The sequence below is a fragment of the Chryseosolibacter indicum genome (assembly GCF_018598585.1).
Lineage (GTDB): Bacteria > Bacteroidota > Bacteroidia > Cytophagales > Cyclobacteriaceae > Chryseosolibacter > Chryseosolibacter indicus.
The window spans coordinates 1,703-97,246 of record NZ_JAHESD010000015.1; the positions used below are offsets into that span (position 1 = coordinate 1,703).

Here is a 95,544-nt window from a genome sequence, read left to right on the forward strand (position 1 = left end):
GCAGTAGCTGGAGCTTATACATTTAAATATGTAGTAACGGGCACAGCACCATGCGCAAAAGATTCTGCTACTGTTACTGTAAATGTTAATGTAAATGAAATTGCAAATGCGGGCCCTGATCAAAGCGTATGTGGTACTGCAACGTTAAATGCGAATTCGCCGAATACCGGTACAGGGTTATGGAGCTTTGCACCAGGTGGTGATGCTGATGGACTTGGTATTATTGATAATCCAAGTAGTCCAACAAGTAAATTTGATGGTACGATAGGTCAAACATATACACTCAGATGGACGATTACCAACGGAGCTTGTAGTAGTTTTGAGGATGTTCAGATCAAGTTTAATCTAGCACCTTCTGTTGCAGATGCGGGAGCTGACCAGCTGATTTGTTCTCAAAATTATACAACATTAAATGCTACGGCGCCAACAGCTGGAACCGGTATATGGTCTGTTATAGAAGGTATGGGGGGAATTCCAATACCTGCAAATGACATTAATGCACAATTTATAGGGGTTACAGGAACATTGTATAAATTAAGATGGATAGTAACTAATGGAACCTGTCCTCCGAGCATAGATGAAGTTGTCATCAATTTCGCAGCAGCTCCTACAGTAGTATCTCCCGTAACTGTATGTCTTAACACAACAGCTCCTGTACTAACAGCTACTGCAGTGGGTGCAACAGCGTACCAATGGTACTCTGTATCAGGAGGGGCGAGTACACTGATAGCTACAACAACTACAGGTAGTTATACACCTACAGCCGCACAATTAAATGTAGGAACAGTAGGAACGACTAACTTTGAAGTGAGGGCTGTTTATCCTTGTGGTACGAGTGTCGCTTCTGCTATAGTTGTTAATGTCTCCAACACAGGTTCTTGCGGTGGAGGTGGTAATGGTCCTGGCGGACCTATCAATTGCGGAGTCTTTACAATTCCGACTCCGAAGTTGACGTTGCCAACATGCTTAACAGCTAATAACGGTATGAATGATGGGGCAATCGAGCTGACAATAACAGGAGGCAATCTTCCTGCCGGACAGTCTTATTATGTTGTCTTATATGATAGTATCTTAGGAGGCACTCAAACAAGTTACTTTACACGAAGTATTCCAGTTCCTCCAGGAGTTCCAACATCATTCGATAATTTACCTCCTTCACTTGACTACCAGATATTCATAACAGATGGTACGAGTACCTGTATACTATCACAAAGCTTACAAGTGCAATCTACAGTTACTGCAACGTTAGATCCTGCTTCCGTAAAAGATGCGGTTTGCTTTGATCAGCCAACAGGGCAAGCACAGATAACTGTAACAGGTGGAAATGCTCCTTATGAGTATTCAACAGATAATGGCACAGTGTGGAGTACGTTCACTTCTAACTTAACCAACTTGCCGGTGGGAACTTACTCAATACTGGTAAGAGATGATGGTACAGATAAATGTCCTGCAGAAGTTCAAATAACTATCAATAATGCTCCTAGCAAGGTATCATCTATTTATGAAGCGAAAGAAGCAAGTTGTAATAACAATGATGGTGAGCTCAAGGTGAGTGATCCTACAGGAGGAAATGCGCCTTATACCATTTCGTTCCAGGGAGGCCTGTTTGAAAACTTAACAGATTCTATAGTTTATAAAGGTCTACAACGAGGTAATAAAAACTACAGGATCAGGGATGTTAATGGATGTGAGCAGTCAATGATTGTGAACATTCCATCACCTAATCAGATAATAATTAATGATCCGCAGGCAACAGTAACACCTCCTTCTTGTGAAAGTGGTGGAACAGATGGATCAGTTGTTATTGCAGTAGATATGGATGAGACTCAAACACCAGGTCCTTATAAGTATGGCATCGCAAGAGCGACAGAAGATGAGAGCACTATTACGCTGGAGAAGTTCCCAAATAGCGGAAATAGTGATATGAAATCAGGTCTTACTGCCGGAAATTACTATGTCTTAGTGAGTTCGGATTTTGGTTGTCCTACGAGACAAGATTTTACAATATCAGGTGGTGCAATTGCGGTTGATTTCATGACAGAAAAATTCTGCGAAGAGAACAAGCAGGTAGTACAGTTGTCAGATATTAAAGGTGATAATAATGCCGCGTTTGATGTACTTGTTTTCGATAAGTTCTCTGGAAAAAGAGTAGATTCTATAAGGGTTTCACCGTTTCCGATAACCAATACATATCTTATTGAAGACCGTAATTTCTTAAGTAAGAAAGGTGAATACAACTTGATAGTGAGACAAAATCAAGCGTTGTGTCCTATCGTTAAATCTGATAAAAAGACAGTTGTCATTAGTAATCCAATAAGTGCAAGTATCGAAGGCATGACGGCTTCTTATCCTGATATGCCTACTGGTTCATTAAAAGTTGTAGGTATTACCGGAGGAGATCCAGGTTACATGATCACTATCAGTTTGGATTCAGCTTCAAGTTCTTTATCAAGTTTTGAAAAGACTGAGCCAATTGAGGAGAATGAGAACTTTGAACTGGAGAAGTATTATAAAAAGCAATTGCCTGCTGGACGTTATGGAATTGTAATAGAAGATGAATCTGGTTGTACTTTAGATTTAGTTGGAAGGGTACCTTTAGACAACTCCGTATATGCACCGAATATCTTTACACCAAATGATGATGGTATCAATGATATATTCTTTGTACGCAACCTTGGGGACTCAGGTAATAAATTGGTGATCACCAATCGCTGGGGTAAGGAGATTTATAAATCAGATAACTACCAAAACAACTGGAGAGGTGAGGGAGCTGTTGATGGTATTTACTTCTACAGACTTCAAATAGGAAAAAATGAACCGATTACAGGTTGGGTTGAGATTATGAGAGGCATCAAGCCTTAAGACAAGTTAGTCTGATAAAAAGAGAGAAACAACGGTTACTTTAATCGCTTTGTTTCTCTCTTTCAATTTCTACTGAAGGGATTGTAGGAAAGCAATTGTATCTATCTGGTCAGCATAATCATTTAATTGCGGCAACTGTGCCTGACCTATTTTAACGGTAGCGGGTTTTGCATTTCCAACGATACATTGAATTTTGTCAGATTGTGATTTTAGTTTGGCAGTAGCTGCCTCCCAACTATCATAGAATTCATAAAAAACCACGGAGATAGGAGAGAGTAAGCGCTCATTCTCCTGTAGAAGCACAAATTCTGAGTCAAGAAAAGGAATACGGTTCACCAGTAAAATAGACTTTTGGTAATCATAGTTATTATGATACTTATGGTGATGCATTATATTCTTATAAGGCGTCCATGCGTTTAGAAGCTTAGTGAAGTCAAACTCATTCGGAACCAAAAGTTTTGATACATTACGACATCCCAGTCCGAAATACGTGAAAACATCTTTACCCAAATCATAAAGTTCCTGCTCATTTTCGAAACCCGTGAGAAGCGCGCAAGAGGATCTATTCTTCCTGATAATGTGCGGGTACTTACTAAAGTAGTACTCAAAATACCTTGATGAATTGTCACTGCCTGTGGCAATAACAGCATCAAAGTTCTTTAGTTGTTCTGTAAAAGATATCGATTCTCGAAATCGGGGCTCTATCTCAAGCAACTTATTTATTACAAATTTTAGGAGAACTGAATCTTTTGAACTTGGCTTAATAAGAATACGGTTGCCCGTTATCAGTATGGAAAGTAGGTCATGAAATCCAACTAGCGGAATATTACCGGCCATAACAACAGCAATAGTTTTGGTAGTATTTTCTTGTAGCTTGTACGGAGAAAGCCATTCTTCCAAATTTCTTCTTGTCAATACTGTTGATAAAGCTTCAATGGCTGTACTGACGCTTTCATTTGCAAACCAGGAGTTCTCATTTACTGCTTTTGAAGAAATCCACTCTAATTCTGCTTTATCGATTGCAAGGAGATAATTTCCTAGTTTTTCAAATGCTGTTATTCTATCTTTAGAATTCATAAACTTTTACTATACTAATCCCGTTTTGTAGGATAGTTATTTGACGTATTTTTGTAAGGAAAAATTCAAAAGTAGAGAAAGCATGGCAATAATAATTACGGACGAGTGCATCAATTGCGGTGCATGTGAACCGGAATGCCCAAATACAGCGATTTATGAAGGTGGTAGGGAATGGAATTGGGCAGGAGGCACTAAACTTGAAAGTGTAGAACTTGAAGACGGCGTGGTTATTGACGGAAAAGCACCTCAAACACCTGTCTCTGATGAGTTTTATTATATAGTATCAGGTAAATGCACAGAATGTACTGGTTTTCATGAAGAGCCACAATGTGCGGCTGTATGTCCGGTTGATTGTTGCGTACCAGACCCTGATTACGTTGAAACAAAAGAAGAGCTACTCGCCAAGAAGGCTTGGCTCCATCAGGAGGTAGAACAAAGCAATTAATAATAGAAACCTAACAGGAATGTTAGGTTTTTTTATGCGACAGCTTTTAACGCATGTTAGTTCTTTTAATCAGGTAAGTCTGAAGAATATGATTAAAAGCTCCTCTTACATCAGCCTCAACAAAATCAATTTTATACTGGTTGCATCGCATGGTCAGGCTCTTATGAAAACGTTCTGCTTCTATACGATATCGCTCTTTAATATCTGCAGGATTTAACTTTAATTTATCTCCCGTTTCCAGATCAACAAACTCCATGGGGCGATCTTCAAAATCGAAAAGCAATTCCGTTTCGTTATCCATTACGTGGAAAACAATCACCTCGTGTTTATTGTGTTTAAGATGTTGCAGGGCTTTAAAGAGATCATCGATATTTTCCTCACTATCAAACATGTCACTAAAAATAATAACGAGTGACCTTTTATGAATCTTTTCTGCAATTTCATGAAGTACGTTTGACACTCTTGTCTTTTTCTCCTTTCTTTCTTGAGAGGTCACTTGTTCTAGCAATCCAAAAATTTTGTCAACATGCGTTGGTGTTGATTTAACTGCAGTGAGCGTTTCAATTTGGTCAGAAAAGAGGCATAGTCCGACGGCATCCCTTTGCTTTTGAAGCATATAGCTTAAAGCAGAGGCTGCGTAGACACTAAACCGGATCTTAGATAATGACTTTACAGGATAATACATGGATTGAGAAGTGTCAATCGCTATAAGACACCTTAAATTGGTCTCTTCCTCATAACGTTTTGTAAAGAGCCGATCTGTTCTCGCATAAACCTTCCAATCAATATGTCGTGTGCTTTCACCCTCGTTGTAAAGTCGATGTTCTGCAAATTCAACTGAAAAACCGTGGTAAGGAGACTTATGTAATCCAGTTATAAAACCCTCTACTAACTGTCTAGCAAGTAGTTCTAAGCTCGTATTTTGTTTAATCTCACTAAGTTTAATGCTCACAATAATTGGAAAATGTGTATATTGATGCTTACTTTGATGTTTTAAAAGGTAAGTATTTTATTACTTCAAACTAAATTATTTACGAGTTAGTTTGCAATCTTTGTGTAAAGTACTATCTTCGATAGAACCAAACGTATACCTAACTTTAAAATTGAAGGATTGTGGAAGACAACAAGACAAACGGCAGGGATGAAATTTTCTCGACGAAAGTGAAAGCCGGTAAAAGAACCTACTTTTTCGATGTAAAATCAACCCGTTCTAATGATTACTATCTTACTATTACTGAGAGTAAGAAGCGTTTCAAAGACGAAGGTTTTACCTATGAAAAGCACAAGATTTTTCTTTACAAGGAAGACTTCAACAAATTCTTAGAAGCATTAACAAATACTGTTAACCATGTTAAGCACGAATTGATGCCTAACGTTGATTTCAGTCAATTTGATAATCAACCGGAACGGGAAGAAGCGGAAACAGCTTCTAATGGCAGAGGATCGGATTCTGAACTAAAATGGGACTAACCTAAATCAAAACCTATATTGGAAGAAAGCCCTTGAATATTCAAGGGCTTTTCTTTTTGCTAAAAATAGCGTAGGATGTCTGTTGGTGATTTATAAAAAAAACGAATGTAGCTACCTTTAAATCAGGAAATCCTATCATATTTGCGGCCTAAATAACTACTATGGGACTTCGTTGCGGAATTGTGGGTTTACCAAACGTCGGAAAATCAACACTATTTTCAGCTCTAACAAATATTCAAAATGTAGCAGCTAACTACGAGTTTGCTACCATTGATCCCAATATCGGTATTATAGACGTTCCTGACGATCGGCTAGATATACTTTCTGAGATAGTTAATCCTCAACGTGTTGTTCCTGCAACTATAGAATTCGTAGACATTGCAGGATTGGTAAAAGGTGCCAGTAAGAATGAGGGACGTGGAAATGGTTTCTTAACTAATATTCGGGAGGTGGATGCCATCGTCCATGTGATACGGTGTTTTGACGACGTAAATATTGTTCGTTCAGTGGGACCTGTTAACCCTGTGTCTGACAAGGAGATCATTGAAATGGAACTTCAATTAAAGGATCTCGAATCTGTTGATAAGAAGATTGGTAGAATAGAAAGATCAGCTAAGTCCGGCGATCCGAGGGCAAAGGCAGAGCTTGAGGTTCTTAAACAGTATAAGGCTACTCTTGAGCAGGGAAAAAATGCAAGGACATTAGAAGTATCTGAGGATGAGAAAAAGGCCGTAACTGATCTCTTCCTTCTTACGATGAAACCAATGATGTATGTTGCCAATGTAGATGAAAAATATCTTCATGAAGACAATAGTCATGTGAAAGCGTTAAAAGAGGCTGTTTCTAAAGAAGGTGCCAATATTGTAAAGATTTGTGCGGCATTGGAGGCACAAATCGCTGAAATTACAGAAAAGGAAGAGAAGAAGATGTTCCTGGAAGAATATGGCTTAAAGGAATCAGGCCTGAACAGGATGATCAGGGCAGGTTACGAGCTTCTTGATTTGATAACTTACTTTACAGCAGGAGAGAAAGAGGTAAGGGCATGGACAATAAAAAAGGGATGGAAAGCACCTCAAGCGGCTGGCGTTATCCATACTGATTTTGAGAGAGGCTTTATAAAAGCGGAGGTAGTTAAATTGACTGATTTTCAAAAGTTTAAATCAGAGGCTGCGTGCAGGGAAGCAGGAAAATTAGCAATAGAAGGGAAGGAATATGTAGTTGAAGATGGTGACATAATGCATTTCAGGTTTAATGTTTAAAGATTCCTTACGGAAGGTTCCAACCATTAGAATTTTTTTTTAGTTTTATAATCTGCTCATCATCAGAATAGAGCGAGTTCGGGTTACAATTTTTTAACCCGTTGTTATAAATTTTTTAAGGTTTGAGAACCAGGATTATTTTTTCTTTGAAAAATCGTGGGGCTTATGTGCCCTTTCATCATCAATACCTGTTAGCGCAGGTTATTAAAGGACTTTTAGTTTTTGGACCTCAAAAAGCATATTTAGACTTTCAACAATTCAATTTTTCTGGTTTAAAAGGACAGACAAAAGTAAGTCGCAAAGGGCTACATTACTATTCTTCTAGAGTAACACTTGTATTCTCTTGTTCTGATAAATCTTTTATGGATTATTTCTTATCAAGATTATTTGAGCAAAAGGAAATTATTGTAGGAAACCTTCATTTGGTTCCGGAGAGTACCGAAGCGGAAGATCCTATTAAAATTGGAGATGAAGCAAGGTTTCTTTGTATTTCTCCAGTAGTACTAATTCCGGCGTCCTTTAACGATGACAGAAGCAAAAAATTTGTGTCTCCTGATCAGGATGAATTTTCAGATCTTCTTTATGAATCTACGTTGGCAAGGATGGAGGCGACTGGTAACTTCACAGCAGAGCAACTAGCTTCATTTTACAAGTTTCAAATTGTTCCGGATAATGAATATTTACAGCGTATTCAAAATTCCCATAAGAAATTTGCACGAATCTATCCCTTATATGATAATGATGTAAGGTTTGAAGTAAGGGGTTATACATTGCCGTTCACTCTGTATGCGGCCCGTGAGGTGCAGGAATTCGTCTATGAGAACGGACTAGGCTATTTTACATATAAAGGGTTTGGGATGTTAGACGTTGCTAATAATAATTCTATAAGCACGGCTACTCAACAGGAAATGTCATATGCTTAACGCTTGTTTTTATAAAGATTAAGATATCCTATTAACATATCTGCCTTGGGTTGAAAAGGTTGATAATAAACAAAGATCTCATACATATTTTCCGTTTCATAGTGTGAACCTTCTAGAGCATAGGGAGGAAGGGAGTTTGATTTTACAACGTATTGGTAATCGTACCATCCTTGTTTTAAAAGAAATTGAGCAGTGTATTCACGGTTTGTTGTGTCGTAGTACATTTTATTTTCTTTGTTAAGGTTCCATTGTTGGAATGCTCCGGTAACATAAACATCTCCTGGAATTTTATCCTTTGATACTAATGTAAAATTGACAAACGCATAATTGGCAAAAGAGGCGTCTCTATAATCAAGGTTGTCAAGAATAAATCCACCATTTAAATCATCATACTGACTATAAGCTTCGTTTGCTCTTGACTTGTCCTTTTCCAGATACAGTTCAAATGGTTTAACACTTTTATTTACCCGGGCCACATTTCTGCCGGGGTAATTTAGAGACCTCATGTCAAAGAAACGGAACTCACTTCCGCCTTTAAACATTTTATTTTCATCAAAAAAACGATATTCAATTTCTTTCTCTATTTCCCTGACAAAGCTCGGTCGGACATCAGTAGCAATATTGTCCCACCGCTGGTTTTGCCGAATCACAACTTTGACATTATCTAAAGGATTAATTATATCTAAATCTTTATAGTTAATTGTGAAATTGATTTGCTGATTAAGAGAAGCAATATCACCTGCTCCTATTAAGTTTCGCTCATTTAAAAACGCAACCCTGTTATCGTAGACCATGAATCGCTTGCTGAGGATTAAATCATTTTTATCGCTTCCTCTGTATACAACCAGCACATAATTTCCGGGCAATTTTACTTGTGGAATAACAAATCTATAGTGAACATAGGGAACGTGAGAATCTACAGAGAATTCAAAATTGTTTATTGGAAATTCATTGTATTCAATCATGTAGTCCAGGTCCATCAAAATTGACTTCGTCCAATCGTAATTGCAATGAAAAATTCTTGCATAATAAGTGTCGCGTTGAGTTGTAAGGTCATCAAATTCAAGGATGAGATTCTCACCCCCTAATTTAGTAACAGCAGGTAGCAAAGAGCTAGTTTGATTTGAAGAAGCAGGATGGATTACAACGGTTTTAATTTCAGGCTCATATGTTTGATCAGCAAAACGCAGTACTTTTACAGAGCCTTCGGAACTAATTGCATTCGGGGCGAGGGGAGTACACCCCGCGAGCAGGAGTAAAGTATATATAACGAGGTAACGCATACTAACGACGAAATTATAAAGTTATTCCAACCTTTTAATATCAGAAGTTGTCTAAATGCTAGAAAACGGCCGTACAAAGGACTACATGCTCAAGGAACCTGAACTTATTGAAGGCTGCAGGAAAGGCACCAGAAGCTTCCAAAAGGCTTTGTATGAGCGATATTGTCGTAAAATGCTTGCTGTTTGTTTACGCTATTCTAAAACCACAGCGGAAGCAGAGGATATTTTGCAGGAGGGTTTTGTAAAGGTTTTTCACGCAATTAAAGATTTTAGGCAGGAAAGTAAGCTGGAGACGTGGATAACACGGATTATGGTTAATACTGCCCTTAATTATCAGCGCAAAAAGCTTTATCTCTTTCCGATGGTAGACGTGCAGGAAATTGATTTACCTGAAAATGAGATTAGCATTTCAGGTATTCACTTTTCGCAACTATTAGAAATGATACAGTCGTTGCCGCAGGGATGTCAGATTGTGTTTAACTTATTCGCCATTGAGGGATATAATCATAAAGAGATTGCTGAAATGTTAGGAATATCAGAGGGGACGTCGAAATCGCAGTATTCGAGGGCGCGTACCTTACTTCAGGAGAAGTTGTTAAAAGAGTCATCGTATTATAAAAAATATGGACAGGGGAAAATTTGAAGATCAATGGGCAGATGCTTTCAAGCAAGCTGAGGTAGGTCCATCTTCAGATGCATGGATTAATATTGAGCTTGAATTGGAAAGAGCCGAAGGCAAGAAGATGCGTCGTAGATTGTTTTTTTACAAAACATTAGCTGCGGCTTCTGTCGTTTTTGCTTTAATGGCAGGAGGAGTAAGTGTTTACTTGACACAACAAAATAATTTTAATAAGTCCTTAAATAGTGCTCTCACTTATAATCACAATTTGAATGGAACAACTTTACAGAATGAACTAACTGGCGAGGACATAGAAGAATCTTTTAAAGTAGATTCAAACGTAGAGATTTCGGGTAAGGCGAATTTAAATGAATTAGATGCTTCAAACGGCGTAGTAAAGGATAGAAAGGAAAATGCGAACAACGCTACTTACGAATTCGGCAGTAAAGGAGAAGAAAAAATAGATATGGCAAGTGAAACTCTCAAGTCCCTCTACGCCAATGATAATAGCGGAGTTGAAAAGAAAGGAAGGAATGAGGCTATCAAGACATCATTTTCTTTTTTGGCTAACGAGGGTAATTCGACTATTAAAAGTTTTAGTTCTGAAAACTCTGATCACCTCTATCTTGCTCTTAACAAAGACCGATTACCAGCTCTTTATGAAAGGCCAGATATAACGCTTACGCTGCCAAAAAAAGAAGAACAAGATGCTGTAGCGGTGATGATGGCAAAACTTGCTGCCAGGGAACAAGAAATCAGGGAGGAGAAAAAGGAGAAAGCCTCATCTGAAGATGAGAAGCTTTGGACATCTGTCGGCGTATCAGCTGGGTCATTTAATACCATTGCGTCTAATGTTGCTTCATCGTCTTCTAGTGCTTTTGCCGCCAGCAACGCTGTAATGGCAGATAACGAGGTTAAGGCCTCCGGTGTTGCTTATGCTGTTGGCGTTAATATGGGTACACGATTGACGCCGAGATGGGTATTACAGGGCGGCGTGAACTATTTGACCCAGTCATCTGATTATACTGCTAATGCAGTTGTTGGTTCACCTGATTATCAAACTTTTCGTCCAGCTTCAATTAACGAATTAGAACAATTGAGCACAGATGCCTCAGCCAGAATTAAATCAGAAAAACTAGTAACGACAGCACCTTACAATGTAAACAACAGTGTTCGATATATCAGTTTACCTATGCAGGCCGGTTATACACTAATTAATAAGAAATTTGGCTTGCAGTTAAACGCGGGTATATCTACTGATTTATTCATTCAAAATGTAAAAACTGCAGAGGGCCAGAGTCTGTCTAATGTTGATCAGGGTAGGGATGATGCACCTTACCGGCCAATGAATTTTAGTGGATTAATGGGAACAGAGTTAAGCTACAGATTCAGTCAGCGCTATCGCATTACATTGAATCCAGGTGTACGTTATCCTTTTCAATCTATTTATAAGTCGGATTTAGGGGTCGAATCTACACCAATCACTTTTGACGTTGGCCTGCGTTTCAAATATATATTTCATTGACCCTCTAGTTTTTTTACTAAACTAAGTCTTGTAAGTGGTAAGGAATTTACATAATGAACAGCCTATACTCCGAGGTTCGGCTCTGACCAGGAGTAAGGCGTTCTTTATTCTAAATTCTGATTTTATCTGCTTAGCTTAGTTTATCAATTTCAATCGCTATTTGCTCCCACTCCGCATTAGCCTTTTGTAATTTGTCTTCAATAACATTGAATTCATTTTTCGCCTTCTGCATTTTATTGAAGTCTCCGTAGACTTCCGGTTGCGTCATTTCTAATTCGATTTTATTCTTCTTTGCCTGCAATTGCTCAATTTCTTCTTCTACTTTTCTTAGATTCTTTTCCAAAGTCTTCCGTTGCGATTCATTATTAATCGCTTTTGGCCTTTGTTCCGGTTGTACTTTTTCTACTTTAGGTTTTGGCTCCGGCTTAACTTCCGTGTTGTTTAACTCGTTTTTCTTTCTCCAAAATTCGTACTCTTCATATGTACCAGGATACTCTTTGATTTGCTTGTCTTCGATATACCAGATTTTGTTGGCAATCTGTGTTACAAAGTAACGGTTGTGAGAAACTACAATAAAGCTTCCCTGGTATTGTTGCAACGCCTGGATTAGAATGTTTTCAGAGATAAAGTCTAGGTGGTTGGTAGGTTCATCTAACAGCAAAAAGTTTGCTTCCGAGATTAACGTTTTAGCAAGCGCGACACGTGATTTTTCACCCCCAGAAAGCACTTTTATTTTTTTAAATACATCTTCATCTGAAAACAAGAAGCAACCTAAAACATTTCTTAACTCCTGTTCTGTCTTTCCAGATCCGGCCTGTAATAGCTCTTCTAATATTTCATTCTCAACATGGAGTGATTCGAGCTGATGCTGGGCGTAAAATGCCTTGATGACATTATATCCAACAACTCTTTCTCCCTCTACAGGTTCTTCTCCTGCAACAATTCTTAATAAAGTAGATTTGCCTTTTCCGTTAGCACCAATTAAAGCAATCTTGTCTCCACGTTCAATTTGTATACTTGTATTCTTCAGGATCTCTAATGGCCCATAAGATTTGGAAACATTGTTAAGAGTGACAATATACCTTCCCGGTTGCTGATTAAATTTAAATCGAAAGTTTACAGCAGCTGTATCATCAACGACCTCCTCAATCATGTCCATTTTCTCTAGGGCTTTGATTCTGGATTGTACTTGTCGAGACTTCGTTGCTTTTGCCTTAAACCTTTCTATAAACCTTTCTGTTTGTCTTATCTTTTGCTGTTGGTTTTCATATGCATTTTGCTGAATCTCTTTTCTTAATTCTTTCTCTTCCAGGTAAAAGCTATAATTACCTTCGTAGGAGATGAGCTGTTGCTGAGTAACTTCAACCGTTCTGTTAATTACGTTATCTAAAAATCGTCTGTCGTGAGAGACGATTATCACAGCGCCCTCATAGTTTCGTAAGTAATTTTCAACCCACTCAATAGAGGGTAAGTCTAAGTGGTTGGTAGGTTCATCAAGCATTAAAAGAGATGGTTTTTCTAAAAGAAGCTTGGCCAGCATAACGCGCATTCTCCATCCTCCTGAGAATTGTTTCAAAGGTCTATGAAGGTCAGCAGTTGAAAAACCAATACCTTCTAATACCTCTTCTGCCTTTGCCTGCATAGAATAGCCATTAAGGTGATCAAATCTCTCCTGCAATTTTGTAAGCTTCTCCACCAGATCATCAGAATACTCAGTTTCCAACTTATGAAGGATTGTCTCAATCTGCCGTTGTGTATCAACGGCATCTTTAAAAGCGCTCATGGCAACAGTAACGATAGCGTCATCTGTTTGGTAGGAGAGAAGATCCTGGTTTAGAAAGCCGATTGTACAATCATTACTTTTACTTATCGATCCTGAATCAGCTGTATAATCGCCATTGATAAGTTTAAGTAGTGTAGATTTTCCCCTGCCATTAAGACCTATTAGACCTATTTTGTCTTTAGGTTTAATAAACAGGCTGGCATCTTCATAAAGCGGGCGTCCTCCAATGTAATAGGAGAGATTTGTAATAGAAAGCATGTAAAATTCAGTAAATCAAATCCAGATTATCACAATCCTTATGATATCAAATAGAAACAAAACAAAATGCAAAAATAATGACTATTTGATAGGATTATTATATTTATTTATTGGATTTTGATAAGAAGTAACGAACCTCTTGTATAATTATAGTGCAAGATTTAATGAATGCCCTTAAATTTCGATCCTTAACAACTAAAAAATGATTCAATTAAAGTTATATTTTATTCTATCCTTTTCAGTTCTGCTCGCATGCAGCAATAGCGGTTCTAACGAAAACAAGGAAACCATCGCCACCGATTCTGTAACCTCAGCAGTGCCTAATCCCGAAGACGGTAGCATTCCTGCGATCTCGGAATATTCAAAATCCCTGCCTTTAGATAAGTTAAAACTTCCTGCGGGTTTTAAAATCGGCGTGTTTGCCGAAGTCCATAATGCCCGATCTTTAGCCATTAGCCCATCCGGAGTTATTTATGTAGGAAATCGTGACGGGGATAAGGTCTATGCAGGCAAGGACAGCGATGGAGACTTCGTTGCCGATAAAAAATGGACAATAGCATCTGATCTTACTATGCCTAATGGCGTGGCTTTTAAAGACGGCGATCTTTACGTCGCTGAAACTACAAGAATCATTAAATTTCCTGGTATTGAATCTAAGCTTAACAACCCAGGGAAACCAGTGGTGGTTAATGACTCGTATCCCGAACAGGATGGACATCAATGGAAATATATAGCTTTTGGTCCCGACGGAAAACTTTATGTTCCGGTTGGAGCCCCTTGCAATATTTGTGAACCTAAGGAAGAGATCTATGCTACAATAACAAGAATGAATGCGGATGGGTCAGGTCGTGAAATATTTGCAAAAGGAGTAAGAAACACAGTAGGTTTTACATGGCATCCTACAACAAAGGAGTTGTGGTTTACAGATAACGGAAGAGACTTACTTGGTGATGATGTTCCAAACTGCGAATTAAACGTTGCTCCTAAAGCAGGTTTGCATTTCGGATATCCTTATTGCCATGAAGGCTCTGTTAAAGATCCTGAGTTTGGAAATAAAAGACCTTGCAGTGATTTTGTTGCCCCTGTTCAAAAAATGGGAGCCCATGTTGCTCCTCTTGGACTAAAATTCTATACAGGCGACATGTTTCCAGAGACATACAAGAATCAGGTGGTTGTTGCTAAGCATGGTTCTTGGAATCGTAGCAAAAAAAGTGGTTATGAATTAAGTCTTGTAAAACTTGAAGGCAACAAGTCAGTCGGCCATGAAACTTTTGTTAGCGGATGGCTGGACAACGATTCGCAGAAGGCGTGGGGACGTCCGGTAGATGTCTTACAGTTAAATGATGGTTCATTGCTTGTTTCTGATGACCAGGCTAACGTTATCTATAGAATTACTTATCAGAAGTAATATGCTAAAGATTACGGTCTCCATTTTAGTTGTTGTCTCTTGTTCGCAAGCATTTGCTCAAGGGACCGCAACTCATCCCACGCCAGCTAAAACTGTAGCCTTTACGCCTGTTAAGAATCAGGCTAATACAGGAACGTGCTGGAGCTTTTCTACCATCTCCTTAATAGAATCTCAAACTATTAAATCAGGATTAGGAGAGTTCGATCTATCTGAAATGTATACTGTACGGAGTATCTATACGGAGAAAGCCCGTAACTATATTTTAAGACAGGGAGCAGCTCAATTTGGGCCAGGAGGTTTAGGACATGATGTCATTAATGCAATCTCTAAATATGGAACAGCTCCTGAAAGCGTTTATTCAGGGCTGCTACTAGGAACAAAGTCGCATGACCATAGTAAGCTTGATGCTAGTCTTAAAGCTTACCTTGATAATGTGCTAAGTAAGCGACCTATTGCATCAGATTGGATGACAGGATTTCAACAGATTCTTGACGATCATCTCGGTAAAGCACCCGAAAAATTTACTTATAAAGAAAAAGTATATACTCCTATCTCATTTGCCAAGGAGGTTCTTAAGTTTAACAGTAACGATTATGTGTTTCTGACATCTTTTAGTCATCATCCCTATTACGATCAATTCATTTTAGAGATCCCCGATAATTATGCAAATGCCTCATACCACAATCTTCCTCTGGAAGAAATGATAGCTTTGGTGGATAAAGCATTAGAAAAAGGTTTTTCATTGATGTGGGATGCCGATGTTAGCAATGCTAATTTCAATCAGAAAAAAGGCTATGCGCTTCAATTAAAAGAAGGGAAAGATGCAGTAAATAAAATTGATCCTGAGGCGGAAGAGGATTTGTATAACCAGGGCTTAAGACAGCAGTTGTTTGAAAACCTTACTACTCAAGACGATCATTTAATGCATCTGGTAGGAGTAGAAAAAAGCACGAAGGGAAAAAAGTTTTATGTTGTAAAAAATTCCTGGGGTGAGGTTGGCCCATTTAAAGGATTAATTAAAGTGTCAGAGGCATATTTTGCTATTAATACAGTTTCGTTAGTAGTGCCTAAAGATGCCTTGGATGATTCCTTAAAAGGTAAAATGCGACTTTAACAACTTTAGAGAAGGGATTTAATAATTTTTCTGTTAACCCTTCTCTAAGTTTGTTATACTCTAAAAGTCATCAGCAATGTTCTCTATTTTCTTGGCTTTGTCCTCCTTCATCTTGCTATAAACTACAGGGGAGTCGTAAACCATTTCCAGTTCGTTTTTAGAATGAGACTTGAATTTTAACATGATACTAGAACCCTTCCAAAAGTATGTCTCATTTTTCATATCATAATCCGCTTTGCCATAGATAGATTCAAGCGCCTTCATGAGACGAGGATCTTTATCCGCTACTACAAAAATCTGGTAGATCAGACCTTTGTATGCTTTTAGCTCTACCTGCTTCACATTTACTTCACCAATCTTTTTATAGGCAGGATGGTCTACCTCATACAGTTTAGCGTCAAACTCGTTTCTCTCTTTAAACTCCTTTTTAAGTTTTACTCCCTTAACTGAATCAACAGGGGTATTCAGTTTTATGTCTTTAAAACCATGTCTTTTTTCTAATTCAGACGCTTCCTGGGCAAGTATTGAAAAAGAACACAGAATAAACACGCAGAAGCAAAGACCACTGTTTCGTATCATAATCAGTTAAAAAATTTTATAGGTATAGCAATACTAACGTTGTCCCACATAATCAAAATATTTGCCAATTCATTTCTTTGGTCTATTTGGATAGTCAATGGTTCATAGACAACGTTTAGTTGTTGAACGGGTACATCAAACCTGAAAACGTCGAGTTTAGGATTGTAATTATAGGACCCAAAAAGACCAAAGTCACTGTTTATAACAACTGTCCATTTGTCTTTATTTGGAATTGTAAATATCGTGTATACACCAGCCTTTAAAAGCTGATTATTTATGAGGATATTCTTAGTGAGAAGAATTTCTGTTGCCTCATTTGCACCTGTTCTCCAGATTTGCCCATACGGTACTAACTTTCCGAAAATTTCCCTGCCGTTTTTTGCAGGCTGCGAATAAGTTATCTTAATATAAGCATCTTTATAACGCGCGCGTGCAAGTGCTAAAGGACTGCTTCTTTCGGTGACCTCCTGTGCTTTTGTTGCTGAAATGGAAATGAAAAGGACAACAAATGTTAAATACCGCTGCATGCCTTAAATATAAGGCGAAAATTTAGCACAATGTTATGAATCCGGCTAAAGTCACCATGGAAAATTAAATAATCTCATTGGCAGCTTAAAAGATCAAATAATTAGAAAGAAAAGCAATCTTTGAGGCGCGCAAGCGTTGCCTCAAAGATTGCTGTAGTTTACTCTGCTTCTACCTTTTGAAGTTTCTCTTCAACTTTTTGTTGTAAAATGTGACCTGTATTTTTCATTACTGCATCATCTCCCTTGGATACAGATGTAGCCAGGTTATCAACTTTCTTCATCAATACATGATCAGGGAAAGGTGATATTTCAGGATCAGTTATAGCTTCAATAAGTACAGGATTATTTGCGGAGAGTGCGCGCTCCCATGCTTCAGCAACTTGTTCTGGCGAGTCTATTCGTATCCCGGTAAATCCTATCGACTCTGCGTATGCAGCATAATTGAATTCAGGAGTAACCTGCGTCGCCTCAAACTTAGGATCACCCTCCATCATTCGCTGCTCCCATGTAACCATATTCAAATCACGATTGTTAATTACACAGATTATGATATTCGGGTTCTTCCAAGACTGTGCATACTTGCTAATGGTAAGCAATTCTTCATTGCCATTCATTTGCATTGCGCCATCGCCTGCAAATGCTATTACTGTTTTTTCAGGATAAGCAAACTTTGCTGCAATAGCATAAGGCACAGCGCATCCCATAGTAGCGAGGGTTCCGGATAATGATCCCATCATTCCATCTTTAAAATACAGCTCGCGTGCATACCAACTTGCTGTTGAACCTGAGTCCGCAGTTATAATACAGTTAGCAGGTAGCCTCGATGAAAGTTCTTTAAATACTAACTGTGGATTAAGAAGCTCGGCTTTTCTGGTTGATAATTGTTCTTGTTCCTGCCTCCATTTTCTAACATCATCTTCAATTTTATGCTTCCATTCGTTATTCGGCTTTTTGTGAATTAGCGGTATTAACCGTTTAAGCGTTTCGCTGCTATCGCCGAGCAAATTAACTTCAACCGGATATCGTAAGCTTAACATACGACCATCTATGTCTATTTGTACTGCACGTGCCTGACCTTCTTTAGGGAGAAATTCTGCATAAGGGAAACTTGTCCCGATCATAAGTAAAGTGTCGCACTCATTCATCAGGTTCTCTGTAGCTGTTGTCCCGAAAAAACCTATTGACCCTGTTACAAAAGGCAGGTCGTCCGCTAATACAGATTTTCCCAGCAATGCCTTTGCTACACCTGCATTTAGTAGTTCAGCAATCTGAATAACTTCTTCTGTTGCTTTTGCTGCCCCTGCTCCCACTAGAATGGCTACTCTATTTCCTACATTGAGAATATGAGCAGCTTGTTGCAGTGCTTCGTCTGTCGGAATCACAATAGAAGAAGGATGGCCTACTCCTGTATGTATCGTGTAATGCTCATGTGGTGGCACTTCAACAGCTTCTTTAGTTTGTATATCATTAGGTATGATAACACAAGTTACTGTCCGCTCGGCTTTAGCAATACGAATAGCGCGGTCAACAAGATGTCGAATTTGTGTTTCGTCAGAAGCCATGTGCACATATTCATGTGCTACATCTTTGAACAAGGAAATTAAATCTACTTCCTGTTGATAATTTCCACCTATTGCTTTCCGGGCTGGATGACCAATAATAGCCACTACAGGTTGATGGTCAAGTTTTGCATCATACAATCCGTTCAACAAGTGAATAGCACCCGGGCCAGAGGTTGCGAGGCAAACACCAACTTCACCAGTAAATTTTGCATAGGCGCAAGCCATTAAGGCAGCCATCTCTTCATGACGTACCTGTGTGAATTTAATCTCTTCCTGGGCCCTGCTCAGTGCTCCCATAATGCCGTTGATACCATCACCTGGATAGCCAAAGATTCGCTTTATTCCCCAGCTCGATAGGCGTTTAATTAAGAAATCACTTACGTTCATACGCTCAAAGGTTACGGTGATTACTTATTGCTATTTTGAATATTAACTATCTCGCCACCAGGTCTCCGTACGCGCAACCTGTTCTCGAGATGTTTAACACCCGATACGGATTCTGCTATGTCTTCTGCACGTCGTTTTGCCTGCCTGTCATCTACCTGTCCAAGAAGTGTAACTTCACCATTTTCTACAACCACTTCAATGTCAGAAGCATCAACATAGCGGTCTTCGTAAAGCGCATCGTTAATGTCTTCATGAATTCTTGTGTCAGATCGACTATAGGAGCGAGGCCCTTTACCTTTGTGTGATGCGGATTGGTCTCGGTTTTTATTTCTGCTTCTTTCTGCAGATTCAATCTCAGGCCATTGACCTGTAGTTAGCCTGTTATATCTGTCTCTGTATCCCGCGTTCTGTTCATAGTCAGGACCGTTATTAAGGTATCCTATAGAACCATAATTACTTCCATAATAACCATCGGCATTATAGTTCTCGTATTTACCTGTGTTTAACTCATCGTATTGCGTATTAAGATTGTCATTTTCTCCTTCAGGAAAAGAGTATGACGACTCACCACCGCTATCTTCTTTTGTAGGATAACGATTTTGTCCAAGCTCACGATTACGCCTGTAATACTCAGGAGTGTTATATTGAGAATTATTGTCTTGCTGGTTTCTGTTGCCAGAAGATTTAGGATAGTTGCTTCCAGAATTTTTATTGCCCATAACTATACATGTTAATGATGTACAGGTAGGAATAAAATTGTGCCCTTTAATTTACCAACGCTTCATGATCATGAGGGTTCTATGCCGTTGCATTAAGCTGTTTGCTTATAAGCATCAGAAGTTGGGTTACAGAAAATGGCTTACTCAGAAACTCATTTGCTCCCGCTTCTTTTGCTTTCACTTCAAGATCCTGGTTGCCGCTAATGAGTATAATAGGAATTTTATTTGTCTCTGGTTTCAATCGCAAATACTTGCATAATGCCAGACCATCAATAGTAGGCATATTCTTATCAAGTATAAACAAATCCGGTAGGTCAAGTCTATTTTCTACTATGTTATAACCTGCTGATATTGCCTCTACTTTATAGCCGGCACTGGTTAATATGTTTTGTAGAATTATAAGGCTGTCTGAATTATCTTCAGCGACAAGAATTTTTTTTGCCATTAGATTTTAAACTTGTTCCAGCCTAAAACCATTGCATAAGGGTTGAAGTTCCCTTTTACTAAAATTTCAAACTGCAGCTGTGCTTGTTTATGTTGCTGCTATTGCTAACTCCTAAGAAACTTTTATTGAAATGCCTCAGAAACTTTTTAAAAATTGCTTATCGATTAAGTTGTAAATACTTTTTACTACGTGCGTCCCCACGGTTTGTAGAAAGTTACTATAGTGATAGACGTCTTGTTCAAAATCATTTTTCGGTACAAGTCATAACAATTGCTATATCTTTTTCTGTTATTACCTTTTCAAGAACTGGTGGTCTATGATGGCTTAAATTCTAAATTCGTTGAATTTCATTCTTGTAGAATTGTTTCTAAGTAAATAAAAATTCTTAATACACATAGTTTTAAGTATTGTAACTGACTTAATCTTAATCCGCATTTTATTCACATAATCTCGATTAATGATCTTGCCGTCTTCAAGAATATGAGATACTCAGCATAATGATAATATCTTTTCTGTGTTGGCTTCGTAATACCTAAGGCAGAAGCATTTGCTTAAGTTGATGTTTTTCTTTCGGATGAATCAAAATCACTATCTTTATCGCGAGACCAAATAATTGCCGATGACTGTCAGTGATACCCAAAAGGGAAGTGATAAATATCAGCTTAAAGTTGATAGAGAAGTTTTATTAAAAGCGTATCTGTTAATGTGTACATCCAAAAGGATGGCCGAGTTATATGATGAGAACAGAGATGTTTGTAGTAAATATGTTCACAGTACGTCAAGAGGGCACGAGGCTATTCAGCTCGCAGCAGGCCTTCAACTAAAACATTATGATTATGCATCTCTTTACTATCGTGATGAGTCTATGTTACTGGCAATGGGGCTTGAGCCTTACGAACTCATGCTTCAGCTGATGGCAAAAGCAGAAGACCCTTTTTCAGGAGGAAGGTCTTACTACGGTCATCCATCCTTAAAAAGAACAGGGTTCCCAGTTATTCCTCACCAAAGCTCGGCAACGGGTATGCAAGCCATACCTGCAACAGGTATGGCTCATGGCATCGCATATCTTGAATCGCAGAATTTGTTAAAAGCAGACGAAGCTCCTGTAGTATTATGTTCACTAGGCGATGGCTCTGTTACAGAAGGTGAGGTAGCAGAGGCATTTCAGATGGCTGTATTAAAAAAATTACCAATTATTTACCTTATCCAGGATAATGACTGGGGTATATCTGCAACAGGAAAGGAGATGCGAGCCATGGATGCCTACGAGTATGCCTCTGGCTTTAAAGGATTGGAAAGGATGGTTGTTGATGGTGCTGATTTTGTTGGCTCATACCTTGGGTTAAAAAAAGCGATTGAATATGTAAGAGAAAAAAGGAGCCCGGTTCTTGTTCATGCCAAGTGTCCTCTATTAGGTCATCACACTTCGGGGGTAAGAAGGGAATGGTATCGTGGTGAAGATCTGGATGAACACCGAAAACTAGACCCGGTGGTAAAGCTTCGTAATTACTTACTCGAAATACAGGAGCCGGAAGACAGTTTGTTATCCATTGAACAAAAGGTATCCGAAAAAGTTATTTCTGACTACGAAAGAGCAGTTCAAGCGCCTGATCCTGATGTTACTGATTTTGGTTCTCATGAGTTTGCTCCAACCATTATTACAGAAGAAAAGGGAAACCGTTTTCCTGCAAATGGTGTAAAGGTTGTAATGGTAGATGCTGCGCTTCATGCAATGGATGAGATTCTTAAGAAACATCCTGAAGCGCTCTTCTATGGGCAGGATGTAGGCCGAAGGTTAGGGGGCGTTTTCCGGGAGGCAGCTACACTGGCACAGAAGTATGGCGACAATAGAGTTTTCAATACACCCATACAAGAAGCGTATATCATAGGCTCAACAGCAGGAATGTCAGCAGTGGGAGCGAAGCCCATTGTTGAAATTCAGTTTGCTGATTATATCTGGCCTGGCATAAACCAGTTAGTAGAAGAATTGTCCAAGAGCTGTTACTTATCCAAAGGTAAATTTCCAATACAGGCATTGATACGTGTTCCAATTGGCGCGTATGGAGGAGGTGGGCCATACCATTCTGGAAGTATAGAGTCTACGTTGTTAACCATCCGCGGGATAAAAATAGTTTATCCTTCTAACGCGGCAGATATGAAAGGATTATTAAAAGCTTCTTTTTACGATCCTAACCCTGTTGTGCTATTGGAACATAAAGGCTTGTACTGGTCTAAAGTGGCCGGTACTTCAGAGGCAAAAACTATTGAGCCTGATGAAGATTACATCATTCCTTTAGGTAAAGCTAACGTTGTTCAGAAAGCACACGAAGAAAAAATAGAACGGGGTGAATCTTGCGTAGTAATCACTTACGGTATGGGCGTATACTGGGCGAAAGAAGCGTCGCAGGAGTTTGCAGGTCAGGTCGAAATATTGGATCTAAGAACGCTTAACCCTATTGATTGGGATCAGATTAAGTTATCTGTTAAAAAACATAGCCGTGCTTTTATCTTAACCGAGGAGCCATTATTGAACTCCTTTGCTGAATCTTTAGCAGGGAGAATATCGAAAGAGTTATTTAATTATCTGGATGCACCCGTATGGACATTCGGTGCTGCCAATCTTCCTGCAATACCGCTAAATGTTGATCTTGAAAAAATGATGCTCCCAAATGCCGAAAAAGTAAAGACGGAAATAAGTAAGCTACTTGGTTACTAAAACGAGAAGAGGAAATAAATCACATTTAAAAAGGATATCCAATGTTGAAGTTGTAAATAACAGGCTCTTTAACCGGGCCTCTCATCGTTCCGTCACTATTCGTATTTGCGTATGGTTTCCAGAACCTGAACTTGTCAAGTACAAAGCGGTCGCCAGGTTCTCTTGCAGGGTCATATGCTTTGATGCCGACATCTAATCTGAAGATGAGGAAAGTAAAATCAAAGCGTAAACCAAATCCCGTTCCTATACCCAGTTCACGATAAAATGAATCTACCCTGAATTGGGAACTTCCTTTTGCAGGTGTATTAGGATCACTAATGGTTCGTTGGCTAGACCATACGTTTCCGGCGTCAATAAAAACAGCACCATGTACAAAGCCGAAAAGTTTGGAGCGAAGCTCGACACTTCCTTCAAGGAGAATTTCACCCGGCTGTTCAAATTGATAATTGAACAATCCCTTTTGCTGTGGATTTTCATTCAACGGAGGAGGTACTGATCCTAATCCAAGCCGTCGGGGTCTCCATGCACGCACGCTGTTACTTCCTCCTACAAAATAGAATTTTTCATAAGGTAAAGAATTTCCAGAGCCATAAGACCATGCATAGCCCGTGTTGACTCGATAGGCAAGCGTAGCCCATTTGTTTAGAATTTTTAATTTCCTGAAGTCTAAGCTGAAGCGGAGGTATTTAAAATATTGAAGTCCCTGATCTGTGATAATAGCAGGATCAATAAAATTTAAAGTAGTTCCTCCTGATTCAACTTGTCCTCTTAAGAAGAATGCATTTTTATCATAAGTGCCATAATCTTTACTCCACGTAATACCAAAGATCATACTGCTTACGAAAGAGGGCTCAAATGATCTTTTTAGGTTGTAATTGCCCTGTTCATATAATCTGTTAAGTAACGTGTTGAAGGTATCATCTTTTATGGTGGAGTTAATAAGACTTATGTTGGTAAGAGCAAGGGAGTATTGTGTTGACCTCTTGTTCTGCCAGGTATAAGTGTTGGAAAGTGTCGTACTCGTTCTTCTATACTCAGGTCTCTCTGAAAAACTGTATCCTACAGAAAGCCTTGTTTTAGGATTATATTTTCCTAACCTTATTTGTGTACCACCCCTGAAGGGCCAAAGAAATTGCGGGAAGAGAAGGGACGCATTTACACCGGCTTCAGTGCTGCGGTAAATCTGATCTCCTGTCGCTCCTGCTACACCTTCTACACCAATACGGCCGCTAAATTCAAAGTTCTCTAATCCCCTGAATATGTTCCTTTTTTTAAAGGTGATGTTATAGAAGGGACCAGGATAGCCTTGTGTAATGTTTAAGCCTACTTCGTTAGACCATTCATACCTATCCAAAGGGCTGGTAAAAATATTGGCAATAAACCTTCCACCGGATGTATCGTAATTGATGTTCACAAATTTAAAAGCATCCAGATTTGCCAACTGCCTCTGGGAATTATAAGTATTTGACCTGCTATAAAGTGATGCAGGGGTAAGGAAGAGACGTTGACTCAGTATTTTTAAATTATAGTTGTTCTCAAAATATCGATATTGTACATCTCTGTATGTTCTTGTTTTTCTCGAATAGCCAGGATAAGGAACCCCTGCATCGGTGGTAAACCGGATTGAATCAATTTCAAACTGTTTATGATATCCTCGTTTCGCAGGATTGCGGATAAATAGGATTACCAAAACTTTGTTGTTCTTAAGCGCGGAAGTGTCTACTTCAAAATCTATGTATTGTCTGCTAAAGTCAAAAAATCCATTATCCTTCAGGAGAAGATCTAGCCGTTCTCGTTCTTTTGACAGATTACTTTCTTCATAGCGCTCACTCTTCTTGAGAAGGCTTTCACTTTTATTGTTTGATACAATCCTGTTTACAGTAGTATCCTGAATGCGGTAAATGATGGAATCTATTATAAAAGGAGGACCGGTCTCAATACGATAATTGATCGTTACTAATTTTCCTATTGTATTAATTCTTGTAGTAACGCTATTAGTAAAGTATCCTTTTGAAAACAAATAGTTACTGAACCGATCCAACGTAGTTTTTACCAACACGCTGTCGAAAACTGCAACCGGCTCACCCCATTGCATAAACTGGTTTCCGTTTTCAATACGAGAGTTAAACTTGTCAATCTTCTTTTGTTTTCTGAACTGAAGGTTGTTGATCTTTTTCTGATTTGTTGTCTTTGCTATCTTGGCATCGAACTTCTTTTCGGCTTGTTCTTTCTTGCGGACGAACTTCTCCTTATTGTAACGTTTCAAACCGGCGTAATACATTGTAACCAGAAGATGGAAAGACGGTACGCCCAAAAAACGGCGGTTAGGCCGCTGTACGTAGAGCGAACGCAGCTCTTCCTGATCAACTTTTCTGGAAACACGGGTGGTTTGTCTTACAAGAAGTTTCTCATCATCCTTTAAATGCTTCGTACCCAAACAACCTGTTAACAGCAGGGGCATGAGGATTAAAAGAAAATATCTATTTTTCGAAGTACTCAAGCTTAATAAAGAATGCTTTCCAAAGCCAACGTTAAACTCATCAAATCTCTGCAATTAAAGAAATACAGAAAACAGGAGCAATGTTTTCTTGTAGAAGGGGCAAAAAGTGTTACCGAATTATTATCGTCTGAATTTGAAGTAGTTAAACTCTTCGGAACATCAGACTTCTTATCCGGGATTAAAAACACAGGTCGCATAGAGGTTAATGAAGTATCAGAAAAAGAACTAGACGGTCTAGGCGAGTTCCAATCCAACAACACGGCACTGGCTGTTGCAAGAATCAAACCAAACAAGTCAATAACGATTGGTACTGATGAATTTGGGATAGCACTAGATAACATCCGCGATCCTGGAAACCTGGGAACCATCATCCGTACTGCAGACTGGTATGGTATCCATAAGATTATTGCATCTCACGAAACTGCCGATTTTTATAATCCTAAAGTTATCAGTGCCACCATGGGCTCCTTTACAAGGGTTAGTTTTCAATATGTTGATATTAAGGAATACCTGGCAGGTTTTGGTGGCTCTATTTACGGGGCCTATTTGAATGGAAAAAACGTTCATCAAACTACGTTCAAAAAAGGAGGGCTGATTCTGATAGGAAACGAGTCGCACGGAATATCACCAGATCTGGAAACCCTCGTTACCGACAAGATTACAATACCTCGTTATGGCCATGCAGAATCGTTAAATGCAGCCATTGCCACCGCAATTATTTGCGATAACGTAAGGCGTAATAGCGATTAAACCTTTGCGATATAATCGTCAATATTTACATTTTAATCGCCCGTTGAGTCGGATCATACCGGCACATGAGCCATAGATCAGCCGTACTTGAGCCGTATATGAGCCGTATAGGCTGCGTTTTTAGCGAAATTTGAGGCCTTATACGGCTCATATACGGCTCATATACGGCTCAACCCGGGCTTAAGCACGGCTTAAAGCCAGGTTTTTCTTAAATTCTTAGATAAAGGATCCAATACAAAAAAAGCCGGCTTATGGCCGGCTTTGCTGCTATAGTGTCTGTTTATTAGTAATCTCCTAAAGTTTCTTCCAATTGGGCGAGCGCAGTCTTTAACTGCTCATCGTTAGGGGCAACGCCATGCCACTTGTGTGAGCCCATCATATAGTCTACACCATAACCCATTTCAGTTTTCATCAGGTTAAGGACAGGTTTACCTTGTTTTGCAAGGGTTTGTGCATGTTGCAAACCTGCAACAACTTCTTCTATCACATTGCCATTAAACTCTTGAACAATCCAGCCGAAAGCCTGCCATTTTGATTTAAGATCCAATGAAAGAATTTTTGCTACCGGACCATCAATTTGCTGGCCGTTGAAGTCGATTGTAGCAATTAGGTTGTCTACTTTGTTATGCGCTGCATACATAGCCGCTTCCCAGATCTGTCCTTCCTGTTGCTCGCCGTCGCCCATGAGTACATAAACAAAGCGGTCGTCGTTGTTAAGCTTTTTAGCCTGTGCTGCTCCAATAGCAACCGACAACCCTTGACCTAAAGAACCAGAAGCAACACGTATACCAGGGAGGTGTTCATGCGTTGTAGGGTGTCCCTGAAGTCTTGAATCTATAAATCTGAAAGTAGATAGCTCCTTTACATCAAAATAACCTGCCCTTGCAAGGGTAGAGTAAAATACTGGTGAAATATGACCATTGGAAAGGAAGAAAAGATCTTCTCCTTTACCTTCAAAGTTAAACTTTGGGTCGTGCTTCATAATGTTGAAGTAGAGCGCAACAAAGAATTCAGTACAACCAAGTGAACCACCCGGGTGGCCTGACTGAACAGCGTGTACCATACGTACAATGTCTCTTCTAACTTGCGAAGCAATTTTTTTAAGTTGATTCAGATCTTGTTGCTGGCTCATGAAATTTTAATTTGTCGCGAAGATGCTTCAAATTTGGAAACCAAGCAAAGGTAAGATTGTCGATTTTCGATATTTATCCAATCGAAAACTGCATCGCAACTTCTTTTAATCAGCTGATTCCCTATTTTAGAATCTTAAAATTTGAACTGATGAAATTGATCCGCATTCTTTTAGCATTGTTTATATGCCAGGTGGCATTTGCCCAGGCCGACCTTAAAAAGCTTGATGCATATTACGAGAAGGCTGTTAAAGATTGGAATATACCAGGGATGAGTGTTGCGATTGTGAAAGACGGGAAGATCATCTTTGAGAAGGGCTATGGAGTAAAAGAGGTGGGCAAACAAGAGAAAACAGATGAGCATACTTTGTATGCTATTGCTTCCAACTCAAAAGCATTTACTTCTGCTGTGTTCGGGCAACTGGTTGATGAGGGCAAAGTGAAGTGGAATGATAAGGTAAGAAAGTACTTGCCATATTTCGAATTGTATGATCCCTGGGTTTCAAGTGAAGTTAATATCAGGGACATTTTAAGCCACCGTGTAGGGTTGGGAACATTTAGCGGAGATATTATCTGGTTTCGTTCCAATCTAAATGGTGAACAAATCGTAAGGCGTGCCAAGTATCTGCCGAAGGCATATGACTTTCGTTCCGGGTACGGATATTCAAATGTAATGTACATCACTGCAGGCGAAGTGATCAGGCAGGTGACAGGCAAATCGTGGAGTGATAATGTAAAGGAAAGATTCTTTCAACCATTGCAGATGACCCGATCAATTACTTCTATTCACGACCTCGATAAAAAGGGAAATTATGCCATGCCCCATAGTTATTTCAATAAGGAACATAAACCCATACCATGGGAAAGTTGGGACCATGTAGCTGCAACCGGAGGTATCATATCAAGTGTCCACGACATGGCACAATGGATGATCTTTAACTTAAATCATGGTATGTTACTGAATGATACATTGCTCTCAAAAGAATCGAGAAACATGGTATGGACACCGCATGCTTCATTCAACGTCGATCATACTACCAAAGAAAAGAATACGCATCTCAGGGCGTATGGACTTGGATGGGTACTAAGCGATTATAGGGGGAAGCTTAGGGTTGGCCATACCGGAGGGTATACAGGCATGCTTTCAGGTGTCACACTTATACCGGATGAGAACCTTGGTATAGTAGTGCTTACCAATGGTATGCGGGGCATTTATGGTGCAGTTATCAGTTATACTATTGATAGGTTTTTAAAGGCACCTGAAAAAGACTATTCAGCAGAGTTGCTCGCAAATGCAAACAAGAACGAAGATAAAAGAATTGAAGAACGTAAAAAGGCACGTGTAACAGGAACGAAGCCTTCGCTTTCGCTGGATAAATATGAAGGCGAATACTTTACCGATACTTATGGTAAGATCACAGTAAAGCGCGAAGGTGAGAAGTTAAGGATTACGTTTGAGCACACACCTGATTTGAATGCTACGCTTGAGCATTGGCATTTTGATACGTTTGAGATCAAGTGGGAGAATGCTGCACCGCTCGCGTGGTTTAGTTTTGGTACTGTAAAGTTCGATCTTGACAACAACAATGCTGTTAAGAGAATTGAATTCGATGTACCTAATGATGACTTCTGGTTTGAAGAGTTAAATGCGAAGAAGGTGAAGTAATCATTAGCAAAAGTGGTAAGAGTATTCATTTGATATTTGACACGTAGCAAAAAAGAAAAGTCATGAATGAAAAACCGAATTACTTAAAGATATCAGCAAGGGATATGGAGGCTGAGTTTCTTCGCATTTTAATCAAACATGGTTTTACATCTGACAATGCAAAAACGTGTGCACGAATCTTTACGGAAAATAGTATTGATGGTGTCTATACGCATGGCGTGAATCGCTTCCCCCGATTTGTTAAATACGTTGCTGAAGGCCACGTCAGGCAAAACGCTGAACCTGTATTAAAGCATGCTGCAGGTGCAGTAGAACAATGGGACGGGCAGCTTGGCGCCGGGCCATTAAATGCTTTAAAATGTACTCAACGCGCAATGGAACTTGCTTCAGCAAGCGGTATTGGTTGCGTTGCGCTGGCCAATACAAACCATTGGATGCGAGGCGGAACTTATGGACGTGAAGCTGCAAAAAACGGATTTGTATTTATTGGCTGGACCAACACAATTGCCAATATGCCAGCGTGGGGTGCTATAGACAGTAAATTAGGAAATAACCCATTGGTAATTGGCATGCCCTATAAAGATGAACCTGTTGTTTTGGATATGGCGATGTCACAGTATTCTTATGGCGCGTTGGAGTTGTATGAGATGAAAAAAGAAAAGCTTCCTGTGCCTGGTGGTTATGATTCATCGGGAAACCTTACGCAAGACGCTATTACCATTCGTGAATCGAAAAGAATATTACCGATAGGGTATTGGAAGGGAGCGGGGCTATCACTTTTGCTTGATATACTCGCTGCTGTTTTATCAGGAGGACTATCTACAGCGGAGATCTCAAGGAGTAAGGATGAGATCAGCTTGTCTCAGGTTTTCATTGCCATTGATTTATCAAAACTGCAAAACTTCAAGTCAATAGAAGTTACGCTACAACAGATTATAGACGACTACCATCAGTCCGTTCCTGCCAGGGAGAATGGGAAAATAGTTTTTCCCGGAGAACGCGTTGTTCTTACAAGAAATGAAAATCTTAAAAATGGAATTCCAGTGCTGGAAGAGGTATGGAATAGAATCCAGGCACTATGATTATTTCTTTTTCTTCGCTGCTTTCTTTGCAGGTTTAGATGAAGCCTTCGCTGTTTTGCTGGCTGTTACCTTTTTCGTAGCGGATTTTTTTATAGGTACTTTCTTCACCACTACCTTAGTGGTATTGTCAATCTTTTCTTTGAGAATCTGCGAGGTATGGTTCTTGGTATCAACCTTTTCAATGATGTCTTCGATCACCCCCTTTTCATCAATAATAAAAGTAACGCGCGCAGTTCCCATGTACTTGCGTCCGTACATGGATTTTTCAACCCAGGTTCCATACGCACTGTGAAGTGTTCTGTCTGTGTCGGCAAGCAACCTGAAAGGCAATTTTTCTTTGTCGATAAACTTCTTGTGAGATTTTTCGGTGTCTGTACTTACTCCCAGTACTTCGAAGCCTTTCTTAAGCATTGAGTTGTAATTGTCGCGGAGATTACATGCTTCTGCTGTACAACCCGGTGTCATGTCCTTCGGGTAGAAATAAAGCACAAGCTTTTTCCCCCGAAGGTCTGATAACTTCACCGGTTTGCCATCCTGATCATCGACGTGGAAGTCAGGCGCTTTGTCTCCGACTTTGAGTGTCATTAAGGTATTTGTTTTGTGTAACGTGCTTCGTTTCCTGAATTATCTGTTACTACCAACGTCAACTTCCCTTTTAGTAATTCTGCTTTATTCAACTTCTCTGACCAGATTGTATTTGTTTTTGCATCGTAGTGCATTAACAACCACTGGCCGTTGATAGTGGCTTCGTACTTATTGATTCCTGAAAGGTTATCTTTAATCTTGAATTTAGCAATGTAGTTGTTGATGGATACCGGCTTAATAGTAGGCGGGGTAACATCCTTCAATATCACAAAATCACCAAATTCACGTGTTGCAAAGTATACACCACCATTCTCCCAACCACCACCAAGGTAAGTAAATCCTTTACCTGCCCTACGGTAAACCGCATAGGTTTTGTCCCACTGATAAGTGGTTGAGGGCCTCAATGTAACGTTTATGGCTTTGTTCAAAGGTGTTGTTCTGTTACCTATGTTAAATACTTCAAGACTGTCAGAAGAGAAGCCATGGTATGTAGTTAGGTACACAGTATCATAAACTGCATCCTGAGGAAACTCTATATCCATTACATCACTGTAGTAGTTGTACTTCTGTCCTGAGGGTACAACTGTTCTGATATTTGTTCTTACTGTATTCTCGCATGTTACTACAGAATCCGGAACCTCTTTTCGAAGGTCAATAAGATAAACCGCGCGATATGCATTGGTATATGCCGGCTCAATTTTCCGATTCGTATTCCTTACATACACGGTAGCCATGTTACTATCACGCAGGCATGGTTGGGTTGAAATCATCATAGTGTTTTCAACAACATCATACTCAACGGATGTTTTCATTGGTTCCAAAAGCTTTACTTCTTTTGTTAACGGACTAGGCATTAACCGGAAAGAAATATTGCTGGCATTGCCATAAGAATCCTTCATTGTAACCTTCACATTCGTTTCCTTGCCTGCAGGTACTTTTATCTTACCGGTAGAAGGGGAGTTGGTATAGAAGTTTAGCTGGTTGCCATCATCAATGTATAATTTATAGAAACGGTTCCCATTCAAACGCATCGACCTGAAGTCCATCAACGTATAAATGCCTCTTGTTTCCGCGATATTGATTTTATCAATACCCTGACTAAAAACCAGTTTATCATCAACATGAAGATCGATATGATTAACGCCACCCCAGAAAGGACTACCAGGAGCTAGTCTGTCTTTCGCTAGTATTTCAACACCAATGTTACCCGTAGCAAGAATAGGTGCGGTAAAAACAAAGTCATTTCCCGTACGCTGCGCGTAAAATTCAAATCTTCCAAACTTGTCGTTTATCCGAGAGTTAATATCCAGCGTTTTTAAAGCAATCTTTTCAACAGAAGGAGGGAGGTTATCCGTAATTTCCGGAAACCCGACAACCTTTAATGGATCAAGTGCATAGTTGTTAGGATCACGTATATCAAAGTGAAGGTGGGGGCCGCCGGAAGAGCCACTGTTTCCTGATAAGGCAACGGTGTCACCCTGCTTTACTTTAAATTCACCTTCTTTAAAAAATAAGTCAATGTTGGCTGTCTTTTGCTTGTACTGTTCCTTAAGGATGTAATCCGCAATCTTTCCTTTGAATTTGTCAAGGTGAGCGTATAATGTTGTGTGACCATCAGGATGCGTAATGTAAAGCACATTGCCATAACCTGACGGGCTTACTGACACTCTTGAAATGTACCCGCTCTTTGAAGCAAGAACAGGGTAGCCAATCACATTATTGGTTCTGATGTCAATACCTGAATGAAAGTGCGTTGTCCTTAACTCTCCCATAGTGCCGGCGAGCGAGCCGGGCTTACCAGGATTTATAGGATACAAGTATTTCTCACCATTCGGAAATTTCTCCTCCGGTTTACTGAACTGCCCATAAGAAAAGTGTGAGCAAGTGAATAATACAATTGTTAGAAGGCTACTTAACTTCAAACTCCAATAGTTTTTCATTTTCAATATAAGCGGATAAGGTATCTCCAATCTTCACAGGGCCAACACCTTTTGGTGTACCTGTGTAAATTAAATCACCGGTTCTGAGTGTGAAGAATTTAGACAAATAGGAGATGATGTAATCAAAACCAAAAAGCATAAGTGAAGTGTTCCCCTGTTGCTTTAATTCCCCATTTATTTTTAAAGAAAAATTGATATTCTTTAAGTCAGCGAACTCACTTACCGGCAAAAATTTGTCTGAAACGGGCGCTGAACCATTAAATCCTTTCGCAATATCCCAGGGCAGCCCTTTCTCTTTTGCTTTCTGCTGCAAGTCGCGTGCCGTGAAGTCGATACCAACACCAATACTGTCGTAATATTTATGAGCGAAGTTCTCTTCTATGTTCTTACCTTCTTTGCTGATTCTTAAAACTAGCTCTACCTCATGGTGTATGTCCTTTGAGAAATCGGGATAATAGAAAGGTGCATTGTTGCGGATGATGGCCGTATCAGGCTTTGTAAAGATTACAGGCTCATCTGGCTTTTCATTATTCAGCTCTTTGATGTGCTCAACGTAGTTACGACCGATTGCAAAAATTCTCATTGGGTTGATTTATTTTGGTAAAAATTTGGCACAAATCTAGTAAAACAAGATTTTGCGAATATTGAATATTAATTAAAAATAGTACTATGCTAAAAAATGCATTTTTATTATCGATCGTCGGGTATCTGCTATACGCGTGCTCTACAGTAGCGGTAACAGGTCGTCAGCAACTTTCTTTGGTTTCGAACGCTGAGATTATACCTATGGCCAATCAACAATATGATTCTGTGGTAAGAACGGCAAAGCTCTCTACCAATCAGCAGCAGGCAGCCATGGTTAAAAACGTTGGAGTTCGTATTCAGAAGGCAGTTGAACAATACATGGCCCAGAACAATCTTTCAGCACAGCTCGAAGGGTTTCAATGGGAGTTTAATCTTATAGATGATCCAAAAACTGTTAATGCCTGGTGTATGCCTGGTGGAAAGGTAGCTTTCTATACTGGTATCATGCCGATATGCCAGGATGAGACAGGTGTTGCTGTTGTAATGGGTCACGAGGTAGCACATGCGATAGCAAACCACGGCCGAGAGCGTATGAGCCAGGGGCTTGTCGCCAACCTTGGTTTAAGCACATTAGGTGCAGCAATGGGCGCAAATGCAGGTATGACAAAACAAATATTCATGCAGGCTGTCGGTGTTGGTACTCAAATAGGCATGCTCAAGTTTTCAAGACAGCACGAATCAGAAGCTGACAGAATCGGATTAATATTTATGGCAATGGCGGGATACGATCCTAACCAGGCTGTGAGCTTCTGGGAAAGAATGGATAAAATGAGCGGTGGTGAAGCTCCTCCTGAATGGTTGTCAACTCACCCTTCTCATAGCACAAGGATAAACGATCTGAAAAAAGAGATTCCGGAAGCATTAAAGTACTATAAGAAGTAATAGCGATATAAATGAGATTTCTCAAAAACTTTAAAAAGTCAGGAGCGCTTACTTTGCTCCTGGCTTTTTCTTTTGCCTTCGCAGCAGCTCAGCAACAAGACGAAGAAGCGCTTCAGCTTATAAACAAACACAGAAAGAAACAGTACAAAGAATTTAAAGGATCAGAATCGCCATTACTGCCTAAGGACAAAAAGAGGTTTAAAGGATTAAATTATTATCCTATTGATCTCAAATACAGGGTGCAGGCAAAGTTCAGGAGAACTGAAAATGAGCCGCTGTTCAAGATGAAAACGACAACCACCAGGCTTCCTGAGTATACTAAATATGGAGAGGTGACTTTCTCCATCGATAGCACATCCTATACGCTCGAAGTTTATCAGAGTCCGGAAATAATGAAACGTCCTGGCTATGAAGACTACCTTTTTATACCATTCACAGATCTGACCAATGGTGAAGAGACTTATGAAGTCGGCCGGTATCTTGAATTCAGAATCCCGAAGTCAGAAGATGTGATAATAGACTTTAACTTATGTTACAATCCGTACTGTAGTTACAATCCTAATTACTCATGTCCAATTCCGCCAGCACCAAATCAGCTACCTATAGCTATTCCTGTCGGAGAGAAGAAGTTTAAGGATCACTAGCGCTTAAAACCTCTCAGCTTTATCTCTGTGAGTTTACGTTTGGTATCCTGGGGGAAGTCGCCATTCATTACCCAGTCGTAATAGGCAGGTTCTTGTTTTAGGACATCAACAACTTTTTTGCCTTTATGCTTGCCGAAGTTAAACATCTCTTCTCCCTTTTCATTTTTTATCATGCGGCCCGCTAGGTCTACCATGTCGTCAGCAATCAGCCTGCTTAAAACATCCATGTCATTTTTAATTTCTCCTACTTTTCTTCCCGAGGCGTCTGTGACATCCTGCCCGTCATACTTTTGAATTTGCGCGAGTAATACCTGCATGGAAGCTTCTGTATCGGCTTCAGCAGTATGAGAATCATCAAGCTCTTTGTTTACATAGAATTTATAGGCGGCAGAGAGTGTTCTCTTCTCCATCAGGTGAAAGATCTTCTGAGAATCAATAATCTTCTTGCGCTGATAATCAAAGTCGACACCTGCGCGCAAAAACTCTTCCACCAAAAGTGGTACATCCATTTTCAGAATGCTAAAGCCAGAGAGATCAGCGCCTTCCATAAACTTGGCGTAGTCTTTAGCAAGTTCTTTAAAGGTAGGTTTGTCCTTTACATCTTCGTCTTTTATACCATGAAAGACAACACTTTCAGGAGGGATAGGTATCGTAGGATTTACAAGATTGTATTTACGGTGTACCTCACCGTTAGGCATCATCTTGATAACAGCAATCTCGATAATCCGATCATGCGTAATATTTGTTCCGGTAGATTCAAGGTCAAAAAAGCAGATCGGATTTTTAAGATTTAGTTTCATGAAGATTAGTTATGCGTTAATTTTTTCAGCCAGGTTCTTTAGATCAATTCCACCAAAATTTCCTGAACTCATCATTAAAAGATTTTTGTTTTTCCACGATTGGGCTGTCAAGTAGCCAGTGAGCTGTTCAGTGTTGTCGAACACCTGAATGTTTTTGTTTGCAAAAGCTGACTTGATGTCATCAGTAGACAAAGGCTCTAGCTTTTTGGCCTTAACTTTTTCAGGATTGAAATATACAATTGGTGTCTGGGCACTCTTTAAACTGTCTTTATACTGGGGAAGGAATTTTTTATTGAGGCTGCTGAATGTATGTAATTCAACACACGCTACCAGCTCACGCGAAGGATGGATCTCGCGCATAGCTTTTACAGTAGCCTTCACTTTAGAAGGTGCATGAGCAAAATCTTTGTACATTGCAAAGCCACTCGATTCTTTGATCAATTCAAGTCGGCCTGACGCTCCTTCAAAACTACTGATAGCTTCAAAAAATTGCTTGTTTGTAATACCTATCTTTTTGAGTACTTCTTTTGCTCCGCTGATGTTCTGATAGTTGTGACTTCCAAAAATTTTAATCGGATGGCGTTCTTTGCCATCAGTTAAAAAGAAATGGCCATCTGTGTCAGAAGTATGTGAATGGCTTTTATAAGTTACCTGGGTAACATCAGGTCGTTCCTTTTTGCCAATCATTAGTGCAAGCGAATCTTGTTCGCAATAAATCAGAATACCACCTTTAGGAGTCTGATCTGCAAATAGATCAAATTGCTTAACGTACTCATCTTCAGTAGGAAATACATTTGCATGATCCCACGATATTCCGGTAATTAAACCAATGTGGTGTTGGTAGCGGAGAAATTTCGGAGTAGGATCAAGAGCCGATGACAGATATTCATCGCCCTCTATTATAATAATAGGAGCATCAGAAAGCTTCACTGTATTTTCTACACCTCTTACACGAGCACCAATAACATAGTCGAAATCGCGCTTACAGTAATTGAGCACATGAATTATAATTGCAGTAGTAGTAGTTTTTCCGTGACTACCGGCAATTACTATGCGCTGCTTATCTTTCGATTGTTCATATATATACTCAGGAAAAGAATAAATCTTTAATCCAAGTTGTTGAGCTTTAAGTAATTCAGGATTGTCTTTGCTGGCGTGCATACCCAGCATAACTACCTCTGTATCTTTATCTATTTTTTCAGGAAACCAGCCATCCTTTTCAGGTAGAATGCCATGCTTTGACAGCGCTGATTTTGAAGGTTCAAAAATCTCATCGTCTGATCCGCTGATCTGATGTCCGGCTTGCTTTAAAGCGATAGCCAGATTATGCATTACACTGCCTCCAATTGCAATAAAGTGAATCTTCTGTTTCTTCTTCTCCATGGTTTGAGAATATTCCGGTTTAAAATAAAAGAAAATGTTTGTGTATAAAAAATTCGACGTCGCTTACGCTGATTTTCAGATGTTTGATTATTTCGATTGATGTTGATTTTAGAGATTCAATGACTTCAACAAGTACTAACAGGCTATCAGGGTATACTGAAGGCGGAGCTACGACGGAGGAAGGACGGAGCTAGAGTCAGGTTCGGTTACCCAATCGGAAAATTTGTCAGTCGGTTAGATTTTTTAAAATTGACACAAGTTGTCAAAACTTGATGCGTTATTCACATTTTAATTGTGTATCATTTGTGAATAAGTTGTGGGCAGAGTACCAAAGTATGTGCGTACGTTTGTCGCCCTATAATTTAAAACACGTACAACAACCACTGTATGGAGCAAGGAAGGTCAACGTCACTGAGGTTAAGCGGTAAGTCTAACAAACTGATTCCGAGAGATATTTCGGAAACTTTAGGCAAACTGCCTCCTCAGGCGCTTGATCTCGAAGAGGCTGTATTGGGTGCATTGATGCTGGAAAAGAATGCACTGAACGCAGTTGTGGAATTCTTAAAGCCTGAGCATTTCTATAAAGATGCTCACAAAGAGATTTACACCGCTATTCTTGATCTTTTCAAAGCCTCAGAACCTGTTGATATGCGCACTGTTGTGCATCAACTGAGAAAGAACGGTAAAATAGAACTTGTGGGCGGTGCTTATGTTATTCCTGAACTTACAGCAAAAGTAAGTTCTGCGGCTAACATAGAATATCACGCCAGGGTAATCATGGAACTTGCAATTAAACGTACCTTAATTGAGGTAGCGTCTAAAATACACCATGATGCCTATGAAGATACAACGGACGTTTTTGAATTATTAGACAGAACAGAATCTGCTGTATTCGAAATCTCCGACTCTAACCTGCGTAAAAACTATGATAACATGCGCAACCTGATGGCGCGTGCTATCCAGGAACTTCAGGTTCTTAAAGATCATAAAGATGGCTTAACAGGAGTTCCGAGTGGATTCACCGCTCTTGATCGTATGACTTCTGGCTGGCAACGATCTGATCTTGTTATTATTGCAGCCCGCCCTGGTATGGGTAAAACAGCGTTCGTAGTTTCTGCATTGCGTAACGCAGCAGTAGACTTTAAAATACCTGTGGCTATATTCTCACTTGAGATGTCTTCAATTCAGTTGGTAAACAGGATGATCTCCGCAGAGGCAGAGCTCGAAAGTGAGAAGATCAAAAAAGGTAATCTGGCAGATCACGAATGGGCTCAATTGGTACACAAGACAAGCAAACTTTCATCTGCACCTATTTTTATTGATGATACACCCGCACTATCAATACTTGAACTCAGAGCAAAATGCCGCAGGCTCAAAGCCGAGAGTAATATACAACTTGTAGTTATCGATTACCTTCAGCTTATGCGTGGTGAACAAGCGGGTAACCGTGAACAAGAAATTGCTTCCATTTCTCGGGCATTGAAAGGTATTGCAAAGGAACTTAACGTACCGGTGCTTGCACTGTCACAGCTAAGTCGTGGTGTTGAAACAAGGGGAGGAGATAAGAGACCTCAGCTTTCAGATCTTCGTGAATCAGGTTCTATCGAACAGGATGCGGATATCGTAATGTTCCTCTATCGTCCCGAGTATTATAAAATCACAGTAGATGAAGATGGTATGCCTACACAGGGCGTTGGAGAAGTAATTCTCGCCAAGCACAGAAACGGATCTACAGGTACAGCTAAACTTAAGTTTATCGGTAAGTATACAAAGTTCGGCGACCTCGATGGTGGCTCTTATGACAATCCTTTCTCTGGTATGATTACAAGAGAAAGTCGCCTGAACACGTTCCCTGACTCCGAAGAACCTCCAAGACCTCCAATGAACGAGGATGACGCTCCTTTTTAGTAGATTTGTGTCATGCACCGACTCTACTATTTAACTTGTTTGTTCTTTCTTTCTTCATGTGTGTATTACGATCTCGAAGAGGTTCCAACCACCCCGCCACAACAAGACATTTGCGGCCAGGAAGTTGTAAGCTGGGAATTACACATTCTTCCTATTATCAGAGAGTCATGCGCCATTAGCGGATGTCACAACGGCATCTCAAGAATAGACTTGCGAAAGTACGAACTGGCTAAACTGCATGCTTCTGAAATCAAAGCATTTACACAAGATCGTAGCATGCCCTTTGAAGGAACAATCACGCAACAGCAAATAAACCTAATTGCTTGCTGGGTTGATGCAGGAGCACCTAATAATTAGCTCTTACCGAATTAACTACGTTTTTATTTTCTAATCTTCAAATATAAATTCCTGGTAAGCGGAGTTAAGTTCTCTCCATGCCTTGTTGTCTTGCATTCTCTTCATTACTTCTAATCCCTTTTCGTAAACTGCTATTGCCTTTTCTCTTTCATTAAGCTCCTGGTAAAGCTTGGCAGCATGATAATAAGTTGGAATATAATTTTGGTGATTTTGCAGGAGTTCATCAAACAAAGCCTTAGCTTTTGTTAAATCACTTTTTAAGTACTCGAGGGCAAGGGCATAAATATTGAATGGATCCTGCGGATCGTCGTTATAAAAAGCAATTAGTTGTTGAATGCGGTCTGCCATAAAAAGATGTGAATTAAAGCAATTTGTAAGGAAGTGTATAAAAGTCATGTGTTTTATAAAAATCACACGATTTCTGATTGAAACTTTGAGATTTTTGTATCTTGAGCCCGGTTTTTAAAAGCTTCTACATAACTATTTGATAGAGAAGGCAATGAAGATATTAGTTTGCATTACCCACGTACCAGACACAACGTCTAAAATCAATTTCAAAGATAACAATACCAAGTTCGATCCTACTGGTGTTCAGTTTATTATAGGTCCCTATGATGACTATGCACTCGCACGTGCTATTGAAATCAAAGAAGCTACTCCTGGTACTACGGTTACAGTGCTAAATGTGGGCCTGGCCGATACAGAGCCAACCATTCGCAAAGCATTGGCTATTGGTGCAGATGATGCCATACGTGTTAATGCCGACCCTGCTGATTCCTTCTTTGTAGCAACGCAAATAGCAGAACATGCTAAAACGGCAAACTATGATTTAATTCTAATGGGCCGTGAGTCAATAGATTACAACAGTGGTGTAGTACATAGTATTGTAGGAGAGATGCTCGGCATACCTTCTGTATCACCTGTGATGAAGTTGGATATAGAAGGAACCAAAGCCAAACTTGCTAGGGAAATTGAGGGTGGTAAAGAGTCATTGGAAGTAAATCTTCCCTTTGTCGCTGGTTGTCAGGAGCCAATAGCAGAATGGAAAATTCCAAACATGAGAGGAATCATGTCTGCCAGAACAAAGCCATTAAAAGTTGTTGAAGCAAAAGCTGTTGATAGTGGATATAAGATACAGAAGTTTGAACTGCCACCTCCAAAAGGAGCCGTTAAGATGATTCCGGCTGATAACGTGGCCCAACTTGTTACCTTATTAAAAACTGAAGCAAAAGTATTATAATCGTTTATTGAACTTGATCTTTTATGGCAATATTAGTATTTGTTGAAAGCGCCGAAGGGAAAATAAAAGCAACATCCATTGAAGCAGTGGCATACGCTTACCAACTCGGCGATGCAGTAACAGCAATCGCACTTGGAGATGTGGAGAAAAGTGAGTTGGAAGGGTTAGGTAAGTATGGTGCAAAAAAAGTATTGCACGCCGCTGACGCGAAGTTAAATCAACCTGTTATTCAAGCTTATACCAATGTGCTTATAAAGGCTATGGAAGATGAGGCAGCTGATATTTTAGTATTGGCCAATTCTTCTCTCGGTACACCGGTAGCGGCAAAGGTAGCAGTGAAAACAGGCGCAAGCCTTGCTTCTAACGTTGTGTCCTTGCCAGATAAATCTGCAGGTTTCGCCGTAAAGAAAAGTATCTACACAGGAAAAGCATTTGCTTGGGTTGAATTAACAAATCCGAAAAAGGTAATTGCTATCAGAAAGAATGCGGTGGATATTAAGGAAGTGAGCGGTAACGCGGCCGTAACACCTTACACTGTACAGTTATCTGATTCAGACTTTGCTGTTAAAACGCTCTCAACCGAAAAGGCTACAGGAGAGATACTTTTGCCTGAAGCAAACATTGTAGTGTCAGGTGGCAGAGGAATGAAAGGCCCTGAGCATTGGTCTATCCTTGAGGATCTTGCTAAAGCATTAAATGCTGCTACAGGATGCAGTAAACCGGTATCTGATATGGGCTGGCGACCACATCATGAACACGTAGGACAAACAGGAGTAAAAGTAGCTCCTCAATTATATATTGCTGTTGGAATATCAGGTGCAATTCAACATTTGGCTGGCGTAAATTCATCTAAATGTATCGTTGTAATAAATAAAGATCCTGAGGCACCATTTTTTAAGGCAGCAGATTATGGTATTGTTGGCGATGCATTTGAAATAATTCCTAAATTGACGGAAGCTATAAAAGCAGTTAAGTAAGGTGAAGAAAATAAAGTTAGAAATATTAGGACTTTCATCGAGTCAGTCACAGGCTGGCTCTTTTGCACTTGTATTGGGTGAGACGGAAGGCAATAGGCGACTTCCAATTATTATCGGAATGTTCGAAGCACAGGCAATTGCTATCGAAATAGAGAAAATCATTCCTAACAGACCGATGACCCACGATCTGTTTAAATCGTTTGCAAATAATTTTCACTTTACTGTAGAGGAGATAGTTATTTCTGACTTGAAAGAAGGTGTTTTCTTTGCCAAAATTGTGTGCTCAGACGGACTTAAAAAGACAGAGGTAGATGCACGCCCGTCCGATGCAATAGCAATAGGCCTGAGGTTTGATTCACCTATCTATACATACGAAACAATTCTGGCAGAGGCTGGTATTGTATTAACAGACGAAGCAGAAGAAGAGAAAGCTGAACCCAAAGCTGAGGCAAAGGTTAAGGCGAAAAAAGAGACAGTTCGTAAAGATGACTTCAAAAATTATTCTGTAGAGAAGCTCAATGATCTTCTTAAAGAAGCAATAGACAAAGAAGATTATGAACGTGCGGCCAAAATCCGCGACGAATTAAGCAAAAGAAACTAATCGTTTGTTCTATCTTTTTCTACCGGCAAGAACTATATTCACTCCTGGTACTAATTAGTTAACATGTTAATTGTTAACATAAGTTACTATCCTATTCTTAGGTTCATTAAATTGGCTAGTTTGTATATTACAAGAATGAGGCGGTTTAATAATCCAAGGGTTGGCGATATAGATGAAAGAACCATTCATGACATTCCAGGAAGAACAACTGCTTAATTATTTTTCTCAGTTCATTTCAGATCATAAGAAGAATTTTATTGATAAAGTTCTGGCTCAACGCACTAGGTATGTTACCGTTGTTCTTGAAGATATCTATCAATCTCAAAATGCAAGTGCTGTAGTTCGCACCTGCGAGTGCATGGGTTTACAGGATATTCATATCATTGAAAATCTTGCAAAGTATCAATTAAACGTAAGGGTATTAAAGGGAGCAGATAAATGGATAAATCTTGCTCGTTACCGCAATAATGGGGTTAACAATACAGACACCTGCTACAAGGCATTAAGGGAGCAGGGCTATCGCATTTTTGTCGCAGACCCCGAAGAAGATGGGCTTCCAATAGATGAAATAGATGTTAATGAAGGTAAAATTGCTCTACTCTTTGGTAACGAACTAAGAGGAGCCTCACAATACGCAAGGGAAAACTGCGATAGAAAAGTTAGGATTCCAATGTATGGCTTTACAGAAAGCTTGAACATTTCCGTAAGCGTTGCTATATGCTTAAACACCTTAATGGGAAAGTCAAGAAAATCTTCAGCTGATATAGAATTAACTGTAGAAGAAGCGAATCAATTAAAATTGCAGTGGTTCAAAAAGATAGTAAGGCGTTCAGATCTCCTCGAACGGGAATTTCTTCGTACAATTAAGTAAATTTGTTCATTCCTTGTCTAATAGTTTATGCGTTGGTTGAAGAGATTGGTTCTTCTTACGGCTTTAGTACTGGTGGCTGCTGTTGTTCTCTGCAATGTTTGGATTGTTAAAAGTACAGAAAACAAAGTCTACACCGATATTAATAACATTCCTGTATATAATGTCGGTCTTGTTTTGGGCACCAGTCATAAAGTTGTGGGCGGTGCTCCCAATCCATATTTCCATAAACGAATTGAAACAGCTGCAGCACTATACAAGCTTGGAAAGATCCAGCATTTCATATTAAGTGGTGATAATAGGACAATATTTTACAACGAGCCGTGGGAAATGCGCAAGGCTTTAATAAAAGAAGGTGTCCCAGACTCAGTAATCACCCTTGACTATGCAGGATTAAGAACGTTGGACTCTATCGTAAGAAGTAAAGAAATCTTCGGACAAAACAAAATCACAATTATTACACAGCCATTCCACAGTTACCGCGCTCTTTTTATTAGCAATTATTACGATATCGATGCAATTGCAATGGTTGCAGATGAACCAGGATTGGAACAATCCTTTAAGGTACTAATACGTGAGTATTTTGCTAGAGCTAAAGCAGTGTTGGATCTTTACGTTTTTAAAACAGAACCAAGACACTTAGGAAGAAAAGAGCAAATAAATATTACCATGTAATAAATTATGAACCGGCAATACTTGCAGAATATATTAATTTTGTAAATTAATCGCTGTGTTAAACGAGTTATTGAGGTCCTGTTTTAAATGTTTCGCCTTTCTTTGGGTAATTGTCCTTTCACATCCTTCATTTTCTCAAACAGTAGTAAAAGGAAAAGTAACAGACGTTAATTCAGGAGACCCTATCCCTTTTGCAAACGTAATTTTTAAAGGTACCACAACGGGTACCACTACTGATTTCGACGGTAACTTCAGTATTAAAAGCGCCAATCCTGTTGATTCTGTTGTTGTATCTTACTTGGGATATAAAACAAAAACAAGAAAAATTCAGCAGGGGTTAGAGCAGGTAGTAAACTTTCAACTGGAAGAAATTACGACCAGCCTTCAGGAAGTAGTTTTTGATGCAGGAGAGAATCCTGCGTATTCAATCTTACGGAACGTTGTACGCAACAAGAATAAGAACGATAAGCGAAAGCTTACTGCGTATGAGTATGATACATATACCAAGATTGAGATTGATGTAGATAATATTACCGAGAAGTTCAAGAAGAGGAAGGTAATGCAAAAGATCACGCAGGTAATGGATAGTGTCGATCGCATTGCAGGAGAAGATGGCAAACCAATACTTCCGCTTTTCATCTCAGAAAGTGTCTCAAAGTACTACTATCGAAAAGATCCCGAGCTTAAAACAGAAAACATATTAAGATCTAAAATTAATGGAGTAGGTGTTGAGGATGGTACTTTGGTGACCCAGCTTGTGGGTACATCATTTCAGGAGTATAATTTCTATCAAAACTGGTTAAATGTTATAAGTAAAGAATTTGTTTCTCCTATTGCCGATGGTTGGAGACTGTATTATAATTATGATCTTACTGATAGCGTGTATATAGGCGATGACTTCTGTTATCGCTTGGATTTCTTTCCGCGAAGTCCCCAAGACCTCGCCTTCAGCGGCACAATCTGGATCACCAAAGGTGAGTATGCTTTAAAACAAATTGATGCATCCGTTGGAAAGCAAGCCAATCTTAATTTCATAGAAAAGATCCGAATACAACAAGAGCTTGTTAAAACTGAAGAAGGATCGTGGCTACCCGTAAAAAACCGCGTTCTTATAGATATCAGCGAACTTACGAAGTTCTCTGCGGGTATGCTTGCTAAGTTTTATACAAGCAACAAGAATATAAAAGTCAACAAGCCCTATGACGCATCTTTTTATAGTAGGCCAATAGTAATGGCCGAAGATGCAAGGCAATACGAACAGGAGGAATATTGGGATACACTCCGTCATGAGCCATTATCAGAAACAGAAAAGAGTGTTTATAAAATGATCGACACTCTTCAGAACATTCCTATTGTAAAAACATATACCGACATTATAAAGATTGTTGTTAATGGTTACTACAACGCGGGTAAGATTAACATAGGGCCTTATATATCAGCTTTAGCCTATAATGATATTGAAGGAGTAAGGGTTGAAGGTGGCTTTAAAACCAACATGGAATTTAGCAAACGATGGGTGGTAGGTGGTAGCTTAGGATATGGTTTTAATGATGGAAGATTAAAATACTCAGCATTCTTACAACACATTCTCTCGAGAGACAGATGGACAACAGCCACCATTCGCTTACGCAGCGATTTAGGCCGGGTCGGCATTGATGAAGAGAGCCTTGCTGATAATTATCTTTTTCTTGCAGCCCAGCGATTCGGAATCTTCAGGAGAGGCTATTACTTTAACGAATCGAAATTCGATTTTAGACGAGAGATATTTAAAGGGTTCACCCAAAGAATAGCTTTTAAGCATTCTACGTTCAAGCCAACATTTAACTTCGGATATTATCAGCAGGGAGATAACGAGAACTCACCAATACTTAATACTTACGAAAATGCTGAAGTGATAATTGAATCTCGCTTCGCCAGAGATGAGATCTTTCTTCAAAATGACAATGAAAGATTAAGTTTAGGAACACTAAAGTGGCCCATCGTAACCATCCGTTACACCCATGGCTTAAAAGGATTCATGGGGAGCGACTTCGAATATGATAAATTAAGATTGTCATTATTTAAGAAGATACGATTTGGTCCTTTAGGAGTAGGAGCAATGAACCTGGCAGGTGAATATGTATTCAATACATTGCCTTATCCACTTTTGTCATTACATCTTGGCAACCAGACTCCCATCTATGCTCAGGTCACATACAACCTCATGGATTATGGAGAGTTCATTAGCGATCGTTACGCATCTATGCAGTATCAACACCACTTCGAAGGGTTTTTACTTAATAGAATTCCATTAATGAAAAAATTGAAGTGGCGTTTAGTAGGTACTGCAAACGTAATTTACGGTGGTATGAATTGGAGAAACCGTGACCTGATAGCGGAGACTACAAGTAACGGAGAAGAAACACCTGAGGCAGGTTTTTTGGCCAGAGGAAAGCCTTACGTAGAATTAGGCTACGGTGTGGAAAATATCTTTAAATTCTTCAGAGTTGACTTTATTCATAGGCTTTCCTATCTGGATAAACCAGACACAAGGAAATTTGGCGTATTCTTTAGCTTCCAGTTTAATTTATAAATCCTTGTTGTTTAACAAGGAACCGGCATAAGCGATATAATTACAAGAGCCTTTATTGGTTTACGCTTTCTGCTTTCCGCATCTTTAAGCATATTTGTGCCCAAATTTTAAGAAATGAACGTTAAGATTTCTCTTCCTGATGGAACTGTCAGAGAATACGCTTCTCCGGTAAAAGGTTCTGAAATAGCTAGCAGCATTAGTGAAGGTTTAGCCCGAAATGCTTTAGCAATAGAAGTTAATGGTGAGATCTGGGATTTAAGCAGACCTATTACGGAAGACGCTGCTGTGAAGATTCTTACCTGGAATGATAAAGGAGGGAAGTCAACGTTTTGGCACTCATCTGCCCACCTTCTTGCGGAAGCACTTGAGGCGCTTTACCCTGGTGTAAAGTTCGGTATCGGCCCGGCAATTGATAACGGTTTTTACTACGATGTTGATCTTGGAGAGAATAGATCTTTAGGAGAGCACGACCTGGCTGCCATTGAAGCAAAGATGAAAGAGCTTGCCAAAAAAGAAAGTGCATACATTCGTAAAGATGTGAGCAAGGCAGATGCTTTAGACTACTTTAGTAAAAAAGGTGACCAGTATAAACTTGAATTGATCAGTGGTCTTGACGATGGTAAGATTACATTTTATCAGCAAGGTAACTTTACAGACCTCTGTCGCGGTCCTCATATTCCTAGTACCGGATCTATTAAGGCGGTAAAACTACTTAATGTTGCTGGTGCTTACTGGAGGGGTAACGAGAAGAACAAAATGCTTACTCGGCTTTATGGAATAACATTTCCGAAGCAAAAGGAATTGGAAGAGTACTTACATGTCCTTGAAGAAGCAAAAAAGCGTGACCATCGCAAGTTAGGAAGAGAGTTGGAGTTGTTTGCTTTCTCTGAAAAAGTAGGTATGGGTTTGCCTTTATGGCTCCCTAAGGGTACAATCTTAAGAGAAAGATTGGAACAATTTATGCGTAGGGCGCAGGTTAGAGCCGGATACGACCCTGTTGTAACACCACATATTGGAGGAAAGAATTTATACGTTACCTCAGGTCACTACGAGAAATATGGTAAAGACTCTTTTCAACCGATCCATACACCTGATGAGGGAGAGGAGTTCTTGTTGAAGCCAATGAACTGTCCGCACCATTGTGAAATTTATAAGACTAAACCACGATCATACCGTGATTTACCAATCCGCCTGGCAGAATTTGGTACTGTATATAGATATGAGCAGAGCGGAGAGTTGCACGGGTTAACAAGGGTTAGAGGATTCACTCAGGATGATGCACATATTTTCTGTCGCCCTGATCAGGTAAAGGAAGAGTTTATTAAAGTAATAGATCTTGTGCTCCACGTTTTTAAGTCGCTTGGCTTCGAGAATTATACAGCGCAAGTATCTCTTCGCGATCCTGCCAATAAAGAAAAATACATTGGTCAGGATCATTTGTGGGATAAGGCCGAACGTGAGATTCAGGAGGCTGCCGATGAGCGTGGTTTAAAGACAGTAGCCGTTGAAGGGGAAGCTGCTTTTTATGGACCTAAGCTTGACTTCATGGTTAAGGATGCACTTGGTCGCAGCTGGCAGCTTGGTACTATTCAGGTAGATTATAACCTTCCAGAACGTTTCGAGCTTGAATACGTAGGATCAGATAATCAAAAACATCGACCGGTAATGATTCACCGAGCTCCTTTTGGATCCCTGGAGCGTTTTATTGCTGTTTTAATAGAACATTGCGCAGGTAATTTTCCGCTTTGGTTAGCACCAGATCAAATTGCCGTGCTACCTATCTCAGAAAGGTTTAATGATTACGCCGCTAAAGTGTATGCGCTCCTCAAGGAGCAGGACATCAGAGGTGTTTTAGACGACCGCGATGAAAAAATAGGAAGAAAAATACGTGATGCAGAAACCAAAAAGATACCTTACATGCTTATAGTAGGCGAGCGGGAAGTAGCAGAGAACCAAGTAGCTGTAAGAAAGCATGGTGAAGGAGATAAAGGAAGTGTTTCTCTTGATACGTTTATTTCTGGCTTTAAGGTTGAATGTGCTGCTCCTTAAATAAATCGTTATAAGTATAAATTTTGAAAAATTAAAATAATAACGATATTTGCAGCCTGTTTTTTGTAGGATTTAAATTTTAATAATATCGAGCCTAATAATAGTAGACCCAGTTTTAACAGACCAATGCGGAGAGGGCCTCAGCGTGAAGAGCCTTACCGTATAAACGAGAGAATAACAGCTCCGCGAGTAAGAGTTATAGGAGAAAACATTAAAGTTGATGTTTATCCTATTCAACAAGCAATTAGCTTAGCTAGGGAGCAAGGATTGGATTTGGTTGAAATATCTCCAAATGCAGATCCTCCTGTTTGTAAGGTTGTTGACTACCAGAAGTTTAAATACGAGCAGAAAAAGAAACAGAAGGAGATTAAAGCGAAAACCGTTAAGGTAGTTATTAAAGAAATTCGTTTTGGTCCCAATACTGAAGAGCATGATTTTAACTTCAAGGTTAAGCATGCGGAGAACTTCCTTAAAGAAGGTTCCAAAGTAAAGGCAACAGTAACATTCTTTGGCCGCTCTATTGTTTACAAAGAGAGAGGTGAAATCTTATTGTTAAAGTTTGCTCAGGCTCTTGAGGAATTTGGAAAAGTTGAGGCTATGCCTAAACTTGAAGGTAAGAGAATGAGCATGTTATTGATGCCTAAAGCAGCGAAAAAGTGATTTGCTAATTATAAAACAATGCCTAAGTTAAAAACAAAGTCAGGTGCTAAGAAGAGATTCAAAGTAACCGGCACAGGAAAGATCAAGCATAAGAGAGCTTTTAAAAATCATATCCTGACTAAAAAAGAAACAAAGCAAAAGAGAAGACTCGGAAACAAAGCTTTGGTTCATAAGTCAGATATGAACAATGTAAAAGCAATGCTAGTTCTTTAATTGGTTCAATGTTCAACCCGATTTTTGGCCAAAAGACCATAAACAATGGCGCCAACGATCAAAAACTAATGTAAAATGCCTAGATCAGTCAACAATGTAGCCTCCAGGGCTAAAAGAAAGAGAATCTTAAAATTAGCCAAAGGTTTCTTTGGACGTAAGAAAAACGTTTGGACGGTAGCGAAGAATGCAGTTGAAAAAGGACTTGTATATGCTTACCGCGATAGAAAACAAAAGAAAAGAGAATTCAGAGCTGTATGGATTCAAAGAATCAATGCAGGTGCTCGCCAGCATGGCTTATCTTATTCTGAGCTAATGGGTAAATTAAAGAAGTCAGGTATTGATTTAAATCGTAAGGTCCTTGCTGATTTAGCAATGAATCATCCTGAAGCTTTCACAGCTGTAATAAACAAAGTGAAATAAATCATATTGCACTTAAATGGTACAAGGGGGCGTAAGCCCCTTTTTTGTTTCCAGCCGGTATTAATAATACCTTGCCTACTTTATGGTTAAAGCTTGAAAAAGTTTACCACTAAACCTTGGTCGTCTTAACGAACTGAAGTGTGACTGACTTAACCCCACTACTCGAAGTCGTAAAGGGATAAATGTATGGTGAAGCAACCCTCATCAACTGGAGAGTTTGAAAATCCCTTTTCTGATACCTCACTAGATCTGGTAGTGAGGCCAGGAAATCCATTTCCTGGGCTGAGACCTTTCTCTTTAGATGAAGCCCACTTATTTTTTGGTCGAGAAGGCCACATAGACGAAATTCTTGTAAAGCTTGCACAGCATCGATTTGTTGCTGTAATGGGATACTCTGGAAGTGGTAAATCGTCGTTGATGTATTGTGGCTTAGTGCCCGTATTATATGGCGGGTTTATGACCCAAACCGGACCTCATTGGACCGCTATACTTGTAAGGCCTGGTTCTTCTCCAATTGATAATTTAGCGGAATCTATTATTGACCATCTGCTCCTCAGCAAGAAACTTGAAATCAAAAACAAACGAGAACACAAAGCCATTATCACTTCCGTTCTAAGAAGTGGTCCTCAGGGGCTTGTCGAGGTTTCGCAATACATTCAAAGCAAAAGTGGTGAGAATGTTTTCTTCCTTATCGACCAGTTCGAGGAATTGTTTCGCTATAAAGAGAATTTATCTGTAGAGACTCAGAATGAGGCTTTGTTATATGTTAATCTTATCCATACTGCGATAACGCAACAGGAAGTACCTGTTTATGTGGCGTTAACTATGCGATCAGACTTTATAGGTAATTGTTCTGCTTTTCCCGGGTTAACACAATGGATTAATTTGAGCAATTACCTTGTGCCACAGATGACGCGCGAACAAAAGAAAATGGTCATTCAGGGACCGGTTGCAGTGGCGGGAGGAAAAATTTCGGAGCGACTTGTTACACGACTTCTGAGTGACATTGGTAACAACCAGGATCAACTTCCGATTCTCCAACATGCTCTAATGAGAACATGGGATTACTGGGTAGAGAACAGAGATCCGGGCGAACCTATCGATCTTCGCCACTATAAGGCCATTGGAAGAATCAGTGAGGCACTTTCACAACATGCGAATGAAACATTTGACGAGCTATCTATAAGAAGCAAGGAGATAGCAGAAGTGTTGTTTAAAAATACAACTGAAAAAGGACAGGATAGTAAAGGTATGCGTCGGCCTGCCAAGCTTAGTCTTATTGCAAAGCTGGCAGAGGCTGAAGAAGAAGATGTAATAGAAGTAGTAGAACATTTTAGAAAAGCAGGAAGATCGTTTTTAATGCCTCCTGCGAATGTTCCTCTCAGTGGTGATTCAATAATTGAACTTTCTCATGAAAGTCTGATGCGTATTTGGAAGCGCTTGAATGTCTGGGTAGAGGAGGAGTTTGAGTCAGCGCAAATGTATAAGAGGCTATCAGAGGCTGCTGCAATGTACCAGATTGGAAAGACAGGATTGTGGCGTCCGCCGGATTTGCAATTGGCACTTAACTGGCAAAAGAAGCAAAGGCCAACACGCGAATGGGCACAGCGTTATGATGATGCCTTTGAGCGCGCTATTGTATTCCTTGATACGAGCAGAATTACTTATGAGGCAGAATTAAAAAATCAGGAAATGTCTCAGCGCCGTGTATTAAGAAGAGCACGCGCTACCGCTGTTGTTTTAGGTATTGCCTTCGTTGTGGCCATACTTTTCTTTTTGCTCTCCTATATCCAAAAAATCAAGGCTGATGAGCAAACAAGGTTAGCAGAAAAAGAACGTCAGGAGGCACAGGTACAACGTGAACTCGCTATTAAACAGAAGGCAGAAGCTGATAGGCAAAGAGGACTTGCTCAAAAGGCAGCAGATGATTTTGCTAAATCCATGTCTGCAGTTGAAGATGCTTTTGAAGTTGCTCAACGAGAAAGAAACCGCGCTGAAATGGCCTTGCTTAAGGCAAAAGAAGAAGAACAGAAAGCTTCTATTGCAGGTAAAGAAGAAAAGCTTGCCGAAGATCAGGCCGTAACACAGACAAGGTTTGCTCAACAACAGTTTGATAGAGTAAACAACCTGTATATGCAGGCCTTAGCGCAGAACCTTGCTTTTAAATCCATTCACGAAGATGATGATAAGGAGTTAAAAGGATTACTAGCCTTGCAAGCCTATTATTTCCACACACGTTATGAGGGCAGGAAATACGATCGATACATCTATGAAGGCTTATACAAAGCACTGAAAAGAATTAATGGAACAACCTATAGTACAATTAAGACACAAGGATCTCAACATACTAATAATAAATCTCTCGCAATTTTGTCTAAGGATAATTCTGCCTTCTTTACTTCTGATGGAGATACTAGAATAATGAAAGCAGACTTGAACATTTTAAGTAGTGGTGCTACTGCATATTCAGCACGTTACCCTGGTAGTATCATCAGTTTGAGTACCGATGAGAAGTATATGGTGGCTGCGGGTGATTCTTCATCTATTCAGATTTACGCTCTGTTTACAGAGACTAGAAAACCAACGCGTGTTGTGGAAAATGCAGGTGGCTTCACCAATGATATCAAATTTATTCCCAATAGTACAAAGTTCATTTTTGCAAGTGCCGATAAAACGCTGTCTATTGGAGATGTAGACGGAAGCAGTAGAAAGTTGGTATCATTCCCAACTGAGATTAAGAGAATTGCCATCAGCCCTAATGGAAAGATGCTTGCTGGTGCTTCCTGGGATGGACAGCTTTACTTGGTAAAATTAAGTACTTACGAAGTCGAACAAATAGTTCTTTCGGATAAAGGTACACGTATCCTGTCTGTAAATTTTACTCCTGATTCAAACACACTGGCTTATGGTACTGAAGACGTTTCCAATAAGAGAGGTTTAATCAAACTTTATAATTTAACTACAAAGCAAACTATTCAATTTACAGGTCATAAGGCGGGGGTAACAGATATTGAAATTAGTGCTGATGGAAAACTTCTGGCAAGCTTAGGCTTTGATAAAAAATTAATGCTCTGGTTAATGGAGAGCTCAGAGGATTCGCCAATTACAGTTAATGAAAATAATGGTGTCGTATTCGATATCGCATTCAACAACACTTCAGGGCATCTAATCGCAGCATGCGCTGAATCAGAAATAAAAATCTGGCCTGTAGATCCGGTTGTTATTGCCAATCAGCTATGTCATAAGCTTACGAGAACTATGACTAAAGGCGAATGGGAAAAGTATGTTAACAAAGGGGAGGACATTCAGCAGGAACCCGTTTGTAATAAGTAACCCTCCTAATTACTAATAGTAATCGACAAAGAGCAATAGCCATTACTGAGACATGGTTTTCATAGTCCTGATGACTTATTCCAAGCCATGGTGAATAATGGCCTAACTACACCCTTCGAAAGTTTCCATCTCCCGTGTTTTATTTTTAAGCCTGTAATTCAATTACCGCACAAGCATGTCTGTTCGACCTCTTTCTTAAAAGTACCACCGAGCTTTTGCCAGTATCATCCTGTTTCCGGTCTCCTTTATTTGAAAGATACCTACTAAACCTGTTAAAGCTAGCTCCAGGGTTATGGAGAGCCTCCGGTTTGAGCACACTTTCACCTATTGATGAAGTTAATTTAAGGGCAATGTTACAGGTATGTGATTCGGAGGTATCAGGATGATAACCCGTAGATAACCCGTCTCTTTAAGGTACGGGTTATCTACGGGTTATGTACGGGTTATCTACGGGTTATCTACGGATTATCTTACGGTTAAACAGCGGACAAACAGGTGGATGAGTATGGTTAAGGAGGGGGCTAAAGAGGCTTTGAAAAGGGGGCAATTTTCCAATTACTTAGCGCGCCACTGGAATGAGGTGCCGGTATGGAAAAAGTTAGTTAATGAGGTATTGAAACATCTAACAGGCTAGAAAAGCTATCGAAAGGTATAGGACGGGTATTACTATGGTGTTAATATTAACCCGGCACAAGCCTTTCCCTGTTACCTCTTGCCATCTTTAAGGAGCTTCAGGCTTTTATTGCCTAAGTATGCGGATACATAATGATAAAAGCAGTATTTGATATCAGTAGCAGGATATGCTAAATAGGAACACCTCTGTCTAAAATATTTCAAAGCAGTTTAGTTAACTCTGGAATTATCTGTTTGCAGGAATTTATGAACTGTTTGGTAACGGAAGGCAAGTCATTGAGGTTCTCTTTGCTTTTTCCGTTTAGTTCAATATAAACCACCTTGGCCCTCAGATCAGTCATGCCCATAAGGGCAAGCGATGGCTTAATCTGATGAGCAAGCTTTGAAAGTTTTTCCCAGTCTTTTGCCGTACTAGAGGTTGTCATTTCATCAAGAACAGCCGGAACTGTTTGAATGAAAGTCTGAATCATTTCTTTTATAAATTCTTCATTGTTATCTGAAACGGATTTCAGATATGTAAAATCGTAGCCCACACTTTCAACTTTAATATTTTGATCACTTATGTTTATTTGCTTTGGTGTTATCTTCAGATCTTCAAATATCTTACGTTGAAGATCATCAGGAGTGAAGGGTTTAGGCAGATAATCATTCATTCCCACAGATAAACACATTTCAATATCCTTCTTTGTAGCGTTCGCTGTTATTGCAATTATTGGTACATCTTTCATCACGCCGCTCATTAGTCTAATTGCTTTTGTAGCTTCGTACCCATCCATTACTGGCATCTGTATGTCCATTAAAACAACATCGTAATAGTTGTTTTTTACTTTCTCTATGGCAACAAGACCATTTTCAGCAATATCGGTATGACAATTCCAGTTCTTTAAAATGCTTTTTGCGTATAATCTGTTAATGTCATTGTCTTCAACCAGTAGCACGTTGAGCTGCTTTACAAGTGCCTCATCATGTTGAAATTTTGTATTGTTTACTATTTTAGGAAGGCTTCTGGCTTTACCAATTGTATAAGGGATTAGAACAATGAAAGTTGAACCCTTACTCTCTTCACTACGCACGGTTATTTTTCCATCCTGTAGCTCGACAAGTTGTTTTACAATAGTTAATCCAAGTCCGCTGCCTCCATACTTACGTGTTACGCTGGCATCGGCCTGGCTAAAGCTCTCGAAGATGGTGTTTAACTTCTCTTCAGGAATGCCTACTCCTGTGTCGGCAACTTCAATTCTTACCCAGCATGTGTCTTTCTGTATTCGCTCTACGTTGCAGGTAATGTTAATCGACCCACTGTGAGTAAATTTAACAGCATTGCTGATCAGGTTAATCAATACCTGGTTTAATCTTACAGGGTCTCCTAATAGAATCCTGTTTAGCTTTTCATCAACAGAGAAGTCTAATGACAACTTCTTTTCTTTGGCCTGATAAGTAAAAGTACCAACAAGTGATGGAAGCAGATCTTTTAAATTAAAGGCAATTGTTTCAAATTTCAGTTTGCCTGATTCTATCGCTGCAAGATCCAGGATATCGTTAATAATTACTTTTAGATTTTCAGCAGAGTGCTTAATGGCGTTAAGATAGGTCTCTCTTTCTTCTTCCGATGGATTTTGGCTTAACAGGCTCGCCATGCCGGCGATTCCATTTATCGGAGTGCGGATTTCATGACTGATGTTTGCAAGGAATTGCTCTTTTGCTTTCTGAAGTTTTACTAATTCCTCAGCGTCACGTTTCCTTTGTGTAATATCACGACAGTCAAGAATAAATCCGGAAAGATTCGTTTTGTGTTTAAGGTTTATTGCGTTAAACTCTAAAAACTTATATGAATTGTCTGCACACAAAAACTGAAATTCGACTTTCTCAGTATATGCCTTTTTCTCGCTTTGCCTAAATTGATTTCTTAGCTCATGAACAGAAGTCGGCAGGATATAGTTAAAGAAATTTTTTCCTTCCAGGCTCTTTCCTTTATAACCTAGTGTATCAGAAACAGATGAGTTGTGATAGATAATATTACCCAAATAATCAACAATAAATATAAGGTCAGACCCATCTTCAACTACGGTCTCGTAGAATGAACCCTCGCGTACATATTGTTGAATAGTCATATTAAATACCTACCGCTTCCATTTCTTTCAGATAGCGATACAAAGAAGACTTTCCAATGTCAAGCTTTTTGGCAACCTCCAATACATTGTTATCATACTTGTTTAAAAAATGCCTTATGATACGATACATGTATTCTTCCATCTTCATTTCCTGATAAAGGAAAGATTCTATTCTTGCAGTACTATTAAAGCTTATATCCTGAGGCTTGATCTCGTTGTCAGTTGCCATAACTGCCGAAAGCTCGATAACTGACTTTAACTCACGGATGTTTCCTGGGAAAGGATATTGTAGAAGTTTTTCCTGGGCCTCCTGGCTGATTTTAAATTTGTCCATTTGATTCTCCTTGGCAAACTGGTCAAGGAAGAACTTGGCAATAAGGATTACGTCTGTTCCTCTTTCCCTTAACGGAGGTAAGTGTATGGGGAGCCCTAATAAACGGTAATAGAGGTCTTCCCTGAACTTCCCAGCCTTTACTTCTTCAGCAAGGTCCTTATGTGTTGCAGCCAATATGCGCACATCAAGTTTTACAACCTGATTGCCACCAATTCTTGTTACCTCTCTTTCCTGCAACACACGCAAAAGCTTTGCCTGAAGGTTTAAATCCATTTCTCCGATTTCATCAAGGAATATAGTTCCTCCGTCGGCCTCTTCGAATTTACCTATTCTCCTGGTAATGGCTCCTGTAAATGCGCCCTTCTCATGACCGAACAACTCACTCTCTATAAGATCGCGAGGTATAGCGGCAATGTTAACGGCGACAAATGGCTTATTCTTTCTCTTTGAGTTATAGTGAATGGCTTTCGCCACCAGTTCTTTTCCTGTTCCCGTTTCTCCTGTTATGGATACAGAGATGTTTGTAGTACACGCTTTTTCTAGTAATGCGAAGATTCTTTTTATGGCAGGACTTGTACCTACTATGCTTTTTTCAAATTCATACTTTTCGGAAATCTCTTTCTTTAAATAATTGATTTCCTTCATCATCGATAATTTGTAACGCGCATTGTTGATGGAATTCAACAAACGATCTTTTGTCTCGTTATCTTTGATAATATAATCGTAAGCACCTGCTTTTAAAAGTTCAACAGCAGTGCCAATTTTTTCCTGTGCAGATACAATAATTACATTGATGTTAGGGTCTTGTGCGCGTATTTGGCTTAAGACCTTTTCGCCTGGCATATCAGGTAAAGAATAATCAAGCGTAATGACAGCAGGATTTTTATGGAGATTACCCAGGCAATCTTTGCCATTGGTGAAAAATTCTACTTCGTAGTCAGGGTTTAACCCTAAGACATACTTCAAGAATTTTGTATAGGCAGGGTCATCCTCGACAACAAAAATTTTAACTGGCTCCTTCTCGTACATGATAAGGTTTCGGGGTTCAGGTAGTAAATATACAAACGATGTCTGTTTTACTGTTTCTCGTGCGGCAACGTACCCCTGTAGCGGATGTAAGATATATAGTCTATTAGTCATCTAAATGCGGATAGAAGTAAATTGCAGGCATAACATTTATACGCATGACTAACCAGCAATTATTCCGATTCCTTCAGCTACCTCTTTAAATATGAACGTACATCTTGTATTTGCTTTGTTCTCGTTAATCTTTTGTTTTTTAGGTGCAGTTGACAATTCTATGATGACTTTTCTGAAAATGGGGGTCGGGCTATTATTAATCATTTTACTCTTTTTAGCCCTGACCAATTACATTGCCGATATCTATGGCCTTATTAGGTCATCCAAAGGAAGGAAATTGAAAGTTTTATACCATGAAAAAATAACAAAGTACCTTTTCTCATACCGTTATATTCCTCAGAATTTTAATACAGTAATTATTGGAACTTCTCTTTCTGACAGTTTAGACGTTAGTAGCTATAACAAAACTTCTAAAACTAATAAGGTTTATAACGGCAGTATTATGGGGGCTGACATTACGCTTGTTTATCCCATGGTAGAAAACGTTGTAGGGGCTGGGGTGAAAAATGTTATTCTTTGCCTAAGTCCTTACATGATGAAGAAATCTGCTGCGAAAGGTCTTCCAAGCCCTTCTCCTGTCAGGATTTATACTTTAGGGACAAAGTTTTTGTACGAGTCTTACCTCATTGCACTGTTAAGGTTTCTGGGAATAGTACCAAACAAATTTCCTAAAGGTCAGTTTAACGAACATGGTGTTCACAATTACTATCACCTTTTTAAAAAGGTAGTTATGAAGGAGAAATTCCAACAAGTTATTGATGATAATAAAGATAAGCCAATCGTAAAAGATGAGAGTGCGTACGAGGTATTCCAATCACTAATTGAATTTCTTGATAGAAATAAGGTGAACTACTTCATTTACTTTCACCCGCTTCCGAAAGAGATTTTTATGAGCAAGAGAGAAGAGTATGATATCTTTCATAGCCGAGTTCGCAGCATAGTGCAAAAAGAAGAAATCATACTAGACTTCAATGACCAGCAGTATTCATTTATCACTTCAGACTATTCAAATTACCTTGACCATGGTCATTTGAGTAATAAAGGTCAAAAGATTGTTACAGACATTCTATGTCAGAAGCTGGAGGAAGGATTACATATGCATCATAAAGTAGCGGTTAAAGTCTGAGAATGCAGCAAAATTTTGGCTAGAAGAGATACCGTTGTTGTTTTTTGTACTTTTGCGATACAATGGCAAATCCGTTTACGCACGAGGCATTTCACATGCTTGACCAGGAGGAAAGAGACTTTATGCTTAAGTTGCCTTTGCTGGTTTGTATTTTAATTGCTGGTGCGGACGGAAACATAGACCGCAAAGAGATTAAAGGAGCAATTCAGACAGCAGAAAAAAACAATAAGAGATTTAACACAATATGGGGCAGTTACTTTACAGAAGTATCTAAGGACTTTGAGGATAAATTAAAAGTGCTTATTCTGGAATATCCTTACGAGTCTACGCAAAGAAACCCTTTAATTATTGATGAGTTAAGTAAAATTAATACGATCTGGACTAAACTTGATGCTGCTATTGCAACAAGCTTCTACCAGATACTTCAGGAGTTTGCTGCGAAAGTGGCCTCATCCTCAGGAGGTTGGTTAGGGCTTGGATCAATAGGTACTGCAGAAGCAAGGTTAGTAAAACTTCCCATGATTTTAGATCCCGGAAAAATTTAATGAGGCGTCACCGCTATATCCGTTTATTTGTTTATTTGCGATAAAAATTAACGCCGTTCATGGTCCAATCGTCCTGGTTTGGAAGTGCTATAATACCTCTACGTCTTGTATTTATAATGTGGGCAGCTTTCTTTGTAGAGTTTGTCTACGGAATACCTCTTAGTTACTTTGGCATTGTACCGCTAACATTTCATGGCTTAATTGGAATACTTACGGCCCCCATGCTGCATGGTAGTCTTAATCACCTGGTGTCCAATACTGTTCCCTTATTGTTTTTGGGCAGCGTTCTTTTTTTCTTTTACGAGAGAATTGGAAGTACAGTGTTTTTCAGGTCGTATTTTTGGACGAACACATTGGTTTGGTTGTTTGGAAGACAAAATTCCAGTCACATTGGTGCTAGTGGTGTAGTATATGGTCTTGCTTTTTTTCTGATCTTTTTTGGGATTTTCAGACGAGATTTTACATCGATGCTCATTTCAATTGTGGTTATCCTTCTTTACGGAGGGGTTATCTACGGAATTCTTCCAACTGATCCTCGGGTGTCTTGGGAATCTCATTTTGCAGGCGCTCTCGTTGGCGTTTATACTGCAATTGGTTTTAGTTCTAAAAAGAATGTTAGTTAAATGGATGCTGCTGTTAAAAAAATTCTAACCGATATTAAATCAGGGAAGTTTGCCCCTGTCTACTTTTTACAGGGTGAAGAGACTTTTTATATTGATAAAATCGCTGACTTTATTGAAGCCAATGCACTTTCTGACGCAGAGAAGGGATTTAACCAGGTAGTTGTTTATGGTAAAGATGTAACCATGGCGACCATTCTAACTCATGCACGCAGGTTTCCTATGATGGCCCAACGCCAGGTAGTAATTGTGAAGGAAGCGCAGGATATTCAGGATCTGAATAAAGAAATAGGAGGGAAGCTTCTGTTAGACTACCTGACGAAAGCTGTGCCTTCAACTATTCTTGTGTTTTGTCATAAGCATAAGAGCCTGGATAAAAGAAAAGAGCTGGGAAAGAAGATAGACCAGTATGCTGTCTGCTTATCTACAAAGAAGATGTATGATAGCCAGCTTCCGGAGTTTGTGGTTGAGTATTGTCACGATAAAAAGATAAGTATTGATGACAGAGCGGTAATGGCACTCTGCGAATATGTGGGTAATGATTTGCATAGACTTGCCAACGAGATAGATAAGCTGGCTATAGCGTTGGGGGGAGCGGGAAGTATTACACCGGAACATGTAATGAACCAGGTTGGTGTTAGCAAGGAGTATAATATTTTTGAACTTCAGAAAGCTATTATCCAACGTGATACGCTTCTGGCGAATAAGATTGTTAATTATTTCGAAAGCAACACCAAAAAGAATCCAATTATACCGGTTGTTGCGTATCTGTTTTCGTTCTTCAGCAAGCTTCTGGCAGCGACCCAGGCACCAGATAAAAGCGATAAAGGATTAGTAAGTGCCTTAAAGATCAGTCCTTATGCTGCTAAGGACTACATGCTTGCGCTACGTCAATTCCCACAAGATAAGATTGTAAATACAATATCTTCTTTAAAAGAGGCAGATCTGAAACTAAAAGGTGTTAATGCAGCGTCAGATTCTGAGGGGCAGATCTTTCGGGAGCTGGTATACCGCATTTTACATTAACGGTTTTAATAGTAAAAGCAGGTAAACTCTCTGGCAGCTTTAACTGGAGTTGCTCGATATTTTTTAGCTTAAACCATGCTTTTTAGGGGTACCGGCTCATTTTTTGCTGATATTATTTCCATATTGCACTGCAATAAAAGTTATGCAGGCAAGTTTAAATTTAATAACTGTATTTACTGTGAATTATAGGATACTGTTTGCGATTTTCTTAGTTTCTTTTTCCCTACAGCTTCACGCACAAGATCAATTATCGCAAAGTAAGGCAGAGCGTTTGTATCAAAAAGGTACGGAATTAATCGCTCATGCTAATTATGGAGCAGCCAGAAAAGTGTTTTCTGATTTTTTGGAAACCTCATCGTTTTCGGACCCTAGAAGGAGTGAGGCCGAGTATTATGTTGCATTTAGTGCGCTCACCTTGAGCCATATTGATGGAGAAAAGCTAATTGATAATTTTATAGTGGCATATCCTTCAAGCCCCAAAGCTGCCACTGCTTACTACGATCTTGCTAACTTCTTTTATAACGAAAAAAGCTATACAAAAGCTTCGCAGTATTTTAAGAAGGTAGACTTTCCTTCTTTAACACTTGATCAACAGAATCAGGCCCATTTTAAGTGGGGGTATAGCTATTTTAATCTTAAGAAACTTGATGAGGCTCTAGAGCAATTCAACTTTGTAAAAACACAGAGCAGCGAATATGCTCCTGCTTCAAATTATTACGCAGGCTTCATTGAATATTCTAAAGGCAACTACGATCAGGCTCTTACAGATTTGAAAAAGGCTGAGTTAAATTCAGCTTATGCATCTGTAGTACCTTACCTTATTGCAAATGTTTATTATAGGCAGAAACGCTATGACGACTTGCTTGCTTATGCCAATGCAATAAAATCAAGAAAAGATATTGCGAATGCTAATGAAGTCTCAATGCTTATCGCAGAGGCATACTACTTTAAAGGCGAGTACAAAAATGCTATCGAGGCCTATGAGAAATATCTGGCTGACAATCCTGGTAAAGCAGAGACCTCTTTATTATTCCGAGCTGGTTTTGCTAACTATTCTTTAAATCAGGCTCCTAAAGCAATAGAATATCTTAGCAAAGCTGCGGCTACTAAAGACTCTGTTAGCTACTATGCTTCGTATTACCTTGGCATCCTCTATCTAAAGCAAGGAGAAAAACCTCTTGCTTTAAATGCATTTGATTTTGCCCGTAAATATCCAAAGGATAATAAGCTTGCTGAAGAAGCTACCTTTCAATATGCAAAGCTTACTTATGATGTAGGCAGACAAGACCAGTCAATAGCAGAGTTCGAGAAGTTTCTACAAACTTATAGAGGAAGCACCCATACAACCGAAATCAAAGAACTTTTGGCGCAAGCTTATGTTAATGGAAGTAATTTCAACAAGGCAATAGAATATATAGAAGCCTTATCATCACGAAGCGCATCTATTGATCAGGCATATCAAAAGGCAACTTTTTTGAAAGGAACTGAGGCTTTTAATAAAGAAGATTATGCACAGGCAGTAACCTTTTTTGAAAAATCATTGAAATCGCCAAAAGATCCTGCCATTGTAGCGCAGGCGAGCTATTGGGCAGGTGAAAGCTATTCGGTAGGTAGAAGGTTTGATGATGCCATTAGACATTATCAAAAAGTGATAGATCTGTCAACTGCTGTTGAGCCCGAGCTTGTTACTAAAGCACGTTATGGTTTAGGATATGCACATTACAACTTAGAGGCTTACGATAAAGCGTTGTTCAACTTTAAGGAATTTGTTAATAGAACAAACAAGGGAAATCCTAATCATGCAGATGGATTAATCCGTCTTGCAGATTGTTATTATGTAAGTAAGCAGTATCCCTCGGCGCTTGATAATTATAACAGGGCCAGAAACATAGGTTCGCCTGACAATGATTATATACTTCTGCAAAGCGGTGTAATCCATGGCATTCAAAGAAACTACAGCGAATCCTCTAATCAACTCACAACGCTAATCAAGAATTACCCTAAATCCCAATACAGGGATGAAGCACTTTTCCAACGGGCGCAGTTTGATATTGAGCAGGGAAATTCGCAGGCTGCAATTGATGGACTATCAACATTAATCAGGGAGAGTAGTAACTCAAAATTTTTACCATATGCTTATATGAGAAGAGCAGCGTCATATTTTAATTTAAAACAATATGACCGTACTATCTCTGATTATAAGGCAGTAATTACGCAATTCCCTGGTCATCCTGTTGCCCAGGAATCTTTATTGCCATTACAGGAGGCATTAACCATTGCAGGAAGATCAGGAGAATTTGAAGCTTCTCTTGCACAGTTTAAGAGAGCAAATCCTGACAATCAAAATCTTGAGCATATCGAGTATGAAACTGCCAAGAACCTGTACTTCGATCAACAGTATCAGAAAGCGCTCGATAAGCTTAATACATTTGTTTCAGCTTACCCTCAAAGTGCAAAAGTTCAAGAAGCCAAGTACTATATCGCTGAATCGTATTACAGAATTAAAGATTACGGAAGAGCGCTACCTGTATATGTAGAATTAAGCAGAGATAAGACTTTTAATATGGGTAACAGGGTTGCTGGCCGTGTTGCAGAACTGGAATTTAAAAATGGAAAGTATGAGAATGCCGTTAGCCAGTTTCACGTACTTGAGCGCCTTGCTACCAATAAAAAGGAGCAGTACAATGCATGGGTGGGTCTGATGGAGTCTTTCTATCTTATGGCAAATTATGATTCTTCTGCTCTTTATGCTAAAAGAATTTTGGATAATGGCGCAGTAAACGCAAGTGCTCAAAGTAAAGCTTCTTTGTACCTTGGTAAAATTGCTTTTGCTAAAGGAGATTATGAGGCAGCTAAAGATGAATTTCTTAATACTGTAAACGCGGCGCAGGATGAGCATGGTGCAGAAGCTAAGTACATGATAGCACAGGTGCTTTACATTCAAAAGCAGTACAAGCAAAGCTATGAGACGTTGATTAGTTTAAACAATGACTTTGCGACTTATGATAACTGGGTAGGTAAATCTTACCTCTTACTTGCTGATAACTTTGTAGCCATGGGGGATACCTTCCAGGCTAAAGCTACGCTTCAATCCCTGATAGATAATTTTCCTTTAAAGGATATAAAGGATGAAGCCCAAAAGAAATTAAGGGAAGTTGAAAAAGCAGAGCAAGATAAAAAACAACAAGGCGAGGCTGATACGCTAGAGATAAATCGCTAAACGCAGGACGACATTATTTTTATATGCATTTACTGAAGTCATTTTTTTCTTTGATTCTTTTACTTGTTGGCCTACTCAGTTTGAGTACAAACGCTTTTGCTCAAGGCCAATGGGGAAATGAAGGAGAGCTTGAGGATGTTGAAATAGAGATTGTTAAAGAGAGGCAAATAACCTTGCCAAAGGCCAATCGAAACTTTGAAAAAATTCCGCCGCGTCCTTCTGAACCTATTAAGGCTCCGGTGCAGTATGATTTTAAACCTTTCAACTTTCAGACAGCACCAATCAATCCTGCTATAAAACCATTAAAGATAAAACAGGAGGACCCATCCAAGGTGTATGGAGGGTACTTGAGTGCTGGTTTCGGTAACTACACATCACCTTATCTCGAGGGCTTTGTTAATTCAACACGCGATAAGAATAAGTTAATAGGAGCTCATGGGCTCTTTAGTGCCTCTGATAAAGGTCCTGTTGATGGTAAGAATTCGGGGAGTGGGATGTCTAAGCTCTCTGTTTTTGGAAAGACCTTTAATGAGACTTTCGCCTTATCAGGTGACGTAGGCTTTGAAAATAGGACTACTCATTTTTACGGCTATCCTGAAGGAACGGATATAGACGCAAAAGATATTAAACAGTATTATAATCACTTCAGAATTAATGGAGAGATTTCTAATGCACGTAATACAGCTTTTTCATACAAGTTGGGCGGTACGTTTGGATACCTTGCTAACAAGTATGATGCAAGGGAAAGTGAAGTCAATTTAAGTTTTGACTCGAGATACAAATTAGATGATGAAAGAGGAATTGGCTTAAAAGCAGGATACAACTTACTGAACAGAAAGGATGCGGAAGTAGAAGCAAAACCAAGAAACCTTTTCTTTGTAAACCCTCAATACCAGTTTCTTCCCATAGAAGATTTGAGCCTGATCGTAGGATTGGTAGCTGCTGTTGAGAACGATTCTATTGACAGCAAGAACGTTCACGTATATCCCGATATAAGGGCAGCCTACCCCTTGTCTCCGTCTGTTAAATTAACAGCATCTCTGACTGGTGGCATTGAAAAGGTATCGCTACAGAGTTTATCCAATGAAAATATATGGATAGCTCCTAATGTTCCAATATTCCATACCAATAAGCTATACGACCTGCAGGGGGCGCTTCATACAAAACTTGGAAACAAGATTGGTATTAATGGAGGGTTATCAATAGCAGCGCTTAAGAACTGGTACTTTTTTGTAAATTCAATAACTGATCAGTCAAGGTTTGACGTTGTTTACGATACAAAAGCTACAGTACGCACCAACTTTTTTGCATCGGTCGGCTATTCGCAGTCTGAAGGAGCAAAGATTCTTTTAAGAGGAGATGTGTATGGCTACAACACAAAAAATGTAGGGGAAGCTTGGCACCGTCCGACGTATAAGGTTACTGGTGATGCATCTTTTAACATTGTTAAAAAGATTCTGTTGGACGTAACCCTAATCGCCCAGGGAGGAATGAAAGCCCTGGAACCGTCAACAGATAAAGTTGTAACAATAGATCCGGCTTTTGATCTGAATGTAAGATTCGAATATTTGTTTTCGGATAGCTTTTCATTTTTTGCTCAGCTAAATAATATTACCTCCAACAACTATCAAACCTACCTCTATTATCCGGTTCGAGGCTTCCAGGGAATGGGTGGCATAACATGGAGTTTTTAAAATGCCCGCAAAAGATGTTGGGACCGCAAGGCTTGATGACAAACGTTATAGTTTGTATGCCACAAAAATTACATTAATTTTGTCTGTTAACGTAACCATTGAGTTAAACGAACACTAAGCATGGCCCGGAGAAAAAAGCTTAACGAAGAACAAACACCGCCAGAAAACACTGATAACACAGAGAACACTGATGATTCTTTCGGTTTACCTGAAATAGAGTACGAACCAATAAACCGTGAGGAAACTTCTTCTGAAGATCCTGTTCATGAAACTACCCCTACGGTAGAAGAACCAGTTTATCAGAATGAATCCAGGCAGGAATACAAAACTTCTTCTGCTTATGTTGAGGATGAGCCGTCGTCATCCTGGGGAAAGATACTCGGAGTGTTAGTAGTAGTTGCTCTTCTTGGAGGTGCCGCTTATTGGTTTTTCGGAATTTACCAGCCCCAGAAACTTGCCTCCGAAAAGGCAAGAAAAGAACAGTTAGCACGTGAAGAAGCAGAAAGAAGAGCAGCAGAAGAAAGGCTGGCAGAAGAACGGAGACTTGCTGAGCAAAGAAGGGCAGACTCGCTTGCTAATCTTAAACCAAAAGTTGGTACAGTTCAAACACTAACTGATCGTACAGGTCGTTATTATGTTGTGGTTGCCAGCGCCGTTGATGGTGATTTAATTATGGACTATGCGAACAAGCTGGCCCCAAAAGGTGTTAATGCCAAGATTATTCCTCCGTTTGGAAAAGCTAAATTTTATCGTCTTGCTGTTGCTGAGGGTGAAACTTATACAGAAACACAGGCTACTGCTGATGGTATGAAAGGCGGAGAATACGGGAATGATCTTTGGGTAATCAGATATTAGTATCTATCCTTTTTTAGCTATAATTTTTTAAACTTTAAATGATCCTACTTCAGGTAATTACAGATTCAACAACAGTATCTACAGTTGTTGATGGGCAATCAATATCAGTTTTAGACCTTGCAGTAAGAGGCGGTATCATAATGATTCCCCTTGCCCTTATGTGGGTTATCGCAGTGTATGTATTTATAGAGCGCCTGCTTACAATTAACAAAGCAGGAAAGGTACCTGACTCTTTTATGAATACCGTAAAGGATTTGGTGTTGAGAGGCGACATTAATGGAGCGAGAATGGTCTGTAGCCAGAATAATACCCCTATAGGTCATATTGTAGGGAAAGGTGTACAGCGTATAGGAAAACCGATGGAAAACATTGAAAAGTCAATGGAGAATGTCGGGCGTCTTGAACTATATAAGCTTGAAAAGAACCTGGTTATACTAACCATTATCGCCGGTGTAGCTCCGATGTTCGGGTTTTTAGGAACCATCGCCGGTATGATTCAGACTTTCTTCAATATTTCAATTACCTCAGATATTACCCTGGGCTCTATAGCAGACGGTATCTATGTGAAGATGGTTACGTCAGCAACTGGTCTAATTATTGGTATCATGGCTTATATAGCTTACAGTTATCTTAATGCCCAGATTGATAAGGTTGTGAATCAGATGGAAGCTGCAAGCGCTGATTTTATTGATACCCTTCATGCACCTGTTAAATAAAGGTAGTTATGGATTTACGAAGCAAACGTCATAAACGCCAGGCAGAGTTTCATAACTCAGCATTGAATGATATTCTTTTCATTCTGCTGCTCTTCTTTCTTATCGTTTCTACGCTTGCTAATCCAAACGTTATTAAGCTACAGTTACCGAAGGCTACAAGTAATACAAAGGCCCGCCAAACGGTGGTGGTGAGTATCACTCCAAAGCATGAATATTTTGTCGGTACGAATAAAGTTCCTTTTGATAGGTTATTGAGTACATTAAAACCAGCTCTGGCCAATGAAAATCTTGAGCCAACTATTGTTATTAACGCTGAAAAGTCTGTTCCTATTGAAGACGTTGTGTCTGTAATGGAAATAGCGAACAAGCTTGGTGCTAAAGTTGTTCTTGCTACTAAAAAACCTGGCTAATATGGCATCGCAGGAGGAACGTGAAAAGAAGATAAAGGCAGCCCTGGGCACCCTCGCAGTAAACATTGTTGTTTTACTCATTCTTTTGTTTGCGGGTTCATGGAAAACGGCCGGATCGGGAGAAGGTCAGTTTCCTGGCATAGAAGTAAACCTGGGTTATGACGATCAGGGAAGTGGCAACATCCAACCCGACAGACCCATTGGCAGCGAAAAAGCCAATGACGTTGAGAATCCGCCTGCAGAACCTACTGAGCAGGTACCTACACTTGAACCACAGCAACAGGCACCTATAGAAGAAGCCCCTCCGGCAAAAGTTGTTCAGCCTGCTACCGTCACTGATCCTAATAGCGACGTTGAAATTAAAGAAGTAAAGAAAGAAGAAAAACCAGTAGAAAAACCTGTTGAAAAGAAACCTGTAGAGAAGCCGGTTGAGAAAAAGCCAGAGGAGAAACCTAAGGTGGTAGATCAAAACGCTGTATATACTGGTAAAAGCACCTCATCTAATGCCACTTCAGGTAATGGTACCGGTAAGCAAGGCACTACAGGAAGCGAGGGCAATGATGTTGGCAAGCAGGGTGACAAAGGTGTAGAAGGTGGTACTCCAGGTGCACAAACCTACCAGGGAAGACCAGGAGGTGGAAACGGAGGAACACTTGATCTTCAAGGATGGAATTGGGATAACATCCCGAAGCCAAATGTTCCTGATAATGAATTTGGAAGAGTTGTTTTCGAAATAGAAGTAGATGATAATGGCGAATTAATTGGATATCGTAAAGAGTCAGGGTCAGTAAGTGCAGCTGCAGAGCGTGCTTGTATTGATGCCATACAGCAACTTACTTTTACTAAAAAAACAGGGGCTAAGGTTCCGCCTGTGTCGAAAGGAAGAATTACATTCGTAATTCGCGCTCAATAGCAATACATGGAGAAAAGGTATATTGAATTTATTCAGGATGTACTTATTACTATCCATCAGAATATCCATGAACTAGAGGACCGGAAAAGCTTTGCTGAACCTGAAGAACTTACCCATATCGAAGCAAAATTGCTTGCTTATAAAGAAATGCTCTCAATCATTAAAGTGAGTGCTGACGAGTTTAAATTGCCTAAAGAAGACATTGGAATTTAAGGATTTGGATAGCTAAATACGTATCGCTTTAGGAGCCCAGTCTCATTATTTGTTAACACCACCTGTAGATTATAAATTGCGCGAGTTTTAGTCATGCTCCATACCTACCAAGAGGCTGTTAAGTATTTGTATGAGAACCTGCCCATGTTTCAACGGGTAGGAGCAATTGCCTTCAAAAAAGATCTCACCAATACCCTAAAACTTTGTGCATTTCTGGGTAATCCTCAAACTAAATTTAAGTCTATTCACATAGCAGGTACCAATGGTAAAGGTAGTACCTCGCATATGCTGGCTTCTGTTCTTCAGTCTGCAGGTTACAAAACAGGATTATATACATCACCCCATCTCAAGGATTTTACAGAACGGATTCGTATTAATGGTATTGAAGTTTCGCAGGATTATGTAGTCGATTTTGTCAATCGCATTCATGAGGCTATTGCGGAAATAAAGCCTTCCTTTTTTGAAATAACAGTAGCCATGGCATTCGATTATTTTGCTATGGAAAAAATAGATGTAGCAGTAATAGAAGTAGGTCTTGGAGGCAGGCTTGATTCTACCAATGTGATCACGCCTGTTGTTTCTGTTATTACAAATATAGGATGGGATCATAAAGATCTGCTCGGTGATACGCTTGAAAAGATTGCTTTTGAAAAAGCAGGTATCATTAAAAAAGAAGTTCCCGTTGTTGTAAGTGAACGACAAGCAGAGGTACAAGATGTCTTTATAAGAGTAGCGCACGATGCGCACGCTTCAATTGTATTTGCATCCGACCGCTACACGGTGAAACAACAACAAGATGGAGCATCTAAAATATATGCTGTCTATGAAACGGGTTCAGGTAAATTACTCCGTACCCTAAAGATACCGTTGTTAGGATTTTATCAGCAGAAAAATATCACTGGCGTTCTGCAAGCTGTAGATGTAATAAATGACCTTGATTTTAAAATTAATGAACAATCTTTAGTGCAAGGATTGGAAAATGTAACATCACAAACAGGGCTGAAAGGGCGTTGGCAAATCTTAAATAATAAGCCTCTTATGGTGTGTGACACCGGCCATAATATTGATGGTGTAAGAGAGGTCGTTAATCAGATCAATCAATTACAAGTAGGCGAAAAGCATATTGTTTTTGGCGTTGTAAAAGACAAGGATGTATCAGAGATACTAAATATTCTTCCGAAAGAAGCACACTATTACTTCTGCCAAGCGCAAATACCGCGTGCTATGGAAGCGGAAACATTGTCAAGATCAGCACAAGCATTTGGATTGCAGGGTGAAGTAGTCCCTGATGTAAATGAGGCAATTTCCAAGGCGTTATCAAAGGCAAAATCAGATGATCTGGTTTTTATAGGAGGAAGCACTTTTGTGGTAGCAGAAATAAAGGATTTATAGACATACACCCGTGAAAAAAAAGCAGGAACGATTCAAAATTATCGAAGAGCGATCAAACGTTATAGAGCCTAGCAAATCATTGTATCAAACGATAAAAGGCAAATGGAGATCAGAATATTTTAAAAATGACAATCCCATTACAGTGGAGTTAGCTTGCGGGCGGGGTGAGTATACTATTGGTTTAGCGGCACAATTTCCTGATCGTAATTACATCGGTGTAGATATTAAGGGAGAGCGCATCTGGAAGGGAAGTACATGGGCTGTAGAGCAGAATTTGCAGAACGTAGCTTTTCTCAGAACACAGATCCTGATGATTGAGAACTTTCTTGAAGACAAGGAAGTGGATGAAATTTGGCTGACTTTTCCTGATCCAAGACCGAGAAAACGTGATGTAAAACGACGTTTGACCAGTCCGCGCTTTATAGAGTTGTATAAAAAGCTGACGAAGCCAGGGGCTTACATTCGCTTAAAAACCGACAATACATCACTGTTTGAATACACTTTGGAGGAAATGCAATCCAGGCAAGATATTGATGATTTACGCTATACTTTTGATGTCTATAATTCTGAACTTCGCCCTGAGTGTTTTGATATAAAAACCCGTTATGAGCAGGAGTTTGCCAATAAGGGTGAGAGCATCAAATACTTGCGCTTTAGATTTAAATTATAACCCACTATATGGAAGAACCCATTAATTTCGACCTGGAAGAGAAATTTTTAACAGCAGACCGCCTGATCAGTGAAAATAAATTAGGTGAGGCTGCAAAAATGCTGGAAGAAATCCTTGAAGAAGCACCGGACTATGGCAAAGCACATAACCACATGGGCTGGCTTTATGAAACAAAATTCAAGAATCTTCAAAGGGCAGAAGAACATTATCGCTTGGCATTAAAGTTCTCTCCGGATTACACCGCTGCATACTATAACTATTGCTACCTGCTGTCGTCACTTAGAAAATTCGACGAGCTTGAAAAGTTACTTGAGCACGCTATCAGAGTTTCAGGTATTAGCTATGCAACAATCTATAACGAGTATGGGTTGCTTCGTGAAATGCAGGGAGATCTTGATGATGCTATTCACTACTTCAAGCTACACATCAAAAATTCTTTTGACAGCAAAAGCATCGAGACTGCCGCTGAGTCTATCAGAAGATGCGAACGTAAAAAGCAATTAATCGCTTAATAGAACTTATTGAAGTGGCACGTTGCCTTTAAAATACAACGTGCTACTTACTAATACTCCTCCAGGGCCTCAAGCACTTCGGCCAACTCATCATAATTTTTAAAGCCGGGTCTTATCTCAGGCGATCCGTTTAGCGCTACACCTTTCAGCGTTGTGTTTCCTTCCAATATTCCAATGTTATCTTTACTCTGAATTCTCACAAGAAGAGGAATATCTGTTGTCGTATTAAGTCGTTGTGCGGCTTCTTCCTCAATAATGTAGTACTCTACAGCGTCTTCGTGTTTAAGTGCCTGCAGCTCTTCTGCAGTGGCGGATACAATAGCAGGTATTGTGATCGCATGCTTTAGAACTTTAAATTCTGTTAGAGACATCTCAACCATGTCAGGCGCATAGTTCTCAATCACTTCTTTAATTATATCTACCTGAGTAATACCGTATAACTCCGCAATGAATTTGGGGCCGGATACCCAACCTCTTATTTCCTGGTAAAGTTTGGGAGCAATATAGTTTTGTTGCCCCTCAAGAGCCCGGAAACCAAGTAAATCAACACCCATTCCCGCACAATAACGCGCATCACTTAAATTAGTGATACTGCCTACTTTAACTATCGTTTTTAATGGCATAGGTAATCCAAAAAGAAAAAAATAACTTTGTATAAAACACGTTCCTATTCGGGTGCGGATTTAGTAAAAACAGCGATAGCATTGAAGCATTTCTTTAAATATTTAGCGCTTATACCTTTTTTTTTATCAGCCTGCGGGTCTGACGAAACTGACAGCCAACCAGAGAAGGGATTCGATTACTACCCTTTAACAAAGGGGTTCTACCAGATTTATGATGTAGAAGAAACAAAGTATAGCGAGGTAGCAGATCCTGAAACGCTTCTATATCAACTAAAACATGAAGTGGTTGATTCATTTGCCAACGATGCGGCAGGTATTACATATGTTGTCTATCGGGAAAAACGTGAAGATGAGGGTAAGCCCTGGGTATATGTAGATACGTGGTCAGTACGTGTTAACGGTAATGATATTATTGTGAGCGAAGGAAATGTACCCTTCGTTAAGTTAGCCGTGCCTTTGAAAAAAGGAAGAAAATGGGATGGAAATAAGTATAACAACCTTGAACCTGATCAATATGAAATTAATTCAATTGAAAAGACATATGAAGTTGGAGACGAAGTTTTTCAAGAAGTGGCAGTTGTAGAACAGGAATTTGAAGACGACCCCATTGTGTATACTGATTTAAGAGAAGAAGCTTACGCGAAGAGCGTAGGTTTGGTCTATAGAGAAATTACACAACTTCATTATTGTACCGATGAATTCTGCTTAAACGATCAGATCATTGAAAGCGGAGTAAGATTAAAACAAACTATTCGTGAGTATGGTAGGAAATAGGAAGGCCTTACTGGGCTTAATTCTGTTATTGATAACTGAAGTAGGATGGGCACAGATTAACAGGTACATGGTTTTCTTTAAGGACAAGAATGGAAGTCCGTTCTCAACCACAAATCCTGACCAGTTTCTTTCGCAGAAGGCGATTACTCGCAGAATCAAACAAGGCGTAACCATTACCGAACAAGATCTTCCCGTCAATTCAAATTATATTTCGGGCGTTCAACAGGCAGGTGCAGAAGTATTCTTCAAGTCAAAGTGGTTTAATGCAGTACTTGTTCAATGCGATGCTTCACTAACAAGTACCTTATTTCAACTTCCCTATGTTAGCAACGTAGAATTTGTTGCACCACAAGCGCAGTTAATTTCCCGCGGCAGGAAGAAGTTTAGTCTCAGAAAAAACAATACTCCAAATGGCGGGGCACAAACTGCTGCGCAACTGAATCTCATCGGCATTCCTGAAATGCACCAGATGGGAAAGAAGGGCGAGGGGATGGTTATTGCTGTCTTTGATGCAGGGTTTCCTGGTGTAAATAACACGGCGCCTTTTTCGCATCTCTTTGAAAAAGGAAAGATCAATGCGGGTTTTGACTTTGTCTATAACACAACAGACGTATTCAGGTACGATGCTCATGGTACCGAAGTTCTTTCTGTTATTGCAGCTGATGTTCCTGATGCTTTTACAGGAGGAGCCCCAGAAGCTACTTTTCAATTGTACGTCACTGAAGACGATCCTACTGAGTACAGAATAGAAGAATATAACTGGGCCTTCGCGGCAGAACATGCGGATAGTTCAGGCGTAGATATTATAAACTCTTCACTTGGTTATTATGATTTTGATATTCCATCTATGAATTATACGAAAGCACAAATGGATGGAAAAACTGCAGTAATAACAAAGGCAGCACAGTGGGCGTCAGACAGGGGTATGCTTGTAGTATGCAGCGCAGGTAACGAAGGTAATATCGCATCGTGGCGGATTATAACCGCTCCTGCAGATGCCGAAGGTGTATTGGCAGTAGCCAGTGTTAATGCCGAGGGGGTAAGGAGTTCGTCAAGTTCCATAGGGCCCGCAGCAGACGGACGTGTAAAACCAGATGTTGCCGCCATGGGGGTAGGTGTGCGGGTAATCAATGAACGTGGCTCTCTCTCAAGCGTTAGCGGAACTTCACTTTCTGCGCCGTTGATAACAGCCCTGGTTGCCGGAGTATGGCAAACGTATCCTGACCTAACCAGTAAAGAGATCATGCAATTAATTAAGGAGACGGCTTCACAAGCAAAGAACCCAGATAATTTTCTGGGCTATGGTATTCCTAATTACAAGGCTATCGTAAACTTTAAAGATCAGTTTGTTCAAGAACGTACTTTCGAGGTTTTTCCTAATCCAACAAATGATACCATTGTTATAAGCCCTATCGATCCTGATTCCATCACTACGTGCCAGGTCGAACTTATTTCGGCATTGGGCCAGATTATTGCCAAAGAACAAATCAACTTTAGCTGGCTCAACAGAAATTACAAAGCAGACCTGTCTTCGCTTTCGGCGGGTTTATATTATGTTAGAATCCTTTATGCTGATAGAAGATATATTTTCAGAGTAGTGAAAGAGTAATTTTCAATGAATTAAAATATTTACTTTTGGTCGAACTTTTGAAGATATGAGCCTTAAACCAATTATAGCACCATCAATCCTTGCCTCAGATTTTGCCAACCTTCAGCGTGAAGTTGAAATGCTAAATGAAAGTGAAGCTGATTGGATTCATGTAGATGTGATGGATGGTGTTTTTGTACCTAATATATCGCTTGGGTTACCAGTTGTAGAAGCAATTCAAAAGCACGCAAAGAAACCGCTTGATGTGCACCTCATGATTGTTCAACCCGAACGTTATGTTGAAGCATTTAGAAAAGCTGGGGCGGAAATTATCTCTGTGCATATTGAAGCTTGCACACATCTGCATAGAAATATCCAGCAGATAAAGGCAACAGGAGCAAAGGCAGGAGTTGCTGTTAATCCGCATACTTCAATAAGTCAACTGGAAAATGTTATTGAAGAGATAGATGTTGTTTGCCTGATGTCTGTTAACCCGGGGTTTGGGGGGCAAAAATTTATCGACAATACCTATAAGAAAGTCTCCAGGTTGAAGGAGCTCATACAAAGCACAGGTTCAAAAGCACTGATAGAGATTGACGGAGGTGTGAATAAAGAAAACGCAAGGTTATTGATTGAAGCTGGTGCTAGTGTACTTGTGGCAGGTAATTTTGTATTCTCTTCCCCAGATCCTAAAGCAACCATCAAAGGTTTGAAATTATAAGTATAAACACCTTTGTCAGGAGGTTAGGCAGCCAACTCGCTGTTTATCCTGTTTTTCATTTCTCTGATTCTTACATAGACAGGATCATTGTAAAGCGTGTTGAAACGAATTACCCCGTCTATTTCGCTTAAAGGAATTTGAGATTTAAAAAGAGGATACCCATGAAGATCACATTCTCTCAACTGAATGACGGGTTCGGAAACCTCGCTGAAGCCAATATCTACTACTGCTGTAGTTATTAATTTGTGTTCGCCTTTTAAGTAAAAGCCAAGAACATTAGTTTTTTCTTTGCTCTCAAAAAGCTCTTGAAGAATTTCATTCCGATCTCTCTTCACTCGAAACGCCCCTGTTGTCATAAAAATTAAGATACACAACGCCATCAAAAAATATGTGCCAGGGTATCAATACTATTACTGGTATAAATAAGTTATGGTCGGCAAAAAACTAAAAGAAGGAGAGGGCTGAAAAGCAAAAAAGCTCCGCGTCTCGGAGCTTTTTTGTTTACCTAAACCTAAACCTATGAGAAGAATTACTCTACTCAAGTACTATTAACGGAGGTTCAGGTTATAAGTTTCATAATCTTTAAAAAAATAGAACTAATGTCTGATTTTATCTTTGAACACCTTTTTAAACTTGTCGAGTTTCGGAGTTATGACGTAACTACAATAAGGTGCAGTAGTATTTAATGCATAATAATTCTGATGGTAATCCTCAGCTTTGTAGAAAGTGGTATAAGGACTAATCTCAGTTACTATTGGCGCTGAAAATATTTTACTGTCGTCTAATTTCTTTTTATAAAACTCAGCCAGCTTTTTCTGTTCATCGTTATGATAAAAAATTACCGACCGATATTGTGTTCCTTCATCAGCCCCCTGCCGATTTAAGGTAGTAGGATCATGTGTCTTCCAGAAGATTTCAAGTAGCTCTTCATAAGAAATAACCTTAGGGTCATACTGTACTTGTATAACTTCTGCGTGTCCGGTCAGGCCGCTGCATACCTCTTTGTACGTGGGATTTTTAACCTTGCCGCCAGCATATCCTGATTCTACTTTAGTGATACCACTAACTTCTAAAAAAATTGCTTCTGTACACCAGAAACATCCCGAACCAAAAGTTGCTGTCTGCAAATTTGCTGAACTGTTTTCCATAGACTTGTTTTCCTGTTTTTTGGGTTGCGCACATGAGACGGCGGCCAGTAAGACAAAAGCTGCCAGTGCATATATTTTTATGTGTGTATACATACTCTTAGTTAAACTGATTCAAAGATGTAAATAGTTTCGGAAAGCCGCTTTTTTTACCAGGGTAATGCTTTTCCAGCGGATTTTTTTGATGTCTGTCACATTAATTTTAGGTAGCCATCAATCTGGCCCATTTTAATCCGCTTAGAGCGATTCTTTTCCGACGGCGGAAACAATGTATCTTTTTAATGCAAAAGCGTTTAAACGCAAACTGTACGCCTTTAGCCGCCTCTTAACAGTAGCGCCAGAAATGTATTCGTCTTACTAGGGCTACAGATGGAGATTTCCATGAATAAAGCCAAGCCCGATTTAAGGAAGCCGTATTTTTCCGGTACTTGAGCCCGACATCAGCCGTACTTGAGCCGTATATGAGCCGTATAAGCTGCGTTTTTAGTGAAATTTGAGGCCTTATACGGCTCATATACGGCTCAGATATGGCTCAACCCCGGCTGAAATAGGGCTGAGTCTAGTTTTTATTAAAGTTTAACATGTGTAGGCGGAAGCAGTAAAAATCCTCAAAATAGGGTAAATCCGTGTTTCCTACGCTGGGTTGAAAGAGATGACCGAATTAATAAAAAAACGCTGTTGCAGGGGGCTACAACAGCGTTTTAAGTAGTAAGGTCTATCTAGAGATGTTAATAATTCTTTAAAAAGCCTGACAAGCGCGAGTACACCTGTTTGTCAAGGTCTTCCATTGCTTGTTTTCTTAGTGCCTGGCTGTCGGGTCTGGGAGTAGACGTTGCGCATGCATCTTTTTGCGATTTACTAAATACGCGCTGGTCTCCTGAACATGTTCCCCAGGTGTCTTTCCAGATTCCGGTACCTCTGAAGTCGTCTGAAAATACTTTGTTTCCAGTTTTCGGATCAACAATTACAATTGATATAGTACCCTCTGACTCAACAGTTATTTTGTTCTCGATGTATTTACCTCTTATTGTTTGATAGGTAGGTACTTTTACCTTATTCACTACTTTCTCGCCAACTTTAACACTGTCAATAAGCTCGTATTCTTTTTTTGTTATTACAGGCTTCTTTTCAGAATAATTTTGAATGGATACAAGCATGTTAAGGTCAAACTTTCTGCCCATCTGGGTAACAGCAATGTTCTTATTAACTAATTCAATAAACTGTATTTCATCCAGCTGCCTTATAAAATTGCCAGAGGAAGTCCAGTTGTTGTAAGCAGACTCCTCATACATAACAGTAAGCGTTCCATCCCTTTCCGATTGAGTCATCATCTCAAGGGCCTCTTTGTAACGAGGTGTGTAACCTTCACATTCCTTAAAATAGAAATACGCTTCCCGTGAGTCTCTACGTGTTGCCTTCATCATGGCAGTAATGCCGGCGCCGTATAACTCTTCACTTGCCTTTTCCTTAAGCGGACCTATTTCTGAGTAATAGTTTTTTGGACTTTTAATTACAGTTAATGCAGCAGGAGAAGATTTAACAACTTCATATAATTCGTTAACACGATTGTAGATGTTTATCGTGTTTCTGCTTTTAAACATTTCGTTAGAAGCTAACATGTTTTGCGCTTCCTGTTCAAGCGATTGAAGTGCTAAAGGATATGCGCCTTTTAAAGTTTCTTTGGATTTAGAGTGATCAGGTTTCTGCTTTAGCCTATTTACTGACTTTACAACGGCGCCGTAATAATCTCCTTTTTCATAAGCTTTTTTACCAGAACTACAGGAGGATAGTACAACAATAAAGACTGCAAAAAGTAAAGGTCGAAATTTCATAAGACGTGGGGTTTGCGGACAAATTTACGATTTGATTATTAAATTAATTTCAATAACCCCTCAGAAAAACCAGATGTATGAAAATTCCATTGATTATAGTATGGCGTTTTTCCAGGCATAATCTGACGAGTTATTAGCGACTCGCATCCCAAAAGCAATTATTGTGCTATAAACGTGAGTAATTACTTTCTTAACATATTAATAAAATGTTACATAATTATTTTAAGAAGATTTGATTACCGCTACGTCATCGGTATCATCTACAAAAGCAACACACAAGGCGCCAATGATAAAGAAAACGCCTGCCAGTATTAGACTGTAAATTGCCTGAGAGCCAAATACATATTTAACAATGGGGCCTCCAATAATACCGTTTATAATTTGAGGCAGGGTGATAAAGAAATTAAATACCCCCATATAAATTCCCATCTTATGAGAGGGTATAGCACCTGCAAGAATAGCATATGGCATGGCGAGTATGCTTGCCCATGCAATTCCTACCCCTATCATTGGTACAATAAGAACATCTGGATCATTAATAAAGTATATTGAAATTAATGCAATACCTCCTATGGTGAGCGAGAGGGCGTGCGTTAATTTTCGCCCTACCTTTGCAGCGATGGCCGGAAGGAAGAGCGCATAAACAGCAGAAACACCGTTGTAAATACCAAACAGTCCGCTTACCCAGTTGCCCGCATCCTGAAAGGTTTCAGATTTGGTATCACTTAACGGTAATGCGTATACATGGGTGGCAACGGCTGAGGTAGTGAATACCCACATAGAGAAAAGTGCAAACCATGAAAAGAATTGTACTAATCCCAGTTGTTTCATGGTTTTAGGCATGTTTACAAAATCACTTATGATTTGTGAGATGCCTTTCTTGCCTGACTTATTACTTTGCTTTTCGTATTCATCTGGCGGAAACTCTTTTGTTGTAGTGACAGTCCAGACAATAGCAGAGAGAAAAACAACGGCTCCAATATAGAACGACCACAACACGTTGTCTGGTACTTCGCCTTCCGGAGCTGTTTTTGCAACATCAAACCATTCAGCAAATACATAAGGAAGCCATGAACCTATAACAGCGCCAAGGCCTATTAAAAAGGTTTGAACAGAGAAGCCCAACGTTCGCTGGTCGGAAGGAAGCAGATCTGCAACAAGTGCACGAAAAGGCTCCATGGCAATGTTAAATGATGCATCCATTACCATTAGAATTCCTGCGCCTATATAGAGCGGTGCGAGAAACCCTGCCAGTACTTCGGCATTAGGCATGAATATAAGGGCTAATGCAGCGATGATAGACCCGGCAAGAAAATAAGGACGTCGTCGTCCAAGAGAGGTCCATGTTCTGTCACTATAATAGCCAATAATGGGTTGCACAATCATTCCTGTTAGAGGAGCTGCAAGCCAAAACCAGGAGAGGTGCTCAACATCAGCACCAAAGGTTTGCAGTATTCGGGAAGCATTTCCATTTTGTAATGCAAAACCAAATTGGATACCGAAAAAACCAAAGCTCATGTTCCAGATTTGCCAGAACGTGAGCTTTTGTTTTTGTTTTGATGAGGTAGTAGTCATTTTACAAGATGCACAATTCCTGCTAATTCATCTACCGTTATTTTATAGCCAGTGAATAGTTATTTCATCTAACATGTAGTCTAATTCAATAGAAATAACATCTCCTTCAGGAGCAGGCTCCGGATCCTTAACAGGATCATATTTTTCTAATCCTGTAAAGAAGGAATTTATGGTATGTTGAGCAGCATACTCTTTATTGTTAACGTATAGCGTTTGAATGGTGTTCTCAAAGCCATGCATGATAAGTATAACCTTCTTTAAAGGACTTTTGTAAGTACCCTCCGTTTTGTGAAGGATTATTTTATTAAGAAGAGGTTTATACTCTATAAGTCTTTTTGCGTATTTGTTTTGTTCATAATCATAAGATACGCCATCGTCCTGATAGTATTCGAAACTATTGTTATTCGCTACGTCTTTATAGATATGCAATCTCAACAAGTCAGAAGGTTGTGCAGTATTAATCTTAGCAGGCTCCATAGGAATAATGGCGCCGGCCTTTACAAACACAGGAAGTTTATGAACAGGACATTCAACAATGATCTCTGTATTTCCCTGGAATTTCTTTCCATGGTACAGATCATACCAATCGCCTTCAGGAAGATATACTTTCGTAAAATCTTTCGTACTTTCTGCAGGTGCAATAAGAAAGTAAGGTCCGAATAGATATTGATTGTGATAAGTGCCATCATAAACTTTTGGATCATGCGGATAATTAATAGCAAGTGTTCTTTGTACAGGCATGCCTGTTTGCGTAGCCTCGTAGAAGAGGGAGTAGATGTACGGCATGATCTGGTACCTGAATTTGATGTAATTGCGCGAAATCTGCTCTACCTCTTCTCCGTAAGACCATGGTTCAGAGTCACGACTGTTAATCATAGAGTGGCCTCTGAAAAAAGGAGAGAAGGCGCCGATTGAAACCCAGCGCGCGAAAAGTTTTGAATCTGCATTTCCTACAAAACCCCCTACATCGTATCCCGCAAACGCTACCCCTGTAAGGCCCATACTGCTAACCATACGCACACCGAGCAGCATGTGTTCATCATAGGCCACGTTGTCGCCAGTCCATACAGCTGCATACCTTTGTATACCTGCGTAAGCCGAGCGAGTCAGGTTAAACGGCCTTCTGTTTTTCATCAGGGCCTTTGTTCCTTCGTAAGTACTTCTGGACATAAGAAGGCCAAACAAATTTCTCGCTTTGCGCATAGAGGCTTTCATTCCTTCAAAGTCAAACTCGACATTTTCCGGAAGCATGTTGCCCCAGGTGGCTATTTCATTCATGTCGTTCCAGAAGCCCTGTACACCAAGTGCTACATAGTCATTGAATTGGTCGGCCCACCACTTGCGTGTTTTTGGGTTTGTAAAGTCAGGGAAGTGACACCACCCTGGCCATACTTGTCCTGTATAATAAGAGCCGTCAGGATATTTTATAAAGACGTCATTCTTCACGCCATCTTCATAAGTCTGATAGCCAGCTTCTACTTTTATTCCAGGGTCGCACATGAGTACTACCTCAAATCCCATTTCCTTAAGCTGATCGAGTAGTTTCTTTGGTTCTGCGAAACTCTTCTTATGCCAGCTGAAAATCTTGTAGTCATCCATATAATGAATGTCCAACACAATAACATCGGCAGGAATATCTTTATCTCGAAAATGGCGTGCTATACCCAGTACTTCTTTATCAGGATAATAGCTATACCTGCACTGCTGATAGCCGATACTCCATAGGGGTGGCAGAGGCATTCTTCCTGTAAGAAATGTATAATGCTGAATTATTTCTGCTACGGTATCACCATAAATGAAATAGTAATTCATGTCACCGCTATCAGCAGAGAAGCTTGCAAAACGATTGTTAGAGGCTCCAAAGTTGAAGAACGATTTGTGGCTGTTGTCGAAGAAGATACCATAAACAACATTCTGATGCACCCCAATGTAAAAGGGGAGAGTAGAGTAAATAGGGTCTGTTCCTGAACCATAAGCAAAGGCATCTGTGTTCCAGTTTACATAGCCATTTCCTCTGCGATCAAGAGGGCCTGTTTTTTCTCCTAACCCTATAAAGCGTTCGCCCGGCTGAAGCTTTTTGTAAGTAGTTACCTGTTCGCCATTCCAGCTTGTTCCGAATGCTTCGTCGTCTTCGTTGATTACGTCATTTTTTAAATTAAAGAAACTGAACCGTAGCTTATCTTTTTTAATGGTAAGCACCAGTTTTTCTGTTGTAATGCTGATGGTGTTATCGCTATCGGTGATATTCAGGTTAACAGAACCAGGTTGTTGGATTACAGCATAGGAGAAGTCTTCAATTTCATTGCTTCGTGTTATGCTGATACGCGCGATAGCGTCATTGTAGAAACTTACAGAGAACTGCTCATCTGTAGTTTTTCCTTGTATACCTGCTTGAGTTTTTTCCCATTGTCTGATACTACCCAGACTTTGACTTAATGTTCTGTTAATTACAGCCATTGTTAAAATCTTTTATAAATTTTAGTGTGAAGTAAAGCTTAGTGGGGCAAATCGATTATGCAACATATTATATTAAAAGAGATTCTCCTGCATAAACCTTAGTTAAAGTTTTTATAAAATAAAAAAAGACAGAATTAGCCGTTCTGTCTTTTAATAATAGTTTAAGTGAGCGTTACTTTTTCTTTCCCTTTTTAAGAGAAGAATCGCGAACGATTAGTCTTGTCTTTAACACCTTTGTTTCAGGCTGCAGCTCAACGTCATGGTTTTTGCTCTTCACTTCAATCTGGCGGATAAGCAGCTTTGCGGCTTCTTGTCCCATCTCAAAACCAGGTTGATCAACAGAAGTTAATGGTGGATCTAATAAAGCAGTGAAGAACCAGTTGCTGAATCCAACAATTGCAATATCCTGCGGTATCTTTAATCCTGCTTCTTTAATGGCTTGCATAGAGCCCATAGCAGCAGGGTCATTGGTTGCAAAGATGGCGTCAGGTTTTTCGTCCATTGCCAGTAATATTTCCGTAGCTTTTTTACCTTCTTCAATAGTACCTAAAGGGCATGCTACTATTAAACTAGGATCTATCGGAATGTTATGTTCCTGTAAAGCCTGTTTGTATCCTTCAAGGCGTTGTTTTGTAATTTCAAGATTCGGAGGACCTTCAAGGTGAGCGATGCGCTTACATCCCTGTTCTATAAGATGTAAAGTAGCCTCTTTAGCACCACTTAAGTCGTCAACAATAATTCTGCTTGAGTTTGAATTTTCGTAAACCCTGTCAAAGAATACCATAGGTACTCCTTTAGCAAGAATGTTATCGATGTGATCGAAATTGCTTGTCTCGCGCGAAACGGAAATTAGCATTCCATCAACTCTACTATTAAATAATGCTTTAATATCTGTTTTCTCTCTTTGTAGCGATTCGTTAGACTGTGTAATAATTACGTTATAACCCGCGCTGTAGGCAACATCTTCAATACCACTAATAACAGTAGAGAAGAAGAAGTGAACCAACTCAGGGATAATAACACCGATTGTATTAGTCTTGCTTTGTCGCAAGCTTAAGGCAACAATGTTGGGTTGATAGTTTAATTTATCCGCAAGTTCATTAACAGCCTTTTTTGTCTCAGGACTTATATCCGGATGATCTTTTAATGCCCTGGAAACTGTAGAAGGGGAGATACCTAGCTCCCTTGCAATGTCCTTAATGGTTACCTGATTATATTTCATAGAAAGCAAGATACAGTGTATGGAGATTCGATCGCAACGCAACCGCAATTTTTTTAGAAGTCACCGCAATCGGTTGCTAATATATAGTATTTCTGACTATTTGTGTATGTTTTTCTGTAGGTTTTTGATGTTTTTGCTTAAGGCCCTATTTATAACGTCCAACTTGAAGAACAGACAGTTCAAGATTGAGTATTTTTAACAAGAAAACGGTTGCGGTTTTTCTACAGTTGGCGGCTCTTGCCTGCATTATCCTTAATATTTGTTAAAAATCAAGCATTGTAATGGATAAGTAATTACGAAATGTAAAACGGGAAACGATTGCGGATTCGATTCCTAATAAATTTTATCAAAATATTCAATGTATTATCGTTGGCTTATTTATATATTTTCACCGAAATCGAAAGCGCAACGAGAAGTGTGATCTTTTTGCCCGCTTTGGACCGACTTTTTTATAACAATTAGTTATTTAACCCAAACCAAAACACAAACCGTATGACCAAATTTTATCTGTCTTTAAGCAGGTATCTTACGGCTCTACTCATTATGACCACCACTACATTGGCGTGGTCTCAGGGTAGAACTGTAACCGGGACCATCACGTCTGCAGAAGATGGTTCGCCACTGCCAGGAGTAAACGTAGTTGAAAAAGGTACCAGTAACGGTACGGTAACGAATATTGATGGTGGCTATTCTATTAATGTAAATGAAAACGCAACACTGGTTTTTTCGTTTGTAGGATTTGCTTCGCAGGAAATTGCTGTAGGAACGCAGAGTACAGTAAATGTTAGGTTATCTGCTGATGTAAGAGCCCTTGATGAAGTTGTTGTAATCGGTTATGGGGAAACTACCGTGAAAGATGCAACTGGTGCAATTGCTGCGGTTAAGTCCACGGACTTTAACGCAGGTGTTATTTCATCTCCGGAACAATTAATACAAGGGAAAACAGCTGGTGTTCAGATGACCACTACAAGTGGTGCCCCGGGAGCTGGTGTTCAATTAAGAATCAGAGGAACAAGCTCTATCCGTTCAAATAACAATCCATTGTTTGTAGTAGACGGTGTACCATTGAGTGGTGGAACACAGCCAGCTACAGCAGATGTGGGCTTCGGAAGTTCTCCCGATACTAATCCACTAAACTTCCTTAACCCCAGCGATATTGAGAGTATCAATATTTTAAAGGATGCTTCAGCTACTGCGATTTATGGATCAAGAGGCGCGAATGGAGTTGTTATTATCACCACAAAAAGTGGTAAAGGAAATAAAGGTACTTTTGATTTAGCTTCAAGCGTAAGCATCTCATCTCCTGCAAAGAAATTTGATTTGTTAAACCCCTACGAATTTTTAGGTGGCATTTCACTTTTTGGTGGCACTCCATCAGATCAGTATTATGGTGCTGAAACGGATTGGCAGGATTACGTAACAAGAACTTCTATATCTCATAAACAAAATCTTTCTTATGCAAGAGGTTTTCAAACCGCCGCTGTAAGAGCGTCAATAGGCTATGAAGATCAGCAAGGGATTTTGGAACATTCGTGGATGAAGAGATTTACTGGGAAAGTTAACGCTTCAAAGTCTTTTCTGGATAATAAATTAAATTTTGATCTATCAACAACGTACTCACATGTAAGAAGAGAAGATCCTCCAATCAGTGGTAACGCAGGTTCTACAGGTGATCTTTTAGGTTCGGCTTATATGGCTAATCCGACCTGGCCTACTGATCCTGATTTCAATCCTGGAGGTAATAGGAGTCCAGCAAACATGTTAACCTACATTAATAGCGAAGGGGCTACAAATAGAATCATTGCCAACCTTTCTGCAGATTATAAAGTGACCAATGACCTCACAGCAAAAGCTACCTATGGCATTGATTGGTCAGATGGGGACCGGGTTACGCTTATCACTGGAAAGGCGAGAAATACAGGCGATGGAGTATTAGGTTACGGGCAAGGACAATTAAACGAAAACATGAGTTTAAGTCATCTGGTTGAATTAACATTAAACTATAATAAAACAATAGGCAAGGTTGCTATTGACCTTGTTGGTGGTTATTCTTTACAAAGCTTCCGTAATAAATATTTCTGGGCTACTGCAAGAGGTTTTAGAGACTTTTCCACCTTCGATGCAATGGAGAATGACCTAAGAGATTCTTATGAGGCTGCAGATGCTGCTGCATCTTCAATTTATAGCGACTACAATAACTGGGGCGTTGCAAATAGTTTAAGGGATGGTGCGCAACCAAATGGTGGATTTGTAAGTGGTATTAATTTCTCCGAAGGAAATTTAGGTCAGAGTTATTTTGCTCGCCCTGCAGGGGTAACAGTTGATGCTATCGGTGCAAACTTCTATGATCAAACGGATTATTTGCAATCGTATTTTGGGCGTGGTAATTTTACAATTTCTGATAAATACCTTATAACAGCCACTCTTCGGGTTGATGGATCATCAAAATTTGGTTCTAATAACAGATATGGTGTGTTCCCTTCCGGTGCCGTTGCATGGAAATTAGATCAGGAGGATTTCATGCCGGATTTCTTTAACACGTTCAAATTAAGAGCAGGTTATGGAGTGGTAGGTAATCAAAGTGGATTGGGGTACGGTGAATTTATAAGAAGGGAAAGATACTCTGATGTAGGAGTAGGTAATGATCGTCAAATTCAGGTACCCGGTATTGCTACGCAAGGTTCCGTTAATCCTAACTTAAAGTGGGAATCAACCGCACAAACAAGTGTTGGAATTGACTTTGGAATTTTAAGTGACAAGCTCAGTGGTAGTTTAGATTACTATGTGAAAAACACTACGGATTTGCTGTTAAGACGTAATGCAGCACAACCAGCGTTAGCAAGCCAGATTTTTGATAACCTGGACGCAACTGTTCAAAATAAGGGGTGGGAAGTGTCTCTTACTTATGCTGCAATTGACACAGAAGATGCTTCGTTTAGTGTAAGTGGTAACGTGTCACATAACAAAAACGAATTGAAAGATTTTACAGGTATATTGGATGCTGGTACCATTTACGGTCAAGGATTAACCAACGCTTATGCTCAGCGTTTAGCTGGTGGACAGCCTTTGTTCTCATACTTTCTAAGGCCTTTTGAGGGATTTGATGAAAATGGGCAACCAGTTCCTAATACTGACATTCAAACATTTGTAGGAAAAACAGCTTTACCTACATGGAATATGGGGCTTTCTTTGAATGCGACTTACAGAGGTTTTGATTTTGCAATGTACTTTGCAGGTCAATTTGGCCAATACATTTACAATAATACAAGGAACGCATTCTTTACTGCAGGCTCAATTAATAATGCGCGAAACGTAACACGAGATGTATTAACGAGTGGTGAGGCAGGTTCTGCCGAAGCTTCTGTTTCAACTCGGTTCCTTGAGAAAGGAGATTTTGTGAGAGCTCAGACTTTAACATTAGGGTATAAGGTACCATTAGGCGAAACACAGCTAATTAAGAATGTTCGTGTATATTTTAACGTTCAAAATCTATTTGTAATTACAGACTATACAGGTATAGATCCTGAAGTAAGTACAAGCCCTGCTGATGCGAGTCTTTTAAACGGATTACCAACCGCAGGTATTGATTATGGTGCTTATCCAAGGCCTCGTACATTTACAGTTGGATTAAATGCATCGTTTTAGCAAAAATGTTACTTTCTAACACTGAATTTAAATGATAAAAAATATGAAAATAAAAGGTAGGTTGAATATACAGGCGCTAGTGCTTGGACTTATGATGTTCTCCTGCAGCTTGGATATTGACGAGACTGACTCGCTAATTACGGAAGGAAATTCAGACGTGTTTAATGGAGTTGAGAACGTTAATGCAGCAATTGATAACCTATATAACAATCTTTCAGCTGGTAATCCTAGCCAGATGAATACACAGGAAGAATTGTATGCACTAAGTGAAGTAACAACCGATGAATTGATAGTACCAACAAGAGGTACCGATTGGGGAGATAATGGTGTTTGGAGAACGTTGCATACTCATACTTGGGCGCCTACTCATAATTTTATTAATCAGGTTTGGAATAATAAGAACGGAGCTGTTTTAAGAGCTACCGAGATTATTGATCCATTAAGTAATGCTTCAGCTGAGCAAATAGCTCAGGCTAAGTTTATGAGGGCTTACAACATGTGGGTTATAATGGACTGCTTTGGACAAGTTCCGTTTAGGAATGCTACGGATGGTCCTGATGTGATTCCGGAAGTAATGTCACGGCAGCAAGCATATGACTTTGTAGTTAAAGATCTAGAAGAAGCTATTGCAGCCCTACCTGCTAGTCAGCCCCAATCGCCTACAAAAACCAGAGCAGTGAAAGCAACAGCGCGTTTGTTGTTGGCAAGGGTTAAGTTAAATGGTGAGGTTTACAAAGGCTCTTATGGGGAAAACGATCTGCAGGACGTAATTGATCTCGTTAACGAGATTGAAGCAGAGGGTTATGGTTTAGAAAGTAATTATTTTGAGATATTCAAAGGACCTACATTTGAAAGTAAAGATGTGGTCTGGGCCTTATCGACTGACGTAGGTTCAAAGATGTGGAACAGCTTACATTATAATCAGCAAGAGCTTATTCCTAATTTTGACAAGGCCTCAGTTAATTCTGGAGGTGGTTGGAATGGCTTCGCCACATTATCGGAGTTTTATGACAAGTTTGAAGGGCCAACTGATAACAATTCTCTAGGCGCTGGACAAGAAGAAAGACGTGGTTACACACAAACTTTAGAATCAACAAATGCTGATAATGAAGGTTTTGGTTATGGATTTCAATTAGGACAAATGTATGGTTGGAGAGAAGGTAAAGCAGTTGCGTTAACAACTAGAACTAACGAGCCATTAATTTTCACTAAAGAGTTCCCTGGTCTGATTGGTAATAATGAGGTTACAGGTATGAGACTTTTGAAATATTCTCCTGCCAATGGAGCTTATACCTCAGGAACTGTAATTTTTCGATTCGCTGATGCTCATTTAATGAGAGCCGAGGCGATGTACCGGAAAAAGGATGTAGGAGCAGCTCTAATTGAAGTCAATAAATTAAGAGCGATGAGAGCAAATACGCCTCCTTTAGCTTCTTTGGATGATGCAACCCTTCTCGATGAAAGAGGTAGAGAATTATATCTTGAATACATCAGGAGAACTGATATGATTAGATTTGGGGTTTTCAAAAATGCAAGAGGATTTAAACAAGCAGGTGATGGGCATACTGACCTCTTCCCAATTCCTGCAAGTGCGTTGTTGTCAAATCCTAATCTATCCCCTAATCCGGGATACTAAGGATAATAAGTCTAGTAAAGAAAGGGGGCCACGTGCCCCTTTTTTATTATTTCATATTCTATTTCAGACAAGAAAATGTTTTATAAAAGTAATTTCAAATAAAAAGAGACGTAACTTTAACCCCATCTTATTGTTCAAAAACATTACGTTAAAAGTGCCTATTGCTTTAGTAATTTCAACTTATCTCAGATACAATAATGTAGTCTGTTTAGTTAGCACTGAATAGCAGTTACGCAATTGTTCTGCGTTAAAGAAGGAAGAATAAAAATGAGTAGATTATTATTTGTTTTATTATTATCGTTTTACATCCTCTCTTGTAACAATGGTGATCAATCCAATGAAAACAATTATGGTAAGAAAACCCTTTTTACCAAGCTGTCTCCGGAAGAGACAGGAGTATCTTTCATAAATGAGATTGAGGATACGAAAGAATTTAACGTTTTTAAATATAGGAATTTCTATAACGGCGGTGGCGTAGCAATTGGAGACATAAACAACGATGGCTTGCCTGATATTTTCTTTACCGCCAACATGAAAAAAAATCGACTGTTTCTAAATAAAGGAAACTTTAAATTTGAAGATATTACAGATAAGGCAGGCGTTGGAGGTAAGAAGCCTTGGGATACAGGTGTATTACTGGTTGATATCAATGGCGATAGCTTCCTTGATATTTATGTTAGTAATGCCGGGAATATGGCGGGTGATAATCATGATAATGATCTTTACATTAATAATGGTGATTTAACGTTTACTGAAAGGGCTAAGGAATACAACTTAGCAGAGAGCGGTTTTTCTACGCATGCAGCTTTTTTTGATTATGATAAGGACGGAGACCTGGATGCTTACCTATTAAATAATAGTAATGTTCCTGTAAGCAGTTTAGGTTATGCAGCCGATCGAAATAAGAAGGCAAGTGATTGGGAGAATATTCCTAAACAATTCAGAGGAATAGGTCATCTTCTGCTTCGAAACGATAATGGTAAGTTTGTAGATGTAAGTGAAGAAGCAGGTATCTATAGAAGCTTAATTGCGTTTGGTCTTGGTATTGTAGTGTGCGATATCAATGAAGATACATATCCAGATATCTATGTATCTAATGATTTTTACGAGAGAGACTACCTTTATATCAACCAGAAGAATGGTACTTTTTCAGAAGAGATAAAGAATTGGACGTCTCATCTCAGCTTGTCAGCAATGGGTGTTGATATTGCAGATATCAACAATGATGGACTGAATGACATTTTTGTTACTGAAATGATGCCTGAAACAGATCAACGTGCTAAGGGTACCATGGAGTTCGAAAACTATGATGTCTTTAAATTAAAGCAGAGCAGAGACTTTTATCAGCAATATATTCAGAATACGCTTCAATTAAACAACGGGAATAATACATTCTCTGAAGTATCCTACTACAGCGGCGTAGCAAGAACGGATTGGAGTTGGGCCGGGCTTATCTTCGATATGGATAACGATGGGTACAAAGATATCTATGTTACAAACGGAATTGCGCATGATCTAACAGATATTGACTTTGTTGATTTCCTCGCCAATGAAGTTATCCGAAGCATGGTATTAACTGGTGACAAAGATGAGGTCTTATCTGTTATTAACAAGATGCCTGTTACTCCCCTTGAGAATTATGCGTTTAAGAACAACAAGGATTTAACTTTTAGCAATGTGGCGAAGGAATGGGGCCTTGGTATTCCGAGCTTTTCGAATGGTTGTGCTTACGGAGACTTGGATAATGATGGCGATCTGGATCTTGTAGTAAATAACGTAAATATGGAGTCTTTCATTTTTAGAAATGAAAGTAGGCAAATGCTGAACAACAACTATTTGCAGTTTCAGTTTAAAGGTGCAGGTGCTAACACCTTTGCTGTCGGAACTTCTGTTAAACTATTCTTCAAAGATGAAACGATGGTCCAGGAGTTAACCCCATCAAGAGGTTTTCAGTCTTCTATAGATTATACTATCACATTCGGCTTAGGCCAGCGTGACACCATAGACTCAATTGCCGTACGCTGGCCTGATAATAAAATCACAACTTTGACTGACGTCAAAGCCAATCAGAGGCTTGTCTTGTCCCAGCAAGAGGGTAACGAATGGAAACCTTCAAATAAAAAATACACTTCTCAACCTCTTTTCATTGAAGAAAATAAAAATACTTTTGAGGCACATAGTGAAGATGACTTTGATGATTTCGATCAGGAAGGATTGGTTACTAAGCTTTTGTCTAAAGAAGGCCCGGCTTTAGCGGTTGCAGACATCAATAATGATGGAAATGATGACATATTTATTGGTGGAGGAAAAGGCCAATCAGGTCAGGTATACCTTCACCAGGGAAGTGGTAAGCTCAAATTATTGCAAAGTAATTGTTTTAGTGACGATGCTGAATACGAGGATACAGCAGCATCCTTTTTCGATGCCGATGGAGATGGAGATCTTGATTTAGCTGTTGGTACCGGCGGAAATATTGGGCAGGAGAAGGGTACATATATGACACGTTTATACCTTAATGATGGAAAGGCCGGATTCGTTAGGTCTCGTGAAGCACTACCTTCTGCTAAAACAAATATTTCAGTAATAGCACCACATGATTTTGACGGCGACGGCGATGTTGATTTATTTATAGGATCAAGAAATACTCCAGGTATTTATGGAATCAATCCTCAACATGTATTCTTACTCAATAGTGGTAATGGAACTTTTGTTGAGGCTACTGAGCGATATGCGTATGACTTGAAGGATGCCGGCATGGTTACCGATGCAAAATGGATTGATATAGATGGCGATAAGAAGAAAGACTTAATTACAATATCAGAGTGGGGTGCACCACTTGTTTTGAAAAATTCTGGCAGGAGATTAAGTAGATGGGGTTGTAGCCTTGATTCACTATACGGATGGTGGAAAGTAATAGAATCGTCTGACCTTGATAACGATGGAGATGAAGACTTAATTCTTGGAAATGCAGGCTTAAATATCCCTTATGTCGCTTCTCAAACGAACCCTATGAAATTATGGGTAAACGACTTCGATGAAAATGGAACGATCGAACAGATTATGACCTCTCATTACAACAAAGGTGACTACCCAGTACACATGCGACGAGAAGTCACATCACAAATGCCTGGGCTTAAGAAGCAGAATTTAAAAGCATCTGATTATGCAAAGAGAACCGTACAGGAACTGTTTAATGCAAAGCTCGTCAATAATTCCGTTGTAAGAATGGTCAATGTCTCGGAATCTGTAATAGCGGTTAATGAAGGTAATGGAAAATTTTTAATTAAGAAGTTGCCAGACAGGGTTCAGTGGTCTTGCGTAAGCAGTATTTCCTGCGCTGACATTAACAATGATGGCTTTACCGATTTAGTTATGGGAGGAAACAACTTTGACTTTAAACCTCAGTTCTCACGTCAGGATGCAAGTTATGGACATGTGCTCCTCGGAAATGGCAAGCTCGACTTTGATTGGAAAAACTATATTGAAAGTGGCTTTTTTGTAAGAGAACAAATAAGACACTTAAAAACTTTTACTGATAAGAAAGGTTCCAGATACTTGTTTGCAGCCATCAATAGCGAAAAACCAAGGGTTTTTAAGTACAATAAGCAATGAATACTATAGCAGAGATGAATATCAATAGAAGTATTGTCATTGTTTTTTTGTTTTTGATTTTCTTGACCTCTTGCGATAATCAAAAGCAGTTATTTCAAAAACTGGAGTCTAGTGATTCCGGTATTACTTTCAAGAACAAGCTTACACCTTCAACAGATCTTAATATTATTGATTATCTGTATTTCTACAATGGTGGTGGTGTAGCTGTAGGCGATATCAATGGTGATGATTTGCCTGATTTATATTTTTCCGGAAACCAGGTACCGAACAAGTTGTATTTAAATAAAGGCAACCTAAAGTTTGAAGACATAACAGACAAGGCAGGAGTTTCCGGTAATAACACGTGGGACACAGGAAGTGTGATGGGAGATGTGAACGGCGACGGCTTGTTAGATATATATGTTTGTGCTGTAGTAGGCCTGAAAAATCTGAAAGGTCATAATGAGTTATTTATAAATAACGGAGATTATACATTTTCAGAGAAGTCAGCAGAGTATGGACTTGATTTTGAGTCATACAGTTCATCCGCAGCCTTCTTGGATTATGACCTCGATGGTGATTTAGATATATATCTACTTAACCACGCGATTCATACACCTGGTTCTTTTGGTCATGCCAACCTCAGAAATGTTAGGACGTATGAAACAGGAGGTAAGCTGCTTCGTAACGAGGAAGGTAAATTTGTGGACGTAAGTGAAGAAGCAAAGATTTATGGTGGTATCAACGGATATGGATTAGGTATCGCCATATCAGACTTTAATCTTGACGGCTATCCTGACATTTATGTCGGTAATGACTTTCATGAAGATGATTACTATTACGTAAACAATGGTGATGGTACTTTTTCAGAACAAGGAAAGCATGCATTAACAGCAACTAGTAAATTTTCAATGGGTAATGATGCCGCAGATATCAATCATGATGGATATCCGGATCTTATCAGTTTGGATATGCTGCCAGAAGATGAAGCGGTTCTCAAGCGTTCTGTCGATGAAGAGAATATTAACCTTTTAAGAATGCGCATTGATAGATATGGTTACAATTATCAGTTTCCGCGTAACATGTTGCAGATTAATCAGGGAAACGGACAGTTTTCAGAAACGGCGTTAATGAGCAACGTTGCTGCTACTGATTGGAGTTGGAGCGCTCTCTTTTCAGATTTTGATCAGGATGGTAATCAGGATTTGTTTATTTCAAATGGCATTCCACGCAGGCCTAATGATCTCGACTATATTAAATACGTTTCAAGTGAACAGGTAGTTAACGTTATTGGTACTACAAAACTCGCAGATGAAAAGGCTTTGTCGTTGATGCCGTCTGGCATGGTTCAGAACTATATTTTCAAAGGTAATGGCAGTTACCAGTTTGAAGATAAGTCGGCAAAGTGGTTGCCTGATGAAAAGACGTGCTCTACTGCAACGGCTTATGCGGATTTAGATAACGATGGTGATCTCGACCTTGTTATTAATAACGTTGATGACACTCCTGGAGTTTACATTAACCAGACAAACGAATCTGCAAATTACCTTAAGTTAAAATTGAAGTACGGCAAAGAGAATACGTTAGGGATTGGCACGCGTGTTTACTCTTACCAGGGCGGCGTTATGCAATTAAAAGAGATGTACACCATAAGAGGCTTTCAGGCTTCTTCCGAGCCCATCATTCATTTTGGATATGGAAATAGCCTTGTAGTTGATTCCATTAAAATCATTTGGCCCAATGGTCAAGGTCAAAAGTTGGTAAAGGTAAAAGTGAATCAAACTCTTGTCATTTCTCCTGATAACAAAAAAGAGATTATTAAGTTAGGAAGTACGAAAAGTGTAAAACCAATTTTTGCTGAAGTAGATCCGGCTCAGATAGGACTTACCTTCAAACATGTTGAAGATAGTTATACTGATTTCGATAGGTTAAAGCTTCTACCATATCAGCAAAGTGACAGAGGTCCTGCAACTGCTATTGGTGATATTAATAATGATGGCCAGCTTGATATTTATTTTGGCGGCTCCAAGCACATACCAGGACAATTCTACATTCAATCAGGTAATGGTTTTATTAAAACCCATATTCCAGATATCTTAAAAGATTCTGTGAAGGAGGATATAGATGCAGCTATTGCTGATTTTAATAAAGATGGAAAAACAGATTTGTTTATTGGAACAGGGGGCGCCGATTTTTTTAATAAAGCCCGTCCACTTCTCGATAGTTATTACAAGTCATTAGATGGAGGTTTTGCTTTAAATGAAGTAGCTGATTATTACGAAAACGCATCCTGTGTTAAACAATATGATTTCAACAATGATGGAGACCTTGACATCTTTGTGGGCAATGAATCTGTTTCTGATGACTTTGGTAAAGTACCCCAATCGTATTTGTTAGTGAATGACAAAGGCGTATTTACCGCATTTCAAAAGGAACTTTTTGAAGGCCTGGGGATGGTCACTGATGCACTTTGGGAAGATTACAATAAAGATGGAAAGATCGATCTTATTGTTGTAGGCGAATGGATGAAACCACTCTTCCTTAAAAATAGTGGTAATTCATTTGAAAAGGATAATGTTCTTGATACACCATTAAATGGCCTTTGGCAATCTATTGCTTCCTTTGATATCGATAGCGATGGAGATACGGACTATATACTGGGTAATTGGGGTCTAAATTCTAAATTTAAAGCATCCGAGTCGCATCCGATGAAAATGTACTATCATGATTTTGATGAAAACGGAAAGTCAGAAACCATCATTGCTATAGAGAAGCATGGAAATTATTATCCGTTAGATGGCTTCGATGTAATAGCTAGTCAAATTCCTGCCCTTCGGAAAAAATACAATAGTTACCAGGCGTTTGCAGGTAAAAAGGTCGAAGAGATCTTTACTTCTAAACAATTACATAAGTCGCAGGTGTATGAAGTTCATCAACTTGCGTCAGGATATTTAAAGAATGATAATGGCAAGTATACTTTTATTCCATTTCCTATGGATTTGCAGACTGCGCCTTTAATGGCTCAATTAAAATATGATTTTGATGCTGACGGGCGAAATGAAGTTTTGTTAGGAGGCAATTACTTTGGCGTTCAGCCTTTTCATGGCCGATTTGCTTCATTTCCTGGAGCACTGGTTAAAAGTGATAAGGACATTGTTGATGGCAACTCCATAGGACTAAATTTAATTAATCATTCTGTTCGTCATTTAAACATTATTACTGTTAAAAATAATACTTATCTGCTTGTGACTATCAATAACGGCAGTGCCCAGATTTATAACCTTTTAAAATAGCATGAGGAAAATTTCAGGGATCCTAGTGGCGTTAGTACTGATTGCTTTAATGTATTATTTGTTCATTAGGCCATTCGAATTTGAAGTCAAGTTTAAAGCCCATACCTTACCAGGCGATATCATCCAAACAATCAGACTATACAATAAATCTACACCAGATACAAAAATTGTTGAGGTAGACTCTTTAAAGAGCGTGAAACAGTCAGTGGTGGTAGGAGAGCGTGCGTATATATACAATTGGAGTTTTGAAAGTGAAAATGATTCTCTTACAAGAGTAAAAGTTCAGGTATCGGAACCTGATCGCAAATTTTTGAATAAACTGTTAGTGCCATTTACCACGCAAAGCATCGAAAAGGACGCGGTAGACAACGTAAAGAAAATCCATGAAGTTCTGAAGTCGCATTTAAGCATCACTACCGTTAAAATTAAAGGTGAGGCAGAGCTCGATTCTTCCTTTTGCGCCTGTAGCTCGCTGAAAACAAGGCAAATCGAGAAAGGTAATGGCATGATGAAAGACTATCCGCTCCTTAC

76 protein-coding genes are annotated in these 95,544 nt (G+C 39.5%); 50 read left to right on the forward strand and 26 right to left on the reverse strand.

Translation table 11 applies throughout. The features are described 5' to 3' along the window. Nucleotides 1-2,862 (forward strand): T9SS type B sorting domain-containing protein (locus tag KK060_RS08940; protein ID WP_254153373.1); only part of this gene is annotated, 2,862 nt, incomplete at its 5' end. A 69-nt stretch (nt 2,863-2,931) separates the two neighbouring features. Here KK060_RS08940 and KK060_RS08945 read toward each other — a convergent pair. Next, nucleotides 2,932-3,939, reverse strand: coding sequence for an acyl-CoA reductase (locus KK060_RS08945; RefSeq protein WP_254153374.1), 1,008 nt, complete (start codon nt 3,937-3,939; stop codon nt 2,932-2,934). An 82-nt stretch (nt 3,940-4,021) separates the two neighbouring features. On the opposite strand from KK060_RS08945, the gene KK060_RS08950 reads away from it, so the two are divergent. After that, the gene (locus tag KK060_RS08950; protein WP_254153375.1) at nt 4,022-4,384 is read left to right on the forward strand and encodes a 4Fe-4S dicluster domain-containing protein; all 363 of its coding nucleotides are present in this window, start codon (nt 4,022-4,024) and stop codon (nt 4,382-4,384) included. A gap of 46 nt (nt 4,385-4,430) precedes the next feature. On the opposite strand, the gene KK060_RS08955 is transcribed toward KK060_RS08950, so the two are convergent. Then, on the reverse strand, nt 4,431-5,336 hold the full coding sequence (locus tag KK060_RS08955; protein ID WP_437124573.1) for a DUF58 domain-containing protein: 906 nt from the start codon (nt 5,334-5,336) through the stop codon (nt 4,431-4,433). A gap of 161 nt (nt 5,337-5,497) precedes the next feature. Between KK060_RS08955 and KK060_RS08960 the strand changes: the two genes are divergently transcribed. From KK060_RS08960 to cas6, 3 genes are all read left to right on the forward strand, one after another. After that, on the forward strand, nt 5,498-5,854 hold the full coding sequence (locus KK060_RS08960; RefSeq protein ID WP_254153376.1) for a DUF3276 family protein: 357 nt from the start codon (nt 5,498-5,500) through the stop codon (nt 5,852-5,854). 161 nt (nt 5,855-6,015) lie between these two features. Further along, nucleotides 6,016-7,113: a redox-regulated ATPase YchF gene (gene ychF / locus KK060_RS08965; RefSeq protein WP_254153377.1), complete on the forward strand. Its 1,098-nt coding sequence runs from the start codon at nt 6,016-6,018 to the stop codon at nt 7,111-7,113. Nucleotides 7,114-7,235: 122 nt separating this feature from the next. Beyond that, nucleotides 7,236-8,036 (forward strand): CRISPR-associated endoribonuclease Cas6, encoded by an 801-nt coding sequence (gene cas6, locus KK060_RS08970; RefSeq protein ID WP_254153378.1) that lies wholly within the window; start codon nt 7,236-7,238, stop codon nt 8,034-8,036. Here the strand turns inward: cas6 and KK060_RS08975 are convergent. Then, on the reverse strand, nt 8,033-9,319 hold the full coding sequence (locus tag KK060_RS08975; protein ID WP_254153379.1) for a type IX secretion system plug protein: 1,287 nt from the start codon (nt 9,317-9,319) through the stop codon (nt 8,033-8,035). The two genes, cas6 and KK060_RS08975, sit on opposite strands and share 4 nt — an antisense overlap. A gap of 85 nt (nt 9,320-9,404) precedes the next feature. On the opposite strand from KK060_RS08975, the gene KK060_RS08980 reads away from it, so the two are divergent. Both KK060_RS08980 and KK060_RS08985 read left to right on the forward strand, forming a co-directional pair. Next, nucleotides 9,405-9,962 (forward strand): RNA polymerase sigma factor, encoded by a 558-nt coding sequence (locus KK060_RS08980; RefSeq protein WP_254153380.1) that lies wholly within the window; start codon nt 9,405-9,407, stop codon nt 9,960-9,962. Next, nucleotides 9,943-11,463: an outer membrane beta-barrel protein gene (locus KK060_RS08985; protein ID WP_254153381.1), complete on the forward strand. Its 1,521-nt coding sequence runs from the start codon at nt 9,943-9,945 to the stop codon at nt 11,461-11,463. The genes KK060_RS08980 and KK060_RS08985 overlap by 20 nt, the downstream gene beginning before the upstream one ends. 130 nt (nt 11,464-11,593) lie before the next feature. Here the strand turns inward: KK060_RS08985 and KK060_RS08990 are convergent, their stop codons facing one another. After that, the gene (locus KK060_RS08990) at nt 11,594-13,504 is read right to left on the reverse strand and encodes an ABC-F family ATP-binding cassette domain-containing protein (RefSeq protein WP_254153382.1); all 1,911 of its coding nucleotides are present in this window, start codon (nt 13,502-13,504) and stop codon (nt 11,594-11,596) included. A gap of 202 nt (nt 13,505-13,706) precedes the next feature. Between KK060_RS08990 and KK060_RS08995 the strand changes: the two genes are divergently transcribed. Together KK060_RS08995 and KK060_RS09000 are read left to right on the forward strand one after the other, a co-directional pair. Further along, the gene (locus tag KK060_RS08995; RefSeq protein WP_254153383.1) at nt 13,707-14,912 is read left to right on the forward strand and encodes a PQQ-dependent sugar dehydrogenase; all 1,206 of its coding nucleotides are present in this window, start codon (nt 13,707-13,709) and stop codon (nt 14,910-14,912) included. 1 nt (nt 14,913) lies between these two features. Next, entirely contained in the window at nt 14,914-16,026 is a 1,113-nt protein-coding gene (locus tag KK060_RS09000; protein WP_254153384.1) for a C1 family peptidase, read from the forward strand. Between the two features lie 60 nt (nt 16,027-16,086). Here KK060_RS09000 and KK060_RS09005 read toward each other — a convergent pair whose 3' ends face one another. The 5 genes from KK060_RS09005 to KK060_RS09025 all read right to left on the reverse strand — a co-directional run bounded on the left by KK060_RS09005 (nt 16,087) and on the right by KK060_RS09025 (nt 20,245). Then, entirely contained in the window at nt 16,087-16,605 is a 519-nt protein-coding gene (locus KK060_RS09005) for a hypothetical protein (RefSeq protein ID WP_254153385.1), read from the reverse strand. A gap of 2 nt (nt 16,606-16,607) precedes the next feature. Beyond that, entirely contained in the window at nt 16,608-17,132 is a 525-nt protein-coding gene (locus KK060_RS09010; protein ID WP_254153386.1) for a DUF2911 domain-containing protein, read from the reverse strand. A 158-nt stretch (nt 17,133-17,290) separates the two neighbouring features. Continuing rightward, the gene (locus KK060_RS09015; RefSeq protein ID WP_254153387.1) at nt 17,291-19,081 is read right to left on the reverse strand and encodes a thiamine pyrophosphate-requiring protein; all 1,791 of its coding nucleotides are present in this window, start codon (nt 19,079-19,081) and stop codon (nt 17,291-17,293) included. Nucleotides 19,082-19,101: 20 nt separating this feature from the next. After that, nucleotides 19,102-19,800 (reverse strand): BON domain-containing protein, encoded by a 699-nt coding sequence (locus tag KK060_RS09020; RefSeq protein WP_254153388.1) that lies wholly within the window; start codon nt 19,798-19,800, stop codon nt 19,102-19,104. Between the two features lie 79 nt (nt 19,801-19,879). Further along, nucleotides 19,880-20,245 (reverse strand): response regulator, encoded by a 366-nt coding sequence (locus KK060_RS09025; protein WP_254153389.1) that lies wholly within the window; start codon nt 20,243-20,245, stop codon nt 19,880-19,882. A 619-nt stretch (nt 20,246-20,864) separates the two neighbouring features. On the opposite strand from KK060_RS09025, the gene KK060_RS09030 reads away from it, so the two are divergent. Next, nucleotides 20,865-22,961 (forward strand): alpha-ketoacid dehydrogenase subunit alpha/beta, encoded by a 2,097-nt coding sequence (locus KK060_RS09030; RefSeq protein WP_254153390.1) that lies wholly within the window; start codon nt 20,865-20,867, stop codon nt 22,959-22,961. A 25-nt stretch (nt 22,962-22,986) separates the two neighbouring features. On the opposite strand, the gene tamL is transcribed toward KK060_RS09030, so the two are convergent. Continuing rightward, nucleotides 22,987-25,422, reverse strand: a complete 2,436-nt coding sequence (tamL, locus tag KK060_RS09035; RefSeq protein WP_254153391.1) for a translocation and assembly module lipoprotein TamL — start codon at nt 25,420-25,422, stop codon at nt 22,987-22,989. Nucleotides 25,423-25,473: 51 nt separating this feature from the next. Here tamL and KK060_RS09040 point away from each other — a divergent pair, with 51 nt between their 5' ends. Then, on the forward strand, nt 25,474-26,211 hold the full coding sequence (locus tag KK060_RS09040) for a TrmH family RNA methyltransferase (RefSeq protein ID WP_254153392.1): 738 nt from the start codon (nt 25,474-25,476) through the stop codon (nt 26,209-26,211). A gap of 283 nt (nt 26,212-26,494) precedes the next feature. On the opposite strand, the gene KK060_RS09045 is transcribed toward KK060_RS09040, so the two are convergent. Then, complete coding sequence (locus tag KK060_RS09045; protein WP_254153393.1) at nt 26,495-27,343, reverse strand: transketolase; 849 nt, start codon at nt 27,341-27,343, stop codon at nt 26,495-26,497. A 149-nt stretch (nt 27,344-27,492) separates the two neighbouring features. Between KK060_RS09045 and KK060_RS09050 the strand changes: the two genes are divergently transcribed. Further along, a complete protein-coding gene (locus tag KK060_RS09050) occupies nt 27,493-29,007 on the forward strand; it encodes a serine hydrolase (protein WP_254153394.1) in 1,515 nt (504 codons plus the stop codon). 62 nt (nt 29,008-29,069) lie between these two features. Continuing rightward, the gene (yiaK, locus tag KK060_RS09055; RefSeq protein WP_254153395.1) at nt 29,070-30,089 is read left to right on the forward strand and encodes a 3-dehydro-L-gulonate 2-dehydrogenase; all 1,020 of its coding nucleotides are present in this window, start codon (nt 29,070-29,072) and stop codon (nt 30,087-30,089) included. Here the strand turns inward: yiaK and bcp are convergent, their stop codons facing one another. Genes bcp through KK060_RS09070 form a run of 3 tightly spaced genes read right to left on the reverse strand, consistent with a single transcriptional unit; the run spans nt 30,090 to nt 33,197 of the window. Beyond that, the gene (gene bcp, locus KK060_RS09060) at nt 30,090-30,674 is read right to left on the reverse strand and encodes a thioredoxin-dependent thiol peroxidase (RefSeq protein WP_302180041.1); all 585 of its coding nucleotides are present in this window, start codon (nt 30,672-30,674) and stop codon (nt 30,090-30,092) included. Continuing rightward, nucleotides 30,674-32,614 carry a M23 family metallopeptidase gene (locus tag KK060_RS09065; protein WP_254153396.1) on the reverse strand — a complete coding sequence of 647 codons (1,941 nt, stop codon included), beginning with the start codon at nt 32,612-32,614 and terminating at the stop codon, nt 30,674-30,676. The genes bcp and KK060_RS09065 overlap by 1 nt, the downstream gene beginning before the upstream one ends. Continuing rightward, nucleotides 32,583-33,197: a fumarylacetoacetate hydrolase family protein gene (locus KK060_RS09070; RefSeq protein ID WP_254153397.1), complete on the reverse strand. Its 615-nt coding sequence runs from the start codon at nt 33,195-33,197 to the stop codon at nt 32,583-32,585. Before KK060_RS09070 ends, KK060_RS09065 begins: the two co-directional genes overlap by 32 nt. A gap of 86 nt (nt 33,198-33,283) precedes the next feature. Here KK060_RS09070 and KK060_RS09075 point away from each other — a divergent pair, with 86 nt between their 5' ends. Both KK060_RS09075 and KK060_RS09080 read left to right on the forward strand, forming a co-directional pair. Next, nucleotides 33,284-34,081, forward strand: coding sequence for a M48 family metallopeptidase (locus KK060_RS09075; protein ID WP_254153398.1), 798 nt, complete (start codon nt 33,284-33,286; stop codon nt 34,079-34,081). An 11-nt stretch (nt 34,082-34,092) separates the two neighbouring features. Next, nucleotides 34,093-34,725 (forward strand): DUF1684 domain-containing protein, encoded by a 633-nt coding sequence (locus KK060_RS09080; protein ID WP_254153399.1) that lies wholly within the window; start codon nt 34,093-34,095, stop codon nt 34,723-34,725. Here KK060_RS09080 and KK060_RS09085 read toward each other — a convergent pair. After that, nucleotides 34,722-35,525, reverse strand: a complete 804-nt coding sequence (locus KK060_RS09085; protein ID WP_254153400.1) for a 3'-5' exonuclease — start codon at nt 35,523-35,525, stop codon at nt 34,722-34,724. The genes KK060_RS09080 and KK060_RS09085 overlap by 4 nt on opposite strands. 9 nt (nt 35,526-35,534) lie before the next feature. Further along, nucleotides 35,535-36,908 carry a UDP-N-acetylmuramate--L-alanine ligase gene (locus tag KK060_RS09090; protein WP_254153401.1) on the reverse strand — a complete coding sequence of 458 codons (1,374 nt, stop codon included), beginning with the start codon at nt 36,906-36,908 and terminating at the stop codon, nt 35,535-35,537. Nucleotides 36,909-37,295: 387 nt separating this feature from the next. Between KK060_RS09090 and dnaB the strand changes: the two genes are divergently transcribed. Together dnaB and KK060_RS09100 are read left to right on the forward strand one after the other, a co-directional pair. After that, the gene (gene dnaB, locus KK060_RS09095; protein ID WP_254153402.1) at nt 37,296-38,816 is read left to right on the forward strand and encodes a replicative DNA helicase; all 1,521 of its coding nucleotides are present in this window, start codon (nt 37,296-37,298) and stop codon (nt 38,814-38,816) included. A gap of 12 nt (nt 38,817-38,828) precedes the next feature. Beyond that, on the forward strand, nt 38,829-39,173 hold the full coding sequence (locus KK060_RS09100) for a hypothetical protein (protein WP_254153403.1): 345 nt from the start codon (nt 38,829-38,831) through the stop codon (nt 39,171-39,173). Between the two features lie 30 nt (nt 39,174-39,203). On the opposite strand, the gene KK060_RS09105 is transcribed toward KK060_RS09100, so the two are convergent. Then, nucleotides 39,204-39,521: a tetratricopeptide repeat protein gene (locus tag KK060_RS09105; RefSeq protein WP_254153404.1), complete on the reverse strand. Its 318-nt coding sequence runs from the start codon at nt 39,519-39,521 to the stop codon at nt 39,204-39,206. Between the two features lie 151 nt (nt 39,522-39,672). Between KK060_RS09105 and KK060_RS09110 the strand changes: the two genes are divergently transcribed. The 11 genes from KK060_RS09110 (at nt 39,673) to KK060_RS09160 (ending at nt 52,781) form a co-directional block, all read left to right on the forward strand. Continuing rightward, nucleotides 39,673-40,413, forward strand: a complete 741-nt coding sequence (locus KK060_RS09110; RefSeq protein ID WP_254153405.1) for an electron transfer flavoprotein subunit beta/FixA family protein — start codon at nt 39,673-39,675, stop codon at nt 40,411-40,413. Between the two features lie 23 nt (nt 40,414-40,436). Further along, nucleotides 40,437-41,390, forward strand: a complete 954-nt coding sequence (locus KK060_RS09115; RefSeq protein WP_254153406.1) for an electron transfer flavoprotein subunit alpha/FixB family protein — start codon at nt 40,437-40,439, stop codon at nt 41,388-41,390. Nucleotide 41,391: 1 nt separating this feature from the next. Further along, nucleotides 41,392-41,991 (forward strand): bifunctional nuclease family protein, encoded by a 600-nt coding sequence (locus KK060_RS09120; RefSeq protein WP_254153407.1) that lies wholly within the window; start codon nt 41,392-41,394, stop codon nt 41,989-41,991. Nucleotides 41,992-42,163: 172 nt separating this feature from the next. Then, the gene (locus tag KK060_RS09125) at nt 42,164-42,862 is read left to right on the forward strand and encodes a TrmH family RNA methyltransferase (protein WP_254153408.1); all 699 of its coding nucleotides are present in this window, start codon (nt 42,164-42,166) and stop codon (nt 42,860-42,862) included. A 27-nt stretch (nt 42,863-42,889) separates the two neighbouring features. Continuing rightward, the gene (locus KK060_RS09130) at nt 42,890-43,534 is read left to right on the forward strand and encodes a SanA/YdcF family protein (RefSeq protein WP_254153409.1); all 645 of its coding nucleotides are present in this window, start codon (nt 42,890-42,892) and stop codon (nt 43,532-43,534) included. Between the two features lie 70 nt (nt 43,535-43,604). Then, nucleotides 43,605-46,106, forward strand: a complete 2,502-nt coding sequence (locus KK060_RS09135; RefSeq protein WP_254153410.1) for a DUF5686 and carboxypeptidase-like regulatory domain-containing protein — start codon at nt 43,605-43,607, stop codon at nt 46,104-46,106. A gap of 114 nt (nt 46,107-46,220) precedes the next feature. Continuing rightward, nucleotides 46,221-48,155 (forward strand): threonine--tRNA ligase, encoded by a 1,935-nt coding sequence (gene thrS, locus KK060_RS09140; protein WP_254153411.1) that lies wholly within the window; start codon nt 46,221-46,223, stop codon nt 48,153-48,155. Nucleotides 48,156-48,281: 126 nt separating this feature from the next. Beyond that, nucleotides 48,282-48,815, forward strand: a complete 534-nt coding sequence (infC, locus tag KK060_RS09145; RefSeq protein ID WP_254153412.1) for a translation initiation factor IF-3 — start codon at nt 48,282-48,284, stop codon at nt 48,813-48,815. An 18-nt stretch (nt 48,816-48,833) separates the two neighbouring features. Further along, the gene (rpmI, locus tag KK060_RS09150) at nt 48,834-49,028 is read left to right on the forward strand and encodes a 50S ribosomal protein L35 (protein ID WP_254153413.1); all 195 of its coding nucleotides are present in this window, start codon (nt 48,834-48,836) and stop codon (nt 49,026-49,028) included. Between the two features lie 75 nt (nt 49,029-49,103). Beyond that, on the forward strand, nt 49,104-49,448 hold the full coding sequence (gene rplT, locus KK060_RS09155) for a 50S ribosomal protein L20 (RefSeq protein WP_254153414.1): 345 nt from the start codon (nt 49,104-49,106) through the stop codon (nt 49,446-49,448). Nucleotides 49,449-49,634: 186 nt separating this feature from the next. Further along, the gene (locus KK060_RS09160; protein WP_254153415.1) at nt 49,635-52,781 is read left to right on the forward strand and encodes an nSTAND1 domain-containing NTPase; all 3,147 of its coding nucleotides are present in this window, start codon (nt 49,635-49,637) and stop codon (nt 52,779-52,781) included. Nucleotides 52,782-53,614: 833 nt separating this feature from the next. Here the strand turns inward: KK060_RS09160 and KK060_RS09165 are convergent. Beyond that, entirely contained in the window at nt 53,615-55,525 is a 1,911-nt protein-coding gene (locus tag KK060_RS09165) for an ATP-binding protein (protein ID WP_254153416.1), read from the reverse strand. A gap of 1 nt (nt 55,526) precedes the next feature. After that, on the reverse strand, nt 55,527-56,888 hold the full coding sequence (locus KK060_RS09170; RefSeq protein WP_254153447.1) for a sigma-54-dependent transcriptional regulator: 1,362 nt from the start codon (nt 56,886-56,888) through the stop codon (nt 55,527-55,529). A 202-nt stretch (nt 56,889-57,090) separates the two neighbouring features. On the opposite strand from KK060_RS09170, the gene KK060_RS09175 reads away from it, so the two are divergent. The 14 genes from KK060_RS09175 (at nt 57,091) to KK060_RS09240 (ending at nt 70,911) form a co-directional block, all read left to right on the forward strand. Then, entirely contained in the window at nt 57,091-58,125 is a 1,035-nt protein-coding gene (locus KK060_RS09175) for a hypothetical protein (protein ID WP_254153417.1), read from the forward strand. A 62-nt stretch (nt 58,126-58,187) separates the two neighbouring features. Beyond that, entirely contained in the window at nt 58,188-58,670 is a 483-nt protein-coding gene (locus tag KK060_RS09180; protein ID WP_254153418.1) for a hypothetical protein, read from the forward strand. A gap of 59 nt (nt 58,671-58,729) precedes the next feature. Further along, a complete protein-coding gene (locus tag KK060_RS09185; protein WP_254153419.1) occupies nt 58,730-59,293 on the forward strand; it encodes a rhomboid family intramembrane serine protease in 564 nt (187 codons plus the stop codon). Further along, the gene (gene holA, locus KK060_RS09190; protein ID WP_254153420.1) at nt 59,294-60,316 is read left to right on the forward strand and encodes a DNA polymerase III subunit delta; all 1,023 of its coding nucleotides are present in this window, start codon (nt 59,294-59,296) and stop codon (nt 60,314-60,316) included. Between the two features lie 178 nt (nt 60,317-60,494). Further along, nucleotides 60,495-63,536: a tetratricopeptide repeat protein gene (locus KK060_RS09195; protein WP_254153421.1), complete on the forward strand. Its 3,042-nt coding sequence runs from the start codon at nt 60,495-60,497 to the stop codon at nt 63,534-63,536. 80 nt (nt 63,537-63,616) lie between these two features. Continuing rightward, entirely contained in the window at nt 63,617-65,230 is a 1,614-nt protein-coding gene (locus KK060_RS09200; protein ID WP_254153422.1) for a TonB-dependent receptor, read from the forward strand. Nucleotides 65,231-65,350: 120 nt separating this feature from the next. After that, entirely contained in the window at nt 65,351-66,085 is a 735-nt protein-coding gene (locus tag KK060_RS09205) for a hypothetical protein (RefSeq protein ID WP_254153423.1), read from the forward strand. Between the two features lie 38 nt (nt 66,086-66,123). Then, the gene (locus tag KK060_RS09210) at nt 66,124-66,801 is read left to right on the forward strand and encodes a MotA/TolQ/ExbB proton channel family protein (RefSeq protein ID WP_254153424.1); all 678 of its coding nucleotides are present in this window, start codon (nt 66,124-66,126) and stop codon (nt 66,799-66,801) included. Nucleotides 66,802-66,809: 8 nt separating this feature from the next. After that, complete coding sequence (locus KK060_RS09215; RefSeq protein WP_254153425.1) at nt 66,810-67,211, forward strand: ExbD/TolR family protein; 402 nt, start codon at nt 66,810-66,812, stop codon at nt 67,209-67,211. A gap of 1 nt (nt 67,212) precedes the next feature. Then, a complete protein-coding gene (locus KK060_RS09220; RefSeq protein WP_254153426.1) occupies nt 67,213-68,124 on the forward strand; it encodes an energy transducer TonB in 912 nt (303 codons plus the stop codon). A 6-nt stretch (nt 68,125-68,130) separates the two neighbouring features. Then, nucleotides 68,131-68,337, forward strand: a complete 207-nt coding sequence (locus tag KK060_RS09225; RefSeq protein ID WP_254153427.1) for a hypothetical protein — start codon at nt 68,131-68,133, stop codon at nt 68,335-68,337. A gap of 93 nt (nt 68,338-68,430) precedes the next feature. Beyond that, nucleotides 68,431-69,729, forward strand: coding sequence for a bifunctional folylpolyglutamate synthase/dihydrofolate synthase (locus KK060_RS09230; protein ID WP_254153428.1), 1,299 nt, complete (start codon nt 68,431-68,433; stop codon nt 69,727-69,729). Nucleotides 69,730-69,739: 10 nt separating this feature from the next. Beyond that, nucleotides 69,740-70,399 carry a tRNA (guanosine(46)-N7)-methyltransferase TrmB gene (gene trmB / locus KK060_RS09235; protein ID WP_254153429.1) on the forward strand — a complete coding sequence of 220 codons (660 nt, stop codon included), beginning with the start codon at nt 69,740-69,742 and terminating at the stop codon, nt 70,397-70,399. 8 nt (nt 70,400-70,407) lie between these two features. Continuing rightward, nucleotides 70,408-70,911: a tetratricopeptide repeat protein gene (locus KK060_RS09240; protein ID WP_254153430.1), complete on the forward strand. Its 504-nt coding sequence runs from the start codon at nt 70,408-70,410 to the stop codon at nt 70,909-70,911. Between the two features lie 50 nt (nt 70,912-70,961). On the opposite strand, the gene KK060_RS09245 is transcribed toward KK060_RS09240, so the two are convergent. Further along, a complete protein-coding gene (locus KK060_RS09245) occupies nt 70,962-71,534 on the reverse strand; it encodes a hypothetical protein (protein ID WP_254153431.1) in 573 nt (190 codons plus the stop codon). Nucleotides 71,535-71,561: 27 nt separating this feature from the next. Between KK060_RS09245 and KK060_RS09250 the strand changes: the two genes are divergently transcribed. Genes KK060_RS09250 through rpe form a run of 3 tightly spaced genes read left to right on the forward strand, consistent with a single transcriptional unit; the run spans nt 71,562 to nt 74,617 of the window. Next, nucleotides 71,562-72,308 carry a hypothetical protein gene (locus KK060_RS09250; RefSeq protein WP_254153432.1) on the forward strand — a complete coding sequence of 249 codons (747 nt, stop codon included), beginning with the start codon at nt 71,562-71,564 and terminating at the stop codon, nt 72,306-72,308. Further along, nucleotides 72,295-73,917, forward strand: coding sequence for a S8 family serine peptidase (locus tag KK060_RS09255; protein ID WP_254153433.1), 1,623 nt, complete (start codon nt 72,295-72,297; stop codon nt 73,915-73,917). Before KK060_RS09250 ends, KK060_RS09255 begins: the two co-directional genes overlap by 14 nt. Nucleotides 73,918-73,963: 46 nt before the next feature. Next, a complete protein-coding gene (rpe, locus tag KK060_RS09260; RefSeq protein ID WP_254153434.1) occupies nt 73,964-74,617 on the forward strand; it encodes a ribulose-phosphate 3-epimerase in 654 nt (217 codons plus the stop codon). A gap of 23 nt (nt 74,618-74,640) precedes the next feature. Here rpe and KK060_RS09265 read toward each other — a convergent pair whose 3' ends face one another. The 6 genes from KK060_RS09265 to KK060_RS09290 all read right to left on the reverse strand — a co-directional run bounded on the left by KK060_RS09265 (nt 74,641) and on the right by KK060_RS09290 (nt 82,896). Further along, nucleotides 74,641-74,973, reverse strand: coding sequence for a hypothetical protein (locus KK060_RS09265; RefSeq protein WP_254153435.1), 333 nt, complete (start codon nt 74,971-74,973; stop codon nt 74,641-74,643). A gap of 240 nt (nt 74,974-75,213) precedes the next feature. Then, the gene (gene msrA, locus KK060_RS09270; protein WP_254153436.1) at nt 75,214-75,858 is read right to left on the reverse strand and encodes a peptide-methionine (S)-S-oxide reductase MsrA; all 645 of its coding nucleotides are present in this window, start codon (nt 75,856-75,858) and stop codon (nt 75,214-75,216) included. A gap of 632 nt (nt 75,859-76,490) precedes the next feature. Further along, nucleotides 76,491-77,594, reverse strand: coding sequence for a hypothetical protein (locus KK060_RS09275; RefSeq protein WP_254153437.1), 1,104 nt, complete (start codon nt 77,592-77,594; stop codon nt 76,491-76,493). A gap of 222 nt (nt 77,595-77,816) precedes the next feature. Next, nucleotides 77,817-79,169 carry an MFS transporter gene (locus KK060_RS09280; RefSeq protein ID WP_254153438.1) on the reverse strand — a complete coding sequence of 451 codons (1,353 nt, stop codon included), beginning with the start codon at nt 79,167-79,169 and terminating at the stop codon, nt 77,817-77,819. Between the two features lie 42 nt (nt 79,170-79,211). After that, nucleotides 79,212-81,626 carry a glycoside hydrolase family 31 protein gene (locus tag KK060_RS09285; RefSeq protein ID WP_254153439.1) on the reverse strand — a complete coding sequence of 805 codons (2,415 nt, stop codon included), beginning with the start codon at nt 81,624-81,626 and terminating at the stop codon, nt 79,212-79,214. Between the two features lie 172 nt (nt 81,627-81,798). Continuing rightward, nucleotides 81,799-82,896: a LacI family DNA-binding transcriptional regulator gene (locus tag KK060_RS09290; RefSeq protein WP_437124574.1), complete on the reverse strand. Its 1,098-nt coding sequence runs from the start codon at nt 82,894-82,896 to the stop codon at nt 81,799-81,801. A gap of 444 nt (nt 82,897-83,340) precedes the next feature. Here KK060_RS09290 and KK060_RS09295 point away from each other — a divergent pair, with 444 nt between their 5' ends. The 5 genes from KK060_RS09295 to KK060_RS09315 all read left to right on the forward strand — a co-directional run. Beyond that, on the forward strand, nt 83,341-86,493 hold the full coding sequence (locus tag KK060_RS09295; protein ID WP_254153441.1) for a SusC/RagA family TonB-linked outer membrane protein: 3,153 nt from the start codon (nt 83,341-83,343) through the stop codon (nt 86,491-86,493). 43 nt (nt 86,494-86,536) lie between these two features. Continuing rightward, complete coding sequence (locus KK060_RS09300) at nt 86,537-88,129, forward strand: RagB/SusD family nutrient uptake outer membrane protein (protein WP_254153442.1); 1,593 nt, start codon at nt 86,537-86,539, stop codon at nt 88,127-88,129. A gap of 267 nt (nt 88,130-88,396) precedes the next feature. After that, the gene (locus KK060_RS09305) at nt 88,397-91,741 is read left to right on the forward strand and encodes a CRTAC1 family protein (protein ID WP_254153443.1); all 3,345 of its coding nucleotides are present in this window, start codon (nt 88,397-88,399) and stop codon (nt 91,739-91,741) included. Beyond that, nucleotides 91,738-95,013 carry a VCBS repeat-containing protein gene (locus KK060_RS09310; protein ID WP_254153444.1) on the forward strand — a complete coding sequence of 1,092 codons (3,276 nt, stop codon included), beginning with the start codon at nt 91,738-91,740 and terminating at the stop codon, nt 95,011-95,013. The genes KK060_RS09305 and KK060_RS09310 overlap by 4 nt, the downstream gene beginning before the upstream one ends. Nucleotide 95,014: 1 nt before the next feature. Beyond that, a partial coding sequence (locus KK060_RS09315) for a hypothetical protein (RefSeq protein ID WP_254153445.1) occupies nt 95,015-95,544 on the forward strand: 530 nt, incomplete at its 3' end.

Excerpts from the sequence above, each read along its gene's own strand:
- KK060_RS08945 (WP_254153374.1), bottom strand. The coding sequence starts at position 3,939 with ATGAATTCTAAAGATAGAATAACAGCATTTGAAAAACTAGGAAATTAT.
- KK060_RS08950 (WP_254153375.1), top strand. The coding sequence starts at position 4,022 with ATGGCAATAATAATTACGGACGAGTGCATCAATTGCGGTGCATGTGAA.
- ychF (WP_254153377.1), top strand. The coding sequence starts at position 6,016 with ATGGGACTTCGTTGCGGAATTGTGGGTTTACCAAACGTCGGAAAATCA.
- KK060_RS08975 (WP_254153379.1), bottom strand. The coding sequence starts at position 9,319 with ATGCGTTACCTCGTTATATATACTTTACTCCTGCTCGCGGGGTGTACT.
- KK060_RS08980 (WP_254153380.1), top strand. The coding sequence starts at position 9,405 with ATGCTCAAGGAACCTGAACTTATTGAAGGCTGCAGGAAAGGCACCAGA.
- KK060_RS08985 (WP_254153381.1), top strand. The coding sequence starts at position 9,943 with ATGGACAGGGGAAAATTTGAAGATCAATGGGCAGATGCTTTCAAGCAA.
- KK060_RS08990 (WP_254153382.1), bottom strand. The coding sequence starts at position 13,504 with ATGCTTTCTATTACAAATCTCTCCTATTACATTGGAGGACGCCCGCTT.
- KK060_RS08995 (WP_254153383.1), top strand. The coding sequence starts at position 13,707 with ATGATTCAATTAAAGTTATATTTTATTCTATCCTTTTCAGTTCTGCTC.
- KK060_RS09000 (WP_254153384.1), top strand. The coding sequence starts at position 14,914 with ATGCTAAAGATTACGGTCTCCATTTTAGTTGTTGTCTCTTGTTCGCAA.
- KK060_RS09005 (WP_254153385.1), bottom strand. The coding sequence starts at position 16,605 with ATGATACGAAACAGTGGTCTTTGCTTCTGCGTGTTTATTCTGTGTTCT.
- KK060_RS09010 (WP_254153386.1), bottom strand. The coding sequence starts at position 17,132 with ATGCAGCGGTATTTAACATTTGTTGTCCTTTTCATTTCCATTTCAGCA.
- KK060_RS09015 (WP_254153387.1), bottom strand. The coding sequence starts at position 19,081 with ATGAACGTAAGTGATTTCTTAATTAAACGCCTATCGAGCTGGGGAATA.
- KK060_RS09020 (WP_254153388.1), bottom strand. The coding sequence starts at position 19,800 with ATGGGCAATAAAAATTCTGGAAGCAACTATCCTAAATCTTCTGGCAAC.
- KK060_RS09025 (WP_254153389.1), bottom strand. The coding sequence starts at position 20,245 with ATGGCAAAAAAAATTCTTGTCGCTGAAGATAATTCAGACAGCCTTATA.
- KK060_RS09030 (WP_254153390.1), top strand. The coding sequence starts at position 20,865 with ATGACTGTCAGTGATACCCAAAAGGGAAGTGATAAATATCAGCTTAAA.
- tamL (WP_254153391.1), bottom strand. The coding sequence starts at position 25,422 with ATGCCCCTGCTGTTAACAGGTTGTTTGGGTACGAAGCATTTAAAGGAT.
- KK060_RS09040 (WP_254153392.1), top strand. The coding sequence starts at position 25,474 with ATGCTTTCCAAAGCCAACGTTAAACTCATCAAATCTCTGCAATTAAAG.
- KK060_RS09045 (WP_254153393.1), bottom strand. The coding sequence starts at position 27,343 with ATGAGCCAGCAACAAGATCTGAATCAACTTAAAAAAATTGCTTCGCAA.
- KK060_RS09050 (WP_254153394.1), top strand. The coding sequence starts at position 27,493 with ATGAAATTGATCCGCATTCTTTTAGCATTGTTTATATGCCAGGTGGCA.
- yiaK (WP_254153395.1), top strand. The coding sequence starts at position 29,070 with ATGAATGAAAAACCGAATTACTTAAAGATATCAGCAAGGGATATGGAG.
- bcp (WP_302180041.1), bottom strand. The coding sequence starts at position 30,674 with ATGACACTCAAAGTCGGAGACAAAGCGCCTGACTTCCACGTCGATGAT.
- KK060_RS09065 (WP_254153396.1), bottom strand. The coding sequence starts at position 32,614 with ATGAAAAACTATTGGAGTTTGAAGTTAAGTAGCCTTCTAACAATTGTA.
- KK060_RS09070 (WP_254153397.1), bottom strand. The coding sequence starts at position 33,197 with ATGAGAATTTTTGCAATCGGTCGTAACTACGTTGAGCACATCAAAGAG.
- KK060_RS09075 (WP_254153398.1), top strand. The coding sequence starts at position 33,284 with ATGCTAAAAAATGCATTTTTATTATCGATCGTCGGGTATCTGCTATAC.
- KK060_RS09080 (WP_254153399.1), top strand. The coding sequence starts at position 34,093 with ATGAGATTTCTCAAAAACTTTAAAAAGTCAGGAGCGCTTACTTTGCTC.
- KK060_RS09085 (WP_254153400.1), bottom strand. The coding sequence starts at position 35,525 with ATGAAACTAAATCTTAAAAATCCGATCTGCTTTTTTGACCTTGAATCT.
- KK060_RS09090 (WP_254153401.1), bottom strand. The coding sequence starts at position 36,908 with ATGGAGAAGAAGAAACAGAAGATTCACTTTATTGCAATTGGAGGCAGT.
- dnaB (WP_254153402.1), top strand. The coding sequence starts at position 37,296 with ATGGAGCAAGGAAGGTCAACGTCACTGAGGTTAAGCGGTAAGTCTAAC.
- KK060_RS09100 (WP_254153403.1), top strand. The coding sequence starts at position 38,829 with ATGCACCGACTCTACTATTTAACTTGTTTGTTCTTTCTTTCTTCATGT.
- KK060_RS09105 (WP_254153404.1), bottom strand. The coding sequence starts at position 39,521 with ATGGCAGACCGCATTCAACAACTAATTGCTTTTTATAACGACGATCCG.
- KK060_RS09110 (WP_254153405.1), top strand. The coding sequence starts at position 39,673 with ATGAAGATATTAGTTTGCATTACCCACGTACCAGACACAACGTCTAAA.
- KK060_RS09115 (WP_254153406.1), top strand. The coding sequence starts at position 40,437 with ATGGCAATATTAGTATTTGTTGAAAGCGCCGAAGGGAAAATAAAAGCA.
- KK060_RS09125 (WP_254153408.1), top strand. The coding sequence starts at position 42,164 with ATGAAAGAACCATTCATGACATTCCAGGAAGAACAACTGCTTAATTAT.
- KK060_RS09130 (WP_254153409.1), top strand. The coding sequence starts at position 42,890 with ATGCGTTGGTTGAAGAGATTGGTTCTTCTTACGGCTTTAGTACTGGTG.
- thrS (WP_254153411.1), top strand. The coding sequence starts at position 46,221 with ATGAACGTTAAGATTTCTCTTCCTGATGGAACTGTCAGAGAATACGCT.
- infC (WP_254153412.1), top strand. The coding sequence starts at position 48,282 with ATGCGGAGAGGGCCTCAGCGTGAAGAGCCTTACCGTATAAACGAGAGA.
- rpmI (WP_254153413.1), top strand. The coding sequence starts at position 48,834 with ATGCCTAAGTTAAAAACAAAGTCAGGTGCTAAGAAGAGATTCAAAGTA.
- rplT (WP_254153414.1), top strand. The coding sequence starts at position 49,104 with ATGCCTAGATCAGTCAACAATGTAGCCTCCAGGGCTAAAAGAAAGAGA.
- KK060_RS09160 (WP_254153415.1), top strand. The coding sequence starts at position 49,635 with ATGGTGAAGCAACCCTCATCAACTGGAGAGTTTGAAAATCCCTTTTCT.
- KK060_RS09165 (WP_254153416.1), bottom strand. The coding sequence starts at position 55,525 with ATGACTATTCAACAATATGTACGCGAGGGTTCATTCTACGAGACCGTA.
- KK060_RS09170 (WP_254153447.1), bottom strand. The coding sequence starts at position 56,888 with ATGTACGAGAAGGAGCCAGTTAAAATTTTTGTTGTCGAGGATGACCCT.
- KK060_RS09175 (WP_254153417.1), top strand. The coding sequence starts at position 57,091 with ATGAACGTACATCTTGTATTTGCTTTGTTCTCGTTAATCTTTTGTTTT.
- KK060_RS09180 (WP_254153418.1), top strand. The coding sequence starts at position 58,188 with ATGGCAAATCCGTTTACGCACGAGGCATTTCACATGCTTGACCAGGAG.
- KK060_RS09185 (WP_254153419.1), top strand. The coding sequence starts at position 58,730 with ATGGTCCAATCGTCCTGGTTTGGAAGTGCTATAATACCTCTACGTCTT.
- holA (WP_254153420.1), top strand. The coding sequence starts at position 59,294 with ATGGATGCTGCTGTTAAAAAAATTCTAACCGATATTAAATCAGGGAAG.
- KK060_RS09205 (WP_254153423.1), top strand. The coding sequence starts at position 65,351 with ATGGCCCGGAGAAAAAAGCTTAACGAAGAACAAACACCGCCAGAAAAC.
- KK060_RS09210 (WP_254153424.1), top strand. The coding sequence starts at position 66,124 with ATGATCCTACTTCAGGTAATTACAGATTCAACAACAGTATCTACAGTT.
- KK060_RS09215 (WP_254153425.1), top strand. The coding sequence starts at position 66,810 with ATGGATTTACGAAGCAAACGTCATAAACGCCAGGCAGAGTTTCATAAC.
- KK060_RS09220 (WP_254153426.1), top strand. The coding sequence starts at position 67,213 with ATGGCATCGCAGGAGGAACGTGAAAAGAAGATAAAGGCAGCCCTGGGC.
- KK060_RS09225 (WP_254153427.1), top strand. The coding sequence starts at position 68,131 with ATGGAGAAAAGGTATATTGAATTTATTCAGGATGTACTTATTACTATC.
- KK060_RS09230 (WP_254153428.1), top strand. The coding sequence starts at position 68,431 with ATGCTCCATACCTACCAAGAGGCTGTTAAGTATTTGTATGAGAACCTG.
- KK060_RS09240 (WP_254153430.1), top strand. The coding sequence starts at position 70,408 with ATGGAAGAACCCATTAATTTCGACCTGGAAGAGAAATTTTTAACAGCA.
- KK060_RS09245 (WP_254153431.1), bottom strand. The coding sequence starts at position 71,534 with ATGCCATTAAAAACGATAGTTAAAGTAGGCAGTATCACTAATTTAAGT.
- KK060_RS09255 (WP_254153433.1), top strand. The coding sequence starts at position 72,295 with ATGGTAGGAAATAGGAAGGCCTTACTGGGCTTAATTCTGTTATTGATA.
- rpe (WP_254153434.1), top strand. The coding sequence starts at position 73,964 with ATGAGCCTTAAACCAATTATAGCACCATCAATCCTTGCCTCAGATTTT.
- KK060_RS09265 (WP_254153435.1), bottom strand. The coding sequence starts at position 74,973 with ATGACAACAGGGGCGTTTCGAGTGAAGAGAGATCGGAATGAAATTCTT.
- msrA (WP_254153436.1), bottom strand. The coding sequence starts at position 75,858 with ATGTATACACACATAAAAATATATGCACTGGCAGCTTTTGTCTTACTG.
- KK060_RS09275 (WP_254153437.1), bottom strand. The coding sequence starts at position 77,594 with ATGAAATTTCGACCTTTACTTTTTGCAGTCTTTATTGTTGTACTATCC.
- KK060_RS09280 (WP_254153438.1), bottom strand. The coding sequence starts at position 79,169 with ATGACTACTACCTCATCAAAACAAAAACAAAAGCTCACGTTCTGGCAA.
- KK060_RS09285 (WP_254153439.1), bottom strand. The coding sequence starts at position 81,626 with ATGGCTGTAATTAACAGAACATTAAGTCAAAGTCTGGGTAGTATCAGA.
- KK060_RS09295 (WP_254153441.1), top strand. The coding sequence starts at position 83,341 with ATGACCAAATTTTATCTGTCTTTAAGCAGGTATCTTACGGCTCTACTC.
- KK060_RS09300 (WP_254153442.1), top strand. The coding sequence starts at position 86,537 with ATGAAAATAAAAGGTAGGTTGAATATACAGGCGCTAGTGCTTGGACTT.
- KK060_RS09305 (WP_254153443.1), top strand. The coding sequence starts at position 88,397 with ATGAGTAGATTATTATTTGTTTTATTATTATCGTTTTACATCCTCTCT.
- KK060_RS09310 (WP_254153444.1), top strand. The coding sequence starts at position 91,738 with ATGAATACTATAGCAGAGATGAATATCAATAGAAGTATTGTCATTGTT.